We start from the raw sequence: 113,178 nt of genomic DNA, 5'->3' as shown, positions 1-113,178 counted from the left end.
GTATTTCCGTCAAAAACCGGGGCGTCCAGCAAAGCCAGCGTGCCCCCATGTTCCTCGATAATCTTCTTCACGATGGGCAGGCCAAGGCCGGTGCCCTTTTCCCGGGTGGTCACATAAGGTTCAAACAGCCGCGCCCGGTCCGGTGGCAGACCGATGCCGTTGTCCATGATGCGGATGGTGACGCCATCGTCATCCATGCCCATCTGCACCCGGATTTCGGGAACGTGACCCTCGGGAGCGCCCTTTTCATGCAAAGTTTCAATGGCCTCACCGGCGTTCTTGATCAGGTTGGTCAAGGCTTGCGTGATCATGGTCGCGTCAAGTTCCAGGATCTGCGGCGTGTCCGGAATGTCGGAGACAAAGCGCACTGTCGGCTGACCGCTTTCCTGCAGCGTCAGGGCGTCGCGGAGCAGCCGGGTCAAGTCAGTGTCGCGCCGGTCAGGTTCGGGCATGCGGGCGAATTTGGAAAACTCATCAACAATGCGCCGCAAGTCATTGGTCTGGCGTACAATAACGTCTGTATACTGCTCCAGATCTGCCGGCTCCCTGACCTGATCGCGGAATTTGCGCTTGATGCGTTCGGCAGAGAGCGCAATCGGGGTCAGCGGGTTCTTGATCTCATGCGCGATGCGCCGCGCGACATCGCCCCAGGCCGCCATGCGCTGCGCGCTGACAAGGTCGGTCACATCGTCAAAGGCCACCACATAGCCTTCCAGCCGCCCGGTGTCGCTTCTGCGCACGCTCATCCGCACCAGCAGGCTTTCCAGCTTGCCCTTGCGGGTCAGGCGGACCTCTTCCTGCACCGCGGCCGTGTTGCTTTCCCGCAGGCGGTCGAACAGCGGCGCAAATTCCGGCACGGCATCGGCAAGGGCCAGATCATGACCGGCCTTTGGCATATCGAGCAACCGTTCACTTGCGCGGTTCACAAAGTCGATCTGACCATCGGAATCCAGACCGATCACCCCGGCGGTCACATTGGACAGCACGGAATCGAACAAGCGGCGGCGGCGTTCGGTCTGGCGGTTGTTTTCCACCAAGGCCTCACGCTGGCCTTTCAGCTGCCGGGTCATCTGGTTGAAGATGCGGCCCAGCATGGCGATTTCGTCATCGCCCTTCTCTTCCAGCACCTGCACATCCAGATCTCCGCCGCCCACCCGTTGGGCCGCACCCGCCAGACGTCCCACGGGTTTGGACAGGCGTTCGGCAAACCACAAGCCCATCCAGGTGGCGGCAAGGATCAGGATGATGGCAAAGCCAAGATAGATCAGACCGAAGTTGAACAGCACCCGGCCCCTGTCGGCCTCCAGCTGATTGTACAGCCGCACGGTTTCGCGGGTTGAATCGAGCAGCGACAGCAATTGGCCATCCACCGTGCGGCTGACATAAAGATAGCGGTCGACATAGGCTTCCAGCGCCACGACCGCGCGGAACTCGTCATTGTCCCAGTCTTCAATCAGTTGCGGCCCTTCGGTGCGGGCGCGGGTCAGGGCTTCGGCGGGGGGTGTTTCAAAGTCGAACAGATAGGACCGCTGGCCCCGGGTCAGCAGGGTGCCGGTGCCGTCGATCAGGAAGGCCTCTTTCAGCCCGCGCTGCACCGCAGCCTGCCCCTGTGACAACAAGGGGCGCAAGCCGTCATCCGGCAGAAAGAAGGTCGATTGCTTGGCCACATTCAGATAGGCCGCCAGACTGGTGGCGTCTTCGATCAGGTCATCGCGGCTTTGCCGGTCATAGGCCTGCGCGGCCGACAAGGATGTGCCCACCACCGAGCGCACCCGCTCGGAAAACCAACCCTCAAGCCCGATGTTCACCGTCAGCACCGCGAAGACCGCGACCAGCACCGTTGGCACCAGCGCCACCAGCGCGAACACGCCCGACAGGCGCAGGTGCAGGCGAGATCCGGCAGATTGGCTGCGCCGGTCGGCCACCAGTTTCGCGACCCGCGCCAGAACCAGCGCGGCGACCACAAGGATATAAACAAGGTCCGCCAGCAGAACCAGCCGCAGGGTCGGGCTGTTCGATCCCTGGCTGAACGGACCCAGCGTCAGAAAGGTGAAGACCGCCAGCACCGGACCCAGAAACACCAGCCCGAAGGTGGTGGCCGTCTGGACCCGCCGTTGCCTGCGCAAGCGCGACAGCCGTTCCCAGGCTGCTGATCTCAACGCATGCTGCACTCTGCCGACGCCCCCCGATGCAAGCACGGTTTGCGTGCCTGTTCCGCCACCTCTGCCGCCCATTCCGCCATCGGCGGCAAGGACACGCCTGATGTGGCGGTTTTACATCAGCTTGCGCCTCCGTGTCACGCGGATATCGAGGTCGGTGATCTTCTTGCGCAAGGTATTGCGGTTGATCCCCAGCAGATCGGCACATTTGGCCTGATTGCCGGCTGTTGCATCCAGCGCGATTTCAATCAGCGGCATCTCTACCTCGCGCAAAATCCGCTGATAAACGCCCGCAGGGGGCAGATGGCCGCCGTGCAGATCGAAATAGCGCTTCAGATGACGTGCCACGCTGGCCGAGAGTTTTTCATTCTCGCCCCCGCCCTTCAGCGGCTCCATCACCGGCTGGTTGCCCAGAACCGATTCGACTTCCACGCGCGAGATTTCCGCCTCGGAGGAGGTGACCATCAAGCGGCGCAGGGTATTTTCCAGCTGACGCACATTGCCGGGCCAGGAATAGCCGCGCACCAGATCGCGCGCGTCATTCGACAGGCGCCGGATGGTGCCCGCGTCGCGTTCGCCACGGGTCAGGAAATGGTCGGCCAGAAGCGGAATGTCATCCACCCGTTCGCGCAAGGAAGGCACATGCAGGGTCACGCCGGACAGGCGGTAATACAGATCCTGCCGGAACGCCCCCGCCTCCATCCGCGCCGACAGATCGACCTGGCTGGTCGCCATGATGCGCGGCGCGCCCTCGCCCATCAGATCGAGCATCCGCACGATGCGGGCCTGGGTGTCGTCGTCGTAATCGGCCACTTCGTCAAACACCAGACTGCCACCCTTGGCGCGCGCCACCAAGGTGGAAGGGCCATCCATGCCCTGCAGGTCGCCCGCCTGCGCCACCACGAAAGGCTGGCTGCGGCGGTCGGAAAAATCATGGATCGCGCGGGCGATCAGGCTTTTGCCGGTGCCGGATTCGCCGGTGACCAGCACGGCCAGATCGGTGTTCATCACCCGCGCCACCAGACGGTACAGCGCCTGCATCGCCGGTGTGCGCCCCACCAGCGGCAGATCATCGCCTGCTTCGCGCAGCGGCTGCACCGGGAGTTTTGGCGCGCGGCGCTTTTGTTCCAGCGCGCGGGCGGAGCGTTTCATCAGGTCGGGCAGATCGAAGGGTTTGGGCAGGTAGTCATAGGCCTCGGCCTCGGCCGCCTGAATCGCGGTCATGATGGTGTTCTGTGCGGAAATCACGATCACCGGCAGGCCGGGGCGCATCTTGCCGATGCGCGGCAGCGCATCCAGCCCGTTGCCATCGGGCATGATCACATCCGAGATCACCAGATCGCCCTTGCCCTCTTCGACCCAGCGCATCAGCGTCATCAGGCTGGAGGTGGCATGCACCTTGCAGCCTGCCCGCGTCAGCGCCTGTGTCAGCACGGTGCGGATCGTGCGGTCGTCATCTGCCACCAGAACAGTGCCGTCCATCAAAAGCTCTCCATCTTCTTGGGGGCCACGGGAAGGGATACGCGGAACGCGGTGCGGCCTGGCACCGAGTCGACCTGAACCCAACCTTCGTGGTCGGAAATGATCTTTGACACCAGCGCAAGGCCGAGGCCCGTGCCGTTTTCACGCCCGGACACAAAGGGTTCAAAGATATCAGCAGCGATTTCCGGCGGGATGCCGGGGCCGTCGTCGATGATTTCAACCGTCAGCGGCAAGACGGAGGGGGATCCGGTCTTGCGGCGCAGGCGCAAGGACAGGTCGTAGAACGTGCGCAGGCGGATGGTGCCGGACCGGCCTTTGCTGGCCTCGGCGGCGTTCTTGATCAGGTTCAGGAAGACCTGCATCAGCTGATCCGGGTCGGCCAGCGTGGCGGGCAAGGACGGATCGTAATCTTCGACGATCTGCATATGGGCGGCAAAGCCCACCAAGGCCGATTTGCGGGCCCGGTCCAGCGCATCGTGAAGGTTCACCGCGCGGCGCTCGGGCGGGCGCAGATTGCCGAATTGTTCCACCTGTTCCAGCAGTTTGACGATGCGGCGGGTTTCCTCGACGATCAGATCGGTCAGCTCGCGGTCTTCGGCATTGGCGTTCATGCTGATCAGTTGGGCCGCGCCAGAGATGCCGGCCAGCGGGTTCTTGATTTCATGCGCCAGCATTTCTGCCATGCCGATGGCGGATTTGGCCGCCGATTTCACGCTCATCGACCGCCCCAGCCGGTCGGCAATGTCGCGCGGGCTGATCAGCAGCATCAGATAGTCCGAATTGTCGTGCATCGGGGCGACTTGCACATTGCACTGTACCGGCGCGCGTTCGCCGGTGGTCACGTCGATATCATTGATGAAAATGGTTGACTGGTTGGCGCGGGCGCGCAGAAACGCCTCTTCCATCGGGGCGTCAATCGACAGGCGGTCCAGCACCGGCTGGCCGATCAGCGCGCGGGACGAGACGTTCAGAAAGGTTTCTGCCGCAGGGTTCACCTCGGTGATGCGCCCGTCAAGCCCCAGCAGCAGCGCGGGCACCGGCAGGCTGGCCCAGATCACCCCGGGCACCGGATAGGGGGTGCGGTAGGGCGTCATGCCGCCGCCTTTCCGCTGTCGGCGAAACTTGCGCGGATCAGTCGGATCACCTGCGCCGGGTCTTCGCTGGTCAGGATCGCGGCGCGTTGGGCCAGGGCCCCCGCCTCTTCCAGATACCAGGACAGGTGTTTGCGCGCGGTCTTGAGGCCAAGGGCACGGCCGTAGAACGACAATTGCGCCTCATAATGCCCGATGATCAGATCGGCCAGCGCGGCCCCTTGCGGCACCACCGGCGCGGGCGTGCCATAAAGCGCATGGGCGATTTGGGCCAGACGCCAGGGCGCCCCCTGTGCGCCACGCCCGACCATCACGCCATCGGCCCCCGATTGCTGCAAGGCGCGGGCAGCGCTGCCTGCATCGGTGATGTCACCATTGGCAATCACCGGAATGCTGACCGCCTGTTTCACCGCCCGGATCGCCGCCCAATCGGCACTGCCCTTGTAGAACTGGTTCCGGGTGCGGCCATGGATGGTGATCATCCGGATGCCCGCCGCCTCGGCACTTGCCGCGATTTCAGGCGCGTTCAGGTTGTCATGATCCCAACCCAGCCGGGTTTTCAGCGTGACCGGCAAGCTGACCGCCCCCACCACAGCCTCGATCAGCGCCACGGCCAGATCGGGGTCGCGCATCAGGGCCGACCCGCAGGCCCCGTTGCCGCCCGCCGCCGTGACCCGTTTGGCCGGGCACCCCATGTTGATGTCAATCACCCGTGCGCCCTGCCCTTCGGCATAGCGGGCGGCTTCGGCCATCCAGTACGGATCACGGCCCGCAATCTGCACCGAGGTTGCCGCTTCGCCAAAGCCAAGTTCGGCCTTGGCCCGGGCCAGTGGTTGGGCCCGCATCACATCTTCGCTTGCAATCATCTCGGACACCACCAGACCGGCCCCGAACCGGGCGACCACCCGGCGGAACGGCAGATCGGTGATTCCGGCCAAGGGGGCCAGCAGCACCGGAGGGTCGATGACAAACCTGTCGAGCAACAATGCCACGTGCACAATCCTTATGCGCCTAGGGTGGAGGTAATCCTGTTCCGGGGGGATAACAAAGGCAGATGGTCAAAGAAACGGTTGAAAAACATGCATTGCATGTTCTTTAGGCAAATCCGGGTCAAATCTAGGCACATTGCGCAAGGTCTTCCCCTCATTTAAGCACAAAGGGCAAAGAGGTAGATATGACCACAGCCGCCATCATCGTCGCCGCAGGCCGGGGAACCCGTGCCGGAGGCGACCTGCCGAAACAATGGCAGGATCTGGCAGGCAGGCCGGTGCTGGCCCATACCATCGCCGCCTTTGCCGGACGCGTGGACCGGATGATCCTGGTGATCCACCCCGATGACCGCGACCGTGCGGCAGCGTTCGGGCTGGAGATGGTAGAGGGCGGGGCCACGCGGGCGGCATCGGTGCGCAATGCGCTGGAGTGGCTGGCGGGGCAAGGTGTCACCAAGGTGCTGATCCATGATGGGGCGCGCCCCCTGGTTTCGGGCGCGGTGATTGCGGCCGTGCTGGGCGCGCTGGACGATACCCCGGGTGCGGCCCCTGCCCTGCCGGTGACCGATGCGCTGTGGCGCGGCACCGGCGGCACCGTATCCGGCACCGCGCCGCGTGACGGGCTTTGGCGCGCCCAGACACCACAGGGCTTTCGCTTCGATGCCATTCTTGCCGCACATCGCGCCCATCCGGGCGGAGCGGCAGATGATGTCGAGGTGGCGCGCTGGGCGGGTCATGCCGTGACAATCGTGCCCGGCGATGAAGACAATATGAAACTGACCTATCCGCAGGATTTTATCCGCGCGCAAAACATCCTCGGGGGGCGAGACATGGATATCAGACTGGGCAATGGCTATGACGTTCATGCCTTCACGGCAGGCGATCAGGTCTGGCTGTGCGGGGTCAGCCTGCCACATGACAAGGCGCTGCTCGGCCATTCCGATGCCGATGTCGGCATGCATGCGCTGACCGATGCGATCTATGGCGCGCTGGCCGAGGGCGATATCGGCGTGCATTTCCCGCCCAGTGACCCGCAATGGAAAGGGGCGGCGAGCCATATCTTTTTGCGCCATGCCATGGGCCGGGTCGCGGCGCGCGGCTATACACTCGCCAATTGCGATGTGACATTGGTCTGCGAACGCCCCAAGATCGGACCGCATCAGGCGGCAATGCGGGCAGCTTTGGCTGAAATCATGGGGGTCGATGTGGACAGGATCAGCGTCAAGGCGACAACGTCGGAGCGGCTGGGCTTCACCGGGCGGGAAGAGGGCATTGCGGCACTGGCCACCTGCGCGCTGGTGCGGGCATGATCCGCGCCATCACCACCTTTGGCTCTGTCGGCCTGCTGCGGCCGGCGCCAGGCACCTGGGGGTCGGCTGTCGCAGTGGTTTTGGGGCTGGCGATTGACCGCTATCTGGGGTTTCCGGTGCTGGTCGCGGCGACTGTCGCGGTGACGCTGCTGGGCTTCTGGGCCTGCGAACAGGCGCTGCGCGACCGGCCTGGCGATGACCCGTCCGAGATCGTGATCGATGAAGTGGCGGGCCAGTGGATTGCCCTGCTGTTCCCCGCCGCCGCCTTCTGGTGGCGCGGCGTCGAGGATTGGGCGGTGGTGGCTTATCCGGGCTGGGTGGCGGCCTTCCTGTTCTTTCGTCTGTTCGACATCTGGAAACCCTGGATCATCGGTCGCGCCGACCGGCGGGGCGATCCGGCGGGGGTGATGCTGGATGACCTTTGGGCCGGGGTGTTTGCCGGGGTTGCCGTGATGGTCGCGGCAGGCATCGCGCATGGGGTGCTGATGTGAGCGGTGCTGCGCAAATTCTGGCCCTCGCCCGTGCCCGCGGCATCCGTATTGCCACGGCGGAAAGCTGCACCGGAGGGCTGATCGCCGGCGCGCTGACCGAAGTGGCGGGGTCTTCGGATGTGTTCGACCGTGGCTTTGTCACCTATTCCAATGCCGCCAAGACCGAGATGCTGGGTGTCCAGTCACAGACGCTGACCGATTTCGGCGCGGTCAGCGAAGAGGTGGCGCGCGAAATGGCGCAAGGCGCGCTGCTGCGCGCAAGGGTCGGGCTGGCGGTTTCGGTCACCGGCATTGCCGGGCCGGGCGGGTCAGAGGTCAAGCCCGAAGGGCGGGTGTGCTTTGGTCTGGCGCACACCGGGCAAGAGGTGATCACCGAAACGGTGGAGTTTGGGGCCATTGGCCGGGCGCAGGTGCGGCAGGCCACGGTTGCGCACGCGCTGGTGCTGCTGGACCGGGCCTTGCGGCAGGACTGAACGACCGAGCTACTCGATGGCAGGCAGTTTCTTGAGGTAGGCCGCCACCGCCGCCCGGTCACTTTCCGGCAGTTGCGCCATGTTTTCCACCACAGCCACCATATGGCCGCCCACCGAATCGTAATCGGGGGTAAAGCCGCTGGTCAGATACGCGACGATCTCCCCTTCGCTCCAGTCCAGGTCTGCCGGGGTGATGTTGGGGATCGTCCCCTGCCCCGACGGATTGGGCGCGCCGGCCATCCAGCGGCCGGTGTCCAGCCCACCTAGCGCATCGCGCGGGGTATGGCATTCGGCGCAATGGGCCATGGCTTCGACAATATACCTGCCGCGCTCTTCGGCTGCCGTCAGATCGTCTTGCAGCACGAAATCGCGGTCATTGTTCAGGACTTTCCAGCCGCCGACCAGAGGCCGCAGGCTGAACGGAAAGCCAATCTGATGCGGCTGGTTCGGTGTTGCATCCGCTGGCAGGGTTTGCAGAAAGGCGTAAAGATCAGCCACATCCTGCGGCTGCATCTTTGCATAGGACCAATAGGGCAAGGCCGGATAGTAATGGGCGCCACCGGGGGAAATGCCGCGCTGGATGGCATTGGCCAGATCGGGCAGCGACCAGCCGCCGATGCCATGCTGCGGATCGGGGCTGATGTTGGGGGCAAGGAAGGTGCCGAAATCGGACGGGAAGGCTTGGCCCCCCGCCAGCACCAGCTTTGCCGCGCCGCTGGCCCCCGGTGCCGCGTGACATGACGCGCAGCCGGTGGCGTGAAACACCGCCTCGCCCCGGGCGGATTCGCCGGTCACGCCGGCAAAATGGTCTTCGGGCAGCGGGTCTGGTCGGGTCACGGCCCAGAACGCCCCGGCCCCGATGACCGCCAGAACACAGACAGACAGGAACAGACGACGCATGGACACTCCTTCGGGTCGCGGCAGATCAGGTGCAGGCTAACCCATTCCCTTGATAGGAGGGATCACCTTTTTGCCAGCAGCGGTCAGGGTTTGATCTTCTGCACCGTCAAAGCCTCGGGCCAGCCCCAGACATATTCGATCCCGAAGATCACGAAACAGGCCAGCACCACGCCCACCACCAGTTTGACCCGCGCAGGCGACGGCGGATGGCGCACCCAGCGTGCCATCCGCATCAGCCAGACCGGCGTCACGGCGCATCATCGGTAAAGCGCACCTTGCCGATGAAGGGCAGGTTGCGGTTGCGTTGGGCAAAATCGATGCCATAGCCCACGACAAATTCATCGGGGATCTCGAACCCGGTCCAGTCCGCCTTGACCGCCACCTCGCGCCGTGAGGGTTTGTCGAGCAAAGCACAGACCTTCAACCGCGCCGGTTCGCGCGCCTTCAAGAGGTGGATCACATGGCTGAGCGTAAAGCCGGTGTCGACGATATCTTCCACCAAAAGCACATCGCGCCCGGCAATTTCGCCGCGCAAGTCCTTGAGAATGCGGACTTCGCGTGAGGAATGCATGGCGTTGCCATAGCTTGACGCCTCCAGAAAATCGACCTCGACCGGCAGGTCAAGCTCGCGCACCAGATCGGCGATGAAGACGAAAGAGCCGCGCAACAGCCCCACCACCACCAGCTTGTCAGTGCCCGAAAAATGCGTGGTGATCTCACGCGCCAAGGCTTCGACCCGGGCGGCGATGGATTTGGCACTGATCATCTGGTCGATCACATAAGGTCGTTGCGTCATGGCGTCCCCTTGATTTCTGTGCGCTTTCTAACGAAAAGCACGGACCAAGTCACGGGACGAGCGATGCCAACCCATTCCGAAATCCGCTTTCTGCCCTATAGCGCGCAACAGATGTATGATCTGGTGGCCGATGTCGGGTCTTATCCCAAATTTCTGCCGTGGAATTCCGCCGCGCGCATCAGGTCGCGCACACAGCAGCCCGACGGGTCCGAGGTGATGGAGGCCGATCTGGTGATCAGCTTCAAGGTGTTCCGCGAACGCTTTGGCAGCCGCGTGGTGCTGTGGCCAGAGGAGCAGCGCATCGAGACCGAATATCTGGACGGTCCGTTCCGCCACATGCGCTCGACCTGGAAATTCCGCGAGGCGGAGGGCGGCTGCGAGGTCGATTTCTTTGTCGATTTCGAATTCCGCAATGCGATCTTGCAGGGCATCATCGGCGTGGTCTTCAACGAGGCGATGCTGCGGGTGGTGCGGGCCTTTGAGCGCCGGGCGGCCGAATTGTACGGACGGCGGTGACCGACGCGTGGTGATCTGACAGTGCGCCTGCGGCGCGCTGTTCTTGTCTCGTCGCACGCCAAAGGCGTGTCTCCTCGGCGCAAGCGCCCTTGGCGGGAGCGTTCGGGAAACAACAAAGCCGGTGCCTTGCAGCGCACCGCCAGGCGCATCAGGCCAAGGGCGTCAGGCCCGGCCCAGTTTTTCCAGACGCGCCGCGCGCAACCGCGCAAAATCGTCCCCCGCGTGATAGGACGACCGGGTGAGCGGGGTGGCAGACACCATCAGGAACCCCTTGCCATAGGCCGCCGTCTCATAACCCTTGAACTCTTCGGGGGTGACAAAGCGGTTGACCCGGTGATGTTTCGGCGTGGGCTGCAGATACTGGCCGATGGTCAGAAAGTCGATATCGGCGCTGCGCATGTCATCCATCACCTGCAAAATGCCGGCCCGGTCTTCGCCAAGGCCGACCATGATGCCCGATTTGGTGAACAGCGTCGGGTCCAGTTCCTTGACCCGCTGCAACAGACGAAGCGAGTGGAAATAGCGCGCGCCGGGGCGGACTTCGAGGTAAAGGCCCGGCACGGTTTCCAGATTGTGGTTGAACACATCGGGCCGCGCCTCGACCACCTTTTCCAGGGCGGAAGGCGGGCATTTCAGGAAATCCGGCGTCAGAATCTCGATCGTGGTGCCGGGGGAGCGATGGCGCACGGCGCGGATGGTCTGGGCGAAATGTTCGGCCCCGCCATCATCCAGATCATCGCGGTCCACGCTGGTGATCACCACATGGTTCAGCCCCAGTTCGGCCACCGCATGCGCGACCCGGCCCGGCTCGAACGCGTCGAGAACCTGCGGCTTGCCGGTGGCCACGTTGCAGAAGGTACAGCCCCGGGTGCAGATCTCGCCCATGATCATCATGGTGGCGTGGCCCTGGCTCCAGCATTCCCCCACATTGGGGCAGCCCGCCTCTTCGCAGACGGTGACCAGCTTCTTTTCCTTCAGGATGTCGCGGGTGCGCTTGTAGCCTTCGGAGGTCGGGGCGCGCACCCGGATCCAGTCAGGTTTCTTGGGCTGGGCATTGTCGGGACGATGCGCTTTTTCCGGGTGCCGCTGGTCGGGAATGGTCAGATCGCGCAAGGGGGCCTCCACAGTGCATGCCACCTGACATATCTAGCCCGATCCGGCCCCGCGCACAACCGGCCCTGCGGACGCAGGGGGTTGCGCGCTGCACATGGCTGTTCGAGGCGAAGACCTTCGCCCTGCCCTGGCCCCCTCTGCCGTCAGCCGATGTAGCAGCTTTGCGCGCCGGCGTTTTCCTCATAGTGCCGCCGCAGGCGTTGCAGCGCGATGCGCAGAACGATCTTGCCCGACCGCGCGGCCCAGCCCATCCGCCGCTCGGCCGTCTCGATGCCCTCCAGAAAGCAGCACACCCGCAGCGCGACATCCCCCAGACCGGGGCCAAGGTCGCGCAGGGCCGCCGCCACCCGGTCACGCGCCCGCGCCGGCCCCTCGCCATGGCCCGCATCGGGACGAAAACTGCCGCGGTCGCCAGAGGTCAGAAACCGTTCCCAGTTCTGCGCCACCCGCGGGCCCATCTGCGCCAGTTCGAAATCCTCGCGCAGACGTTCGGCTGCACGGATCAGATCATTTTCCAGAAATGGCCGGCCATCCTTGTCGCGGCGCCGGCCCATGGCGGCCAGCGGGCTTTCCGCCAGATTGTAGCGGATCTTGCGCGACGCCCCGCCCTCTTCGATCTGGCGCTCATCCCAGATCCGGTGCTGGGCGGCAAAGGGCATGGCCGCCTCGGCCATTCCGCTGTGCTGTGCGTGGCGCGCCAGATCGGAGTCGTCGATCATCCGCTTGAGCGCGGCGCGGCCAGCAGTGGTGATTTCATAGGTCGTGACCCGGCCTTTCTTGCGGCAAGCGATCCAATCCTTGAGCGCAAAGGCCTGCGCGATGGCCCGGTCCACCACTCCGGTCCGGGTCTGCTGGCCATCGGGAAATTCGCGCAACACGACCGCTTTTTCCAGATCGGGGGCGATGGCCAGAACCGCCCCCGGCTCTGCCATCCGCCGCAGGATACGGCGGCCCTCGCGGGTCAGGGTGGCTTCGTCCAGATGCAGGGACTTGGGTGAGACAGTCAGGGTCATGGCAGGATATTCCTCCTTTTCTGGGGCCATCGACCTGTCGCCCAGAAGGGCCAGCGCTTCATCCACCAGCGGGTCCTCGCGGCGGGCTTCGCAGCGACGGACCTGGCGCATCACGGTAGAGGCATGCGCGCCCTGCCGCCGCGCAAGCTCCCGGAATGTCATGCCGTCCTCGGTATGATCGAGGTACAGCCTGACGTCATTGGGCAACCATGCGGGCAGACAGAAATCGGCGGACAGGTTCGATGTCATCTTCAGTTCCGATGCCGCCGTGCGGTTTCCTGACCACTTCATGGTTAATACAACCTGAGGGGAGTCGGTTACGCATTGGTTAATGGAAGGGCTCGTTTTCGGCGGACCTGTGGATATTTCATGAATAAAGTGAAACGATTTCAAACCGACCGCGCGGTTATCCACATAAAATGCAACAGAACACAGAGGGATTTAGGCTGGTCCAGAAGCAAGAAGGAGCCTGCCAATGTCCGATTTTCGCACCCGCCTCGCCGAGCTGCGCCGCCCGCGTCTGTTGATGCGGGCCGCACGGTTTGGCCTGGCCGAATACCGCCGCGACCGCGATCTGAAACGCCTGGTCAATCTGCCAGCCTCGCCCGAGGCGACGGTCTGTCAACTGCTGTCGCAAGAAGACAAGCTGGAAGAAACAAGGCAGCGCGGCGATGCGGGCTATTCGATTGCGCGGCATATCGAGGTGCTGGTCGCCCTGCTCGCGGAATCCCGGCTGGTGATGCGCCGCAGCTGACCACAGCGCAAAAGGCCCGCCCAAAGGGGCGGGCCGAGAGCCAGAGGCACCGTCAACCGCGTGTCGGCTCAGATGAAGGCGTCCGGCATTGACGCCTTTTTCTGCGCCACATAGGCATCGAGCGCCTCGCGGATGCCAGGGTCCAAGGCGGGCTGCTGATAATCGCCCAGCTGCTTTTTCACCCGTTCGGCGGCAAGCGCTTGCGTGTCGCGCGCGCCCTCTTCGGCCCAGGTCTCAAAGGGTTTGTAATCCAGCAGATCCGACCGCCAGAAGGCCGATTTGAAATTGGCCTGCGTGTGTTCACAACCCAGGAAATGGCCGCCCGGCCCCACTTCGCGCAAAGCGTCCATCGCCTGTCCGTTGGCATCCATCATCACGCCTTGCGCCAGATGATGCAGCGTGCCCAACTGGTCGGCATCCATCACGAATTTCTCGTAGGAACTGACCAGCCCGCCCTCCAGCCAGCCACAGGCGTGCAGCATGAAATTCACCCCCGCCAGCAGCGCCATGTTCAGACTGTTTGCGGTTTCATAAGCCGCCTGCGCATCGGGCAGTTTCGAGCCGCAGAAGCTGCCCCCCGACCGGTAGGGCAGATTGAGCCTGCGCGCGAGCTGCCCCGCGCCATAGGTGATGTGGGCCGCTTCCGGCGTGCCAAAGGTCGGCGCACCCGAATTCATGTCGATCGAGGTCACGAAAGCGCCAAAGATCACCGGCGCACCGGGCCGCACCAGCTGGCTGTAGGCCACGCCGGCCAGAACCTCTGCCAGCACCTGCGTCAGCGTGCCCGCCACCGTGACCGGGGCCATCGCGCCCCCCACGATGAAGGGGCTGATGATCGAGGCCTGATTTGCCCGCGCAAACACCTCGAGCGCGCCCATCATGATGCCGTCAAAGGTCAGCGGGCTGTTGATGTTGATGAGTGAGGTCATCACCGTGTTCTGATCGACGAAATCCGAGCCGAACAGGATTTTCGACATCTCAACGGAATCAACGGCCCGGCTGGGTTCCGTGACCGAGCCCATATAGGGCTTGTCCGACAGCACCATATGCGCGTGCAACATATCCAGATGGCGCTTGTTCACCGGCACATCCGTCGGCTCGCACACCGTGCCGCCCGAATGGTGCAGCCATTTCGACATGTATCCCAGTTTCACGAAATTCTGGAAATCGGCAATCGTGGCATAGCGCCGCCCGCCTTCCATGTCGCGCACGAAGGGCGGGCCGTACACCGGGGCCAGCACCAGATTGCGCCCGCCGATATCGACGTTGCGCGCCGGATTGCGGGCGTGCTGGGTGAAACTGGAGGGGGCGGTGGCACAGAGCTTGCGCGCCAGACCGCGCGGAATACGCACGCGTTCGCCCTGCACATCGGCCCCGGCCGCCTTCCAAAGCGCCAGCGCAGCCGGATTTTCCACGAAATTGACGCCGATCTCTTCCAGAACCGTATCGGCGTTCCATTCGATGATCTCCAGCGCCTCGGCGTTCAGGATCTCGAAATTCGGAATGTTGCGCTGGATGAATTTTGCGCTTTCCAATGAGACCGCCGTGCGCTCTGCCCGCCGGGCCGATCCGCCGCCGCCACGCGTCCGGCGTCCTTCAACCGCACCATCGCTCATATCCGACCCTCCAAAGCCTGCCCGCCGCCATTCTGCCGCCCTTATGCCGCCAAAGCCTGTCGCACCGATCCCCGTTTCCGTCACTTGCCGCCTAAAAACGACATGCCCCCGGCCCCGCCTCGCGGCCCCCTGCCCTGATGCTGGCCCAAATAAGCATCTTCCTGCATCCCAGCCTCTTGCCTGTCAGCCCGTCGTCGTCGTATGCGGGCGCATGACCCATCATGACCGCCTCTTGATCATCGACTTCGGCTCTCAGGTAACGCAGCTGATCGCGCGCCGCCTGCGTGAGCTGAATGTCTATTGCGAAATTCATCCGTTCAACAAGGTTGACGATGCCTTTCTGGCCGCCTTCGCGCCAAAGGCGGTGATCCTGTCGGGCGGGCCGTCTTCGGTGTTTGCACCGGGCGCGCCGATGCCGCCCGCGTCGGTCTTCACCGCCGGCGTGCCGGTGCTGGGCATCTGCTATGGCCAGCAGGTGATGATGCATTGCCTCGGCGGTCTGGTCGAACGCGGCCATGGCACCGCCGAATTTGGCCGGGCTTACGTGACGCCAAGCGGAACGGGGCTGGCGCTGCTTGAGGGCTGGTTTGATCCCAACACCACCGGCGGGCGCGAACAGGTCTGGATGAGCCATGGCGACCATGTGTCGAAAATCGCGCCGGGGTTCGAGGTGTTCGGCACCTCACCCAACGCGCCCTTTGCCATCACTGCCGATCCATCGCGGCATTTCTATGCCGTACAGTTCCACCCCGAGGTGCACCACACCCCCAAGGGCGCCAAGCTGTATGAGAATTTCGTGAGGCTGGCGGGCTTCAAGGGCGACTGGACCATGGGGGCCTACCGCGAGGAGGCGATCCGCAAGATCCGCGAAACGGTGGGCGATGCCAAAGTGATCTGCGGTTTGTCCGGCGGGGTTGATTCCTCGGTTGCGGCCGTGCTGATCCATGAAGCCATCGGCGACCAGCTCACTTGCGTTTTCGTCGATCATGGCCTCTTGCGGCTGGGAGAGGCGGAGCAGGTCGTCGCCATGTTCCGCGATCATTACAACATGCCGCTGATCCATGCTGACGAATCCGAGCTGTTCCTCGGCGCGCTCGAAGGCGTCTCCGACCCCGAGATCAAGCGCAAGACCATCGGCCGGCTGTTCATCGACGTGTTCCAGAAACATGCCACCGAAGTCGGCGGCGCAAAGTTTCTGGCTCAGGGCACGCTCTACCCCGACGTCATCGAATCGGTCAGCTTTTCGGGCGGGCCATCCGTCACCATCAAATCGCATCACAATGTCGGCGGCTTGCCGGAAAAGATGGGGCTCAAACTGGTCGAACCGCTGCGCGAGCTGTTCAAGGATGAGGTCCGCGCCTTGGGCCGTGAACTCGGGCTGCCCGCCAGCTTCATCGGCCGCCATCCCTTCCCCGGCCCCGGTCTGGCCATCCGCTGCCCCGGCGAGATCACCACCGAAAAGCTGGATATCCTGCGCAAGGCCGATGCGGTCTATATCGATCAGATCCGCAAGCATGGCCTCTATGACGAAATCTGGCAGGCCTTCGCCGCCATCCTGCCGATGAAAACGGTGGGCGTGATGGGCGACGGGCGCACCTATGATTTCGCCCTCGCCCTGCGCGCGGTGACCAGCGTTGATGGCATGACCGCCGATTACTACCCTTTCACGCATGATTTCCTGGGCGAGACCTCGACCCGGATCATCAACGAAGTGCCGGGGATCAACCGGGTGTTCTACGATTGCACCAGCAAACCGCCCGGCACCATCGAGCTGGAATAGGCCGGGCAGCCGCCGCAAAATCACCTTGCCCGGCTGGCCCTTCCGCGCCACCCTCTCGCCCGAGGGGGACAGGCCATGCAGGCACTCAGGCTTCACGCTATCCGTGATCTTCGGCTGGACAGGGTGGCAGACCCAGTTCCCGGCCCGGGCGAGGTGATTGTAGACATCGAGGCCGCCGGCATCTGCGGCACCGACCGGCACCTTTTTCTGGGCGAATTTCCCAGCACACCCCCCGTCACCCTGGGCCATGAGTTCAGCGGCATCGTCACCGCCGTCGGCGAAGGCGTGACGCTGCCCCCCGGTACCCGGGTCACCTGCGATCCGAACATCCCTTGCCTGACCTGCGCGCAGTGCCTGCGCGGGCGCGTCAACCTGTGCCCCAACAATCGCCCCACCGGCGTGGGGCGGGATGGCGGCTTTGCGCGCTTTGCCAAGATCCCTGCACGCAATGCAATTCCCCTGCCCGCTGACCTGCATCCGCATCACGGTGCCTTTTGTGAACCGTTGGCCTGCACCCTGCACGGCCTTGACCGCGCCGCCCTGCGCCCGGGAGAGCGCTGTCTGATCCTGGGCGGTGGTGTCATCGGCCTGCTGGCGCTGCAACTGGCGCGTCTCGCCGGAGCCGAGGTGATGATGCTGACCCGCAGCCGCGCCAAGCAGGATCTGGCCCTGTCACTGGGGGCAGATCATGTGGCGGCCACGCCCGAGCAGGCGCGGCAGATCTGGCCCCAGGCGGCCGATGCCGTCATCGAATGCGCCGGTGTGGTGGACACGATAGAGACAGCCCCACAGCTTACCGCCAATGGCGGGCGGATTGTCATTCTGGGGGTTCTGGCCAAAGGCACCCGGGTCAGGATAGAACCCTTTGACCTGTTGTTCCGGGAAATCCAGATGTTGCACAGCTTTCTTAATCCGTTCACCCATGATCGGGCCGCCCGGATGATCGCCTCTGGTGTGGTGACCGTCGCGCCGCTGATCACCCGCCTGCTGACCCTGGCCGAGGCGCGTGCTGCCATCAGCACCCCCGCTCCGGCGGGCGAAGTGCGCGCCATCGTGGTGCCGCAGTGATCCGCCTGAAGGGCCATCTGATCTGCATGACCCCGGACGAGGCCCAGGCCGTGCGCCAGCATCTGCCCGACCACATCCTGCTGTCGCGCGCGGAACCGGGGTGCCTTGCCTTTGATGTCAGCGAAACCGATGATCCGATGGTCTGGGACGTGCAGGAAACCTTCCGCACCCGTGAGGATTTTGACGCGCATCAGGCACGCACCCGGTCCAGCCGCTGGTTTGAGGCCACCCGGCACATCCTGCGCGATTTCCGGGTGGAAGAGCTGCCTGACTGAACGCTCTGGACAGCGCGGGATTTGCCCGTCAGAACAGCCCGATGACCGCCCCCGACGCCCCCCCCGCCCCGCCGCAGACCACACCCTATCGCCCGGTGGTGGCGGCGCTGTGGATGCTTGGCTCTGTCGTGTCGTTCAGCGGCATGGCGATTGCCGGCCGCCAGCTGCAAGGCGCACATGACACATTCGAGATCATGGCGGCGCGGTCCTTTGTCAGCTTTTTCCTCGTGCTGGGGGCAGCCGCAGCCATGGGCCGGCTGCGCGACATCAGCGCAGACCGCCTGGGCGGGCATGGTATCCGCAACGTGGTCCATTTCACCGGGCAGAACCTGTGGTTCTGGGCGCTGACGATGATCCCGCTGGCACAGTTGATTGCGATCGAGTTCACCTCGCCGCTTTGGGTCATCCTGCTGTCGCCTCTGCTTCTGGGCGAGCGGATCACGGCACCGCGGGCCCTGGCCGCAGCCCTGGGATTTGCCGGAATCCTGATCGTGGTACGCCCCGATTTCAACGCGCTCAACATCGGCGTTCTGGCCGCCGCCGGGGCCGCGGTCTGCTTTGCCGCCACCAATATCGCCACCAAACGGCTGGCACGCGATGTCACCATCCTGTCGATCCTGTTCTGGCTGACGGTGATGCAATTTATCTTTGGCGCGGTGCTGGCCGCCTGGGATGGCCAGATCGCCTGGCCCACCGCCGCGACCGCCCCCTGGCTGGCGCTGATCGGAGTTACCGGCGTGCTGGCACATCTGTGCCTGACCTCGGCCCTGCGCCTTGCCCCGGCCACCTTTGTGATGCCGATCGACTTCACCCGCCTGCCGCTCATGGCCGTCGCCGGAGCCCTTTTGTACAATGAACAGATCGAGGCGGTGCTGTTTCTTGGTGCAGGCCTGATTCTGTTCGCCAACTGGGTCAACATCCGGTCCGAGACGCGAAAGACACACAGGCCATCAATGACAGTTCGGTGACGCGGCGTCATTGATTGACCACATTCGCCTGCGTCAAATAGCATCAGGACAGGGGAAATCCTTCATGTGGGATGAGGACAAATGAAACATTCACTGATCGCAGTCGCCGCTGTCGCGGCCACTGCAACATCTGGCCATGCCGGCGGATTCGAACGGTCGACCACGCCGCTGGGCTTCATGTTCGAACAAGGCAACTATGCCGAGCTGAGCTTTGGCGCAGTCCGGCCAAAGGTATCGGGCGGGTTGATTGTGGCCCCTTCGGTGACGACGGGCAATGTGACCGAAAATTACACCACCGTCGGATTGGCGTTCAAAGCCGACCTGTCGCCGAAGCTTTCAATGGGCGTGATCATCGACCCGACCTTCGGTGCCGATGTGGCCTATCCGACCGGCACCGGCTACCCGATTGCCGGATCGAACGCAAAGCTGCGCGGCGACACGCTTGCCATTGTCGGACGCTACAAGTTCAATGACAGCATGTCGGTCCATGCCGGCCTGCGCTCGGTCGGGATCGGTGGCACGGTCAGCCTGTTCAACGGCGGCGCGAATTTCTACAACGCCTCTTTTGCGAATGACCGGGACATCGGTTATCTGATCGGCGGCGCCTATGAAATGCCCGAGATCGCGCTGCGGGTGGCACTGACCTATGCGTCGGAAACCGAACATGATCTGGAAGCGAGCGGCTTTTCTGCCTTTGCCGCGGGTGGCGTGATTTCCGGTTCGACCATCGTGAAGCTGCCGCAATCGCTGACGCTCGATTTTCAATCCGGTGTCGCGGCCGACACGCTTGTGTTCGGCTCGATCCGCTGGATGGACTGGAGCGAGACGCGCCTGCAAGCGCCCGACGCCGGCAGCGCGAACCCGCTGGTCAGCTATGACAATGACACGATCACCTATAATATCGGTGTGGGTCGCAAGTTCAGCGAGGCGTTTTCTGGCGCGATTTCCATCGGCTATGAAAAGCACCACGGTGGAAACGTCGGTAATCTGGGGCCGACGGATGGCCAGAAAAGCATTCAGATCGGCGGCACCTATACCCACCGCAACATGAAGATCAGTGCCGGTGTGCGCTATATCGATGTGGGCGATGCAACCGCCCTGTCCGGCAATGGCAGCTTTGCCGGGAACACGGCGCTCGGCGTCGGGATGAAGGTCGGTTTCACTTTCTGATCCGCCCGCAGACGCTGCACAAAGAACCCGCCCCCCAACCGGGGCGGGTTTTGCATTGAAGGCGGGGCCCATGGGCGGTAACTGTCGGGCGGCATCTTTGGGGGCGGTGATGATCTACGAAACCGGGGCGGAGTATCTGAGCAGCCCGCGCAAGCGGGTGCTGTTGTTTGGCATGTCGGGTCTGGGCAAGACCCATCTGTCCAACATGCTGCGCGACACCCGCCCCACCGCCGGCGGCTGGTTTCACTATTCGGTCGATTACCGCATCGGCACCCGCTACATGAACGAATTCATCGCCGACAACTTCAAGCGCGAGGCGATGAAAGTGCCGCTGCTGCGCGAACTTCTGATGACCGATTCCGTCTATATCGCGTCGAACATCACCTTTGACAATCTGGCCCCGCTGTCGACCTATTTGGGCAAGCCCGGTGATCCGGCCCGCGGCGGCCTGCCCTTTGCGCAATACATGCTCCGTCAGGACCAGCACCGCAAAGCCGAGGTGGCGGCCATGCTGGACACGGCGCATTTCATCGCCCGCGCCGATGACATCTATGGCTATCCGAATTTCGTCTGCGACACCTCGGGCTCGATCTGCGAGGTGGTGGACCCCGCGGATGCCGATGATCCGGTGTTGCGACAATTGTCGGAAACTTTATTGCTGGTCTGGATCAAAGGGTCTGACGACCATACGGCCGAATTGGTGCGCCGCTTTGACCGTGCGCCAAAGCCGATGTATTATCAGCCGGATTTTCTTCATGCGGCTTGGGAAGAATACCGCACAACCCACGATAAAACCGATGAAACCTGTGATCCCGATCACTTTGTGCGCTGGACCTATGCCCGCGCCTTGGCCCATCGTCAGCCGCGCTATGCCGCCATGGCGACCTGGGGGGTCACGGTCACCGCCGAAGAGGTTGCCACCGTCGCCACGCCCGATGATTTCAACAGTCTGATCAGTCGCGCCATTGATCGGCGCTGATCCGTCCCATACATCCACCGCTCCAAAGGAAGCATCCCATGCCCATCACCCTGCCAGAGACCCTGCCCGCCTTTGACGTTCTGCGGAACGAAGGCGTCATGGTCATGTCGCCCGAACGCGCGGCGCGGCAGGATATCCGGCCATTGAAAATCGGGTTGCTGAACCTGATGCCGAAGAAGATCCAGACGGAAAACCAGTTCGCGCGCCTGATCGGGGCCACGCCGCTGCAGATCAGTTTCGAGCTGATCCGCATGTCGGAACACCAGACCAAGAACACCGCCGCCGAACATATGGAAGCCTTCTATCGCCCGTTTCAGGAGGTGAAGGATGAAAAATTCGACGGGCTGATCATCACCGGCGCGCCCATCGAACACCTGCCGTTCAAGGAGGTCACCTATTGGGACGAGTTGGCAGAGGTCTTTGACTGGACCCAGACCAATGTGCAATCCACCTTCGGTGTGTGCTGGGGCGGAATGGCGATGATCAACCATTTCCACGGCGTGCAGAAACACATGCTGGACCACAAGGCCTTTGGCTGCTTTCGCCACCGCAACCTTGCGCCGACCTCGCCCTATCTGCGCGGGTTTTCCGATGATTTCGTGATTCCCGTCAGCCGCTGGACAGAAATGCGCCAAGCCGAGATCGACGACAAACCCGGCCTGCGCACCCTGCTGGGCAGTGATGAGGTTGGCCCCTGTCTGGTCGAAGACCCGGACCACCGCGCCCTGTATATCTTCAACCATTTTGAATATGACAGTGACACGCTCAAGCAGGAATATGACCGCGACATCGCCAATGGCACCGCGATCAATGTGCCGCTGAATTATTACACCGATGACAATCCGTTGAAGCCGCCGCTGAACCGCTGGAGAAGTCACGCGCATCTTCTATATGGCAACTGGATCAACGAGATTTATCAGTCCACGCCCTATGACCCTCAAGACATTGGCCGCTAGTGCGGCGCTCATCGGGCTTGGCCTGATCGCTGCCACCCAATGGCGGCTCACGACCCGAGAGGCGGCGGCGCGGGCGTCGCATCCGCCGACCGGGCAGTTTGTCACGGTCGAGGGGGTGCGGGTGCATCTGCAGGTCGCAGGCTCCGGGCCCGATCTGGTGATGATCCACGGGGCCAATGGCAATCTGCGCGAATTCACCTTTGCGCTGATGGAGCAGCTGTCGCGCCGCTACCGTGTCATTGCGGTGGACAGGCCGGGTCTGGGCTATTCCGATCCGGTGCCGGGTGATCAGGCCAGTGTGGCCGCGCAAGCGCGCCTTCTGCGCGCTGCGGTGGAACAGCTTGGCGCAAGCGCCCCCATCGTGCTGGGGCAAAGCTATGGCGGCAGCGTCGCACTTGCCTGGGCGCTGCAAAGCCCGCCTGCGGCTCTTGTGCTGGTGTCATCGCCTTCCCTGCCCTGGCCCGGGGCGCTCGACCCGTGGTATCGCATCACGGCCACGGCACTTGGCCGGCACACGCTGGTGCCGCTGGCCTCGGCCCTGGTGACCGAAGGCTTCGTCCGCACGACCATTGACGCAGTGTTTGCGCCGCAAGCCGCACCGGAAGGCTATGCCGACCATCTGGGCATCGGCTTGACGCTGCGACGTGACTCGCTGGCGATAAATGTGATGCAGATCAACCAGCTGCGGCCACAGGTTGAAGCGATGCAACAGGACTACCCGACCCTGACCCTGCCGGTCGAACTGGTGCATGGCGACGCCGATACCATCGTACCGCTGCACATCCATTCCGCCCCTCTGGCACAGATCCTGCCCAATGCCGCGTTGACCGTGCTGCCGGGCGCGGGCCACATGCCGCATCACACCCACCCGGAGACGGTGATCGCGGCAATCGACCGGGCGGCACAGCGCGCCGGATTGCGCTGAACCGGGCATTCGCCATAGGGTGGGGCAGACACGGGAGACCCAGGCCATGAAACTGCCTTTTGACGGTGCCATCAGCACGTTCTTCGCCTCTGACGCGCCAAAATCGGTGCGCAAGGCCATAGAGTCCGCAAGCAAGGACGATATTCTGGACCCGTCCTACCCCTACCGCCAAGAGATGAAGGGCAAGGATTACGACGCGCAGATGGACCGGCTGCAGATCGAGCTGGTCAAGATGCAGTCAGACATCAAGGCCACCGGCAAGCGCCTGGTGGTGATCTTTGAAGGCCGCGACGCGGCGGGCAAGGGCGGCACCATCGGGGCCACGCGCGAAAACCTGAACCCGCGGGTCTGTTCGGTGGTGGCGCTTGCCAAACCGTCGGACCGCGAGGCGGCGCAATGGTATTTCCAGCGCTATGTCGACTGGCTGCCGGCCAGTGGCGAAATCACCCTGTTTGACCGCAGCTGGTACAACCGCGCCGTGATCGAGCATGTCTTTGGCTTTTGCACCCCGGCGCAGCGCGAGCATTTCTTTGCCCAACTGCCGGATTTTGAGCGGATGCTGGTGGAAGAGGGCATCATCTTCCGCAAGATCTGGCTGGAGGTGGGGCAGGCCGAACAACTCAAGCGGTTTCTGGCGCGCGAACAAGACCCGCTGAAACAATGGAAACTGTCGCTTATCGATATCGACGGGCTGAAGAAATGGGACAGCTACTGCACCGCGATCGATGAGACGATGGAGCGCAGCAGTTTCGGCTTTGCGCCTTGGACGGTGATCCTGTCGGATGACAAGAAACGCGCCCGCATCGCGGCGGTGCAGACCATTCTGGCCTCGGTCGACTACAAGGGCCGTGATCTGGCGGTGATCGGCACGCCCGACCCAGCCATCTGCGGTGGCCCGGATCTGCGCAAGGGCCGAGGGTGAAACGCGGCTATCATCACGGCAATCTGCGACAGGCGCTGGTTGAGGCGGCGCTCGGTCTGATCGCCGATCAGGGGCCGACCGGGTTTACCCTGTCCGAGGCGGCAAAAGCCGCCGATGTGACACCGGCCGCCGTCTATCGGCATTTCGCCGGACGCGAAGACCTGCTGGCGGAAGTCGCCCGGCAAGGCTATGAGATTTTTGCAGCGCTGATGGAATTTGCCTTCGACAATGGCCGCCCCACTGCCTTGGCGGCCTTCGAATCCACCGGCCGGGCCTATCTGGCCTTCGCCCGGAAATACCCCGGCCATTACGTGGCGATGTTCGAGGCGGGGCTAAGGCTGAACGACCATCCTGACCTCGCGCTGGTGGCTGGCAAGGCGCGCGCGGTGCTGGAACGCGCGGCCGAAAGCCTGTCGCAGCACCTGCCGCCCGACATGCGCCCCCCGGCCACGATGTTTTCAGCCCATATCTGGGCCATGAGCCATGGGGTGGTCGAGCTTTACATGCGCGGCAATGCCAATGGCGGGGCGCGCAGCCCGTTTCCGCCCGAAGACCTGCTGGAAGCCGGGATCGGCATCTATCTTCGCGGGTTGGGGCTGTTGCCACCTGATGGCACGCGTCTGTCCTGAGCGGCTTGCCATGGCGGCCTGCTGTCGAACATAATGCTGCCCGAAACCCATGGCATAAACCTTAAAAAAACGGATCAGAGTCAAGGTTCCACGCAATGAGGCAGGACGCGCGGCGCAATGGACCAAGGCACCGGCCTTGACACAGCGCATGACGTGATAAGGGGCGGCAGTGATCGAGTTCGAGGGCGTGTCAAAGTCATTCTGGACCGGGAAGCAGCGCAAGATCATTCTGGATCAGGCGTCCTTCCGCATTGATCTTGGCCAGTCGCTGGGCATTCTTGCCCCCAATGGCGCGGGAAAGACCACCATCATCAACATGATGGCCGGGCTGGAAAAACCTGATGAGGGCCGGGTCACCCGCACCAGCCGCATTTCCTTTCCGCTGGGGTTCATGGGGGGTGTGGTCAACAAGCACACGGCCACCGAAAACAGCCGCTATGTGGCCCGGCTTTACGGGCTTGATCCGGATTATGTCGAAAGCTTCTGCCGCTGGCTCTGCGGCATTGCCGAATATTTCGACATGCCGGTCGGCACCTATAGCCAGGGCATGCGGGCGCGGTTCTCGTTTTCGCTGATGCTGGCGCTGGAATTCGACATCTACCTGATCGACGAAGGCATGCCTGCCACCACCGATGTGGATTTCAACCGCAAGGCCGGGCGTATCCTGCGTGAGCGGCTGCAACAGGCCACCGTGGTGATCGTCAGCCATCAGGCGCAGACGCTGGAAAAATTCTGCAAACAGGCGGCTGTGCTGCGCAACGGCCAGCTTTATACATTCGACACTCTGGAAGAGGCGAAGCAGCTTTATGACTATCAAGCTCAAGGTTAAACGCTACAACCTGCGCCGCCCGGATCCGGTGTCTGCTTCAGTGTCTGGCCCAGTGTCAGGCCCAGTGTCTGTGCCGCCCCGGCCGCGCGCGGTGCCTGCTGGTAGCGTGCCGCCACGCCCGGTGTCGGCACCGGCACCTGAAGACGGCTTTGGCGCAGACCCGTTTCCCACCGCAGGGAACCAGGTCGATGCCATGATGGATGCGGGGGGGGAGTCCCCTGCCCCGCGCCACCCTGCGCCGGCCCAGGCAGGTGCCGAACAGCCGAACCCGAACGATATTGACCAGATCCGCAAAGAGGGGCTGACGGGGCGCCAGCTGCGCATGGCGCGGCGCATGGCACAAAAATACGGGCTGCCCGCCACCTCGGATTTTGACGCCGTGCGCCTGTTGCGCGCCGCCGGTGTTGATCCGTTCCAGAAATCAACCTTCATGCAAATGATCAGCGCCGAAGGGGCCGACCTGCCCTTGGCTGGCCAAGGTGAGCCTGGGTCGCGCGCGCTGACGGTCGGGCCCCGGGGGGATGGCGTGCAACTGCCGCAGACCATCAAGCCGATCAAGGTGCCGTCGACCGAAGTGCGCGCCGAGGAATCGCATCTGTCGGAAATCCAGCGCATCCAGCAGGATCTGGCCAGGCGCCGCCGCCGCAAGTCTGCCCTGCTCATGGCGCGGTTGTTCTTTTTCGTCGGACTGCCCACGCTGTTGGCAGGCTGGTATTACTATGTTGTCGCAACGCCGCTGTTTGCCACCAAAGCCGAATTCGTGATTCAGCAGGCCGATCCGGCGGGGGCGCAGGGCATGGGCGGGCTGCTTTCGGGCACGCAATTCGCCACATCGCAGGATTCCATCGCAGTGCAGGGCTATCTGCAATCCCGCGACGCGATGATGCGTCTGGACGCCGATCACAGCTTTATCGCCCATTTCGCGCAGGACCAGATTGATCCGATCCAAAGGCTGGCCCCCGATGCCACCCGCGAGGCGGCCTACAAGGTCTATCAGCGCAATGTGAAAATCGCCTATGATCCGACCGAGGGCATCATCAAGATGGAGGTGATCGCCGCAGATCCACAGGTGTCGGCCGATTTCTCGCAGGCCCTGATCGGCTATGCCGAAGAGCAGGTTGATCATCTGACCCAACGCCTGCGCGCCGATCAAATGCAGGGCGCGTTCGAGGCTTATGAACTGGCCGAAGAGGCCATGCTGACCGCGCAGCGCAAGGTTGTGGATCTGCAGGAACAGTTTCAGGTGCTGTCGTCCGAGGTGGAGGTGTCGCTGATCACCACCCAGATCGGCCAGTTGGAAACCCAGCTCAGCCAGGACCGGCTGAGCCTGGCGCAGATGCAATCCAACGCCACCCCGAACGCCGCCCGGATGGAGCCTTTGCTGCGCCGGATCAGCACGCTGGACGCCGAGATTGCCACCCTGCGGTCGCGCCTGACGCAAGGGGTGGCTGGCGGCAAGTCACTGGCACAGGTGCAGTCGGAACTGCTGGTGGCGCAGGCCGATGTGCAGACCCGGCAACTGCTGCTGTCGCAATCGCTGCAATCAATGGAAACCGCGCGCACCGATGCCAACCGCCAGGTCCGCTATCTGTCGGTCTCGGTCAGCCCGGTCCCGCCCGATGAGGCGACCTATCCGCGGGCGTTTGAAAACACGATGGTTGCCCTGCTGATCTTTGCCGGGATCTATCTGATGATCTCGATGACCGCTGCAATCCTGCGCGAACAGGTTTCGGCCTGACGGTCACAACGGGTCAAAGCAAAAGCCCCCGGTCCTGCGACCGGGGGCTTTTTAATCTGCCGCAACAGATCAGCGTGCCGCTGTCACCGCGCGCCCGGTCAGCACCTTGACCAGATTGGCGCGGTAAGCCGCCGACCCGTGCAGATCGCTGATCATGTCATCAGAGGGCACTGTCAGCCCGGCAATCGCCCCCGCCGCGAAATCCGCCGACAGTGCCGCCTCGGCCTCTTCCCAGCGGAAGACGCCGTTGTTAGATGCCCCGGTCACCGCCACCCGCACGCCATCGGCAAACTTTGCGACGAACACTGCCGTCAAGGCAAAGCGGCTGGCGGGCTGGTTGAACTTCACATAGGCCGCCGCTTGCGGGATCGGGAAGATCACCTGCGTGATGAACTCCCCTTCTTCGAGCGCCGTGGTGAACATGCCCTGAAAGTAATCCTCCGCCGCGATCCGGCGGCGGTCTGTCACCACCGTCGCCCCCGAGGCCAGCACCGCCGCCGGATAGCAGGCCGCCGGGTCATTGTTGGCGACCGACCCGCCGATGGTCCCCCGGTTGCGCACCGCCGGATCGCCGATGCCGCCCGCCAGGCTGGCGAGCGCGGGGTAGTGCGCGAGCGCCTCGCGCGCCACCACCGCATGCGGCGTGGCGGCACCGATGTGCAGGCCGCCCTCGCCCATGCAGACGCCCTGCAACTCGGCAATGCCGGTCAGGCTGACCAGCACCTCGGGGGCGGCCAGCCGCTGTTTCATCGTCGGCAGCAGGGTCTGCCCGCCTGACAGCGGCTGTGCGCCCTCGGTCGACATGGCCGCGACAGCATCGGCGATGGACGAGGGTTTGACGAATTCAAAGTTATGCATGGTGACCCCTCCTTACGCGTTCATCGCCTGCCACACCCGGTTGGGTGAGACGGGCATATCAATATGTGACACATGGGTATGGCCACCCCGGTGCAAAGCATCGATCACCGCATTCACCACCGCCGGAGGCGAGCCGATGGCCCCGGCCTCGCCGCAACCCTTCACCCCCAACGGATTATGGGTGCAGGGCGTGGCACAAGAATGATCCACCGTGTAAAACGGCACATCATCGGCACGCGGCATCGCGTAATCCATGTAAGATCCGGTCAGCAGCTGGCCGTTTTCGTCATAGGACGTGCTTTCCAGCACCGCCTGACCAATCCCCTGCCCCACGCCGCCATGCACCTGGCCCTCCACGATCATCGGGTTCATCACATTGCCGAAATCATCGGCGCAGGTGAAGGAGACCACATCAACCTTGCCGGTGCCCTCATCCACCTCGACCTCGCAGATATAGGCGCCTGCGGGATAGGTGAAGTTGGCAGGGTCATAGAAGGCGGTTTCCTCCAGACCCGGTTCCAGCGTTTCCAGCGGGTAATTGTGCGGGACGTAAGCCGAAAAGGCGATCTCGCCGAAGGTCTTGGCCTTGTCGGTGCCCGCCACCGAAAACTTGCCATCCGCAAAGGTGATGTCGCCTTCGGCCGCCTCCAGCATATGGGCTGCGATCTTCTTGCCCTTGGCGATGATCTTGTCGATGGCGCGGTCCATGGCCGACCCCGCAACCGCCAGAGAGCGCGAGCCATAAGACCCCATCCCGAACGGGATCTTGGCGGTGTCGCCATGCACAATTTCGACTGACGAGGCATCAATCCCCAGCTTTTCCGCCACGATCTGCGGGAAGACGGTTTCATGCCCCTGCCCGTGGCTGTGCGCCCCGGTCATCACCGAAATGGTGCCGGTGGCATTCACCCGCACGGTGGCAGCGTCATAAAGCCCCACCCGCGCGCCCAGCACCCCCACCAGATGCGAGGGCGCAATACCGCAAGCCTCGATCCAGGTCGACAGCCCCATGCCGCGCAGCTTGCCGCGCCTGGCGCTCTCAGCCCGGCGTGCCTCAAACCCGGCGACATCGGCAAGTTCAACCGCCTTGTCCAGCGTGGCCTGATAATTGCCGGTGTCATAGACCAGCCCGACCGGCGTGGTATAGGGGAACTGATCGGGCGTCAGCAGATTGCGACGACGCACCTCGAACGGGTCGAGATTCAACTCGCGGCACATTTTATCCACCACACGCTCGATGCTATAGGTCGCCTCAGGCCGCCCGGCCCCGCGATAGGCATCTACCGGGGCGGTGTTGGTGAAAACCGTCTTCACGTTCACATAGACATGCGGCACCTTGTAAGGCCCCGCCATCAGTGTGCCATGCAGGAAGGTCGGCGTGGCGGTTGAGAAGTTCGACAGATAGGCACCTACATTTGCGTAGGTTTCCGTGCGGATCGCAAGAATATCGCCTTGCTTGGTGCAGCCCAATTCGATCTTGGTCACATGGTCGCGGCCATGCGCGTCGGACAGAAAACTTTCCGTCCGCTCTGCTGTCCAGCGCACCGGGCGGCCAAGGCGTTTGGCGGCGGCCAGAACCAGCGCCTCCTCACCGTAGTGATAGATCTTGGAGCCAAACCCGCCGCCCACATCGGGGGCCACGACCTGAAGCTTGTTTTCCGGAATGCCCATCACAAAGGCGCAGACCAGCAGCCGGGTCAGATGCGGGTTCTGGCTGGTGGTGGTGAGCTTATAGTCACCCGTGCCGGGGAAATACTCGCCGATGCTGGCGCGTGGTTCCATCGCATTGGGGACAAGCCGGTTGTTGGTCAGCTCCAGCGTCACCACATGGGGCGCGGATTTCATTGCCTCATCCACGGCGGCGCGGTTGTCTTCGATCCAGCCCCAGTCAAAGCAGATGTTGTCGGGGATTTCGTCATGCACGCGGTTGCTGGCATCGGCCGCCGCCGCCTTCATGTCGATGATGGCGGGCAGTTCCTCGATCACCGTCGCATCCGACAGCACCTGTGCCGCATCCTTGGCCTGCGCATAGGACTCGGCAATCACGGCGGCATAGGCGTCACCGACATGGCGCACCTTGCCATGCGCCAGCACCGGGCGCTTGGGTTCGCGCATGGGTGTCCCGTCGCGGCTGTTGATCAGCCAACCCGCCGGGTTGCCGCCGACATCCTTGAAATCCTCGCCGGTAAACACCGCCAGCACGCCGGGCATCGCCTCGACCGCTGCCGTGTCAATCGACACGATCCGGCCATGCGCCACGGTGGAGCGCACCATCACGGCATGGGCCTGGCCAAACATCGTCAGGTCATCGGTATAGACCCCGCGGCCCGTCAGGAACCGCACATCTTCGCGGCGCTTGGTGGATGCGCCTATTCCGGTATCTTTTGGCATCTGATCCCCCTACTGCGCAGCAATGGCGTCTGCGTCCTGACCGGACGCGGCCAGCACGGCTTTGACGATGTTGTGGTAACCGGTGCAGCGGCAGATATTGCCCTCCAGCCCGTGGCGTACCTCGGCCTCTGAGGGGCGCGGATTTTCCGCCAGCAGGGCTGCGGTGGTCATCACCATGCCGGGCGTGCAGAAGCCGCATTGCAGCCCGTGATGGTCCTGAAACGCCTGTTGCACCACGCCAAGGCTGCCATCGGCATTGGCCATGCCCTCGATCGTGCGCACATCCGACCCTTCGACATCCATCGCAAAGACGGTGCAGGATTTGACGGCGCGGCCATCGACATGCACCACACAGGCCCCGCATTGGCTGGTATCGCAGCCGACATGGGTGCCGGTCAGCCCCAGCCCCGTGCGCAGATACTCCACCAGCAAGGTGCGCCCCTCTGCCGGTGCCGAGACGGATTTTCCGTTCACGGTCATCGTGACATTCGTCATGTGTTCCTCCCTTGGATCTGTCCTGGGTACGGTTTTGCGGCTCAATCGCTCAGGTGATCAGCCGCTTGAACCAGCCTTTTTTCGGTGTCTCGTCGTCGCCTTCGGGGGCGGGTTCCGCCGTTTCCGGTTCGGCAGGGCCTTCCACGGCGGTCTGGAAGCGGCTGAAAAACTCATCCGCCATCTTCTTGGCAAAGCCGTCGATGATCCGGCTGCCCAGTTGCGCAAGCTTGCCACCCACATTGGCCTCGACATCATAAGACAGCCGCGTGCCTTCCGGGATCGGTTCTAGCCGCACCACGGCGCCGCCCTTGGCAAAGCCCGCCGGTCCCCCCTTGCCCTCACCCGAGATGGTCACCGCCTCGCCCTCGGTGATGTCGGAGAGGGTGACCGCGCCCTTGAAGGTCGCCTTCACCGGGCCAACCTTTTGCGTCACCACCGCCTCGAACCCCTCATCGCGGTTGCCGGTCACCTCGGTGCAGCCCGGAATACAGGCCTTGAGCACCTCGGGGTTCAGAATGGCGGCCCAGACCTCGGAGGGCGGGGCTTGGATATCGCGGGTATCACTCATGTGCATCGGTCAGTCTCCCTGTGGCGGCAGATTAGGCGGCGACGGGGCGGGGCGCTATGGAACATAAGTCGTAGGATATCCGGCGCGCTATGGCAGGTCGCGCAGAAACGCCTCCAGCGCGCGGGCATCCAGCGGCTTCATCAGCACCTCTATCCCGTCGCGCTGCGCCAGTGCCTGCACCTGCAGGCTGCGATTGGCGGTAACCAGACGGGTGGGCACATCGCCATGCCGCGCACGCAGGAGGCGGATGAATTCCACCCCGGTCATGCCATCGCCCAGCTGATGGTCGACCAGAAAGAAATCGGGCAGGATTCCCAGCTCATCAATCAGCGCCAGGGCCGCTTCGCCGCTGTCAGCATCCAGCACCGACAGCCCCCATTTTTCCAGCAAAAGCGCCATGGCGCGGCACAGGTCGGGGTCGTTTTCCACCAGAAACCCGATTTTGCCCTGCAGGCGCATCCGGGGACGGGTGACCGCTGGCGGCGCCACCGCCAGGGTTTCGGCGGACGTAACCGACGGCAGCTGCAGCATGAAACAGGTGCCCCGTCCCAGCCGGGAGGACAGCCCCAGGGGATGCCCCAGCAGGGCACAGGCCCGCTCCACGATCGCCAGCCCCAGACCCATGCCTTCGCTGGCCGAGGCGCGGGCGTTCAGCCGGTGGAACTCTTTGAAAATATTGTCCTGTTCCTCCTCCGGAATGCCGAGGCCAGTGTCCCAGACCTCCAGCCTTGTCATCCCCCCACGCCGGCGGGCGGCCACCACCACCCGGCCCTTCGTGGTATAGCGGATGGCGTTGCCGATCAGGTTTTGCAGGATGCGGCGCAGATAGGCCGGGTCCGTCATCACCACCGCGTCCGACAGCCGCACCGTCAGCAGCAAGCCCTTGGCCGCCGCAATGGCGGTAAATTCCGCCGCCAGCTGCGCCAGAATCGGGCGCAGCGCCACCTGCCCCACCGATACCGCCGCGCGCCCCGATTCCAGCTTGGAGATATCCAGAAGCGCGTCCAATATCCCCTCGACCGAGACCAGCGCATTCTGCGCCTTTTCCAACGCCTCTACCGCTTCGGGTGGCACCCCTTCGCCGCCGATGCTGGCGATGAACAGCTTGGCAGCAGACAGCGGTTGCAGCAGATCATGGCTGGCGGCGGCCACAAAGCGCGACCGGCTGGCATTGGCGCGCTCGGCATGGGCCAGCGCATCTTCCAGCTCCAGCGTGCGCTCCATCACGCGCGCCTCAAGCGTTTCATTGGCCCGGCTCAGCGCGTGGATCGCGGCCCGTTCGGTGGTGACATCGGTAAAGCTCATCACAAAACCGCCGTCGGGCATTTCCTGCGCGAACACCGCCAGAATCAGATCATCGCCGCGCCGCACCTCGAAGGTCAGCGGGGGGCGACCCGTGGCCCCCTTGACCCAAGCCGCCAGAGCGGCATCGGTCATCCCGTCCGACAGGGTGATCTCTTCCCGAAACCGCTGCAGCAGATAGTCAAAGGAGGCCCCCACCCGGAACCGCGCCACCGGAATCGCCAGAAGCTGCCCCAGCCGCGCATTCCACCCCACCAGCCGCGCCTGAGCATCAAAGATCGACACGCCCTGATTGATATGGTCCAGCGTGGCGCGGATCATCCGGGCCTGATCGTCCAGCAGCTTGCCCCGCTCCTGCCGTTCGGACCGGATGATATCGGTCACATCGGTCTGCAAGATCACCGTGCCGCCATCCGCCGTGCGGTGTTCGGACACCTGCACCCAGCGGTCCCGGATCATCCGCACGTTAAAGATCACATGCCTATCTTGATGGCGCCGCTTGCGCCGGATCGCCCAGTCCTGCGGGGTCTCAAAGTCCGGCAGTTCCAGAAAGCGCGACCGGCTGACCCGGTCAACATAGGCCTCGAAGGTCAGGCCAGGACGCAGGGCATCGCGGATATCTTCCATATGCATGCCAAAGCGTGAATTACACAGCACCAGCACATCGCCCGCATCAAACAGCGCAAATCCCTCTTGCACCGTCTCGATCGCATTGGCGAGGTTCTGTCGCGCGGCCTCGGCGCGGCGGTTGGCCTCTCCCAGACGGGCATTCGACTCGTTGAGCAGGTCCAGCGCGCGCTCCAGATCACGGGTGCGGTCGCGCACCTGATCTTCCAGCATCGCGGCGCGCTGAAACTGGGCATAGGCCGCGCCATTGTCATCGGTATCGGATTCCACCCGCCGCATCAGCACCTGCGCGATGGTCATCAGCTTTTCCATCTGCCGCTCGGGCGGGTCGGCGGGGTTGATCAGCGTGTCAATCATGCGGGATCCGGCGGATAGAGCGCCACCCCGGTCATCGTGTGGTTCACATGCATGGAGTTCCACTGCTCGCCATAGGTGGAAAAGCCCAGCACGTTCCGGTCACGCAACACCTTCGAAATCGCGCCCGCATGCTGCTTTTCCAGCGCCTCCATCCGACGCAGAATGCAGTCGCAGGCCAGAATGGCGGCAGGGGCACCATGATCGGACAGGCGGCCAAGTTCACGGTCCAGATGCGCCACCATATCCTGCGGCTCGGCGAGGGTCAGGACCAGCCCCTCGTCAATGGCGGAAAAGAACACCAGATCGCCATTCTCTTCCATTTTCTGGATTGCCCGCACATGGTGGCGCCCGCCCACCCGCACCACCACCGGGTGGGCGGCAAAGGTAAAGGTCGTCAGCTGCGCAGGATCTTTGCCCAGCAGGCGCGCATATTCCTGCGCCGCCGGTTCGGCGTTGATCTGATGCACGATGCGCCGCGCCGGATCGGCCTGCGTGACCACCATACGCCGGTCGGTCGGCACCAGATGGTCAAGGTTGAACACCCGCGCGCGGCACCTGCTGCGCACCAGCATGACAATCGCCGCAGCGCTGATGGCCTGCCCCTGCCAGATCACATGGGTCCGCCCGAAGCGCAAGCCATCGGCGGCTGACCCGCCAAACAGCGGCACCGGGCCAAGACCCGAGGCGACAGCGGCGGCCAGATCATCCTCGGCCGTCGACAATCCGTCCACCATCATGAACGCGAATTCATGATCCCACCCGGGCCGGTCCTGCTGCAACCCGGTGCGGGCGCGGATCAGCTGCCCGATCAGCTCTTGCGGGCTGATCCGCGCAAGATCCGGCACCAACAGGCAGTCGGTGCAGAAATAGGCGGCCGGAAAGCCCACTGCGACAATATCGCCCTCGGTATAGCCCAGATGCGAAATCTCTCCGGCAGTGGTGCAGCCGATCACCAGACCGGGCGGAAAGTGCAGGTCCAGATCGGCACAGAACCGCGCCAGATCAGCCTCGGGCGACACGAACACCACGATGCGCGAAAACGGCCCCGCGCCAAGCGCCTGCGCCAACTGCCCTGCCGCATCAGGGGCAGTGGCGGGCACACAAGCGCTGATCAGGACGTCTGCCGCACCGCCTGCTGTCAAGCCACGCATTTCCTGCATCGCCAATCCCCCCTGCCCAAAGGCTAGGGCGTGCCTCCGGCTTCGGCAAGCGGTTCGATCCGCCCGGCCCGATCAATCGCCTTCCGGCATCAGGCTGTCAAAGCTTGCGCCGCGCGCGATCAGCACCGCCTGCGTCCGGCTTTGCACCCCCAGCTTGCGCATGATCGCGGTCACATGCGCCTTGACCGTGGTTTCGGCTATCGTCAGGTCAAAGGCGATCTGCTTGTTCAGCTTGCCCTCGCAGATCAGCTGCAGGATGCGCGCCTGCTGCCGGGTCAGCAGCGCCAGCCGGGCCACGGCATCTTCGCGCTGGCTGGCCGGGGCTTTCGGATCATGTTGCGGAACATAGCCGTCGGGATGATAGGCATGGCCCCGCCGGATCGCGTCAAACGCGGCGCGGAACACGTCGCGGTGGCTGTGTTTGGGCACAAACCCCGAGGCCCCCGCCCGCAGCGCCGCGCTGATCACCCGGTTGTCAGCCAGCGACGACACCACCACCACCGGCACCAGCCCCACCACCGATTTCAACCGGATCAACCCGTCCAAGCCATCGACATCCGGCAGGTTCAGGTCCAGCACCACCACATCCGGCATCGGGCCTTGCTCCAGCCGGGCAATCGCACTGTCCAACCGGTCAGCGGTCTCGATCCGCCCGATTCCCGCCACCGCCTTCAAGGTCATCGACAGGGCATCGCAGAACAGCGGATGGTCATCCACCACCAAAGCAGAGTGCAGGCTGCGCGTCGGCTCGGACCCTAGGGTGTCGGATCGGGGCAGGATATGCACGGTCATGGCTCACCTCAGGCTGCGATGACGCAGGTTAACAGGCCGCACCACCCCAGCATAGCCCGCCTTACGTCGTATCCCCCGCCCCTCCCGCCTCCCGCCCCTCCCGCCAATGTCATTGCCGGGGGCTGGAGCGTGGGGCGCAGATGCAGTAAACCCTGCGCCAACCCCAAGGGAGAAGGATCCTGCCCATGCCCCCGTTCTCACGCCGCGCGGCCCTGTTTCTTGGCCTTGCGCTCGTCGTCTCGGCCTGTGGCGGGCGCGATGGCAGCCGGGCCCTGATGGCCGGCGGCGGCCCGCTCAACCCGGGTGAGACACCGGAACTGCGGGCGCTGATCCAGCGCTACGCGGCAGAATATGACGTGCCGGTCAGTCTGGTGCACCGGGTGGTGCAGCGGGAATCGCGCTACAATCCGGCGGCACGCAACGGCCCCTATCTGGGGTTGATGCAGATTCACCCGCAAACCGCGCGAACCATGGGCTTTCGCGGCGCGCCCGCCGATCTGCTCGACCCCGAGACGAACCTGCGCTACGCGGTCAAATACCTGCGCGGGGCATGGCTGGTGGCCAACGGGTCCGAAGAGCGGGCCGTGATGTGGTATGCCCGCGGCTATTATTACGAGGCCAAACGCCGGGGACTGCTGGATGCCGCCGGCCTGCGCGGCTGACCCTGTGAGCATGGATGGCACCTTCCCCTTGCGCCCGGCGCAGAGCATTTCCGATCTGGTCGCCGATGGCCTTGTGCGGGCCGATGAGGCCCCGGTGCTGGAACGCGTCGCGCAGGATTTCCGCCTGCGCCTGACCCCGCAGATGCGCGCGGCCTCTGCCCGGTCTGACGGTGTGGCGCGCCAGTTCGTGCCTTCCGCCGCCGAGCTGATCCAGCGCCCCGAAGACCTGCCTGATCCGATCGGCGATGATGCGCATGCCCCGGTGCCGGGGCTGACGCACCGCTACCCGGACCGGGTGATCTTGCATGTCACCAAAACCTGCGAAGTCTATTGCCGCTTCTGCTTTCGCCGCGAAACCGTGGGCGACACCGGGCATCTGCCTCCAGATCAGCTCCAGGCCGCGCTGGACTATATCGCCCGCACGCCCGCTATTCATGAGGTGATCCTGACCGGGGGCGATCCGCTGGTTCTGTCGGCGCGGCGGATCGGCGATCTGGTGGCCCGTCTGGCGGCGATCCCGCATGTCGGCGTGCTGCGCCTGCACACGCGGGTGCCGGTGGTGGCCCCCGACCGGATCACGCCGGCGCTGATTGATGCGCTGCGCCAGCACCCGTCGGTCTGGATCGTGGTGCACACCAACCACGCCGACGAATTGACGGCAGAGGCCCGCGCCGCCCTGACCCGGCTGGCCGATGCCGGCATTCCGCTGCTGTCGCAATCGGTGCTGCTGCGCGGGGTAAATGACAGTGCCGATGCGCTGGAAGACCTGTTCCGCGCGCTGATCCGGTTGCGGGTCAAACCCTATTACCTGCATCATTGCGACCTTGCGCGCGGGGCCGGCCATTTCCGCACCACGATTGCCGAGGGGCAAGCGATCATGTCCGCCTTGCGCGGGCGGTTGTCCGGCACGGCTTTGCCCAGCTATGTGCTTGATATTCCGGGTGGATTTGGCAAGGTGCCCATCGGGCCGGGCTATGTGACGGCACAGGCGCGGGGCTGGAGCGTGACCGATCCGAACGGCCATCAGCATCACTACAGCGACCCTGAACGCTAAGGGTTTGCGCGAATTGTGTCGCGCAAACCCTTGATTTCACACAGCCTGGCCTGCAGCCCAGCCCGATGACCAGGCCCATTGGAAATTGTAGCCGCCCAGCCAGCCGGTCACATCCACCACCTCGCCCACGAAATACATCCCCGGCACAGCCTTGGCCTGCATCGTGCGGGCATCCAGCGCATCGGTATCAACCCCGCCCAACGTGACCTCGGCGGTGCGATAGCCTTCGGACCCCACCGGCATCAGCCGCCAGTTGCGCAAGACCTCTGCCACCTGCTCCAGCGCCGCGTTGGACAGCGTGCCAAGCGGCCCGGCAGGGGCCACCACCGTCTCCAGATGCCTTGCCAGCCGTTCGGGCACCAGCCCCGCCAGGGCCGTGCGCAGCGCCAGTTTCGGCCCTTGCGCGCGGGCCTCTCGCAACAGCGCCGCCAGATCGCGTCCCATGCCGAGATCGACCGCAATCGCCTCGCCCTCGCGCCAGTAGCTGGAGATCTGCAGAATCGCCGGGCCAGACAGGCCGCGATGGGTGAACAACAGCCCTTCGGCAAATTCGGTGCGTCCATGCCGGACGCGGCCTTCGACCGACAGGCCCGAGAGCGGCTTCATCCAGACCAATTCTTGCTCGGCAAAGGTCAGCGGCACCAGACCGGGCCGGGTTTCCACCAGCGGCAGGCCGAACTGCTCCGCCACGCGGTAGCCAAAGCCGCTGGCCCCCATCTTGGGAATCGACTTGCCGCCGGTCGCCACCACCAGCGCGGCGCAGTGTAGCACCCCGCGCGCAGTTTCTAACCGGAAGCCGCCGCCCGGCAACGCCGCCACCGCCCCCACCTCGCAACCCAGCCACAGCTCTGCGCCCGCCCGTGCCAGATCGCGGGTCAAGGCCTCGACCACCTGCGTGGCAGGCCCATCGCAAAACAGCTGCCCCAACGCCTTTTCATGCCAGGAGATGCCCCAGCCATCCATCCGCGCGATGAAATCCCATTGGGTAAAGCGCTTGAGCGCCGACAGCGCAAAGCGCGGATTGCGTGACAAGAACCGCTCCGGCGCAATCTCGAGATTGGTGAAATTGCACCGCCCGCCGCCCGAGATGCGGATCTTCTCGCCGGCTGCCCTGGCGTGATCGATCACCCGCACCCGCCGCCCGCGACGCGCGGCCTCGATCCCGCAGAACAGACCCGCAGCCCCGGCCCCCAGCACAATGACATCCAGCTTTTCCATGCCTGCGCAATAGCGCGGCCCCGGCGCTTCGTCCATCCTTGCCCTGCGGCACGGCCGCGTCAGCCGCAGGTCCGGCACCTGTGCCACAGCCATCCGCGCCCTGCCGCCCTCAGAAGCTGCGGGCCTCTTTGCATTTTTGTGATGAACCCCCCTTGCACCCGCCAACACCCTTGGCTAAACACCGCCGCACGGTTGGGGCGTCGCCAAGCGGTAAGGCATCGGTTTTTGGTACCGACATACCCAGGTTCGAATCCTGGCGCCCCAGCCAACCGCTTTTCAAGAAACAGACACATCTTGCCGTTGACGGCGCCCTCCAAAGGGAATCATCCTGTGCAGGTGGTGTTGTGTGGTGGGCAGGTTTCGCAGCCTGTCCGCTCTGGTTTGTCCTGACAAAGGGCCATATCTGGGCTGCGGCGTCGTCCGGGTCGCACCATCTGGTTCGATTGGCAGTTTCATGCCGCGCGGGAAGGATGACATTTATTTGTTTCAATTTCCGGTCTATAGTGTTTCCTCAAGCGCAACGAGGGGAGGCCGTTATGCAAGCTATCTCTGCCGGCGGCTATGTCGTGATCACGCTCATCATGTTGGCGATGACCATTCAGACCTACCGATTTGAAGCGAGTGGCGATGGTAGCCCCGTTCATGCCGGTCAGCCCGATGTGGTTTACTGGGGGCGATAGGGCCAGGACGCCGCCGGGCGCGAGCCTCGGGTCAGCGTCTGCGCCGCATCATTTGCGACTCCCGCACAGGGCAAGACTGCAGAGCACGGCCAATGGAATGACGGGCGCGCGCAACTCTGGCAAGTGGCCGTCAGGGAATTGGCACCGGGGACCTGCACGTCACCGTCGGGAATTACATTAGCCTCGCGCTGCAAGCGCCTCTGCCAGAAGGGTTTTCACCGTTTCCGCCGGGACATCTGACGCCACGAAAGCTTCGCCGATGCCGCGGGCGAGGATGAAGCGCAACTGGCCGTCCACCACCTTTTTATCCTGACCCATCAGCGCCAGCAGCGCGCCCGCGTCCGGCAGATCGCCGGGGATGTCGCTCAGGTCCACCTTGGTGCCCATGGCGCGCAGATGGGCGCGCACCCGGCTGGGGGCTTCCTGCGCACACAGGCCCAGCCGCTGCGACAGCTCGAAGGCCAGCGCGCAGCCGATGGCCACGCCTTCGCCATGCAGCAGCCGGTCGGAATAGCCGGTGGCCTTTTCCAGCGCGTGACAGAAGGTATGGCCGAGGTTGAGAAGCGCGCGTTCGCCTTCCTCGGTCTCATCCCGGCTGACGATGCCGGCCTTCATCTCGACCGAACGGCGCACGGCATATTGGCACAAGCCACGGTCCCCGGCCATGCCGGGGGCGTTTACCTCCAGCCAGTCAAAGAAGGCCGCATCGCCCAGCAGCCCGTATTTCACCACTTCGCCATAGCCCGCGAGAAAATCACGCGGGGCGAGCGAGCCAAGCACATCGATATCGGCCAGCACCACGCTGGGCTGGTGGAAGGCGCCGACAAGGTTCTTGCCCTGCGCGGTGTTGATCCCGGTCTTGCCGCCAACCGAGCTGTCAACCTGTGACAGCAAGGTGGTGGGGATCTGCGCAAAGCGGACGCCGCGCCGCAGCACGGCCGCCGCAAATCCTGCCAGATCGCCGATCACGCCGCCGCCGAAGGCCACGACCAGATCGCGCCGCTCGATCTTTTGCTCCAGCAACCATTCGGTGGCGCGGGCAAAGTCCGGCCAGCCCTTGGTGCCCTCGCCCGCTGGCAAGGCGAGCGCCGTCGCCTCGATGCCAGAGGCGGCGAAAGACGCGAGCAGCCTGTCCAGATGCAGCGCCGCCACGGTTTCATCGGTGACAATCGCCACCTTGCGCCGCCGCAGGAAGGGCAAAAGCTGCGCCCCGGCCGCGTCAATCAGGCCGGGCCCGATCCGCACCTCATAGCTGCGGGCGCCCAGATCGACCGGAACCACATCCATCGTCATGTCTTGTCTTTCTCCAGAACGTCGGGGCGGGAACCAAGCGCTGTGATCACCCGCTCTGCCATGCCTTCCACCGACAGGTCGGCACTGGCATCCACCGTGATATCGGCCTGACTGTAATAGGGCACCCGCGCATCATATAAGGCGCGCAGGGTTTCACGCGGGTTCGCAGTGCGCAGCAAGGGGCGTGTTGCCTTGTGCCGCACCCGGTTCCACAACAGATCCAGATCGGCGCGCAGCCAGACGGCAATTCCCACATCGGAAATGAGACGGCGGTTGCTGTCGGCAAGATAGGCACCGCCCCCCGTCGACAGCACGCAAGGCGGACCGCGCAACAGCCGGGCCAGCACTTCGGATTCGCGCGCCCGAAAGAACGGCTCGCCATCACGCTCAAAGATTTCGGTGATCGACCGGTTGGCCGCGCGGACGATTTCATCATCCGAATCAAGAAAGGGCACGCCAAGCGCTCGCGCCAGGGCGGTCCCCACGGCGGTCTTGCCCGCCCCCATCATCCCGACCATGGCGACCGTCTTTTTCAGGCGTGCCACGCTGCCTCCTTCGGTTCCGTCTCCGGCGCTTCCGTTTCCGTCGATTTTCAGTCCCCGGGCGGACCCGTCTTGCCCTGTCCATCCTCGGCCCGGCTGCAAGAGCGGCGTTTCGCCCGCATCACGCGCATTTTTTTGTTCATGGCGTGAACTCGGCGCGAATGCCATATACAATCGCAAAGAAATCATCCGGAGGCGGCGAAGATTGCGCTGCTTTGCGTGTGGCAAAAGACGTAAGACAGACAGAGCCTCTGTGGCAAGACGACGGGATGAACCCGTGGCGCGCAGGACATCGGGCTGAAAGGGCAGAATGACAATGGTGGGGCGTATCCTCAAAGCGGTGGTGATCTTGGGACTGTTGGGGTTTGCGGCCCTGACCGGCTATGCCTATCTGGCCGATCTGTCGCCTGACCAGAGCCAGGTCACGGTTCCGGTGACGCTGAATGCCGACTGAGACCAGAGGTCTTGTGGCACGCTTTCCCGCGTTGTGCTGCGCGCTGACCCTGATGGCCGTGCCGGTCGGGGCCCAGACCCCGTTGTCGGCCATTGATTGGTTGTCCAGTTCCGTGGCCTCGCCCGCCGGTTCGGCCATCGGATCACCCGCTGAAACCGTCAAGCGCGACGAGGCACCGGTCACCAGCGGCGGTGCCTTGCCACAGGATGTGGCGGTCAGCGTTCTGGACGCGCCGTCGCCCGATGCGATCGGTCTGCTTTCGCCTGCCACCACCGGCCTGCCCCGCGATCTTTGGGGCATGGGGCTGGAAGAAGAGGTGCGCACTGCCATCCTGCGCGAGCGTGGCGATCAGCTGCCCGCGCTGCAGGCGCTGACCGTGACACTGATGCTTGCCGAAGCGGTGCCGCCCCCCGACAGCACCGGCAAGGGCACGCTGCTGCTGGCGCGGATCGACCGGCTGCTGGCGCTGGGGGCGCTGGATCAGGCGGCAGCGCTGCTGCGCGCCGCACCGACCGGGGACGCGGAACTCTTCCGCCGCGCCTTTGACGTGGCCCTGCTGACCGGCAACGAAGACCGGGGCTGCCAGATGATGCAGGCGACCCCCAACCTGGCCCCGACCTTTCCGGCCCGGATCTTTTGCGTGGCGCGCTCGGGCGACTGGAACGCGGCGGCGCTGACGTTGCGCACCGCCCAGGCGCTTGGCTATGTCACCGAAGAAGAGGATTCGCTGCTGTCGCGGTTCCTGGACCCAGATCTTTATGAAGGCGATGCTCTGCCGCCGATTCCCGCCCGGATGACACCGCTGTCCTGGCGCATGTTCGAGGCCATCGGCGAGCCGCAGCCAACCGCCAGCCTGCCGCTGGCCTTTGCCCATGCCGAGCTGCGCGACACTGCCGGCTGGAAGGCACAGATCGAATCAGCCGAACGTCTGGCCCGCGCCGGGGTGATCGCGCCCAATGTGCTGTTGGGGCTCTATACCGAACGCCTGCCCGCCGCCTCGGGCGGGGTGTGGGACCGGGTCGAGGCGTTTCAGCGGTTTGAAACCGCGCTGCGGGCAGGCGATCCGGGGGCGGTGGCGCAAAGCCTGCCCGCCGCCTGGGCGCGGATGACCGAGGCCGAGCTGGAGGTACCCTTTGCCATCCTGTTTGCCCAGGATCTGTCGCGCCTGCCGCTGACCGGCCCTGCCGGGCGCATCGCGTTTGAACTGGGCTTGCTGTCACCGTCTTACGAGGCCATCGCAGCGGCCCGCACAGCGGAGTCCCCGCGCGAGGCGTTTCTGATCGGTCTGGCAACCGGGTCGCTGGCGGGCGCGCTGCCGCCAGACTCGCTTGGCCGGGCCATTGCGCCGGCCTTTCTGCGCGCCGGGGTGGCCCCTGAATTTGCCGCCCTACTGGAGCAGCGCCGGATGGGCGAGGCGATCCTGCTGGCGGTGGAAAAAATAGGCCGGGGTGTGCAGGGCAACCTGACGGGCGTGACAGATGGGCTGGCCTTTCTGCGCCATGTCGGGCTGGAAGACATTGCCCGGCGCACCGCGCTGGAACTGATGCTGCTGGAGCGGCGCGGATGACCCCTGGTGCGGCGCGTGCGCCCGACACCGCTGAGGGATGGATTTCCAGCTTTCTGCAGGCGCATGCCGCCGAGCTGGACGCCTCGCGCAACACCCAGCTGGCCTATGGCCGCGACCTGAAGGATTTTGCCACCTGGGCCGCGCAGCGCCGCCTCAGCTTTGCCAGCGTCACGCGTGCGGATGTCGAGGCCTATCTGGTGTCCTGCGATGCCAATGGCTTGTCCAAGGCCACCCGCGCGCGCCGTCTGTCGTCGATCCGGCAGATGTACCGTTTTGCGCATGACGAAGGCTGGCGCGGCGACAATCCGGCCATTCGCATCAAGGGCCCCGGCGCGGTGCAGCGCTTGCCCGATGCCTTGTCGCAGCAGGATGTGACCCGCCTGATGGAGGCGGCGCGCAACCATGGCCGCACCGATGCCGACCGGTCACGGGCGACCGCGCTGCTGGAACTGGTCTATGCCACAGGCATGCGGGTGACGGAACTGGTGGGCCTGCCGGTCGCCGCCGCGCGCGGTGATCCGCGCATGGTGCTGGTGCGCGGCAAGGGCGGCAAGGAACGGATGGTGCCCCTGTCCGGCCCGGCCCGCACAGCGCTTGCCGATTGGCTGCGCCACCGCGATGAGGCCGAAGAGCGCGCCCGCATGGCCGGCAGACCGACCTCGCGCCAGCTGTTTCCCGGCCCCGGGGCAGATGGCCACCTGACACGCCAGCATTTCCACCTGATGCTGAAAGAGATCGCCATCGCCGCCGGCGTCTCTCCGGCCCGGGTCACCCCGCATGCCCTGCGCCACGCCTTTGCCACCCATCTGCTGGCGGGCGGTGCCGATCTGCGGGTGATCCAGACCTTGCTGGGCCACGCGGATTTGTCCACGACCGAAATCTATACCCATGTGCTGGAGGACCACCTGAAAGCCTTGGTGCTGGACCATCACCCTTTGGCAAAAGCAAGCAAGGGTTCTTGAACCAAGGGGCTGCTGCGGTCATAACAGCCCAAACCCCATGAAACGGAAGACCGATGGACCCCAATTCGATTGATGCCGCGTTCTGGCTGACCGCCGCTGCGATCCTGTGCCTGATCGGCATGTCTGCCTTTTTCTCGGGCTCTGAAACGGCGCTCACAGCCTCCTCCCGCGCCAAGCTGAAAACGCTCGCTGACAAGGGCTCTCTGGGCGCAGCATCCGCCATGAAGGTTACCGAGGATAACGAGCGCATGATCGGCGCCATCCTTCTGGGCAACAATGTGGTCAACATTCTGGCAGCTTCGCTGGCCACGGCGCTTCTGACCCGCGTCTTCGGCGATTCCGGCGTGGCCTTTGCCACCATGGCCATGACGATCCTTGTGCTGATCTTCGGCGAAGTGCTGCCCAAGACGCTGGCCATCATCGCGCCCGAAAGCCTTGCCAGCAAAGTGGCCCCGGTGATCCGGGTGCTGATCGTGGTTTTCTCGCCCATTGTCAGCGTGGTGCGCGCCCTGGTGCGTGGCATTCTTGGCCTGTTTGGCGTGAAAGCCGACCCCGAAGGCAAGATCCTGGCCCTGCGCGATGAAATCATGGGCGCGATTGCGCTTGGCCATTCCGAAGGCGCGGTGGAAAAGGAAGATCGCGACCGCTTGCTGGGCGCGCTCGATCTGGGCAGCCGCACGGTGGATGAAATCATGCGCCACCGCCGCCATATCGAAATGCTTGATGCCGACCTGTCCCCCGATGAGATCCTCACCAAGGTTCTGGCCTCACCCCACACCCGCCTGCCGCTGTTTCGCGGCGATGAAGAGAATATTCTGGGCGTTGTCCATGCCAAGGATCTGCTGCGCGAAGTGGACCGGTTGCTGCGCACCACCGATGGCACCCTTGGGTCGGTCAAGGATCTGGACATCGTCAAGGTGGCGATGAAGCCCTATTTCATCCCCGACACCACGGCACTGGATGAGCAGATGCGCGAATTCCTCAAGCGCCGCACCCATTTTGCGCTGGTGGTCGATGAATACGGTGGCTTGCAGGGGCTGATCACGCTGGAAGACATTCTCGAAGAGATTGTGGGCGAGATCACCGACGAATTCGACGTGGTTCAGAAGGAAAGCGCGCTGAAACGGGCCGAAAACGGCGATTATCTGATCGAGGGTCAGATGACCATCCGGGATCTGAACCGCGCGCTGGACTGGAACCTGCCCGATGACGAAGCCAATACCATCGCCGGGCTGGTGATCCATGAGGCGCAGATGATCCCGAATGAGGGTCAGGCCTTCAGCTTCCACGGTTTCCGGTTCGAAGTGTTGCAAAAGCGCGAAAACCGGATCGTGAAGCTGAAACTGCGGGCGCTGTAAGGGGCAAGCCGGGCAGGTCGCCCGGCCCGTGGCTCAGCGTTTGCCAAACAGGGTGCCCAGAACCCCGCGCACCAGCGCCTGCCCTGATCGGGTGCCAAGCTGGCGGGCGAAGCTTTTGGCAAAAGCCTCGCCCACCGAGTCGCTGCTGCGGCGGGTGGTCTTTGGGGCCGGTGCCCGGCCGCTGCCCCCGTCATAGCGGCGGCCGCGGTTGAATGAGCCCGGCGTGTCGGCATTGTCCGGCGGCTCTTGCCCTGCCGCCTCCTCGGCGGCCTTGTGCGCCCGCACCCGCAACCGCTCATAGGCACTGTCGCGGTCGATGGCCGTATCGTATTTCCCCCGCAGCGGTGACATCGCCATCACCTGCGCCCGTGCCGCCGGGTCAATCGGTCCAAGCTGGCTGGACGGTGGCCGGATCAGCGTGCGCTGCACCACACCCGGGCTGCCCTTGTGCTCCAGAAACGAGGTCACCGCTTCGCCGGTGCCCACGTCGCGGATCGCGTCTTCGGTGCTGAACTCCGGGTTGTCCCGATAGGTCTGCGCGGCCATGCGCAGATCCTTCTGGTCCTTGGCGGTAAAGGCGCGCAACGCATGCTGCACCCGGTTGCCCAGCTGGCCCAGAATGGTGTCGGGCACATCGGCGGGGTTTTGCGTGACGAAATACACCCCCACCCCCTTGGACCGGATCAGCCGCGCCACCTGTTCCACCTTTTGCACCAGGGCCTTGGGCGCGTCGGTGAACAAAAGATGCGCCTCGTCGAAAAAGAACACCAGTTTGGGTTTGTCGGGGTTGCCCACCTCGGGCAGGGTTTCGAACAGTTCGGACAGCAGCCACAACAGGAAGGTCGCGTAGAGCCGCGGGCTGTGCATCAGCCGATCCGCGGCCAGAATGTTGATCCGGCCAAAGCCCTGTGCGTCGGTCTGCATCAGATCGGCCAGATCAAGGGCGGGTTCGCCGAAAAACCCGGTGCCGCCCTCATTCTCCAGCACCAGCAAACGGCGTTGAATCGCACCGATCGAGGCAGGGGCCACCAACCCGTACCGCGCGGAAATATCGCCCGCATTTTCGCCGATGAACAGCAAGAGGGCCTGCAGATCCTTGAGGTCCAGCAGCGGCAGCTCTTCCTCATCCGCCAACCGGAAGGCAACATTAAGCACGCCCTCCTGCGCCTCGGTCAGGTCCAGCAGGCGTGACAGCAACAATGGTCCCATCTCGGCCACGGTGGCGCGCACCGGATGACCCTGCGCGCCGAACATGTCCCAGAAGGTCACCGGAAAGGCGCGGTACTGCAGATCCAGCCCGATGGTGGACGCCCGCGCCATGAAGGGCGCATGCAGCTTGCCCGCCGGATCACCGGCCAGTGCCAGCCCCGAAAGATCGCCCTTCACATCGGACATGAAAACCGGCACCCCGGCGGCGGAAAAGCCTTCGGCCAGGATCTGCAGCGTCACCGTCTTGCCCGTGCCGGTGGCCCCGGCGATCAACCCGTGACGATTGCCATATTCCAAAAGCAGAACCTGCGGCTGGCCATGCGCGGCCCCGCCGCCGCCGACGAAAATTGAAGGCTTTTCCGACACCAGCTGTCTCCCTGTTCCAGACGCGGACCCACGCGGGCTGTGCCTGCGCGCACCCCAACCATATCCGCTTGGCGCGTCGATGCCAGCCCGCATCTGGGCACCGCCGGGGCTGGTGTGACCGGCGGCATATCCGGCAGCTCCGTCCCAAATCATGCGGCACTTTGCCATGTTTTACAGGCGATTTTGTGATCATTTGACGGGTTGACGCCTGAGAATTTCCACCGTAGCGTCAGCGCCATGAAGTCGGCCAGTCCGACAGGGAGCAAAAAAACAATGTTGAAAAAGGGCCGGATTGCTGGCCCTTTTTTATTGGCGCACCGCGCGGCCCCTGCCTGCTGAGAGCCGCTTTGCCCCGGGCCCCGGCAGCGCCAGGTCACGCTTTTGCCACCTGACAGGTCTGGCGCAACATGCTACAGCGGCGCCGAGCGGTGAAAACCAAAGCAGTGACAGATGGACGTGACATGACTCTTTCAGCGATCTCTCCCCTTTCCAAATCCCTGGCCCTGGCACTCTTGCTGGCCTCTTCCGTGGCAACGGGCACCTGGGCGCAAGACGCGGCCACCCCGCCAGCCACAGAAAAACCCGCCTCCGAAGAGGCGGCCCCTGCCCCCGCCACCGATGCCCCTGCCGACAGCGGGCTGTCGATGGGCACCGAAGTCACCAATGACGGACCGGGAAGCTCTTACGTCGAGGCCAGCTTTGACGCCTGGGAACAGCGCTGCATCCGGACCGCAGACGGTGCCGATCCCTGCCAGCTGTATCAACTGCTGCGCGATACCGACGGCAATGCCGTGGCAGAGTTCAGCATGTTCAACCTGCCTGCGGGCAATCAGGCAGCGGCCGGTGCCACGGTGATCGTGCCACTGGAAACCCTGCTGACCGAGAACCTTGTGCTGGCCATCGATGGCGGCACGCCCAAGGTCTATCCTTTCACCTTCTGCTCCACGATTGGCTGTATCTCGCGCATCGGGTTCACCGCGGCCGAGGTTGAACAGTTCAAGAAGGGCGCAAAGGCGGTGCTGACCATCGTGCCGGTTGTGGCACCCGAGCAGAAGGTGACGGTTGACCTGTCGCTTGCCGGTTTCACCGCAGCCTATACGGCGGTTTCCGCAACCAACCCCTAAGGCCGTTCGGTCAAGGTAAGCAAAGGCCGCGCCCCTTGGGTGCGGCTTTTTTTTACGCTCAGATCCGGCGCAGCACCAGGACCGCGTTCAGCCCGCCAAAGGCAAAGGCATTGCTGATCGCCACATCCACAGGCGCGTCGCGTGCGGTGTTCGGCACCACGTCCAGCGCACAATCCGGGTCCGCCGCACGAAACCCCAGTGTCGGCGCAAGAACGCCCTCGCGCAGCGCCATCAGGCAGGCCAGCAGCTCCACTGCCCCGGTGCCCCCGATGATATGGCCGTGCGCGCCCTTGGTCGAGGACACCGGCGGCGGGCTTTGCCCAAACACCGTGCGGATCGCCATCGCCTCATTCGCGTCATTGGCCTTGGTGCCGGTGCCATGGGCGTTGATATAGCCCACCTGCCCCGCCGCCAGCCCGGCGTCATCCAGCGCGGCGCGCATGGCACGTACCGCCCCTTCGGCAGAGGGCATCACGATGTCATGCGCGTCAGAGCACATGGCAAAACCCGCGACCTCGGCCAGAATCTCGGCCCCGCGCGCCCGGGCGTGATCATAGGATTCAAACACGAAGACTGCCGCACCTTCGCCCTGCACCATGCCGCTGCGGTCTGCCGAAAACGGGCGGCAGGCATCGGTTGCCATCACGCGCAGGCCCTCCCAGGCCTTCAACCCGCCAAAGGTCAGCATCGCCTCGGCCCCGCCGGTCAGCATCACCGGGGCGGCACCGGAACGCACCATCTGAAACGCCAGCCCCATGGCATGGTTGGAACTGGCGCAGGCGGTCGAGACGGTAAAGGCCGGCCCCTGCAGCCCATAGGTCATGCTGATATGGCTGACTCCGGCAGAGGCCATCAGCCGCGGCACGGTCAGCGGGTGCACCCGGTTCTTGCCCTCGGCATAGACCGCGCGGTAGCTGTCGTCGATGGTGCCAAGCCCGCCGCCCGCCGTGCCCAGCACCACCCCGGACCGAAGGCCAAGCGCGCCGTCAAACTGCAAGCCCGATTGCGCCACCGCCTGCTGCGCCGACCACAGCGCGAACTGGGTCATGCGGTCATAAAGGCTCAGGCTGCGCAGATCGAAATGGTCCGATGCCGTCCAGCCCCGGACCTGCCCCGCCACGCGGATCGACAGACGGTCCACATCGGGGATGTCCAAGGCACCGATGCCCCCCGTTCCGGTAGCAAAGCCGGCAAAGGTCGCTGGCACATCATGGCCCAGGGCGTTGATCGTGCCCGCGCCGGTAATGACAACCCTGTGCATCAGCGCTCAGGCAGCCTTTTGCGACACAAGGCCTTCGACTGCCCGCACAATCGCGCCCACCGAAGACAGGTCGAAATCCTGCTTGCCAGGGTCGTTGGCATTGAACGGGACAGAGATATCAAACGTCTCTTCCAGCGCAAAGATCAGCTCGACCATGGCCAGACTGTCCAGCGCAAGCTGATCCAGCCTTGTGTCAAGGGTCAGATCGGCGGGGTCGAGCAGCGCCTGTTCGGCAATGATCCCGATGATGGTCTGTGCGGTCTGGGTCATGCGATCATTCCTTCCTGTTCGCGCAACATATAGGAAGCGTTCATGACTTTTGAATGACTTTCTCGATTTCGGCAACCTTCGCTGCCAGACGCGGCAGGCGCCGCAGCGCCTTTTGCATCTCGACATGGGTTTCCAGCTTCACCGCCGGATAGCCCAGCAGCACCCGACCCGCGGGCGCATTGGTGAACACCTTGGTGCCGCCGCCGCAGATCACATCATCTCCGACAAAGATATTGTCATTTACCCCACATTGCCCCGCCAGCACGACCCGGTTGCCGATCCGCGCCGATCCGGCAATGCCGACCTGCCCGCAAAGCAGACAATCGTCGCCCACCTGCACGTTGTGGCCAATATGAACAAGGTTATCCAGCTTGGTGCCATTGCCGATGGTGGTGTCGCGGATCGTGCCCCGGTCAATACAGGCATTCGCGCCGATTTCCACATCATCCCCGATGGTTACGGACCCTAGTGAATGTATCCGCGTCCAGCTTTGGGCGCTGATTTCGGCGCGTTGGCCCAAGGTCTCGCGGATCTCCTCCACCCCGGACTTTTCCGGTGTGACAAAGGAAAACCCATCCGCCCCGATCACCGCCCCGGGCTGGCAGATCAGCCGGGCCCCGATGGTCACCCGCGCGCCGATCCGCGCGCCCTGCAGGATCAGGGCATCGGGGCCGATCGTGGCCCCGGTCGCAATGCTGACATGGCTGGCAATGCGGGCCTTGGGGCCGATGCTCACCCCCGCGCCGATGGTGACAAAGGGGCCAATCGCAGCACCCGCGCCGATCTGGGCCGTGGGATCAATCACGCTCATCGGGTGCACACCCGGCGCAAGATCGGGGCCGGGGTCGAGCATGCGGGTCAGCCCCGCCATCGCCAGCCGCCCGCGCGGCGCAAAGATCGCGGCCTTCAATCCGAGCGCCTGCCAGTCGGCACCAGGCCAGAGCATGGCGGCCTGCGCCTTGCCCTGCGCCAGACCATCGGCGTATTTCGGGTTCACCGCCAGGGCCAGATCCTGCAACCCTGCCTGCTGCGGCTCTGCCGCGCCCTTCACCATGACATCGCCATCCCCGGCAAACTCTGCCCCAAGGGCGGCAGCAAGATCGGCGATGCGATGGGTCATGGCGATGCTCCTGTCACCACAGCTGTGTGGATGAGGCGGGTTTTAGCCCTGAACGACAGGCAAGACCACCCCGGCCGCCTCAAGCGCCTGAAACAGTTTGGCATCGCGGTCATAGATATCATCGCGATAGGTCATCTGTCCTTTTGCCCCCGGCCAGGCGGTGAAATAGACCAGATGCACCGGCACCTTTTGCTCCAGCTTTACCGTGGTCTCCTTGCCGGTCTTCAGGTGACGCTCAAAATCTCCCTGCGGATCCTCCGATTGCAGTGCCAGCAGCGCATAGGCAAAATCGAACGGATCGGCCAGACGGATGCAGCCGTGGCTATAGGCGCGAACCTCATGGCTGAACAGGTTTTTCGCAGGCGTATCATGCAGATAGATGTTGTGCTTGTTGGGGAACATGAACTTCACCAGCCCAAGCGCATTGCTGTCAGACGGCGGCTGGCGCAGGCCGAAGGGAAAGCTGCGCGCCGAATAGCCGGCAAAATTCACCGCCCCGCGCGGCACCACACGGCCCCGGTTGTCGATCACCTGCAGATGGCTCACCGCATTGGGGTTGCGCTGCAACAGCGGCAGGTATTCCGACACGATGATCGACCGTGGCACCCCCCAGCTTGGGTTGATCACCATATGCGCCATCATGTCGGAAAACTCGGGCGTGCGCTGTGCGGGCACATTCTTGCCCACCACGGCGCGGGTTTCAAAGGTGACGCGGCCCTGATCTATGATTTTCGAGGTGAAATCCGGGATGTTGACCCAGATATGCCGGTCGCCCAACGGGGTATCATGCATCCAGCGCAGCCGCTCCATCGCCACGATCACCGATTTCAACCGCTCTTGCGGGGCGACGTTCAGCGCGGCGAGCGTGGCGGCACCGGCCTTGCCATCGGCGGTCAGCCCGTGATCGAGCTGAAACCGCTGCACGGCGGCCTGAATCGCCGGGTCATAGCTGCGGCTGGCCGATCGGCTCAGATAGCCCATGGCAATCAGCCGGTCGCGCAGGACCACAACATTGTCTCCCGCTTCACCGGGGGCCAGGGACTCCGCGCGCACCACCTGTCCCCAGCCGCCCTGAGCCAGGCTGGCCTCCAGCGCCAGCTTGCTGCGCATGAGCCGGGTATAGTCCGGCGAGGCCGGCACCAGAGCCTGCAGAACCTCTGCCGGGTCGCGGGTCTGCATCTGCGCCAGCAGCCGTGCCGCATCGGGCCGCGTGATTTCGCGCACGATCCCGGAATCCACCGCCTTGGGGTCTGTCGCCCCCGAAGACAGGTCACGCGCATAGGCCAGATAGGCGCGGGTCAGCGCCACCTCGGCCCGGGCGCGGTCTCCTTCGGTCTGCGCGGCCGCGAGCATCGCCGCAAGCCGGGTCGCGTCATAGCGCCCCACTGGCAAGCCGTGATCTGCGGCGCGAGACAGGGCGGCAAACAGGGCTGTCCGACGTTCTACATCGCGCTCTGCCGCGCCGGTCCACAGGGTGTGATAGGCATTGTCCCGATAGAAGGCCGCCACAGCCTCCTCCTGGCTGGCCTCAAGGGCCAGGGTCTGAACAAAGGGGCTGGGCAGGCTTTGTGCCAGCAGCGGCGCCTGCGCGGCAAACCCAAGCAAAGACGCCGACAATGCAAGCCCACGCAGCACAGCCACCCCTGTCAATCCAGTCATCGTGAAATCACCTCTGCGAAATTTTCCCGTATTTTCCCGACCTTCCGCGAAGATGACGGCACTGTCCATTCACGTTCCGGCCAGAAGATCACGCGAGCGCCGGATTTCGTTACTTTCAGGCAACAGTTCTTTAAGAAAAATCCCGCACAGTCACACGGCAACTTTCAGCAATTCTTTGCCGATGGGCGCTCATACGGGAACCGGCGGAGAATCTGTCCTTGGGTTGCATAATATGCTGTGGCATAAGATCTGCACACTTGGGGATAAGTGCAGACGAACCGCCGTCTAGGTGGTCAACAATGCGACGGGACAGGCGTAAGAATGACAGAGACATCAAAGCTGGGGTTTTCGCGGCGTGGTTTGCTGGGCGCGTTCGCCGCGTCGCTTGTGGTTGCGGCTCCGACCTATTCCAACGCTTTCGGCCTGCTGCGCGGTGCGGGCGATATCCGCCGCATCCGCATGTATTCGGGGCGGACAGGGGAAAGCATCGACACGATCTACTGGATCGAAGGCAAGTACATTCCCGAAGTCATGAAGGAAATCAATCACTTCATGCGGGACTGGCGATCCAACGACGTGATCAGCATTGACGCGCGCACGGTGGATATCATGGCGGCGGCCCATCGCCTGATGGATGTGAGCGAGCCCTATATGATGCTGTCGGGCTATCGCAGCCCGCGCACCAACGCGATGCTTCGGTCGCAGTCGGGGGGCGTTGCCCGGAATTCGCTGCACCTCAAGGGGCAGGCCGCCGATCTGCGGCTCAAGTCGCGGTCGGTGGGCCAGATGGCCAAAGCAGCGGCCGCCTGCGCATCTGGTGGCGTTGGAAAATACTCGCGCTCCGATTTTGTCCACATGGATTGCGGCCCGGTCCGCAGCTGGGGCGGCTGAGGCGATTCGGTCAGAACTTTCCGGTTTCTCGTGAAAAAGGCACCCTGCGGGGTGCCTTTCGCATGGGGCGGATTGTTGTCAGAACGCGATCAATCCTCATCCTCTTCAGCGGCTTTTGCCGCCGCCAGCGCGCGTCCGCGATAGCCCATGGCCACCACGAATTTCTCCGAACTGTCCGACCGGCTGGCCGCGGGCTTCACATTCGCAACCTTGGTGAAGTTCTTTTTCAGCATCGCCTGCATGGTGTTTTCCGCCCCGCCCGCCAGAACCTTGGCGACAAAGGTGCCGCCGTCCTCCAGCACGTCAAAGGCAAAATCCAGGGCGGCTTCGATCAGTGCCACGATGCGCAAATGGTCCGTCGCCTTGTGCCCCGAGGCGGCGGCCGCCATGTCCGACATCACCACATCGGCGCGCCCGCCCAGCCAGCCCTTGACCAGATCATCCGCCCCATCCGACAGGAAATCAAGCTGATGCAGCTCTGCCCCCGGGATCGGCTCCACCTCTTGCAAATCGACGCCCAGCACCGTGCCCGCCGGCTTTTTCGGGTTTTGCGACAGCGCATTCACCCGCACCACCGCCACCTGACACCAGCCGCCGGGCGCACAGCCAAGGTCCACCACCCGCGCGCCGGGCTTGAGGAACCCGTACCGGTCATCCAGTTCGGAAATCTTGTAGGCCGCGCGGCCGCGATAGCCCTCTTTGCGCGCCCGGATCACGTAAGGATCGTTCAACTGCCGCTCCAGCCACAGCGTGGACGACAGTTTGCGCCCCTTGGCGGTTTTCACCCGCACCCGAAGCTCGCGCTGGCCACGGCCAGAGGTGGTTTTTTCACTCATGTGAATGGTCCTTCAGTCAGCACGCCATCAGCGGTCATCTGGGCATATAAAAGCCCCTCGCGCAGGCCACGGTCGGCCACGGAAAGGCGGTCGGTTGGCCATATCCGCATCAGGGCCTGAAGGATAGCCGCGCCGGACATGATCAGCGCATGCCGGTCGCGCCCGATGCGCGGATCGGTGCGGCGCCCTTCCGGGCCCAGGGCCAGGTAATCGCGGATCACGAAATCGATCTGGTCACTGGTCATCTGCAACCCATCCACCTTGGTCCGGTCATAGCGGCGCAGGCCAAGATAGCTGGCCGCCACCGTGGTCACCGTGCCGGAGGTGCCAATGATCTGAAACCCTTCGCGCGGATGCTCGGCATTATAGGGCGAAAAGCTGGCCAGTTGCTCTTCAAAAAACCAGCTCATCAGGGCAAAGCGTGCAGCGTCATCCTCCACATCGCCGAACTGGTCGCGCAAGGTGGCGACCCCCAGCGGCACCGAGATCCAGTCCACCACCCGCGCGCCGCCTTCGGGCTGACCGGCAAAGCCGGAATGCAGGCTCATGATCGCACGAGGCCGGTTTTCGGGGATCACGCCCGACAGGTCGATCCAGACCAGTTCGGTCGACCCACCGCCGATATCAACCACCAGAAGTTGTTCGGTGCGTTCGTTCACCAAGGGCGCGCAGGAAATCACCGCCAGCCGCGCCTCTTCTTCGGGTGTGATGATCTCCAGCGCCAACCCGGCCTCACGCTTGACCTGACGGATGAAGTCACGCGCATTGCGGGCGCGGCGGCAGGCTTCGGTTGCCACCAGCCGCATCCGTTTCACGCCGTGGCGTTCGATCTTTTTCTGGCAGATCCGCAAGGCCTGCACCGTCCGCCCCATCGACGCACGCGACAGCCGGCCCGAGGCTTCCAGCCCGATGCCCAGCTGAACAGTTTTGGAAAAACTGTCCACGACCAGAAACTGGCTGCCCTTTGGCTGGGCAATCAGCATCCGGCAAGAATTGGTGCCAAGGTCGAGCGCTGCATAAAGCGTGCCCTGCCCCGGCTTTGGAGGGGGTGACGATTCGACGACACGAGAACCATCCTCTGGCTCTATCGGTGTTTGCGACGCGTCCCCCCCTCGGGGACGCTCGGGCGTCATGGTCGCCCTCCATATGTGGTTGCGCTAAACGTAACGCCGATCCCCCCCTGCCGCAAGGTCTGATCCGGAGTGGGTGTCGGGCCCTGCGGGTCGCAGATGCGTTGCGCGATGTCGAAAACGCACCCTCTTATCGCCAAGGGCCGATTAGAACGGAACAAAGCAGATGTCGGAAGGGAATCATGCCATGGCCGAAGTGACAGTGGTGTTCTGGCGTGACATTCCGGCACAGGTCATCGTCGGCAAGGGCCGGCGCGGGGCCAAGGTGCAGCTGACCGAACGGTTTGAACAGGCGATTGATCGCTGTGCCATGAAGATCGGGGCCAAGGATGCGGATTCCTACCTCGCCGAATGGCGCAAAGCCCCGGCCTACGAGGTAGAGGGTGAGCAGGAAGATGTCGCCCGCAGCGAGGCCGCCCGGCTGGAAGCCGAATATGATACCGATCGCCTGAAAGCACTGATCGCCGCAGAGGGTTGGGCCAAGGCCTGAGACTCTGCACATGACCCTGAGGGAGAGGTTGATGGCCCTGTTCAGTTTCCGCACCAAGACCGCGCCCGCTGACCCCGCACCGGGGCAGTTGGAGGCCTTCCTGCAAGGCTATTCGATCGAGGTGATGCCGCGTACGGCAGAGAAGATCGAAGATTTCCGCACCCTGCTGCCCGCAGGCACCCGCGTCTACATCGCGCATATCGACGGCACCCCGATCGAGGAGATGGTGGCCACCGCGCGCCGTCTGGCGGAGGAGGGCTTTACCGCCATGCCGCATTTTCCGGCGCGCATTATTCCGGACCGTGCCACGCTTGGCGATTGGGTCAGCCGTTACCGCGATGTGGGCGTGCGGCAGGGCTTGCTGCTGGCCGGTGGCGTGGCACAGCCCGTGGGCGACTATCACTGCTCGATGCAGTTGCTGGAGTCCGGCGCCTTTGACGGCTTTGACCGCTTGCATGTGGCGGGCCACCCGGAGGGCAACCGCGACATCGACCCCGACGGGTCTGACCGCATGGTGATGGAGGCCGCACGCTGGAAATCGGCCTTTGCCGAGCGGTGTGATGCCCAGATGGCGATGGCGACGCAGTTCTGCTTTGAGGCGGCCCCGGTGATTGACTGGGTCACACGCCTGCAGGCCGAAGGAATAAAACTGCCGGTTCACATTGGTGTTGCCGGGCCTGCCAAGCTGCAGACCCTGATCAAGTTTGCCATTGCCTGCGGGGTGGGCCCGTCGCTCAAGGTCTTGCAAAAGCGTGCCATGGATGTGACCAAGCTGCTGCTGCCCTATGAGCCGACAGATGTGCTGACAGCCCTTGCCGCGCAGAAGGCGGCGCACCCGGGCTTTGGCATCGAACAGGTCCATTTCTTCCCGCTTGGGGGGATAAAGACCAATGCCGCCTGGGTGACAGAACATGGTGGCGCGGCGGGAAAACCCGCCGTGGCCGCCTGAGAAAAAGGTTTAAGAATGACCCGTACCGTAATTGAATCAAAGACAAAAACTGTCATCATCGGTTTTGACGAACCGTTTTGCGTGATCGGCGAGCGGATCAACCCGACCGGGCGCAAGAAACTGGCTGCCGAGTTGGAAGCGGGCAATTTCGACACCGTGATCCGCGATGCGCTGGAACAGGTGGCCTGCGGGGCGACGGTGCTGGATGTAAACTCGGGTGCGGTCTTCACCAACAAGATGGCGGAAGACCCGCGCTATGCCGACAACAACTTTGTCGAACCGCCGCTGATGAAGGCGCTGATCGAGATCATTCAGGCCACGGTCGATGTGCCCCTGTGCATCGACTCCTCGGTCCCGGGCGCGCTCGAATCCGGGTTGATGGCCTGCGAGGGGCGGCCTTTGCTCAATTCGGTGACCGGCGAAGAGCACCGGCTGGAGCTGGTGCTGCCACTGGTCAAGAAATACAACGTGCCGGTCGTGGCCATCTCGAATGACGATACCGGCATTTCCGAAGACCCAGATGTGCGCTTTGCGGTGGCAAAGAAAATCGTCGAACGTGCCGCCGATTTCGGCATTCCCGCACATGACATCGTGGTCGATCCGCTGGTGATGCCGGTGGGTGCGATGGGCAGCGCGGGCCAGCAGGTGTTTGCGCTGGTGCGGCGCTTGCGCGAGGAGCTGGGGGTGAACACCACTTGCGGCGCGTCCAACATCAGCTTTGGCCTGCCGCACCGGCATGGGATCAATGCGGCGTTTCTGCCGATGGCGATCGGCGCGGGCATGACCAGTGCGATCATGAACCCGGTGCGCCTGCAGGAAATGGAGGCGATCCGCGCCGCCAATTTCCTGATGAACCATGATGCCAATGGCGGCGAGTGGATCCGCTTTGCCAAGGTGCTGGAGGCGGTTGAAGGTGGGATGAGTTTTGCCGAAGCGTCAAGCGCGGCGTCACAGGCCGCTGCGGGCCGTCGTGGTGGCCGCCGCGGACGTGCCTGAGCGATCTTGAGCACGCCCCTTGCCCTCAACGTCGCCGATCAGCCCATGGAAACATGGGCCGATCCGGCCTGCGGCACGGTGCGCTGGCAAAGCCTGTTTTCGCAAGGATCCACCCCCACCGACAGTCTGACATGCGGCGTGGCCCATATTGCCGCAGGCGAGACCTTTGCCCTGCACAGCCATCCACAGGCCGAGGTCTATTTCGGTCTGACCGGACATGGCCGCGTGATGATCGACGGCACCGCCCATGCCCTGTCCCCCGGGGTGGCCTTGTTCATTCCCGGCGGGGCTGTGCATGGCATTCCGCAGGCCGACGGGCCGATGAGCTGGTTTTATGTCTTTGCCGCCGACGCCTTTTCCCAGATCGCCTATCAGTTTCAGACAGCACAAGCTGTCGCATTGCAGACGCCACCTTCCGGCCTAGACTCCGCGGGTGCGCAGGAGTTTCCAGATGTCTTATGACACCCCCGACGATGCCCTTGTGATCTTTACCCCCTCGGGCAAGCGCGGGCGTTTTGCGCTTGGCACCCCGGTGTTGACGGCGGCGCGCCAGCTCGGGGTCGATCTCGACTCGGTCTGCGGCGGGCGCGGCATCTGTTCCAAATGCCAGATCAGCCCCGGCTATGGCGAGTTTCCCAAGCACGGCGTGACCGTGGCGGAAGACGCCCTGACCGAATGGAACGCCGTGGAAGAGCGCTACAAGTCCAAACGTGGCATGCTCGATGGCCGCCGTCTGGGCTGTCAGGCGCAGGTGATGGGCGATGTGGTCATCGACGTGCCGCCGGAATCCCAGGTCCACAAGCAGGTGATCCGCAAGTCGGCGACCGAGCGGGTGATCGCGATGGACCCGGCCACCCGCCTGCTTTACGTCGAGGTGGCAGAGCCCGACATGCACGAACCGACCGGCGATTTCGAACGTCTGGCGCGGGCCCTGCGCGAGCAGTGGCAGGTGGCAGATGTCACCGCCGATCTGGCGATTTTGCGCCGGTTGCAGCCGGCGTTGCGCAAGGGCCAGTGGAAGGTGACCGTCGCGCTGCACAAGGGCAACCACGACGCCCTGCCCCGCATCCTCGACCTCTGGCCCGGGTTTCATGACGGGGCGATCCACGGGCTGGCCATTGATCTGGGGTCCACCACCATCGCCGCGCATCTGTGCGATCTGCGCGACGGGCGGGTGCTGGCGTCAGGTGGGGTGATGAACCCGCAGATCCGCTTTGGCGAAGATCTGATGAGCCGGGTGTCTTATGTGATGATGAACGCGGGCGGCGATGTGGAAATGACCCGCGTGGTGCGCGAGGCATTGAACGCTTTGACCCAGTCTATTGCGGCGGAGGGCGGCATTGATCCGGCCAGCATTTACGAGGCTGTGGTGGTCTGCAACCCGGTGATGCACCATCTTCTGCTGGGGATCGACCCGGTAGAGCTGGGCCAGGCCCCCTTTGCACTGGCGACCTCGGGCAGCCTGTCGCTTGACGCGCGCGATCTGGATCTTGGCGCGATCAACCGGGCGGCGCGGGTCTACCTGCTGCCCTGCATCGCGGGGCATGTCGGGGCCGATGCGGCGGCTGTGGCGCTGTCCGAAGAGCCGGGCAAGTCGGAGGACATGGTGCTGATCGTCGATGTCGGCACCAATGCCGAACTTCTGTTGGGCAACAAGACCCGGGTTCTGGCCTGTTCGTCCCCCACCGGCCCGGCGTTCGAGGGCGCGCAGATCAGTTCCGGCCAGCGCGCCGCCCCCGGTGCGATTGAGCGGGTGGAAATTGATCTGGTGACCAAGGAACCGCGCTTCCGGGTGATTGGGTCAGACCTGTGGTCGGATGATCCGGGCTTTGCCGCCGCCACCGCGACCAGCGGCATCACCGGCATTTGCGGATCTGGCATCATCGAGGCAGTGGCGGAAATGCGCATGGCGGGGCTGCTCGACCCAGGCGGGCTGATCGGTGGGCCGGACCAGACCGGCACAGCGCGCTGCGTGGCCGAGGGGCGCACCCACAGCTATCTGCTGCATGACGGCACGTCCGACGGTGGGCCGCGCATCATGGTGACGCAGGGCGATATCCGGGCCATCCAGCTGGCGAAATCCGCGCTCTATGCCGGGGCGCGGTTGTTGATGGATGAAATGGGTATCGATCACGTCGACCGGGTCACGCTGGCCGGGGCCTTTGGCGCGCATATCAGCCCCAAACATGCCATGGTGCTGGGCATGATCCCCGACGCGCCGCTGGACAAGGTCACCAGCGCAGGCAATGCCGCCGGGACCGGCGCGCGGATTGCCCTGTGCAATGTGGCGGCGCGCGACCAGATCGAGGCGACGGTGCATCAGATTCACAAGGTCGAAACCGCCATCGAGCCACGGTTTCAGGAGCATTTCGTGAATGCCAATGCGATTCCGCATGCGGTGGATGCGTTTCCGTCGCTCAGCGCCATTGTCACCCTGCCCGATGTCTCCTTCAACACGGCGGGAACGCGTGAGGGGCGCAGGCGGCGTGGCTGACCCCGCGTTTTGGGGCTGGCAATGCCATATCGGCATGATAGCGTCAGCGCCATGACTGCAACCGCACCCACGCTGACCGAGACCTGCCTGCTGCTGCAGCGTATCGCCGCGCAGGACCGTGCGGCCTTCCGGTCGCTCTATCATCAGGCCGGGCCGAAACTAATGGGTGTGCTGGTCCGTATCCTTGGCACCAGATCAGAAGCGGAGGATGCGTTGCAGGAAGTGTTTACCAGAGTGTGGCTGCGGGCGGGACGGTTCGATCCGTCGCGCGGTGCAGGCATGACCTGGCTGGTGGCACTGTCGCGCAACCATGCGATTGACCGGCTGCGCGCCCGCAAGCCCGAACAGAATGAAGATGACGCCGCCGCCTTGATTGCCGACACGGCGCCCCGCGCAGAGACGCGGCTGATTGCCAAGGGCGAGGCGCGGCGCGTGTCGGACTGTTTTGACACATTGGAACCCGCCCGCGCCGATGCGGTGCGGGGGGCCTATCTGGATGGGCTGTCCTATGATGTGCTGGCGCTGCGCCACAACATCCCGCTCAACACCATGCGGACCTGGCTGCGGCGCAGCCTCTTGAAGCTGCGGGAGTGTCTGGAGCAATGACCGACGCCCCCCTGACCCCCGAAGAGGCAGACGAAGCTTTGGCCGCAGAATATGTGCTGGGCGTGCTGGACTTGCCCGAGCGGCTTGCGGTTGAAGAACGGCTCAAGACCGATCCGGCCTTTGCTGATCGGGTTTCGGCCTGGGTTGCACATTTCGCGCCCTTGAACGAGGCCTATGCCAGTGTGCCGGTGCCGCCCGATCTGTTGCCGCGGATCGAAGCACGGCTGTTCCCCAAGCAATCTGCCTTGCGCGGCGGCTGGCGTCTGTGGCTGGCCGGTGCCGTGACGGCGGCGGTTGTCGGCTTTGGCGTGGTGCTCCTGATGCCCCCCTCCGCGCCGGGAGAGGTGATCGCCAGCCTGGGCAGCCCGGATGCGGCGCTGATCTATGAAGCCCGGCATGACGGCACCCTGCTGAGGGTGACCCGGGTGGCGGGCACCCCTGCCCCCGAAGGCCAGACGCATGAGCTTTGGGCGATTGCGCCGGGGGCGGCCCCGGTGTCGCTGGGTCTGCTGGGTGCCGACCCGCTGGATGTGGAATACCCGCGCCCGCCGGCGGGCTGGGTGCTGGCCGTTTCGGTCGAACCCGCAGGCGGCTCGCCCACCGGCGCGCCCACCGGCCCAGTCATCCTGACGGCCGAGCTGTAAGCGCCGCCGCTGCCTGCATCGGGCGGTGGCCGGGGTGCAGACAGACAGGGTATTGACCGTCACACGCATAAATTTCTGCACCCGCCTGAAACTTGCCCCGAAAGGCTCTCGTATCCATTGGTGAAGGCAGGATGATCCTGCCTCTGTCCAACGGGAGATGTCTTATGAAATTCACACTTGCAGCCTCGGTTCTTGCCCTGTCCACCTTTGCCGCCTTCGCGCAGGACAACCCGATGGTGGGTGGTGCCGCGATGTTCGCCGACAAGAACATCATCGAAAACGCCGTGAACTCGGCCGATCACACCACGCTGGTGGCCGCCGTGCAGGCCGCCGGTCTGGTGGAAACGCTGTCGGGAGAAGGCCCGTTCACCGTGTTCGCGCCCACCAATGACGCCTTTGCCAAGCTGCCGGCCGGCACGGTGGAAACCCTGCTGATGCCGGAAAACAAGGATCAGCTGACCAAGATCCTGACCTGCCACGTGGTGGCTGCCAATGCGATGGCCGCTGATATCGGCAAGATGATCGCGGATGGCGGCGGCACCCACACCGTCAGCACTGTGGGCGGTTGCGACTTTGCCATCACCATGAACGGCGATGCGGTCAACATCACCGATGGCATGGGCAATGTGGCCACCGTGACCATCGCCGATGTCAAGCAGTCGAACGGCGTGATCCATGTGATCGACACCGTGCTCCTGCCCGCGATGTAAGACCCCTCCATGGCGCGGGGTGTCACTCCCCCGCGCTTTGGGGGCGCATCTGGGCCGCCCTGCTGAACAACGTCCCCAGACGCGGGGGCCGGCCAATGCGTCCCGACCCCCGATGCCCCGCGCATCGGGGGTTTTCTTTATCGGTTCCGGCGCGCCTCCAAGGCCCGCGGTTCCGCTTGCACAAGATCGGCAAGCGTTGCCACTTTGTTCTTGAAGCCCGCCCGATTTTGCGCAACGATCCGGGCTGCCGCCGGATAGTCTTGGACAAGGCCCCTGCGCTTGCGATAGTCAACATCTGGCGACGGAGGGATCATGCCGCACACATACTACGATTTCTTCGCGGGGGCCGGCATGGCGGGCTTTGGCCTTGGTCCTGCGTGGTCTTGCCTGTTCGCCAATGATATTGATCCGAAAAAGGCGCAAAGCTACCGCGCCAACCACCATGGCGGCCAGGAATTGCTGCTGCGCGATGTGGCTGCCCTTACCCCTGCCGATATTCCGGGCAGCGCCGATCTGGTCTGGGCCTCCTTCCCCTGCCAGGATCTGTCGCTTGCGGGCAAGGGCGCGGGTCTGGCAGGCAAACGCTCGGGCATGTTCAAGCCGTTCTGGCAATTGGTGCGCGACATGAACGCCGAAGGGCGCGGGCCCAAGATCGTCGCGGTCGAGAATGTCTATGGCGCGATCACCAGCAATGGGGGCCGTGATTTTGCCACGCTGGCCGCCGCGTTTTCCGGCCTTGGCTACCGCTTTGGCGCCGTGGTGGTCGATGCGGTGCACTTCCTGCCCCAGTCGCGACCGCGCTTTTTCCTCATCGGCGTGCGGGGCGATCTGCGCCTGCCTGAAGGCTGTGTGCAGGATGCGCCGTCTTCGGTCTGGCATCCCCCTGCTTTGGTAGAAGGCCAGGCCCTGCTGTCGGCGACCGCGCGGGCGCGTTGGGTCTGGTGGAGTCTGCCGGTGCCTGCCGCGCGTCATCTGGCCCTGTCTGACCTGATCGAAGATCAACCTCAGGGCGTGGACTGGCATACGGCAACGGAAACTGCCTATCTGCTGTCCTTGATGACCGATCTGAACCGCAGCAAGGTGGCTGCGGCCAGCCAGCTTGGCAGCCGCAAGATCGGAACCATCTATCGCCGCACCCGCCCCGATGCGACAGGCGCAAAGCGCCAGCGGGCTGAGGTCAGGTTCGATGAGGTGGCAGGGTGCCTGCGCACCCCATCGGGCGGATCAAGCCGCCAGACCATCATGGTGGTTGAGGGCGACAGCGTCCGCTCGCGCCTGTTGTCCCCGCGTGAGGCGGTGCGCCTGATGGGTCTGCCCGATAGTTTCCTCCTGCCGCAGCGCTACAATGATGCCTACAAACTTGCGGGCGACGGGGTGGCCGTGCCGGTGGTGCGGCATCTGGCGGAGGCGGTATTTGAACCGGTGTTGCGGCGCAACCGGCTGGCCCTGGTCGCCTGATGCCGGGTCGACTTTGGGGCATGACCGCGCGCAACCCCGATGACACCAATGTGCCGCCCTTCGAGACCGAGGATCTGCGGGCCAATCTGGCAGAGTTCCTGTCAGCCCCTTTCGAGGATCCGGTGAGGGGGCGCAGCCGGCCGGTCGGATCTTTCACCTGGGGCGTCTATGCGTTCTTCGATTATGACGGCGAGCCGATCTATGTCGGCCAGACCAAGGAAAAGATCAGCACCCGCATCCGCCGCCATCTGACCAATCAACGCACCGATGCAGTGGCCATGTCCGTGCTCGACCCGTTTGAGGTGTTCGAGATCGAGGTCTGGCCGCTGCCGCAGTTTGAACGGACGTCAAAAGCCGATGCGGTCGCCCGCGCGCATCTGAACGCGCTGGAACATCTGGTCTATCAGACTGCCGTGGCCAACAGCACCTTCAAGGCCGTGCTGAACGAAAAAGATCCGCCGCTGCCGACTGTGGAGCTGACCACACCGCCATCGCTGCGCCGGCGGATCGTGTCGGATCAGGTCTACAAGATCCGCTCGCACCCCGATTTCCGCACCGCGCGGCGCGCGCTGATCCTGTCACGACTGGCCCAGGTGATCGCCGAACGAAAAGTGCAGGGCGGCCTGCGCCGGGTGCTGCTGACCCAGGCCAAGCGCCTGCAATGGCTGGCCGACCGCCGCTACACCGCGCTTGGCGGCGATGCATCAGTCGCAACCGAAGCCGAAGGCGACGAGGCCTAGGGCCAGGCGCGTCCGGACGACAAAAAGTGAAAGCCGCCCCCGCAGCGGCACCTTGCACTCGCGCCAGCGAACCGGTATTCAATCTGCGACGCGGGTGTATCTCAATGGTAGAGAAGCAGCTTCCCAAGCTGATGACGAGGGTTCGATTCCCTTCACCCGCTCCACCCAAAATCCGTACAAGTCATTGATTTTAAGCCAGTTTGTTCAGGTTTTGAAGTTGGCAACAGGCGACGGCCAAACCTGAACATTGGGACAACTCCGGCCAGTTCGGGACGATTCATCCCATCGAGTCCCGAAGAAAGTCCCGAAGCAGTTCTGCGATCGTTCACATGTGTGGTTAGCCTTAATCGTCTCGATCTTTCTTGACAGGATCCAATAACTGGTACGACACCTGCGCATGAATTATGGTGCACTCCCCACCCTCAACTTGAACCGGACTTTCGCGACAAGCGCAGAAGTCCGTTTTGAGCCCCTGAGCGGTCACTCGGGATGATCTACTAGAGTGGTTTAAAACCGGGTCTCTGCCATCTTCTCACGGGCTATGCGATGCATTTCGGCACCTATTTTCATAGCAAGAATTTGATAAAAAAAGATGATCTCCGACAAGTCTGTTTCGGAAAAACTGACACGATCCCCTTCTGAGTAGTTATGTTCTCGAACCACGTCCTGGATAACTAGCTGCGATCCAACATCGTCTTTACGGACCCTGTATGTGCGATTTAGTGGAAGCACCGAGCGGTTACCACTCTGATCAACATTTATTAAATCGCGACCGGGCCAACGAACTGCCATCGTTGATTTTCCGTCAGCCATTCGTATTTTAGTAACGGTGCCACTGTCATGTGCGAGACAGTTTCGCGCGTGGCCCAAACTACGCAAATAACCGGATTCATCCTCATGCTTAGTCGACTGCTGGCCAAGCTTCGCGTAGAATTGCTCGTGGACCGCCCATGTGTTCGCTAGGTTGGGCTTTCGATGGCCCATTAGGCTCTGGTCTCGCAAGAAACTTTCAAGATCAGTTAGCGTATCGAGCGCAGATACAACGTAGCGATGATAGCTCTGATCGATCTCGAGCAACCCTTGACCGATTGCCCACTGCGTGAATTCAGTTTGATAGCGCTTGCGATCAGCTGGTGGGAGAGGGTTTGGCACACCGACTTCCAGGATTATAGGCCCATTGAGCCTCACGGACCTCAGAGGAGTCACCTCTGAGGTGTGGAAAGCATACCCAAGAAAGACGGTCGCGCGGCGCAGGGCCTCCTTCATCGGTGCCTCGAAAGTGGCTAGGTCAACATGAAGACCAGGCTTTCCATCCGGCCGAGTAGTCTGAGTCAAGATTGGTGACATATTATATCCTAGGAAGTTGTTGAGCCTCACATATCATCATCTTGCCCAGAGTAACTGTTCGAAGCTAGCTGCTACACATTTGCCAAAGATTTGCCATTGACTGTCTATTACGCAGATCGATCGATAATGTTGATTTCATTGAGCGTCAGCTCTCCGCCCATCACGACGACCGTCCAACAAGCCCGATCTCGCTGAAACCTGCCTGCGAGACGCATAATTCGATCGCACCCGAGGTCGGACGCACAGATTTCCCGGATACATTTGGAAATTCTGCAAAAGTGGAAGCGCGACCCGCGACCAGCGATCAATACCTTACCGGCGATTGGAAACGCTCAGGGCGAGCCTCAAACTGAAACCACGCCCCCAGTCTCCCAGAGGCGGGGCCATGGTCAGCACAGCGATTAGCCGCGGCCGATATCGTTGAGGATGGTGTGCCCGCGATCCGCCATGCAGCGATCAATGATCCGGCGCGGCCCACCCTGCGCCAGCTCGGTATCGGTTGCGGCGGCACCAGCGCCCGCACCATAGGCAGCGCCGGCCGCCGCATAGTTTCCACTGTCGCCGATCGCAGCACCCGCGATGGCCCCGATCAGGATCCCTGCCATCATGTTCTGCGCCATCTCTTGTTCCTGGCGCTTCTTATAGGCCGCCTCTGCGCCGAGACCCACATTCCGGCAGGCCGCAAGGTCGCGCTCAAACTTGGCTGGGCTGGACTTTGCCGGATCGACAACGGGGCGATATTCAGCAAGAGGTTCTTGCACACAGGCGGCAAGGGATACCACACAGGACAATGCGAGCAGACGTTTCAATGGACTCTCCTATCTAACACCACCTGGAGATCACAGAAATTTGAGGCAATTCTACGTTAAGATTTAGCCCGATACGGGACCATCCGCTGGCGCACCCTCCCTTGATTGCGATGCACGCCGTCTTCTGGCGACACCCCTTTCCTTCGGGCGGCGCTGCCGCTAGGCAGGCGGGGGATTTTCACAAGCGGAGTTGCCCCATGAATGACGACATCACACGCATCGGCACCGGCGCGCGCATGAGCGAGGCTGTGTGCTACAATGGCATCATCTGGTTGGCTGGTCAGGTTGGCGCACCGGGCGCTTCGGTCGCGGAGCAGACCCGCGCCTGTCTGGCCGAGGTCGACCGCATTCTGGCCGAGGCTGGCACCGACAAGACCCGGATCCTTTCGGCGCAGATCTGGATGGCAGATATGGCGGATTTTGCCCAGATGAACGCGGTCTGGGATGCCTGGGTGCCACAGGGGCACACGCCCGCGCGCGCAACCGGCGAGGCGAAGCTGGCCACGCCGGAATATCTGGTTGAGGTCATCGTCACCGCCGCGCTGAACTGACCGGAGCCGGGGGCCTGGCCCCCGGACCCGTCACGCTGGTCTCACGCACCCGGACGAAGGGTCAGCCGCGCGCCCAGGCCACCAGGTGTTGGGTGGAGCCGTCCTTGCCACTGGTATCGCGCTTGCCTTCCAGCATGGGTTGCAGGGCAAGCGCCAGTTCCTTGCCCAGTTCCACCCCCCATTGATCATAGGAATTGATGCCCAGGATCACGCCTTCGACAAACACCCGGTGTTCATAAAGCGCGATGATCTGGCCCAGCACGAAGGGCGTCAGCTGGTCATAGGCCAGGGTGATGCTGGGGCGATTGCCGGGGAAGACACGGTGGCGGGCCTGACGGTCCAGCTCGGCCCCGGTGAGGCCCTTTTTTTCCATGATCTCAGTCGCCTCGGCCAAAGAGCGGCCGCGCAGCAGGGCTTCGGATTGCGCAAGACAGTTTGACACCAAGAGCAGGTGCTGATGTGCAAGGTCTGGTTCATGGCCGCGCCGGGCCACCAGAAATTCACATGGCACCACCCGCGTTCCCTGATGGATCAACTGGTAGAAGGCGTGCTGGCCATTGGTCCCCGGCTCGCCCCAGACCACCGGGCCGGAATGATAGGGCAGATCGCTGCCATCCATCGCCACGCGCTTGCCGTTCGATTCCATCTCCAGCTGCTGCAGATAGGCAGGCAGACGGCTGAGGCGTTGATCATAGGGAAGAACGGCGCGGGTGGCATAGCCGCAGATCTGGTTGTGCCAGAGGCCCACCAGCGCCAGCAGCACCGGCAGGTTCTGCGCAAAGGGGGTGCAGCGGAAATGCGCATCCATGGCCGCCCCCCCGCGCAGGAAGGCGTCAAATCCCTTGGGCCCCACCGCCAGCATCAGCGACAGGCCGATCGGCCCCCACATCGAATAGCGACCGCCGACCCAGTCTTCAAAACCGAACACGCGTTCACTTGCGATACCGAAGGCCGATGTTTTCTCTGCCGCGGTTGAAACGGCGGCAAATTGTGCGGCCGGATTGGCAACCCGTGCCGCCATCCAGGCCCGCACGGTTTCGGCATTGGTCATCGTCTCGATGGTAGTGAAGGTCTTGGAGGCCACGATCACCAGCGTGGTTTCGGGGTTCAGCCCGCGCAGCGTATCGGCGGCATGGGCACCATCGACGTTGGAAATGAAATGGACGCGAGGCCCGTCATGGAACGGGGCCAATGCCAGCACCGCCATCGCTGGCCCCAGATCAGAGCCGCCGATGCCGATGTTCACCACATCGGTGATCTGGCCGCCCTGCCCGGTAAAGCGGCCCGTCCGCACATCATCGGCAAACGCGGTCATCCTTGCATGGGTGTCACGCAAGGCGATGGTCACATCCTGACCATCCACCACCAAGGGCTTGTCCATGTTGCGCAAAGCGGTGTGCAGGACAGCCCTGCCTTCGGTCTCGTTGATCCTTGCGCCGTCAAACATCGCGGCGCGCTTGTCTGCCAGCCCGGCCGCCTCGGCCAGCTGCAGCAAAAGCCCAAGCCCCCGCTCATCGATATTGGTCTTGGCGAAATCGAGGATCATGCCATCGGCCTGGGCGGTAAACATCGCCGCCCGGTCGCCGCCGTCAAACAGGTCCAGAATTGGCCGGCCCTCAACAGCCGCATGGTGGTCTTTCAGGGCGTCCCAGGCTTGGTTCATGTCATTCGGTCCAGTGAACGGTTGCAACATCCAGCACGGCGCGCACCGGTGCTTCGGTGACGGAAAGGCTTTGCGCGCGCTCCAGCGCTTCGCGTTTTTCCGCGCCCTTGATCAGGATATGGGTGTGAAACGCGGTTTTCAGCGCCGGCAGGGAGAGGGTGATGCGCGGCTCTCCCGCCGCCTCGGCCCGCAGGGCCATCAGCACCGGCGCATCGGGCGCAAGCGCCTGCTGCAGCAGATCGGCACCGGGGAACAGGCTTGCGGTGTGCATATCCGCCCCCATCCCCAGCAGCAGCACAGAAATCGGCAGATGCGGTTGCAGGCCGGCGGACAAGGCGTCGAGCATATCTTCGGGCTGATCGGCCGGGGCATAAAGCGGCACAAGGGTCGCCTTGCCGGCAGGCCCGCGCAGCAGCCTTTCGCGCAGCAGCCGGGTGTTGGAGCGCGGGTTGCTTTCCGGCACCCAGCGTTCATCGTTCAGAAAGACCGCAACATTGGGCCAGTCCAGCTCCACGCCCGACAGCGTGTCAAAGACCGGGCCCGGCGTGGTGCCGCCCGGCACACAAAGCGAGGCATGACCATCACGGCGCAGAAACGCGCCCAATTCGCTGGCCATCTGCTTGGCAAGGGCCAGATACATCATCTCGGCATCGGGGTAGGTTACAAAATCCATCAGCGTATCTCCCGCCAGCGCCGCCCGTCGCGGTGCATCAGCATCAACGCATCCTCCGGCCCGGAAGATCCCGCGTCATAGCCCTGCGGCTTGGCACCGGTGGCGTTCCAGCCTTCGATGATCGGATCGGTCCAGGCCCAGGCGGCCTCAACCTCATCGCCGCGCATGAACAGGGTCTGGTTGCCCCGGATCACATCCATGATCAGCCGTTCATAAGCGTCTGGAATATCCTCGGCCTCATCGCCCAGCACGCCGGCAAAGGACATGTCCAGCGGCACCTGCATCAGGCGCATGCCACCCGGCCCGGGTTCCTTGATCATCACCATCAAGTTCATGCCCTCATCGGGCTGCAACCGGATGACCAGCACATTTTCGCGCCAGCCCTTGGCATCGTCAAAGATCGAATGCGGGGGTTCGCGGAAGGTAATGGCGATTTCCGACGCCCGCGCCCGCAGCCGCTTGCCAGTGCGCAGGTAAAACGGCGTGCCCTTCCAGCGCCAGTTCGACACATGCACCTTGAGCGCAATATAGCTTTCGGTGGTGCTGGCCGGATTTTCGCAATGGTCCAGATAGCTGCCCTGCCCGCCCCCGGCCAGATACTGGCCGCGCACGATATCATTCTGCGCCACCGGGTCCAGCGCGCGGATCACTTTCAGCTTTTCATCGCGCACGGCATCGGGGTCAAAGTGATAGGGCGGTTCCATCGCAATCAGGCACAACAACTGCATCATATGGTTCTGCACCATATCGCGCATCGCGCCCGATTTGTCGTAATAGGCCCCGCGCCCGTCCACGCTCACCGTTTCTGCCACGGTGATCTGCACATGGTCGACATATTCGGCCTTCCACAGCGGCTCGAACAGAATATTGGCAAAGCGCACCGCCATCAGGTTCTGCACGGTTTCCTTGCCCAGATAATGGTCGATCCGGTAGATCTGCGCCTCATGGAAATGCTGGGCCAGCGTGGCGTTCAGCGCCTTTGCGGTTGCCAGGTCGCGGCCAAAGGGTTTTTCCACCACGATCCGCGCCGACTCGTCGGCCACATCATGCTTTTTAAGCCGCAGCGCAATATCGCCGAACAGCGCGGGGGCCACCGAGAAATAGAAGGCCCGCACCACCCCGTCGCGCATCAGCGCCTTGAGATCATCCCAGCCGCCCTCGCCCTTGGCATCTATGGCCACATAATGAAGGCGCGACAGAAACTCGGTGATCACCGCGTCGTCGCGGCGGTCCTTTGGCACGAATTCATCGATCGCCTCGCGCACCAGCTTGCGGAAATCATCATCGCTCAGCTCGCCGCGCGCGGCCCCGATGATGCGGCTGTCTGCGGTCATCTGACCCGCCAGAAAGCGGCGGTAAAGGCCCGGCAGGATCTTGCGCCGGGCAAGATCCCCGGTGCCACCAAAAATCACAAGATCGAAGACCTCGACCGGGATGACACGCGAAACCATGTGGAAATCCTTGCTCCTGCCACGCCGTTAGCGCTAACGCGGTCTGTGTACCCAAGCCCACAGCCAAAGTCTAGCATTGGCGTGAAGCGGATCAAAGCGCTTTGGCCGCTCAGACCTCTTCAATCGCTTCCCAGCGCACCCGGATCAGCCCAGGCTCGGCGGCAAGGCGATGAACGGCCTGTTCGACCAAGGCATCGGGCAGACCTTCGCCGCTAACCGTTACCGAAAGGTCAAGTCCAACGCCGTCTTCAGCGGGGCGGGCGGAAATATCGGACAGGTGAAGCCCGCCGATGGCCAGCGTCCGCAGCATCAGACTGCGCAGCGCGCCTTCCTGATCGGCGCTGCAGGTCAGCAACACGCGGTAGGTCTTGCCCAAGGGCATTCCGGCCTTGGTGCGCCGCTTGATCCATTTGACCAGCGGACGCAGACCAAGGTTCACAAACATCACCATCCCGGTCAGCAGCAGCGCATAGGGCCATTGGCCCGACCCTGCCATCATGCCAACCCCGGCGGAACACCAAAGTGTCGCCGCCGTGTTCAGCCCGTGGATGTTGAACCCGTCCCGAAAGATGATTCCGGCCCCCAGAAAGCCAATGCCCGAGACAATCTGCGCGGCAACCCGCGTGGGGCTGATCTCATCGGGGTAAAGCGATGAAAAGATGACGAAACTCGCGGCCCCCAAAGCCACCAGCGCATTGGTGCGCAGCCCGGCCATCCGCTGGCGCACCTGCCGTTCCGATCCGACCAGCGCCCCGCAGGCCAGCGCCACGAACATGTTGAGGGCAGCCATTTCGATCGGGGGAACCATCGCCATCTCCTGCGGACCAGACGCGGCACCCTAGACAAGCCGACCAGGAATGTGAAGCATTTGTAACAGAATTATGACGGATCAGGCATCCAGCTCAGCATCCCAGTACAGATAGTCCATCCAGCTGTCGTGCAGGTAATTGGGCGGAAAGCGCCGGCCATGGGCCTGCATTTCCTCGGCATTGGGGGCGCGCGGCGTGCGGTTCAGCGACAGACCCGACTGGCGCAGGGTCTTTGACCCCTTGCGCAGGTTGCAGGGGCTGCAGGCGGCCACCACGTTTTCCCAGCTGGTCACCCCGCCACGGGCCCGCGGGATCACATGGTCAAAGGTCAGATCGCCCCGGGCGCCACAGTACTGGCAGCAGAATTCGTCCCTTAGAAAAAGATTAAAGCGCGTGAAGGCCACGCGCTTTTGGGGTTTTACATAATCCTTGAGGACAACGACCGAAGGTATCCTGAATTCGGCCCGCTGGCTTCGCACCACATGGTCATATTCGGCCACGATCTGCACCCGGTCAAGGAAGGCGGCCTTGATCGCCTCTTGCCAGGGCCAGAGGCTGAGCGGGTAATAGCTGAGCGGGCGGTAATCCGCATTCAGCACCAGCGCCGGGTAATGTTTCAGCGACGCCGGGTCGCGCACAAACTGTGTTCTGAAATCGCCGTCCATTCGTCGAGTGACCTCACCATCCCGATTGCCTCAGGGTAGCGGTGCAGGGAACCCTGCCCCGATACCCCGAACTATATCTGGCGGAACGCGGCTGGCAAGCCCCCAAGCCCAAGTGGGCCGGTCCACGCCCCGACCAGACCGGGATCGCACAACAAAGTGACAGTGAGGTGAAACCTAGCGCCCGATCCGCCGGGTCACCGCCGCGGCCTTGCGCGCGCGCTTGGCGGTTTCACGCGCCAGAGTGCTCTGGCTGGCTTGCGCGGGTGTCACCGGGGCCGCCGGCTTGCCGCGTTTGGCCACCACCTTGGTGCCCTTGGTGATGCCCCAGTTCACGCCTTTGCGCACAAAAATCCGCATCACCATGTTGATGATCTGGTTGACGTTCATTTCAATCCTCAAACAATTCGCTCTGGCCGGAAGTGGCCTCTTCCTCGTCATCATCGGCCTTTTGCATCGAGCCGGGCAAGGGCCGATTGTCCAGAAGGCCCGCCGCCCGCAATTCCTTGATCCCCGGCAGATCACGGGCCGATTCCAGGCCGAAATGGTCCAGGAACTGCTCGGTCACCACAAAGGTCACCGGGCGGCCCGGCGTCATCCGGCGGCGGCCCAGCCGGATCCAGTCCAGTTCCATCAGCTGATCCACCGTCCCGCGCGACACGGCCACGCCGCGGATTTCCTCGATCTCGGCCCGGGTCACCGGCTGATGATAGGCCACGATCGCCAGCGTTTCGATCGCCGCGCGCGACAGTTTGCGGCTTTCCACCGTTTCCTTGCGCATCAGATGGCCCAGATCTGCGGCGGTGCGCATGGCCCAGGCATCGCCCACCCGCACCAGATGCACCCCGCGCCCGTCATAGCGTTTGCGCAGATAGGCCAGCGCCTCGGCCGGGTCGCAGCCATGCGGCATGCGGGCCGCCAGTTCCGCCACCGTCACCGGTTCGGCACTGGCAAACAGAATCGCCTCGACCATGCGTTCCTGCTCGCCCATGGGCGGGGCCTCGAACAGGCTTTTCTCGACAGGATCCATGGCTGGCCCGGTCATGCCGTGCCGCGCCGGATCTGGATCGGGGCAAACATCTCACCCTGCCGCAGCTCGATCTGGCCGCGCTTGGCCATTTCCAGAATGGCTGCGAAATGGGCGGCAGTAGAAGACCGGCGGCGCATTGGCGTGGCCTCCCAGCCTTCCGGCAGAAAGCTGGTCAGATCGGCCCAGTCCCCGACATAGCCGATCAGCCCGCGCATCCGGTCCAGCGCCTGCTCCATTGTGAACACATGGTCACGATCCATCACAAAGGGCCGGAATTCATCCTTGGTGCGGATACGGGCATAGGCGCGCATCAGATCCAGCAAGGTGGCGTCATAGCGCACCTCACGGTGATGACGGATGGTTTCGGGAACGCCCCGGGCAAAGAAATCACGGCCCAGCTGATCGCGCGCCATCAACCGCGCCGCCGCCTCGCGCATCGCCTGCAACCGTTCCAGCTGGAAGGCCAGATGGGCGGCCAGATCCTCGGCACTTGGCCCGTCCTCGCCGGGTTCGGGGGGCAGCAGCAGGCGCGACTTCAAAAACGCGAGCCAGGCCGCCATCACCAGATAATCCGCCGCCAGCTCGATCCGCAGGCTTTGCGCCTTTTGCACAAAGCCCAGGTATTGCTCGGCCAGTTCCAGTACCGAAATCTTGCGCAGATCCACCTTTTGCGTGCGGCTGAGCGTCAGCAAAAGATCCAGCGGCCCCTCAAACCCATCGACATCGACGATCAGCGCCTCGGCGGCCATCCGGTCCGCCGGAGCCAGACGGTCCTCGCCCCAGTCGTCGGCAATGGTGTCAGACATGCGCATCCCCGGACATCAGACCCCGAAATTCGGCGTCCAAAGCCGCGATGTCAACGGGGTCGGGCGCATGGCGGGCGTCCAGCGCGCGCTGCGCCCGGGCGCGGATGGCCGGGGTCTGGTCCCCACACGCCGCGGCGACCGCCTGCATCTCGGCCAGATCGCCCTTGCAATGCAAGGCGATGTCGCAGCCTGCCGCCATCGAGGCCGCCGTGCGTTCGGCCAGGCTGCCGTGCAGCGCCTGCATGTTCAGATCGTCTGTCATCAGCAGCCCGTGAAAGCCGATATCCTCGCGGATCACCCGGATCATCTGGGGGCTTTGCGTGGCGGGCCGGTCATCATAGGCGGAAAAGACGACATGCGCCGTCATCGCCATCGGCAGATGGTTCAGCGCCTTGAACGGCACAAAATCCGTCGCCGTCAACTCGGCGCGTGAGGCTGTGACCGTGGGCAGATCGTGATGCGTGTCTGCCGACGCGCGGCCATGGCCGGGCAGATGCTTGATCACCGGCAAAACGCCCCCCGCCAGATGGCCGTCGGCGACAACCGACGAAATGGCGGAAACCATCGCCGGATCAGTGCCATAGCAGCGGTTCTTCAGAAACGGGTGCGTGGCATCCCCCGCCACATCGGCACAGGGCGCGCAATTGGCATCCACCCCCACGCCGCGCAATTCATGCGCGATGATGCGCGCGCGGACCCACATGGCGCGCTGCGGATCGCGCGCGCCTGCCACAGTCTCCAGAGGCGGGGCCCAGTCGCGCCAATGGGGCGCGCGCAGCCGCTGCACCCGCCCGCCTTCCTGATCGATCAGCACCGGCGCGTCGCGCCCCACCGCATCGCGCAACGCAGCGGTCAGCGCCCGCAGTTGCACCGGGTTTTCAACATTGCGGGCGAACAGGATGAACCCGAACGGATCGGCCTCGCGGAAGAACGCTGTCTCTTGCGCCGTCAGCTTTGGCCCCGCGCAGCCAAAGATCGCGGCAAGCCTGCCTGTCGTCATCTATGGGCAACCGGGATACAGGCGGCATTTTCCGCCAACAGCGCGGCACAAAAGCGGCGGGCGTCATCCTCCCCGTCAAACCCATGCGCGCGCAGGCGATAGAAGGTGCGCCCCCCCGATTGTGCCGATTGCACCACCAGCGATTTGCCGGTCATCAGATCGCCAAAGCGGTCGCGCACCCTGTCCCATTCGGCCCGCGCGATTTCGGCGCTGTCAAAGGCCCCCAGCTGCACCAGCCTTGTGCCGACGCTCAGGGTCGCGGGGTCGATTTCGGGGCTGGTCGGGCGGCTGGCACTGACAGGCTCTGCCGCGACGTCCGCTGCGAAGGCGGGCTCTGGCCGCGCCTTCGGGCGGATGGCCCCGGCACCACCCTGCGCCGGGGCCTCCAGCGCAGCACCCTCGTCCAGCGGTTCCAATGGCGGGGCTTGCCCCAAGGCCTCGGCCAAGGCCATCGCCACAGCATCCTGTGTGGTCACGGGTTGAGGGGCAGCCAAAGCCTCTGACGGCAGGGCCTCGGCAATCAGCGCCCCGATAGCATCCGGCGCGGCCACAGTTTGGGGCGCTGTCTGGCCCGACGGGGCCAGCTCCGGCGCGGATGCCACCGCGACCGGGTCAAGCGGTGACAGGCCGGGCGCATCCTCGGCGGTCAGATCCATCGGTGGCGGGGCCAGAATGATTTCTGCGGGCAGACCGGCTGCCCCCCCCGCGGCGGCCACCACATTAACCGCCATGCCCTGATGGTCGGCAATGCTGCCACCCGGATTGGGCGGGGCCACCCGCATCGGCCCTTCGATGGCGCGGATCACCGGCACGCCCGACACATCGCGCACCGCCAGACGATAGCCCCACAGGGCCATGCCAGCAATCAGCGCCAGCGAACACAGTGCGCCGGTCAGGTGGATCAGCTTTTGCGCCTGCCCGCCGCTCATACGGGGCGGCGCCCCATACTCATCAAAATCGATTTCCGCCATGCTCTGCCTCGATCAGACGGTTTGCCCGTCTTGTTGCCTGCGTCACCGGCGGGGCGCTGTTGATCAGCGCATTTCCTCGGCCGGAGTCACCCCAAGGATACCAAGACCCGAGCAAATGACAACGCCCACGGCCCGCACCAGTGCGATTTTCGCCTGAGATGTTGCCGTATCGTCCTGCAAGAACCGCAAGGACACATCATCATTGCCCCGGTTCCACAGCCCGTGCAGGTCTGACGCCAGCTCATAGAGGTAGAACGCCACCCGGTGCGGTTCATTTCCGCGCGCGGCAATGTCCACCAGACGCGGCCATTCCGCCAGCTTCTTGGCCACCGCGATTTCCGCTACGTGGTCGAGTTTCGACAGATCCGCCGCCGCCAGCGTGGCGTCCGACACATCGACCCCGGCCTCGCGCGCCTTGCGCAGGATGGAATTTACGCGCGCATTGGCATATTGCACATAAAACACCGGATTGTCTTTCGACTGTTCCAGCACCTTGTCAAAGTCGAAGTCCAGCGCCACGTCATTCTTGCGAGTCAGCATGATGAAACGGGTGACATCGGCGCCCGCAAGCTCCACCACGTCGCGCAAGGTGACAAAGGTGCCCGCGCGCTTGGACATCTTGAACGGCTCACCGTTTTTCCACAGCTTGACCAGCTGGACCAGCTTGATGTCCAGCGGCACCCGCCCGCCTGACAGGGCCGATACCGCCGCCTTCATCCGCTTGACATAGCCGCCGTGATCGGCGCCGAAAATATCGATCAGCTGATCATAGCCGCGCTGCACCTTGTCGAAGTGATAGGCGATATCGGGCGCGAAATAGGTCCAGCTGCCATCGGATTTCTGCACCGGGCGGTCCACATCATCGCCATGGGCGGTGCTGCGGAACAGGGTCTGCTCGCGCGGTTCCCAATCTTCGGGCTCTTTGCCTTTCGGCGGCTCCAGCACGCCCTCATAGATCAGATCCATATCCTTGAGCGTCTGAATCGCCGCCTCGATCTTGCCGGTGCCGTAAAGCGCCTTTTCCGAGGAATACAGGTCCATCGACACACCCAAGGATGCCAGATCCTCGCGGATCATCTGCATCATCCGTTGGGTGGCAAACTCGCGCACATCGGCCAGCCAGTATTGCTCACCCTTGTCCAGCAGCGTGTCGCCATAGGTGTCCTTCAGCGCCTCGCCCACCGGAATGAGGTATTCGCCGGGATACAGCCCTTCGCGGATTTCGGGGCTCAGACCATGCGCCTGCCGGTAGCGCTCATAGGCCGAACGTGCCAGCACATCGACCTGCGCGCCCCCGTCATTGATGTAATATTCCCGGGTCACGTCCCAGCCGGCAAAGGCCAGCAGATTGGCCAATGCATCGCCCACCACAGCCCCGCGCACATGGCCCACATGCATCGGGCCCGTCGGATTGGCCGAGACGAATTCCACGTTCACCTTGCGGCCCTTGCCCACATCCGCACGACCGAAATCGGTGCCTTGCGCCAAGACCGCCTTGACCAGACCCTGCCAAAGGCCGGGTGCCAGCCGCAGGTTAAGAAAGCCCGGCCCCGCAACATCGGCGGCGGTGATGCGTGGATCGGCCAGCAGCTTGGCCGCCAGCGCATCGGCAATCGCGCGCGGCTGTTTGCCCGCAGGCTTGGCCAGCACCATCGCGGCATTGGTCGCCATGTCCCCATGCGCGGCATCGCGGGGCGGCTCTACCGCTACGGCCGCAAAATCCAGCCCCCCGGGCAGCGTGCCTTCGGCCTGCATTTCGGTCAATGCGGTCAGAACGGTGGCGCGGATATCGGCGAAAAGGTTCATCTGATCAAATCCTGTCTTGCGCCCTCCGCCATGCCAGAGGGCGCAACTCAGGTCAAGTTCAGCCGTTGCCGCGCCAATCGTCCAATGCGGGATTATCCCCGGATACGGCCCCGTTTTGCGCAACCGCAGCCCCACCGCGATGGCGGAAATAATAGGTTTCCCGCGCGCCGAAGTAGAAGGCCACCACCGCCCCCAGCAGCCACCACAAAGGCTCTGGCACGGCGTTCAGCCCCACCATGCGCTGCGCAAAAGACACAGGATCGACCATGGCATAGACAAACAGCCCCAGCGTGCCAAAGGCCAGCATCGGGCGCGGCAGACGGTTCAGCCCGTTCACCAGCCGGTCAAACCAGCCCAGCGCCGGATGGCCGTATTCGTCCCCCAGCTGGCGCAAGGCGGCCATCTGCGCCTCGGCCGACAGTTCCATCCGCCGGGTGGCAGAGGGCACGAAGACTTCGGATATGCCCTTTGCTGCGGTGCCCAGTGCCGAAACCGCGCCCGGCCCGCCCAACACCTTGCCAATCAACCCCATTTTGCCACCCGTGCCATGTGTTGCGCCTCCGTCAGATGATAGCGCGGGCTGATGAACTCTTCGGCCCGGGTGATCCAGCCGCCCTTGCCGCCATCCCTGCGGCGGGCAAACTTGCGGCTTTGCGGGCGACTGTCGGCCAGCGCGTAATAGTAGTTGCGCCGCGCGATGCCATAAGCATCGGCAAAATGGTTCGGTGCCGCCTCATAGGCACTTTGCGCGGCCCTGATCGTCTGAGGCCCGATCATCCCGTCGGGATCACAGGGAAAGCCCATATCGGTGCACAGCCGTTGCAGGATCTTCACCGCATTGGGCCCGGCATTCACATACATGTCAAAGACCGAGGCCTGCACCACTTCGGGCAGCGCGGAAAGTCCGGGCCGTCTGAAATAATGCTCGATAAAGACATCCACGGCCTGATTGCGGGTCAAGGCCCGCACATCGGCCACGTCGATCCGGCCATCCCGGGTCACATCCAGCCCCAAGCGGCGCAGGGTGCCGATGGTGACACCATGGTTGGTGGCCCCTCCGGGATCGTCAGGATCATTCACAAAGCCGCCCTCGCGGGCGACGATGGCTTCGGCAAGCTGCCGTACGTCTGGCTGTCGTAACTCTGTCATGGGCATCCCCGGCGTGGTGACGCTCCCCCATGACAAGGGTGACAAGACGGGGTTAACCGGTGCGAAAGCCTGCGCGCGCCGGATCAGTCCCCGTCAACTGTCGGTATTGGCATCCTGATACACGCCCTGCTCTTTCAAAGCGTCGATCACTTCGGCGGGCATATAGGTCTCGTCATGCTTGGCCAGGATTTCGGTCGCAATAAAGATGCCGTCTTCCATCGACCCGGTGCCGACCATGCCCTGACCTTCGGAAAACAGATCCGGCAGGATACCGGTGTAGCGCACGGGAATGGTCTGGTTGGTATCGGTCACCCGAAAGCTGACCGTCTCGGACAGGCCGCGCTGGATGCTGCCCTCTTCGACCAGACCGCCGATGCGGAACACCTCGCCCACCCGCGGCGGGTCCTCCACCACCTGCGTCGGGCTGCGGAAAAAGTTGATGCCGTCCTTCATGGCATAACCGATCAGACCGGTGGACACGGCCAGCGCCACAAAGGCCAGCACGATGATCTGCACCCGCCGTTGCTTTTTGAGCCCCTTCATCCCCGCCATGATCTGTCCTCCGTCCGGTTGCGCCCCTGATGTGGGGTCAAACCCGGGCCATGTCGAGTTGTTCTAATGCCGCAACCCGCAGATGTGAATGATCAGGATCAAAGCCGTTCAGGCCGCCTCAAAGATGATGCGGCGGCGCAGGAACTGGGTGGCCTTGGAGGACACTGCCTTCGGGTTGCCGGTGGTCAGGAATTTCGACTCTGTCCCGGCCCCCAGCATCTCGGGGCGGCGGACCAGATAATCGGCCAGCGACTCGGCCACCAGATTGGCCTGGCTGAACACCTTCACATCCGGCCCCAACGCGTCCTGGAACGTTGCCTCCATCAGCGGGTAATGCGTGCAGCCCAGCACCGCCGCCTGCGGATGTGGCATCCGGCGCATCAGTGCCTCGACATGGCTGCGCACCAGCGCCTCCGCCAGGATCTCATCGCCCTGCTCGATCGCATCGACCACACCGCCGCAGGGCTGCGCCTCGACATCCACCCCGATGGCGCGAAACGCAAGCTCGCGCTGAAACGCGCGGCTGGCCACGGTGGCCGGGGTCGCAAACAGCGCCACATGGCGCACCGCCACTTCGCGCGGCGGCGAGTTGTCGCCCCATTGCCGCTCGGTCAGCGCCTCGATCATCGGGACGAACACCCCCAGCACCCGCTTGTCTGCCGGCACCCAGGTTTCCTGCATCCGCTTGAGGGCTGCGGCAGAGGCGGTGTTGCAGGCCAGGATCACCAGATCGCAGCCCTCCTCCCACAGCCGCTCCACCGCGGCGCAGGTCAGGTTGAAGATGTCCTCATGCGTGCGCACGCCGTAAGGCGCATGGGCGTTGTCACCCAGATAGACCAGCGGCAAATCTGGCAGGCGACGCGTGATGGCGTCCAGCACCGTCAACCCGCCAATGCCGCTGTCAAAAACCCCGACCGCCATGCCTGCCCCCACCCTCTGCGCCTGTTGCGGGCGCCTGGGCCCGGTCAGCGCGTTTTGTATTTTGCCTCGAATTCGTGACCGGCAGCATAGGACCGTAACGGATGCGGTGAAAGATCGTATGTGGCCTTGCGCAAAAATTCCATCATCCGGGTCGGGTCCGCCTTCAGCGGGGCCAGATCGCAGGCGGCGATCGGCTTGCCGATCACCACGCGCACCGGTTCATCCATCCGCGCCCGGAACTCCTTTATCAACAGGCCCAGCCGCAAGGTGTAATGCACATGGCTGGCAATCTGGAACAGGCGCGAATTGTGACCGTCAAAATAGACCGGCACCACCGTGGCATCCGACTTTGCAATCATCTTGGCGGTAAAGTTGCGCCAGCCCGGGTCCATCGGCCGCGAAGTGAAGGGGCGCGCACTGGTCGAAACTGTGCCGCCCGGAAACACCCCGATCGCCCCGCCCTGCCCCAGATAGCGCAAGGCCTCAGCCCGGGTGTCCAGATTGAGCTTTACCGCCTCTTTCGTCTCATCAAAGCAAATCGGCAGCACCACCCGGTTCAACGCCTCGGCCCGGCGGAACACCGAATTGGCCAGAATGCGGAAATCGCCGCGCACCCGGTCCAGCAGATGGCCCATCATCAACCCGTCCAGAATGCCGAACGGATGATTGGCGATCAGCACCAAGGGCCCGGTCGCCGGAATATTGCTCACCTCTCCGCCCACAACTTCAAGGCTCAGCCCATAGCGTTCGGGCACCACATCCCAGAAGCTGCGACCGCGCGCCATCTCATCTTCATAGCCCGCCGCGCGCTTGATCAGGGCCAGCCGCCCCGTCGCATTTTCCAGCGCGCGGATCAGCACCGCCCCCGCCCGGCTTGACGCTGACGAGGCATAGGAAATGTCACGCGCACCACCCTGCTGCATAGCTTTGCTCCCTCCACGCGCCGCTTGATCGCTGCCGCCTGATCCCTGCATGTCGCCGGTTCAGGTAACGGCGATATGACAGCCGCTCTGCCCCCCTGCGGTAGGACGAAAAGGCCACGCCTTTGGCACTATCTCTGCCCGAAAAGCATTTACAAGCGATTGATTCTCCCGTCATGAGGCGGGCCGTGATAGCGTTTGGCTTTCGCAAAGGGTTTGACGATGGACTGGGACAAGCTGCGCATTTTTCACGCCGTTGCCGACAAGGGCAGCCTGACGCATGCCGGGGATGTGCTGCACCTGTCGCAATCCGCCGTCAGCCGCCAGATCCGCGCGCTGGAAGAAAGCCTGTCTGTCACCCTGTTTCACCGCCACGCGCGCGGGCTGATCCTGACCGAACAGGGTGAGCTTTTGTTTGATGCCACCCAAGCCATGGCCAAACGGCTGGAGGCGACCGCCGCCCGCATCCGCGATTCCGAGGATGAGGTGTTTGGCGAATTGCGCGTCACCACCACCACCGGCTTTGGCACGCTGTGGCTCGCCCCGCGACTGGCGAACCTGTACAAGAAATACCCCAGCCTCAAGATTGACCTGATGCTGGAAGAACGCGTGCTCGACCTGCCGATGCGCGAAGCCGATGTGGCCATCCGCATGAAGGAACCGTCCCAAGCAGATCTGATCCGCAAACGGCTGATGAACATCAAGATGCGGCTTTATGCGTCGCCGGAATACCTCGCGGAACAGGGCACGCCCCTCGCAATGACCGATTTCTCGCAGCACCGGCTGATCGCCCAGCACGCTGGTGTGCCACAGGTGGCGGCGGGGGCCTCGCTGGTGCAGGAACTGATGGCGCATGACATCCCCTCCACCCTGACGGTCAACAACTACTTTGGCGTGCTGCAAGGCGTGCTCAATCACCTCGGCATCGGTGTTCTGCCCGATTACATCACCGAGGATTTCCCGCATCTGGTCCGCGTGCTGCCCGATACCGAAAGCGCCGAAGTGCCGGTTTTTCTGGCCTATCCGGAAGAGCTGCGCCATTCCAAACGCGTGGCCGCCTTCCGCGAATTCGTGACCGAAGAGATCTTTGCCTATCGCAAGCGGCAGCAGGTGGAATGATCCGCTGCGCGGCCAGCCCGCGCAGCCATGCACTCAGCGCATAGCGGACATGCCGCATCAGCAGCCTGTTTCCACTTGCCCCGAATCCCAAGCATGCCTAGATCCACCCATGAAGCGAGCGGTTGAGCGGTTGCTCTTGTTCGCTTCATACCTCCCTGTTGGACTTAGGCCGAGCTTTTGCTCGGCCTTTTTTTTGCCTTTCCGGGTGATGATGCAAAAATAATCGCCAAACCCCCATCTGCGCCCGGATTGCGGGCACAACCAAGACGCTGCCTGCCCCATCCGGCCCCGCTGCCCGCCCGCGACGGGCGCTTTCACGCCATTGCCCCTTCCCCTCTGGCCGCCTTTCGCCTAAAGCGCAGACACGAGTCCGCATCGGGGAATCCAGACATGACCGAACCCGCAATCACGCCGGAGTTGATCGCCAAGCACGGGATCAAACCCGATGAATATGCGCGGATCCTCGACATTATCGGGCGCGAGCCGAACTTTACCGAGCTTGGCATTTTCTCGGCGATGTGGAACGAACATTGCTCCTACAAGTCATCGAAAAAATGGCTGCGCACCTTGCCCACCACCGGGCCACAGGTGATCTGCGGCCCCGGTGAGAATGCCGGTGTGGTCGATATCGGCGACGGGCAGGCGGTCATCTTCAAGATGGAAAGCCACAATCACCCCAGCTATATCGAGCCGCATCAGGGGGCTGCTACCGGCGTGGGCGGCATCCTGCGCGATGTGTTCACCATGGGCGCGCGGCCCATTGCCGCGATGAACGCGCTGTCCTTCGGCCTGCCCTCGCATCCGAAAACCGCCTATCTGGTCAAGGGCGTGGTCGAAGGCGTGGGCGGCTACGGCAATGCCTTTGGCGTGCCCACCGTCGGCGGCGAGGTTCGGTTTCACAAATCCTACAATGGCAATTGTCTGGTCAACGCCTTTGCCGCCGGTCTGGCCGATGCCGACAAGATCTTCTACTCCGTCGCCTCGGGTGTCGGCATGCCGGTTGTGTATCTCGGTGCGAAAACCGGGCGCGATGGTGTCGGCGGGGCCACCATGGCCAGCGCTGAATTCGACGATACCATCGAGGAAAAGCGCCCCACCGTGCAGGTCGGCGACCCCTTCACCGAAAAGCGCTTGCTGGAGGCCTGTCTGGAACTGATGGCATCCGGTGCCGTGATTTCCATTCAGGACATGGGCGCTGCCGGCCTGACCTGTTCGGCGGTGGAAATGGGCGACAAGGGCGGCCTTGGCATCAAGCTGCAACTGGCCGATGTGCCGCAGCGCGAAACCAACATGACCGCTTATGAGATGATGCTGTCGGAATCCCAGGAACGGATGCTGATGGTGCTCAAGCCCGAACTGGAGGATGTGGCGCGCGCGATCTTCGCCAAATGGGATCTGGATTTCGCCATCGTCGGCGAGACCATCCCCGAAGACCGCTTCCTTATCCTGCATGGCAATGACATCAAGGCCGACCTGCCGCTGTCCAAACTGTCCTCCACCGCGCCGGAATATGACCGCCCCTGGGTGGAAACCCCCGCCGCAGCCCCCTTGGGCGATATCCCTGCCATTACCCCGCTCGATGCCCTGCGCGCGTTGATCAGCAGCCCTTCCTATGCCCACAAGGCATGGGTGTGGGAGCAATACGATTCCCAGGTCGGTGCAGATACCGTCATCACCCCCGGCCTGCCCGCCGGTGTGGTGCGGGTGCATGGCACCAAAAAGGCGCTGGCCTTCACCTCTGACGTGACGCCGCGCTATGTCAAAGCCAACCCGTTTGAAGGCGGCAAGCAAGCGGTGGCCGAAGCCTACCGCAACCTGACCGCGATGGGGGCGACGCCGCTTGCCACCACCGACAACCTGAACTTCGGCAACCCCGAAAAGCCCGAAATCATGGGGCAGCTTGTGGGGGCCATCAAGGGCATCGGCGCGGCTGTGGCGGCGCTGGATATGCCCATCGTGTCGGGCAATGTCTCGCTTTACAACGAAACCGATGGCTCCGGCATCCTGCCCACGCCCACCATCGGCGCGGTCGGCATTCTGCCGACGCTCGATCATCTGATCCACGGCGCGCCAAAATCGGGCGATCTGGCGGTGCTGATCGGCCCCACCGGCAGCCATCTGGGCCAGTCGGCCCTGCTGGCCGAAGCCTTCGGGATGGACAGCGGCGATGCCCCCCCGGTCGATCTGGCGGCAGAAAAACGCCACGGCGACTTCATCCGTGCGCAGGCACGCGTGTTGCGTTGCTGTTCAGATCTGTCCGATGGCGGTCTGGCCCTGACGGCCTTCGAGATGGCCGAGGCGGCGGGTCTGGGCGTGGCCTTGGAAACCGGCGACATCGCCGCCCTGTTCGGCGAAGATCAGGCCCGCTATCTGGTGGCGATTGACCCGAAGACCCTCCACGGACTCAAATCCGCTGGCCATTCTGCCGGGGTGCCGGTCACGGTCGTCGGGCGGTTCGGCGGCGATACGGTGGCGCTGGGGGATCAGTCGGCCCCGCTCAAAGACCTCAGCCAGACCTATCGCACCGCCTTTGCAACGGCGCTTGGCCTGTAACGGCGCAAACCCGCCTTGCAGCCGAGGCCCGCGCAGCCTAGATTTGACATAGGTAAAACAGGAGCCGCCCATGCCGATCGACGCCCGCGACATTGAAACCCTGATCCGTGCCAGCTTTCCGCAGGCGCGCATTACGGTTCAGGGCGATGATGGCCAGCATTTCTCGGCCGAAGTGGTCGATGAATCCTTCCGGGGCCTGAACCGCGTGCAGCAACAGCGCGCCGTTTACGCCGCCCTGAAAGGCAAGATGGACGGATCGCAGGGCGAATTGCACGCGCTGGCGCTGACCACCCGCGCCCCGGAATAATCAAAGGAACACGCTGATGAGCGCTCAAGACCAGATCAAGGACACTGTCGAAAAGAACGACGTGGTGCTGTTCATGAAGGGCACCAAAATGATGCCGCAATGCGGGTTTTCCTCCCGCGTGGCAGGCGTTCTCAATTACATGGGCGTCGAATTTGCCGATGTGAACGTGCTGGCCGATCAGGAGATCCGTCAGGGCATCAAGGATTTCTCGGACTGGCCCACCATCCCACAGCTTTACGTCAAAGGCGAATTTGTCGGCGGCTGTGATATCGTCACCGAAATGACCCTGTCAGGAGAGCTTGACGCCTTGTTCGAAGCCAAGGGCGTCACCTATGACAAGGACGCTGCCAACAAGATCCGCGAAGCCAACGCGTCTTAAGGTGTCGCTTCAACATTTAGTCGCATCTATATGAAAAGGCCCGCAAAACCTGCGGGCCTTTTTCAGCTCTGTTCTCGGCAGGACAACAAGGGCACCTCTGCACCCCCTTCGCGCCAGGAAATCACCGCTTCATCACCCTTGGACCACAGCACATAGCTGGCCCCGTCCGATGGCCAGGCATAGCGCGCGCCAGAGGCTGCCACCTCCTGATACAGCAGGATCTGGCGGCCCTCGATCTGCAACACCACCAGCGCATCCTCTGGCCCGGTCACAAAAGTGGCCGGAACCTCTACCCCGCGATCACAGGCATAGCGCAGGTTCTGGACCAGCATCGGTTCAGCCCCGGCCTGCGAGGCCAGCGCCATCAGGCCCATGGCCAGCGCCGCCCTCACCCCTGCGCCCGCTCTTCGATGCGATCGGCCAGCGCCTCGGCCCTTGCGGCGATTTCCGCCATCGTCTCATAGACTTGTGGCGGTATCACCGGCACCTCGACCTTTTCGACGGGCGCTGCGGGCCGCGCCTGCAGCACAGCCAGCCGCTCTTTCAGCAGCCGGTTCTCATCTTCCAGCGCCGCCGTCTTGTCGGCCAGCATCAGGCCCGACATCAGCAGCATCCGCGCCTCGGGCATCCGCCCCATCTGTTGCACCAAAGGGTCGGCTTCGGCATTCAGCAGCGCGGCAGCAGATTGCAGAAAATGCTCTTCGCCGGCCTGACAGGCGACCTGAAACTCCCGCCCGCCGATCAACACTGTCACATCAGGCATCCTGGGCCACCTCCTCTTGTCGCGGCGCAAGCGGGTCCAGCGCAGCGATCAGCTCGTCCAGCTCCGCCGCTTCGGCAGCACGCAGGCTGCGCAGGGCTTCAAGCTCGGTCAGCATCGCCTTGTTGATCAGATGCGGCTCCACCCGGTCCTCGGCCTGGGCCTCGATCATCAGGCGCAGCTGCTCGCGCAGGCCCACCACGGTTTTCTTCAACCGCTGCATTTCCAGCCCCTGGCTGTCCAGCAGGCGGCTCAGCCGTTCGATCTCGGCCTCCAGCTCGGGCGTTTTGTCGGCAACCGGCGCCCGCTGCGCGGCGCGCAAGCGGTCGTGCAGCTGCGATACCCGCATCCGTTCTTCATCCAGCGCTTCGTTCAGGCGCGCGATCTCGGCTTCCGCCACGCCATCGGCCAGCGTCGCCACCGGCCCGTCAGACGCTGCTTCCCGCGCTGACAGGCTTTCCACCCCGTCGCCAATCCGCATAAGCGCCGCTGCAATCCGACGCTCCAATTCGGCAATGTTATCCATGCCCCCTCTTTCCCGGCTGTCCCGGTGTTTGCTCTGCCCAAGGCAAGGGTGCGAATCGCAGCCTTGCAGGTCAACCCTGATCTTAGCGTAAACAAAGCGTAAGGACCGCCCCATATCGACACCAGCCGGGCCGGCGTGCTTGATCTTGCCGTCCGGGGTGGTAAGGAACCCATGACACGCATAGATCCCAGAATGAGGAGCCCGGCCTTGGACATCCAGACCCTGCGCAACCGCCACCCCGATCATTGGATGCGTGCCACCGCGATCCGCGCCCTGACGCTGGATGCCGTGGCCGCCGCCAATTCGGGCCATTCGGGCATGCCGATGGGCATGGCAGATGTGGCGACCGTTCTGTTTGCCAATCACCTGAAGTTCGACGCAAGCGCCCCGCGCTGGCCCGACCGTGACCGTTTCATCCTGTCGGCAGGCCATGGCTCGATGCTGCTCTACTCTTTGATGTATCTGACCGGCTATGCCGACATGACACTGGAGCAAGTCAAGAACTTCCGCCAATGGGGGGCGATCACCGCAGGCCACCCGGAATATGGCCATGTCCAAGGTGTGGAAACCACCACCGGCCCGCTGGGTCAGGGCATTTCCAACGCGGTCGGCTTTGCCATGGCCGAAGAATCGCTGCGCGCCCGCTGGGGCGCGCAGGTGCAGGATCATTACACTTATGTCATCGCCGGTGACGGCTGCCTGATGGAGGGCGTGTCCCAAGAAGCCATCGGTCTGGCGGGCAGGCTCAAACTGTCGCGGCTGATCGTGTTGTGGGATGACAATGGCATCACCATCGACGGCAAGGTGTCCTTGTCGGATGTCACCGATCAGGGCGCGCGCTTTGCCGCCTCGGGCTGGGACGTTTTCGCCTGCGACGGGCATGATCCCGAAGACATCGACCGCGCCATCACCGCCGCCAAAGCCTCGCCCCGCCCGGCGATGATCGCCTGCAAGACCCACATCGCCATCGGCCATGCCGCACAAGACACCTCCAAGGGCCATGGCGCGCTGACCGACAAGGCGCAGCTGCAATCCGCCAAAGACGGTTACGGCTGGCCCGGTGGGCCTTTCGAAGTGCCGGCCGATGTCAAATCCTGGTGGGAAGCCGTGGGGGCCAGGGGGGCCGAGGCCCGCAGCGCCTGGGACAAACGCCTGGCAGCGCTTTCGCCCACCAAGCAGGCCGAATTTGCCCGGATCTTTGCCGGTGACGCGCCGGCCAAGCTGGCCGCGACCATCCGGGGCGTGAAAAAGCAGGCGGTTGAGGACATGCCGAAACTTGCCACCCGTGCCGCATCGGAGAAGGTGCTGGCGGCGGTCAACCCGGTGATGCAGGAAACCATCGGCGGATCGGCAGACCTTACGGGATCGAACAACACCAAGACCGCTGATATGGGCGTGTTCTCGGACGAAAACCGCAAGGGTCGCTATGTCTATTACGGTATCCGCGAACATGGCATGGCGGCAGCGATGAACGGTCTGGCCCTGCACGGCGGCGTGCGGGCCTATGGCGGCACCTTCATGTGCTTTACCGATTATGCCCGCCCGTCGATGCGCCTGTCGGCACTGATGGGGGTTCCGGTGGTCTATGTCATGACCCATGACTCCATCGGTCTGGGCGAGGATGGCCCGACCCATCAGCCGGTCGAGCATCTGGCGATCAGCCGCGCCACGCCCAACACCTATGTCATCCGTCCTGCCGATCTGGTGGAAACCGCCGAGGCCTGGGACGTGGCGCTGTCCTCCAAGACCACGCCCACCGTTCTGGCCCTGTCGCGGCAGAACCTGCCGGCCGTGCGCAAGACCCACACCAACCAGAACATGGTCGCCAAGGGGGCCTATGTGCTGGAAGAGGCCACCGCCAAGCGTCAGGTTATCCTGATGGCCACCGGGTCCGAGGTGGAAATCGCGCTCAAGGCCCGTGCGCTGCTGGAGGGCGAGGGCATCGGCACCCGCGTGGTCTCCATGCCGTGCTGGGAGCTGTTCGCCCAGCAGGATGCCAGCTATCGCCGCAAGGTGCTGCCGCCCGGTGCGGTGCGCATTGCCATTGAGGCAGGCACGCGCTTTGGCTGGGACACCTGGCTGTTCGGCGAAGGCGGCAAGCGCGACAAGGGGGATTTCGTCGGCATGACCGGCTTTGGGGCCTCTGCCCCGGCGGAACGGCTCTATGCCGAATTCGGCATCACCGCCGAGGCGGCGGTCGCCAAGGCCAAGGCGCTGTTGTAGGGCTTTGGGGATGTGACAAGAAAGGCCCGTGCTGCTGCGCGGGCCTTTTGACGTTGATGGGGGGCCAGCCCCCCGGCGCGTGCCGCGCCGCCCCCCGGGATATTTATGAACAGATAATGGGGGATCAGTGGCCCCAGGTGCGGTGCAGGACACGCATCCAGTTGTCCCAGCACAGTTTCTGCATCAGGTCCGGGGTGACGCCATGTGCGGCAAGCGCCGCCGTCAGCACCGGCAGACCGGTCACATCGCCCAGGGGTGCCGGGATGGCCGCGCCGTCGAAATCGGAACCGAAGCCGACGTGATCCTCGCCCAGATGTGCAATCAGGTGGTCCAGGTGGCGCAACAGCGGGTCCAGCGTCATGTCGGGCGATCTGCGCCCATCTTCCCGCAGAAACACGGTGGCGAAGTTGATGCCGACCATGCCGCCAGAGTCGCGGATCAGGCCAAGCTGGCGGTCTGTCAGGTTGCGCGTCGATGGCGTGATGGCCCAGGCGTTGGAATGGGTGGCGACCAGCGGCGCATCCGACAGCCGTGCCACATCCTCGACGCCCTTGGCGTTCAGATGGCTCAGATCGATCATGATCCGCAAGCGGTTGCAATCGCGCACCAGCCGCATGCCCGCCTCGGTCAGCCCTGGTCCGGTATCGGGGTCACCGGGAAAGCGGAACGGCACGCCATGGCCAAAGAGGGTCGGCCTGCTCCACACCGGACCCAGCGACCGCAGGCCGCGGGCGTGAAAATCATGCAGGATTGCGCCATCGCCGTCCAGCGCCTCGGCGCCTTCCATATGCATGACCCCGGCGATGACCCCCTCCGCCCGCGCCGCCGCGATCTGTGCCACCGAGGTGCAGAGCCGGAAGGCACCGCCGCTGCTGTCCGCCATCCAGTGCAGATCATCGGCCATGGTCTGCGCCACGCGCAGGGCCATCGCTTGCGCCAGCGGCGCGGGCAGTGGCAGATCATAGGGCGGGGCATCCATCAGCGCATCCAGCCCTGCCGCCGCCTCGCTGCCCTGAGATGGCACATAGATCGCGAACATCCCCCCGGCAAAGCCGCTTTGTTGCATCCGTGGCAGATCCAGATGTCCCTTGCCCTCGCCGGTCAGCCAGATGTCCTCGCGCCGGTCGGGTGCGGCGAACAGGCGCAACAACAGATCGTTGTGGCCATCGAAAACAGGAATGGGCGAAGTCATCTGTGGTCCTTCAGGTCATGTAAGCCGCGTCAAACCAAGTGCTACAGCATTCGGCACCGCCTGCAAGGCATCGCGCGGTGCGGTATCGGCGCGTCTTTGCCGTCCGAGCCGGGCAACGACAGCGTGATCGCTTCGCCTGTTGCAGCTTCTCCACAGCCAGACTAAAGCGTCGCCGCACTGTCATGATTTGGACTTGTTGCGGCCACGCGTCGTGACAAGGTTGAAAGAACGGCAGGCAAACGGTCAGATGGAGCACAAAATGACCCCCCAGCAGAATGCAACGCCCCAGCAGGGTGGCCAACAGCAGCAGGGCGGCAAACCCGCGCCCCAGCAGCAAGGTGGCACACCGGTCTTCAAGGACTGGGCGTCAATCTGAAAAGCACAAAAAGAACAGCCTTGAACAGGGCGGGGTCAGCGGTCACGCTGGCCCCGTTCTGACTCTGAGGGGGCAATGGTGTCTGATCCGGTTTCCGCTATTCCCAACCTTGGCCCGGCGTCGGAACGCGCCTTTGCCCGGGCCGGCATCCACATCGCCACCGACCTGCGCGCGATCGGGCCTGATGAAGCCTATCGCCGCCTGCTGCTGTCGGGCACACCGCCGCATTTCATCGGCTATTACGTGCTGGTGATGGGGTTGCAGGGCCGTCCCTGGAACGATTGCAAGGGTGCCGAGAAAGCCGCGCTGCGCAAGCGCTTTGATGCCATCACGGGCAGCACCCTTGGCACAATGGAAAAGGGCCGCTCCGATCTGGAGGCGGCCCTTTCGTTTTTTGGTGTCGTCGAAAAGACCTAGAAGGCCGGACCGACTGTACGGCGGGCCTTAGCCAACCAGTTCAAGACCCGAGAAGAAGAACGCGATCTCGCGCGCGGCCGAGTCGGCGCTGTCAGAGCCGTGGACCGAGTTTTCACCCTTGGACAGCGCAAAATCCTTGCGGATCGTGCCGTCATCGGCCTGTGCCGGATCGGTGGCCCCCATCACTTCGCGGTTCTTGGCAATGGCGCCTTCGCCTTCCAGAACCTGAACCACAACCGGCTCGGACGCCATGAAGTCACACAGCTCGCCGTAAAAGCCGCGCTCTTTGTGCTCGGCATAGAATTCGCCAGCCTGGGCCGCCGACAGGTGGATGCGCTTGGAGGCGACGACGCGCAGACCGGCCTCTTCGAATTTGGCCACGATCTTGCCGGTCAGATTGCGGCGGGTGGCGTCGGGTTTGATGATGGAAAGCGTGCGTTCGATGGCCATTTCGGCGTCTCCTGATGTGGGTCAAGGCCCCTGCCTTGCGCCCGTGTTCTGCGGCGCGTCCCTAGCATGGGGCGCGGATGATGAAAACCCCGTGAAACAGGGCTATTTCTTGTCCATATGCTTGCGCAGACGGCTTGGGGTGTGGAATTTGCGTTCCTTGAACGGGTTGTCATTCGCCTGAGAGCGGAGGAACAGCCGGATCGGCGTGCCCGGCATATCAAAATGTTCGCGCAAGCCATTGACCAGATAGCGTTTGTAGCTGTCGGCCAGCTCTTCGGGGCGCGAGCATTTGATGACGAATCCTGGCGGGCGGGTCTTGACCTGCGTCATATACCGCAGCTTGATCCGGTGGCCGCCCGGGGCTGGCGGCGGATGCGCCTCGGTCATCGCGCCCAGCCAGGTGTTCAGCCGGTTGGTGGTGATGCGCTTGTTCCAGGTGTCATGCGCGCGGCGGATGGCGTCATGCAGACGGTCCAGACCGCGCCCGGTTTTTGCCGATACGGTCACCAGAGGCGCGCCGCGCAACTGCGGCAGCAGGCGGTCGAACATTTCCTTCAGCTCGGCCAGCTTGTCCTGCTTTTCATCCTCCAGATCCCATTTGTTGACCGCGATCACCACGGCGCGGCCTTCGGATTCGGCATAATCTGCGATCCGCAAGTCCTGGGATTCAAAAGGAATATCGACGTCGAGCAGCACCACGACCACTTCGGCAAAGCGCACGGCGCGCAAGCCATCAGCAACCGAGAGTTTTTCAAGCTTTTCAACGACTTTGGCGCGTTTGCGCATCCCCGCCGTGTCAAAGATCCGGATCGGCGTGCCCAACCAGTCGGATTTGACCGAAATCGCATCGCGGGTGATCCCGGCCTCTGGCCCGGTCAGCAGACGATCTTGGCCGATGATCTTGTTGATCAGCGTGGATTTTCCCGCATTGGGCCGCCCGATCACCGCAATCTGCAGCGGTTTCTTGACCGTGGGCCGGTGCGCGAATTCATCCGCCTCCAGCTCGGCATCTTCTTCCGAGATATCCACATCGGTCAGCGGCGTGTTCTCGGCCTCGCGCTCGGCAAACTCGCCTTCCAAGGGCTTGAGAAGACGGTACAAATCGTCCATCCCCTCACCATGTTCGGCAGAAATGCGCAACGGCTCGCCCAGACCCAGCGACCAGGCCTCCAGCGCGCCTTCTTCGCCGGCGCGGCCTTCGGCCTTGTTGACGCCCAAAATCACCCGGGCGGCTTTCTTGCGCAGGATCTCGGCAAAGACCTCATCCGTCGGGTTCACGCCGACACGGCCATCAATCAGGAACAGGCAGACATCGGCCATATCGACCGCCCGTTCGGTCAGCCGCCGCATCCGGCCTTGAAGCGAGTCATCGGTGACCTCTTCCAGACCGGCGGTGTCAATCACGGTAAAGCGCAGGTCGAACAGCTTGGCGTCGCCCTCGCGCAGATCGCGGGTCACCCCCGGCTGGTCATCGACCAGGGCCAGCTTGCGCCCGACAAGGCGGTTGAAAAGCGTGGATTTGCCCACATTGGGGCGGCCCACGATGGCGAGGGTAAAGCTCATGTCTTATACGGGTCCGGTATCATTCAAGCCGTTCCCCATACAGGGCTTTGGCCTTAACGGAAAGCGTGAAGTTGCCCGTTCGTGCTGACAACATAAAGCACGCCGCCTGCAAGGGCCGGTGCCGCTGCCGCGCCGCCGGGAATCTGGGCCGTGCCCACCAGCGTGCCATCAGTGGCGTTGAACTGGCGCAACAGACCATCGCCCGACACCACGATCACCCGGCCCCCAGCCAGAACCGGGCCATAATGCGCGGTGATGGCCTGATGCCTGCGTGGATTGGCATTCTCGAAATAGGGCATGTCGGCCAGCCAGATCACCTCGCCGGTGGCGGCGTCCAGACGCACCAGACGCGCCTCGTCATTTACCACAAAGACCGATCCACCCACCACCAGCGGCGGGTTCATCGCCCCCTCTACCGCGGTCCAGATCCGCTCGCCCGAGCCTGCGTTGATCGCGGCGGTCCGGCCTGCGGCGGTGCCGGCATAGATCGTGCTGCCCACGATCACCGGATCGCCGGTCAGATCGGTCAGCCCCTGATAGCCGCGGCCGGGGCGTTGCCCGGTCACCGGCGCGCCCCAGACCCGCACGCCGTTCAGGCGCAGGGCCGAGACAAGTTCGCCGCTGGGGAAAGGGAAAATCACGGTACGATCGGTCACCGCCGGAGCGGCAGAGCCAGAGACCGCCAGCGCATTGGGCAGGCCCGGCACGGTCCATTCCACCTTGCCATTGCGCGCATCCACCGCCCAGCCCGCGCCATCGCGGGTAGAAACGTAGACCGTGCCGCCATCATAGGCAGGCGCGCCCGATACCGGGCTTGCCAGACGCTGGCGCCAGAGCACAGCGCCGTTGCTGGCCTGCAGGGCCACCAGTTCGCCATAGCCCGTCGCCACAAACACCATGCCGCCGCCAAGCGCCACACCGCCGCCCGACACATCGCCACCCCGGTCGAACGGCGCGGTCAGATCGGCTTGCCACAGCGTGGCCCCGTTGGTGCCAGTGGCCACCACCAGCGCATTGCTGTCCATCGTGACGATCCGGCCATCAGCCACGACCGGAGAGGTGGTCAGGCGGTTCTTGCGGCTGGACCCGGCCCCGATATTGGCGCTCCACACCCGTGCAGGCGCGGCGGAGAGCCGCCCATGGGGCGAGGCGTGGCGGGCCGAGCCGCCGCGGTGGCTCCACTCGGCATTGGCCACGGCGGCGGGCAGTGCAATCGGCACGCTCTGGTTCGGCGGCAGCGCAGAGGGGGCCACCGGGGCCGGTTGCCCTTCGACGCGAAGCGAGGCATCCAGATCGGCGCGCACCGGAAAGCGTTCGCCCGGCAGGATCAGTTCGCGTTCGCACGCAGACAGCAGCAGGGCGGCGGTCATCGCCGAGAGCCCCAGCCAGCACTTCTGTTTCACCACTCGCTTCACTCCCACGGTCCCCACCCAGCCAAGTCCCGTCACCCGGCATCCGCTGCGGGGGCAGTCTCGCCCCCAAGCGCCACAATCATCTGTCCCGCCCGGCCACGCAAGCCCGCCGGGGCCTGTTGATCCTGCGTCAGCGCCTGAAGCGCGCTGATCGCAGCATCGGTATTGCCCTCTTCGACCAGCAGATAGGCCAATTGTTCCAGCGCCAAGGGCCGGAAGGCCCGCCCCGGCGCCGCGACCGGGTCCAGCAGCGCGCGCCGGTCGGCCAGCGGCAGATCGCTGCCGGCCAGGATCACCCGGCGCAGCACGGCCAGATCGCGGTAGCTTTGCGGTTGGGAGGTATCTGCCGCCAGGGACTCGAGCGCGGCCAGGCTGGCCGCACGGTCCTGCGTCGGGTCAGAGGCCAGCAACAGGGAGAGCACCGCCTTTTGCGCGCCATCTGCCGGAACCGATGCGAGCGCCTGTTGACGCGCCTCAGCCCCGCCCAGATCCAGCGCATCCAGCACGGAATCGCCAAAAGCCTGTGCCTGTTCCGCATCGCGCGCTTTCGACCATTCGGTCCAGGCCGTGCCACCGACCACCGCCAGCACGATCAGCGCAGGAATCCAGCCGTATCTGCGGAAGTAGGAGTACAGCCGGTCGCGGCGTACCTCTTCCGTCACTTCCTGAATGAAACTATCGGGATTGCTCACGTCACTTCGGCTTTCAAAAGGCGTTCATTACCTGTGTCGGGACCCACCCGCCCGGAAGCGCAGCGGACCACCTGTCTGCGCCCTGTCTTACACGCAAGCACAAGGGCTTGCCAAGCCCTGCCCCACAGACCGCAATCCGCTGCGGCACGGAGGCAGCTTGTCCGTCCGGCCGGCAAGGCCTAGATTAGCCCATGCGAGAGCGGCTTGAAAAGGTGACCATGCGTATCCTTCCTCCCTTGACCGCCCTGGCCGTCGCGGCAACGCTCTATGTTGCCGTGTTCGAGCGGGACCGTCTGATGGCCACCACCGCCGCCGAAGCCCTGCCGTCCGGGGCGGAGACATCGGCATCCCCGCCAGCCGAGGCCGCAATGTCCGTGGTCGCCATCGCCACTGCCGCAACGCCGGTGCAGAATGCGGTGATCGCCCGGGGCCGGACCGAAGCCGCGCGGCAGGTTGAGGTGCGGGCCGAAACCGGGGGGCTGGTGCGGTCAGACCCGCTGCGGCGCGGGGCCTTTGTCACCACAGGCCAGACCTTATGCGCGCTCGACCCCGGCAGCAGACTGCAGCAGAGCGCCGAGGCTGAAGCGCGTTTGACCGAGGCGCAGGCCCGCTTGCGCGAGGCGCAAGTGAATGCCGATGCCGCCAACCGGCTGAATGAGGGCGGCTTTGCCACCGAGACCCGCCGCATCGGGGCCGAAGCGGCGCTGGAATCGGCCCGCGCCGGGGTGCAGGGCGCGCAATCCGCGCTGGAGGCCATCCGCATCGACCTGTCCCGCCTGACCATCAGCGCCCCGTTTGAAGGGCTGCTGGAGGCCGACACCGCCGAACTGGGCAGCCTGCTGCAACCCGGCGGGGTCTGCGGCACGGTCATCCAGCTGGACCCGATCAAGCTGGTCGGCTTCGTCCCCGAAACCGAGGTGGACCGGATTTCGGTCGGGGCGATTGCCGGGGCGCGCCTGATTTCCGGGCGCGAGGTGCAGGGCCGCGTCACCTTTCTGTCGCGCGTCGCCGATCCGGCCACCCGCACCTTCCGGGTCGAGGTCACCGTGCCCAATGCCGATCTTGTGATCCGTGATGGGCAGACGGCGGAAATGCTGATCAGTGCCGATGGCGTCATGGCGCATCTGCTGCCGGCTTCCAGCCTGACACTGGACAATACCGGGGTGCTGGGGGTGCAGCTGGCGGTAGAGGGGCGCGCCCGCTTTGCCCCCGTCACCGTGCTGCGCGATACGGTGGATGGCATGCTGGTCACCGGTCTGCCCGAGCAGGCCACGGTGATCACGGTGGGGCAGGACTATGTGACGGACGGCACGCCGATCACCGTCACCCTGCAACAGGCCGCACCATGACCGGGCTGATCGACTGGGCCGCCGCCCGCGCCCGCATGGTGGTGGCCTTTATCCTGCTGTCGGTGGCGGCAGGCGTGCTGGCCTATGTCAACCTGCCCAAGGAGGGCGAGCCGGATATCGACATTCCGGCGCTGTTCGTCTCGGTCCCCTTCCCCGGCATTTCCGCCGCCGACTCGGAAACCCTGCTGGTCAAGGTGATGGAGCAGGAATTGTCGGGCCTTGACGGGCTCAAGACCATCTCCGGCACCGCGGCCGAAGGCTATGGCGGCGTGGCGCTGGAATTTGAATTCGGCTGGGACAAATCGCAGACCATCGCCGATGTGCGCGACCGGATGAACACGGCCGAGGCGAAATTTCCAGCCGGGGCAGACACCTATTCGATCAACGAGATCAATTTCAGTGAATTTCCCATTCTGGTGATCGCCCTGTCGGGCGACGTGCCCGAACGCACCCTGCTGCGCGCGGCCAAGGATCTGCAATCCAAGATTGCCGCTCTGGAACCGGTGCTCAAGGCGGAACTGGCCGGGCACAGGGACGAGATGCTGGAGGTGCTGATCGACCCGCTGAAGCTGGAGGCCTATAACATCACCGCCGCCGAGCTGATCACGGTTGTCACCCGCAACAACCAGTTGATCGCAGCCGGAGAGGTGGAAACCCCCAGCGGGGCCTTTGCGGTCAAGATCCCGTCCAGCTTCAACACACCCGCACAGGTTTACGCCCTGCCGGTCAAGGTCAACGGCGACCGCACCATCACGCTGGGCGATCTGGCGCAGATCAACCTGACCTTTGAAGACCCAACCGGCACCGCGCGCTACAATGGCGAAGCGACGGTGGCGATTCAGGTGGTCAAGCGCAAGGGCTTCAACCTGATCGACACCTCGCGTCTGGTGCAGGATGTGGTGGAGGCCGAGGTGGCGGCCTGGCCCGAAGACCTGCGCCGGTCGGTCTCGGTTGCGGCCTCGCTCGACCAGTCCACCAATGTCGAAGGCATGGTGCGCCAGCTGGAAGGCGCGGTGCTGACGGCAATCGCACTGGTGATGGTGGTGGTGCTGGCCGCCCTTGGCACAAGGTCGGCGCTCTTGGTCGGGTTTTCCATTCCGACGACTTTCCTGCTGACCTTCGCCTTCTTTGCGGTGCTGGGCATTTCGGTGTCGAACATCGTGATGTTCGGGCTGATCCTGGCCGTCGGCATGCTGGTCGATGGCGGCATCATCGTGGTGGAATATGCCGACAAACGGATTCAGGACGGCTCTGGCCCGATGGCCGCCTATACCGAGGCCGCAAAGCGGATGTTCTGGCCCATCATCAGCTCTACCGCCACCACGCTTTGTGCCTTTCTGCCCATGCTGTTCTGGCCCGGGGTGGCGGGAGAATTCATGGGCATGCTGCCGGTGACGCTGATCTTCGTGCTGTCGGCATCGCTTCTGGTGGCACTGGTCTATGTGCCGGTGATGGGCGGGGTGGCAGGCCGGATCACGCGGCAGCTTGAAGCGGTTGCCACCCTGCTGCGCCCGCGCCCGCTGTGGCTGCGGCTGGTTCTGGTGGCCGTCGCGCTTGCGATCCTGTTCGCCGGCGTCGCCCTGATGCTTGCGCCGCGCGGCACCGGCGCGGCGGCCTTGTTGCCCGGTGCGGCGCTGGCCATGCTGGGCGGTTTTGCAGCCTCGATCACGCTGGAGGCCGCCAAACCGCAGCGCCTTGCGCCCGTGGTGGCGGGCTACAGGCGCAGCGCCTTTGGCCGGGTGATCCGCTTTCTGACCGGCAATCCGGTGATGCCGCTGGTGACCATCGCCGCCGTGATCGGCTTTGTGGCGCTGATCTTCGGCCTTTATGCCCAGCATGGCAAAGGGGTAGAGTTCTTTGTGGCCACCGAACCGGAACAGGCCATCGTCTATGTGCAGGCGCGAGGCAACCTGTCGCTGGCCGAAAAAGACGCGCTGCTGCAACAGGCCGAGGCGCTGGTGATCGGCACGCCGGGGGTGCGATCTACCTTCTCCTTCGCCGGGGCCGGGGGGCTGAACGCCAATACCGGCGGCGCGCAATCGCCCTTGGACAGTGTGGGCCAGATCCAGCTGGAACTGGAGCCTTGGGAAGAGCGCAGCGCCGATCCCGCCCTGGGGGGTGAGCGTATCATCGCGGGCCTGACCGAACGGCTGAACGCCCTGCCCGGGATAAAGATCGAAGTATTGGCGGGCGCCTCCGGCCCCGCTTCCGGCAAACCCTTGCACCTGCGCCTGTCGGGCGATGATTTTGCAGCGCTCGATCAGGCGGTCGAAACCATCCGTGCGCAGATGGCCGGCATGGCGGGCATCATCGGTCTTGAAGACACTCGCCCCTTGCCGGGCATCGACTGGGAAATCACCGTCGATGTCGCCCGCGCCGGGCGCTTTGGTGCCGATGTCGCCACCGTGGGCGGCATGGTGCAGCTGGTGACCCGCGGGGTCATGCTTGATACCATGCGGGTGGAGTCGTCCGATGAAGAGATCGAGATCCGCGTGCGCCTGCCGGATGCGGACCGGGTGCTGTCCACCCTCGATTCGCTCAAGGTGCGCACCGCAGACGGGCTGGTGCCGCTGGCAAATTTCATCACCCGTAAACCGGTGCCCAAGCTGGGCCGCATCGACCGGGTGAACGAGGCGCGGGTCTATGACATCCGCGCCGATGTGGCCGATGGCCTGACCCGGCCCGATGGCGTGCCGATCAATGCCAGTGAACGGATCGAAACCCTGACCGCATGGCTGCAAACCGCCGATCTGCCCGAAGGCGTTGCCTGGGCCTGGACCGGCGATCAGGAAGATCAGGCCGAGGCGGGGGCATTTCTGGGCAAGGCCTTTGCCGGCGCGCTGGGGTTGATGTTCATCATTTTGCTCGCGCAGTTCAACTCGGTCTACAATGCGGTGCTGGTGCTGCTGGCGGTGGTCTTGTCCACCACCGGGGTGCTCATTGGCATGATGGTCATGGGCCAGACCTTCAGCATCATCATGACCGGCACCGGAATCGTGGCGCTGGCAGGAATCGTGGTCAACAACAACATTATCCTGATCGACACCTATCAGGACTTCAGCCGCTACATGCCAAAGCTGGAAGCCATCGGCCGCACCGCCGAACAGCGCCTGCGCCCGGTGCTGCTGACCACCATCACCACAATGGCGGGGCTGGCCCCGATGATGTTCGGCCTTTCGGTCGATTTCATCGGCGGCGGCTATACGCTCAACAGCCCTTCGGCCCTGTGGTGGACACAGCTTGCCACCGCGGTGGTCTTTGGCCTTGGCATTTCCACCGTGCTGACGCTGGTGCTCACGCCATCGCTCCTGGCGCTGCGGGTCTGGCTTTGGGCCGGGGCCTATCGCGGCTGGGCAGAGCTGTCTGCGCTTGCCCATGGCAAGGGCAGCGTCGAAGCCCGTGATCTGGCCCTGACCCGCGCCGCCCGCGCGGTGCAAAGACCGCTGATCCTGTGGGAAGACGCGCCGCCGCCCGCCCCCTACCCGATCCGCAACGCAGCGGAATAGCGCCGGTCAGGCCGCCTCTTCCTCTTCCGCCGATTGCCGGGCCCACATGGCAGAATAGCGCCCGCCATTGGCCAAGAGCGCATCATGCGTGCCCTGCTCCACAATCTGGCCCGCCTCCAGCACGATGATCTGGTCGGCATCGGCAATCGTCGACAGCCGGTGCGCGATGGTGATCACCGACCGGCCCTGCCCCATCTGAAGCAGGCTGTCCTGAATGTCGCGCTCGGTCTGGGTGTCCAGCGCACTGGTCGCCTCGTCGAGGATCAGGATCGGCGGATTTTTCAGCAAGGTGCGCGCGATGCCCACACGCTGCTTTTCGCCGCCCGACAGTTTCAGCCCACGCTCGCCCACCGTGGTTTCATAGCCTTCGGGCAAGGACATGATGAACTCATGGATGCGCGCCGCACGCGCCGCCGCCTCCACCTCTTCGCGGCTGGCCCCGGCGCGGCCATAGGCAATGTTGTAATAGACCGTATCGTTGAACAGCACCGTATCCTGCGGCACCACGCCGATGCTGGCATGGATGCTGGTCTGCGTCACATCGCGCAGATCCTGCCCGTCAATGCGGATTGCGCCATTGGTCACATCATAGAAGCGGAACAGCAACCGCCCGATGGTGGACTTGCCCGAACCCGAGGGCCCGACCAGCGCCACCCGCTGCCCCGGGGCCACGGTAAAGCTGACGCCTTTCAGGATGGGGCGCGAGGGATCATAGTCAAAGCGCACATCATCAAACCTCACCTCGCCACGCGTGACCGACAGATCCGGCGCACCGGGCTTGTCCTTCACCTCGGCGGGCTGGCCCAACAGGCCGAACATCTCGCCCATATCGACCAGCGCCTGCCGGATCTCGCGGTATACCGTGCCAAGGAAGTTCAACGGCATGGTGATCTGGATCATATAGGCGTTGACCATCACGAAATCGCCCACGGTAAGCTGGCCCGCCTGCACCCCGCGCGCCGCCATTACCATCACGATCACAAGGCCGGATGTGATGAAGAACGCCTGCCCAAGGTTCAGGAACGCAAGGCTGAGGCCCGTCTTGACCGCCGCCACCTCATAGCGCTGCATCGCATGGTCATAGCGCTGCGCCTCCAGCCCTTCGGCGTTGAAATATTTCACCGTTTCATAATTCAGCAGGCTGTCGATGGCCTTCTGGTTGGCATCGGTATCCTGCGCGTTCATCTCGCGCCGGATCGCCACCCGCCATTCGGTGACCTTGAAGGTAAAGGCGACATAGATGGTGATCACCACCACCACCACCGCCGCATATTGCCAGCCGAAGACCACCGCAAAGATGATCGACACCATGCTCAGCTCAAGGATCAGCGGTCCGATCGACAAGAGCATGAAGCGCAGCAGGAAATCGACGCCCTTCACCCCGCGCTCGATGATCCGGCTCAGGCCGCCGGTCTTGCGGGTGATGTGATAGCGCAAGGACAGCTTGTGAATATGGGTGAAGGTTTCCAGTGCCAGCTGGCGCAGTGCCCGCTGGCCAACCCGCACAAACACCGCATCGCGCGCCTCGTTGAACGCCACGGTCAGCAGTCGCGCCATGCCATAGGCCACTGTCAACCCAACGGCCGCCAGCCCGAGCAGGGTGGCTGTATCCGGCGCATCGCCTGCCAGCGCATCCACCGCCTGCTTGTAGATCGCGGGGGTAGTGACCGAGATCACCTTGGCCATCACCAGCAGCAAGAGCGAGGCCACCACCCGGCGCTTGACCCAGTTCTGACCCGGTGGCCAAAGATAAGGGATCACGCGGGAAATGGTCTGCAGGCCACTGGCCGGGGCGTCTGTCGGGGTCGGTTCAAACATCGGGGGCCTCTTTTCGGCCCTGATATCTAGGGGGAAGCGGCGGGAATGGCCAGACCCGGTTCAGGGTTTTGCGGGAATTGTAAAGACTTGCCCGGGATAGATCAGATCCGGGTCGCCAATCTTGTCGCGGTTGGCCTCATAGACCTGCACATACAAGATCCCGTCGCCGAAATTCTGCTGCGCGATGCCCCACAGGGTGAAGCCCGGCTGCACGGTGACGCTGACCGGCGGCGGCGGTTGTGCGGCAACAGCCGCCGCATCCGACGCCACAGGCGTGAGGGCAGCAGTGCCCTCTGGCACCTCGACAGAGGTGGAGGCGATCGGGGTGTCAACGGGCTGTGCGGTTTGCCCGGTCTGTGCCGTCGCGGGCGGTGCCAGTTCCGCTGGCCCTGTCACATCAGGGGCCACAGGGGGTGCCTCTGTCTCTGCCGCATCCCCCGCCCCCTGCCCTGCCCCAGCAGACAGCGCCGCCAGAGCCTCGGGCGTTTCGCGTTTGAACGGAGTCTCAAACCGCGCCGAGACTTTGCCCGACGCGTCCACCTGATCAAGCCGCAGGGTATAGATCTGCGGGGCCGTATCGCCCAGCGTCACCTGCCATAGGCCGGTCGCCGCGACCACAGCCTCTGCCACCGGGGCCATATCCAGATAGATCCGCACCGTCTGGCCGGGATGGCCACGCCCCGACAGGTGCACCGCGCCGTCGGGCGCATAGGAAATCGCCTCCAGCACCACAGCCGTCGGGCGTGCCGCCGACCCATCGGGAACCTGTGCCGCCGTTGATTGGGGCTCAGTCAGCACCGGGCCTTGCAGCACCGTCGCGCCCCCCTCGCTCACCAGCAAGGCCACAGGCGGCACGGCGGGCGGAGGCGCAGCATCTGCCGCAGGCGCGGCAAGGCCCGCACCATCGGCGGAAGCGATCGCTGCCGCCCCCTGCTCCGGCGCGGGCGGCACCACCGCGCCCGACAGAGCCGTTCCCCGCAGCCCCTCGGGCGCGGAAGCCGCCGTCTCGGGCCGCATCGCCACCGGCTGCGGCCCGGCAATCGGGCCAAGCGCCACCGACTGGTCCGACCCCAAAGTCGCGGCACCCTCTGGCTGGGTTGCCTCCAGCGTCATCAGGCTGGGCTGAGCATTGGGGGCCAGGGTGAACAGGGCGGCAAAGCTGCCATCGGCCCCTGCCTGAACCTCGGCCACCGGCTGGCCGTCCACCAGCACGGAAACCATGGCCCGCGCCGCCGCCCGGCCCGACACGACGGCAAAGCCATCGGCTTCGATCCGGTAGCCGTCAAAGCGGGGCAAGACCGGGTCGGGGCTCTCCACCGCAGGCGCGCTCGGTCCGGGCATGACCTCTGCCGTGGCCTCTGGTTCGGCCTGCACCTCTGGCCCCGTCACAGAGGTTACAGGCTTCACCTCCTGAAGCGGCTCGGAGGTCGGCACGCGCCCCGCGACCGGCACCGCTGCTGTCGCGGGGGCAGCCTCCTGGGGGACATCCTGCACCGGCCAGAGCAGACTTGCGGCCACCGCCACAACGCCCAGCCCCGCTACCCCCCCTGCAACGCGCGCCGCGCCCGCTTTCCCCGTCCAGACCGCCATGTCATTTCCCCGTCGCATTCCGGCCCCAGACAGGGCCCGGCCCGCGGGGCCTGTTGCCGACCCCTGCTTTCCTTTGCATAGGAACCCCGATAACACTGGGCTTGCAACGAAAATCCCATAGTGAGGCCGCCATGACCCTGCTTCGTTCTGTCTGTGTCTTCTGCGGATCACGTCCCGGCCTGTCGCCCGCCTATGCCGCAGACGCCCAAAGCCTGGGTCAGGGCATAGCAGACAACGGCTGGCGGCTGGTCTACGGCGCAGGCGATGTCGGGCTGATGGGCGAAGTGGCCCGCGCCGCCCTGAGCGCGGGGGCCCGGACCATGGGGGTGATCCCGACGCATCTGATGGGCAAGGAACAAGGCAAGCGCGATCTGGGGCAACTGGTGATCACCGAGGACATGCACGAGCGCAAGAAGGTCTTGTTCATGAACTCGGATGCCATCGTGGTGCTGCCCGGCGGGGCCGGCAGTCTGGACGAGTTTTTCGAAGTGCTGACCTGGCGGCAGATCGGGCTGCACAGCAAACCGATTTTCCTTCTGGATACCGGCGGTTACTGGCAACCACTGATACGGCTTGTCGACCACGTCATTGATCAGGGCTTTGCCGAGGCGCATCTGCGCCATGCCTTTAACGCCATTGCGGATGTGCCGGGCCTGCTGGCCCGGCTCAGGACCGAGTTTGCCTGACATTTTGGTGGGTTACGCCGGAAACTTCAGGAAAAGTCTCAGGCCGCGCGCTCCATCGCTTCGGCCATCAGACTGACAATCTTGTCGAGCGGATGCTGGGTCAGGGTCTTGGGCACCATGACCGCGACCCGGCTGCGCAGACCGTCATCCAGCCGGGTGCGGATCGCCTCCATCAGATGCGGCGGCGCGGCAATCGCCAGACGGGTGGTGCGCGACTGCCGCACCGCAAAGGTCAACCGGGTCATCAGCATGGCCACCATGGCGGTTTCCGCCAGCCGCACCCTGTCACTGGCCTCAACGGGCAGGTTTTGCCGGGGGGCCGCGGCGGGGCCAGCCTCTGGTCCCGGCGTTTCGATCCGGTCTATCACCCGAAGGTCAGGGGCGGTAACTGAGCCCGCGTTTTCCAGGATCATCGCCCCGGCCCCGTCCACCACCACAATCCAGCATCCCCGTCCACCAACACCTGTGCGCACCCAAACCTCCTGTCGTTTTTTTTCTCTCTACGTCAGATGGGAACGCAAAAATGCCAAGGAAGTGTGACGATTTGTCCAAGCAAAAACCCGCGCAAGCCGGGCTTGCGCGGGTTTTCGTTTCAGATCAAAGGCTTGGCCTTACATACGGGCTGCGACGGCTTCCCAGTTCACCAACTTGTCAAGGAAGTTGCTCAGATAGGCCGGCCGCTTGTTGCGGAAGTCGATGTAATAGGAATGCTCCCACACATCGCAGCCCAGCAGAGCTGTCTGACCAAAGCACAGCGGATTGACGCCATTCTCGGTCTTGGTGACCTTGAGCGCGCCATCCGCATCCTTCACCAGCCAGGCCCAGCCGGAGCCGAACTGACCGGCACCGGCGGCGGAGAACTCTTCCTTGAACTTGGCGACCGATCCGAAGGACTCGGTCAGCGCCTTTTCAAGTGCGCCCGGCATCGCCTTTTCACCCGGCCCCATGATCTCCCAGAACAGGGCATGGTTCCAGTGCTGGCTGGCATTGTTGAAAATGCCGTTCTGGGCGACGGCGGTCTTGTTATAGGTGCCCACGACGATCTCTTCGACCGACTTGTTTTCCCATTCGGTGCCGGCAATCAGCTTGTTGCCATTGTCGACATAGGCCTTGTGGTGAATGTCATGGTGATATTCGAGCGTCTCTTTCGACATGCCAAGCGCGGCGAGCGCATCATGGGCATAGGGCAGATCGGGAAGCGTGAAAGCCATCGGATGTTCCTTTGTCGGTTGTAACGGACTGGCGCAAATAGGAGCTTTTCCCGCCCGAAGGTCAAGGGCGGCGCCGGGAAAAGGATATGCTTTTGGTCAACGATCAGCTTTGGTCATCGGTTCCATGGTGATCACCTCGGCGCCATCCTGCACCAGCGTATAGAAGCACGACCGGCGGTTGGTATGGCAGGCAGGCCCGTGCTGATGCACGCGCACCAGCAGGCAATCGCGGTCGCAATCGACCCGGAACTCCACCAGATGCTGCACATGTCCCGAGGTTTCGCCCTTGATCCAGAATGCCGCGCGCGACCGTGACCAATAGGTCACCCGCCCGGTAGAAAGGGTTTGCGCAACCGCAGCCGCATTCATCCAGGCCATCATCAGCACCTCGCCCGTCGCATGATCCTGCGCGATGCAGGGGATCAGCCCGTTGGCGTCGTATTTCAGGCTGGCGGGGTCGAAAGCCATGCGCGTTCTCCTTGGCGGCTGCGGAGGATCGGTCTATCTAAGGTTCGACAAAAGGAAAAGCGCGATGAGCGACAGTGACCTGATCAAACTCTATTCCGGTCGGATTCTGGAACTGGCAGCCGACATTCCCCACCATGGGCGCCTGCCCGCGCCGCAAGCCACCCTGCGCAAACGGTCCCCCCTGTGCGGGTCTACCGTAACGGTGGATGTGGTGATGCAGGATGGCCGGGTCAGTGCCTTTGGTCAGGACGTCAAAGCCTGCGCGTTGGGGCAAGCCGCCGCCAGCCTGCTGGGCGAGGTGGTGATCGGGCGCAGCGCGGCCGAACTCGCAGAGGGCCGTGATGCCCTGCGCGCGATGCTGCGGGAGGAAGGCCCGGTGCCCGCCGCCCCGTTTGACGGCTTTGTCGTGCTGACCCCGGCACGGGATTACAAGAACCGCCACGCCTCTATCCTGCTCGCGATCGAAGCGGCGGCAGAGGCGGCTGTGATGGCAGAGGCGGCCCTGCCCCAAGGCTGACAGCTGCACCCCCCGGCATAAAAAAACCGCCGCACGTCAGATCGACGGCGGCGGCAAGTGGCGTGTCTGTTGCGCGCTGATAGGCATCCCTTGGGGACAGATGCGGGGCGCGCGCGCGCGTGTCAGACCGCAGGCAGTGTCAGAACGAGAACGACAGGCAGACGTAAAGCGAGGCAAACAGGGCAACCACGCCCAACAGATCCTCAATCAACGTGGCGCGAGACCGGGTGACGATTTCCTTGACTTGGGCAACCATGGCATCCTCCTGTTTGCGTGTTGCCATATTGTTCTCATAGGAACGCCACCCTGTAAAGAACTTTTTAAGAACATTCGAGAACAAACCGCGTTTCGCTTCAGCCGACCGCAATCAACCGGATCGCCCGGTCCTGATCCAGCAGCCACAAGAGCACCCGCGCCGCCTGCCCGCGCGGGCCTTGCAGCCCCGGGTCCACCGTCAGCAGCGCGCGCGCATCGGATTGCGCCACGGCCATCAGGGCCGCCTGCCGTTCCAGATCGGCCACGCGGAACCGCGGCAACCCCGATTGCGCGGTGCCGATGAGATCGCCGGCCCCGCGCATCGCCAGATCTTCCTCGGCAATGCGGAACCCGTCTTCGGTGTCGCGGATCGTGGTCAACCGCCGCTCCCCCGCCTCGGACAGCGGGGCCTGATAGAGCAGCAGGCAGGTCGAGTCTGCCGCCCCGCGCCCGACCCGGCCACGAAGCTGGTGCAGCTGGGCCAGACCAAAGATCTCGGCCCGCTCGATCACCATGATCGAGGCATTGGGCACATTCACCCCCACCTCGATCACCGTGGTTGCCACCAGCACCCGCGTCTCACCGCGCTGAAACCGCGCCATGGCGGCATCCTTCTCGGCGGGGGGCAGTTGGCCATGGACCAGCCCGACCCCATCCCCCAAAGCCGCGCGCAGATGGGCAAAGCGGGCCTCGGCACTCGCATAATCCAGCACCTCGGAGTCTTCCACCAGCGGGCAGACCCAATAGCATTGCCGCCCCTCGGCCACCGCACGGGCCAGATGGGCCACCACCTCATCCATCCGCGCCGCGGCAATCATCACGGTCTTGATCGGTTTGCGCCCGGCGGGTTTTTCGTCAAGCACCGAGACATCCATATCGCCATAACTGGCCAAAGCCAGAGACCGAGGAATCGGCGTAGCGGTCATCACCAGCACATCGACCGCACGGCCCTTGGCCCCCAGCTCCATCCGCTGCGCCACGCCAAAGCGGTGCTGTTCATCCACCACCGCCAGCCGCAAATCATGAAACGCCACGTCCTTCTGAAACACCGCATGGGTGCCCACCAGCATGGCAATCTGCCCCCCGGCCAGAGCCTGCAGCTTGGCCGCCCGCTCTGCCCCCTTGTCGCGGCCCGTGAGCAATTCCAGCCGCACCCCGGCTGCGGCGGCCAAAGGGGCCAGCCCCTCGTAATGCTGGCGGGCCAGAATTTCCGTGGGCGCCATCATCACCCCCTGCCCGCCCGCCTCGGCGGCGATCAGCAGCGCCATGAAGGCGACCAGCGTCTTGCCGGACCCGACATCGCCCTGCAACAGCCGGTTCATCCGCAGGGGGGCCGCCATATCTGCCGCAATCTCGGCCACGGCACGGGTCTGCGCGGCTGTGGGCGCATAGGGCAACCCGGCCAGCACCTGCGCCTGCAGACTGCCGGTGCCCAACGTCATCACGCCCTTCGACTTGCGCAAGGACGCCCGCGCCAGCGACAGGGTCAGCTGATGCGCAAACAGCTCGTCATATGCCAGGCGGGCGCGGGCCGGATCGGTGGGCGACAGCGCCTCCGCCCCGCCGGGACGATGCACCGCCGCAATTGCGCTGCGCCAGTCGGGCCAGCCTTCACGTGCCTTCAAGGCAGGGTCAATCCAGTCTGGCAGCGCGGGCGCGCGGGCCACCGCCCCTTCGGCCGCCTTTGCCAGCACCCGCTGCGTCAGCCCGGCGGTCAGCGGATAGACCGGCTCATAGGCCGGCAACTCCGCCGCCTCCTCCACCCGCAGCACATGATCGGGGTGCACCATCTGGGCGATGCCATCAAACAGCTCGATCCGGCCCGAGACGATGCGGCGCTGCCCGGTGGGCAGCAGCTTTTGCAGGTAATCCCCGCGCGCGTGAAAAAACACCAAGGCCCAGTCCAGCAGGCTGTCGCGCACCATTACACGGTAGGGCTTGCCCTTGGCGCGCGGCGGGAAATGGGCGCCAACCTCAACCTCCACCGTCAGCACGCAGGGCGGCACCACATCGCGGACCGAGGCCTTGCGGCTGCGGTCGATACCGGAATGCGGCAGCAGGAACAACAGGTCCTTGGGCCGGGTCACGCCCAGGGCCTCCATCGCGCGGGCGGTCTTTGGGCCTACGCCTTCCAGCGTTTCCAGATCCGCAAACAGCGGAAACAGGATTTCCGGCCGGCTCATGCGCCCTCGATCAGGGCGAGCCAGTCCTCTTCAGCCAGAACCGTAACCCCATGTTTCGCCGCCTCTTTCAGCTTTGACCCGGCCCCCGGACCTGCCACCAGAATATCGGTTTTGGCGCTGACAGAGCCTGCCACCTTGGCCCCCAGCGATTCCGCCCGCGCCTTGGCTTCGGCCCGCGTCATCTTTTCCAGACTGCCGGTGAAGACCACCGTTTTGCCCGCAACCGGGCTGTCGGTGGCGGCTTTCCACACCACCGGCTGCACCTGCAATTGTGCCACCAGCGCATCAATCGCGGCGCGCTCGGCCTCATTCTGAAATGCCGCCGTCAGGCTTTCCGCCAGAATCTGGCCCACACCATCAATCGACAGCAGCTCGTCCCATGCGGCTGTGCCGGGCACGGCATGGGTGACCGCAGTTTCAAACGCCTCCCATGTGCTGTAATGGCGTGACAGGATCTGTGCGGCCACCTCGCCCACATGCCGGATGCCAAGCGCAAAAATCAGCCGGTCCAGCGGGATGCGGCGCTTGTCCTCGATCGCGGCAAACAGTTTGCGGGCCGAGGTTTCGCCAAAGCCATCGCGGTTCTTCAACCGTTTCAAGCCATTGGCGGCGTCTCGTGATGCAAGGGTAAAGATGTCGGCCGGGGTTTTCACCGGGAGGTCGGCGTCGCGGAAGAACATTTCCACCTGCTTTGCGCCCAGACCATCGATGTCAAAGGCATGGCGGCTGACGAAATGCTTCAACCGCTCCACCGCCTGCGCCGGACAGATCAGCCCGCCGGTACAGCGGCGCACGGCATCGCCTTCCTCACGCAGGGCCGGGCTGCCGCATTCGGGGCATTCGTGGGGGAAAACAAAGGCTTGCGCGCCGTCTTTGCGACGCTCCAGATCCACATCGGCCAGCTTTGGAATCACATCCCCGGCACGGTAAACCTGCACCCAATCGCCGATGCGAAAATCCTTGCCGCCGCGGATCGCGTTGCCCTTGGCGTCGCGCCCGGCAATGTAATCCTCATTGTGCAGCGTGGCATTGCTGACCACCACGCCCCCCACGGTCACCGGGCGCAACCGCGCCACCGGTGACAGGGCCCCGGTACGACCCACCTGAATGTCGATGCCCAGCAGCTCCGTCCAGGCCAGCTCCGCCGGGAATTTATGGGCAATCGCCCAGCGGGGGGTCGCCGAGCGAAAGCCAAGCCGCGCCTGCAGCCCCAGATCATTGACCTTGTAGACCACGCCATCGATGTCATACCCCAGCGCCGCCCGCAGCTGTTCGATCTGCCGGTACTGCGCCAGCATCGCCTCCGGCCCATCGCACAGGGCCGTCAGCGGATTGGTCTGAAACCCGAACGCGGCCAGCCGGGCAATCGCATCATATTGCGTGCTGGCAAGCGGGGCGGAGAGCGCACCCCAGCTATAGGCAAAGAAGCGCAAAGGCCGCGCGGCCGTGATCGCGGCGTCCAGCTGGCGCAGCGAACCGGCAGCGGCATTGCGCGGGTTGGCAAAGGTCTTGCCCCCGGCCGCCGCCTGCCGCGCGTTCAGCGCGGCGAAATCGCTGTGGCTCATGTAAACCTCACCACGCACCTCCAGCACATCGGGCGCATCGGTCAGGTGTTGCGGAATATCGGCAATGGTACGGGCGTTGTCGGTGACGTTCTCCCCCACCTCACCATCGCCGCGCGTGGCGGCCTGCACCAGCACGCCGGCCTCATAGCGCAGGGACAGGGACAGCCCGTCAATCTTGGGTTCCGCGGTAAACCGCAGATCGCCGGTGTGGTTGAGGTATTTGCGCACCCGATCGGCGAAATCATGCACATCGCTATCGTCAAAGGCGTTCTCAAGGCTGAGCATCCGCACGGCATGCGCCACCTTGCCAAAGCCGTCCGACACCGCTGCGCCGATCTGGTCACTGGGGCTGTCGCTCCGCTTGAGCTGTGGGAAGCGCGCCTCGATTGCGGCGTTGCGCTGCTTGAGCGCATCATAATCTGCATCGGATATTTCGGGTGTATCCAGCGTGTGATAGGCCCGGTTCGCGCCGGCCAAAACCTCTGCAAGCCGCGCCAGTTCGCCGCGCGCCTGATCCTCGGTCAACTGATCCACCGCTGTCCCGGCCATCATCCCCTCCGCTTGCCCCCTTGGTTTAGGGGGACGCGCGGCCAAGGGCAAGGGCCGCACCTGTCAGGCGTTGGCCGCCATCTTGCGCGGTTCGCCCACCGGGTCACGCAGCACATAACCACGCCCCCAGACGGTTTCGATGTAATTGTGGCCACCTGTCGCCTCTGCCAGCTTTTTGCGCAGCTTGCAGATGAAGACATCAATGATCTTCAATTCCGGCTCATCCATGCCGCCGTAGAGGTGGTTCAGGAACATTTCCTTGGTCAGCGTGGTGCCCTTGCGCAACGAGAGCAGTTCCAGCATCTGATATTCCTTGCCGGTCAGATGCACCGTCTTGTTGTCCACCTCAACCGTCTTGGCATCCAGGTTCACATTCACCTTGCCGGTCACGATTACCGATTGGCTATGCCCTTTCGACCGGCGGATGATCGCATGAATGCGCGCCACCAGTTCTTCGCGGTGAAAGGGCTTTGTCAGGTAATCATCTGCGCCAAAACCAAAGCCTTTGAGCTTTGAATCCGTGTCATCCGTGCCAGAGAGAATCAGAATAGGCGTTTCGATTCGCGCCAATCGCAATTGCCTTAACACCTCATGGCCGGACATATCCGGAAGGTTCAGGTCAAGCAAAATAAGGTCGTAATCATAGAGCTTTGCCAGATCGATGCCATCTTCGCCCAAATCTGTGCAATAAACATTCAGATTGGCATGGCTTAGCATCAATTCGATGCTGCGCGAGGTTGTGGGATCATCCTCGACGAGTAAAATTCGCATGGTAAGGCTCCGCAACACATACAGGTACGTTAACAACATGGACGGCAATGGTTAACCATAGGTTACTCTAAGATTGCGCGCCATAAAAACAACTTACGATTGTCTGTATTTCTGGATCGTGGTGACCTTCAGCCCTTTTTCGCCATGCACCTCAACAGCCTGTCGCCACAGGGCGAATTCTTCTTCCGACAAGGCATAGCGTTCCAGCGCCTCTGCCTCGGTGATCAGGCCATGGATCACGGCACGCACCACCACCACCTTGCGACTGGCCACCCAGCGCCGCGTGTCAGGAGCGGGCAAATCGGCGCGGGTCAGGATGCTGCCATCCGGCAGGGTCACCTGACGCGGGCCATCAACACGTTTAAGATACATGGCCATGTCTTTCCATCACCGTCCCATATGAGACTGACCGTGCCCGATCGGACTTAAGCCATGGTGAAGGTTGCGCGACGGAAGGGGTTGAGACTGCCGTGTATTTTCCTATATTACGCGCCATTCGTGAAAGGTTTGATCATGCTGGACCACCCGCTTAATTCGCTGGGGCTGCCAAAGCAGCCATCTGCCACGCGGGTCGTGGTGGCGATGTCGGGCGGCGTCGATTCCTCGGTCGTCGCGGCGATGCTCAAGGACGAAGGCTATGACGTGGTGGGCGTCACGCTGCAACTCTATGATCACGGCGCAGCGCTGGCGAAAAAAGGGGCCTGCTGTGCGGGCCGCGACATTCACGATGCCCGGCGCGTGGCCGAAACCATGGGGTTTCCGCATTACGTGCTGGATTATGAAAACACCTTCCGCGAAGCAGTGATGGAAGAGTTTGCCGATGCCTATCTGGCGGGGGCCACCCCGGTGCCCTGCATCCGCTGCAATGAGCGGGTGAAGTTCAAGGATCTGCTGGCGACCGCCCGCGATCTGGATGCCGATTGTATGGCGACAGGGCATTACATCCAGCGCAAGACCGGGGATGCCGGACCAGAGCTGCATGCCGCCGCCGATGCGGGCCGGGACCAGAGCTATTTTCTGTTCTCGACCACGGCAGAACAATTGGCGTTTTTGCGCTTTCCGCTGGGGCATCTGCACTCCAAGGCAGAAACGCGCGCGCTTGCGGCCAGATACGGGCTGCCAGTGGCCGACAAGCCCGACAGTCAGGACATCTGCTTTGTGCCGAACGGCAATTACGCCGCAGTGATCGAAAAGCTGCGGCCCGGGGCTGCCGATCCGGGCGAGATCGTCGATCTGGAAGGCCGCGTGCTGGGCCAGCACCGCGGTGTGATCCATTACACCATCGGTCAGCGCAAAGGGCTGGGCATCGGCGGTCTGGGCGATCCGCTTTATGTGGTGCGGCTTGATCCCGAGAGGCGGCGCGTCATCGTCGGCCCGCGCGAGTCG

The 113,178-nt window shown here is 63.9% G+C and carries 110 protein-coding genes and 2 tRNA genes (2 of these 112 running past the window's edge); 49 read left to right on the top strand and 63 right to left on the bottom strand.

What is annotated here, in order from left to right; genetic code table 11:
* The 4 genes from CXR43_RS07860 to dusB all read right to left on the bottom strand — a co-directional run.
* Positions 1–2,171, bottom strand: partial view of a sensor histidine kinase NtrY-like gene (locus tag CXR43_RS07860; RefSeq protein ID WP_103334111.1) — the 5' portion only. The gene continues 91 nt to the left of window position 1, outside the view; 2,171 of the gene's 2,262 nt are visible here — the first part of the coding sequence; it begins with the start codon at positions 2,169–2,171; its stop codon lies beyond the left edge, outside the window.
* A 102-nt stretch (positions 2,172–2,273) separates the two neighbouring features.
* Positions 2,274–3,641, bottom strand: a complete 1,368-nt coding sequence (locus CXR43_RS07855; protein WP_103333452.1) for a response regulator — start codon at positions 3,639–3,641, stop codon at positions 2,274–2,276.
* Entirely contained in the window at positions 3,641–4,735 is a 1,095-nt protein-coding gene (locus tag CXR43_RS07850; RefSeq protein WP_103333451.1) for a two-component system sensor histidine kinase NtrB, read from the bottom strand. Before CXR43_RS07850 ends, CXR43_RS07855 begins: the two co-directional genes overlap by 1 nt.
* Positions 4,732–5,724, bottom strand: coding sequence for a tRNA dihydrouridine synthase DusB (gene dusB, locus CXR43_RS07845; protein ID WP_103333450.1), 993 nt, complete (start codon positions 5,722–5,724; stop codon positions 4,732–4,734). The genes CXR43_RS07850 and dusB overlap by 4 nt, the downstream gene beginning before the upstream one ends.
* Positions 5,725–5,906: 182 nt before the next feature.
* On the opposite strand from dusB, the gene CXR43_RS07840 reads away from it, so the two are divergent.
* The 3 genes from CXR43_RS07840 to CXR43_RS07830 are packed head-to-tail and all read left to right on the top strand — an operon-like array spanning position 5,907 to position 7,995.
* Positions 5,907–7,031 (top strand): bifunctional 2-C-methyl-D-erythritol 4-phosphate cytidylyltransferase/2-C-methyl-D-erythritol 2,4-cyclodiphosphate synthase, encoded by a 1,125-nt coding sequence (locus CXR43_RS07840; protein WP_103333449.1) that lies wholly within the window; start codon positions 5,907–5,909, stop codon positions 7,029–7,031.
* Positions 7,028–7,522, top strand: a complete 495-nt coding sequence (locus tag CXR43_RS07835; RefSeq protein WP_103333448.1) for a phosphatidylglycerophosphatase A family protein — start codon at positions 7,028–7,030, stop codon at positions 7,520–7,522. Before CXR43_RS07840 ends, CXR43_RS07835 begins: the two co-directional genes overlap by 4 nt.
* Positions 7,519–7,995, top strand: coding sequence for a CinA family protein (locus CXR43_RS07830; protein ID WP_103333447.1), 477 nt, complete (start codon positions 7,519–7,521; stop codon positions 7,993–7,995). The genes CXR43_RS07835 and CXR43_RS07830 overlap by 4 nt, the downstream gene beginning before the upstream one ends.
* Before the next feature lie 9 nt (positions 7,996–8,004).
* Here the strand turns inward: CXR43_RS07830 and CXR43_RS07825 are convergent, their stop codons facing one another.
* From CXR43_RS07825 to hpt, 3 genes are all read right to left on the bottom strand, one after another.
* Positions 8,005–8,895 (bottom strand): c-type cytochrome, encoded by an 891-nt coding sequence (locus CXR43_RS07825; RefSeq protein ID WP_103333446.1) that lies wholly within the window; start codon positions 8,893–8,895, stop codon positions 8,005–8,007.
* 83 nt (positions 8,896–8,978) lie between these two features.
* Positions 8,979–9,146 (bottom strand): hypothetical protein, encoded by a 168-nt coding sequence (locus CXR43_RS17865; RefSeq protein ID WP_168219776.1) that lies wholly within the window; start codon positions 9,144–9,146, stop codon positions 8,979–8,981.
* The gene (gene hpt / locus CXR43_RS07820) at positions 9,143–9,691 is read right to left on the bottom strand and encodes a hypoxanthine phosphoribosyltransferase (protein ID WP_103333445.1); all 549 of its coding nucleotides are present in this window, start codon (positions 9,689–9,691) and stop codon (positions 9,143–9,145) included. Before hpt ends, CXR43_RS17865 begins: the two co-directional genes overlap by 4 nt.
* A 63-nt stretch (positions 9,692–9,754) precedes the next feature.
* On the opposite strand from hpt, the gene CXR43_RS07815 reads away from it, so the two are divergent.
* Positions 9,755–10,207, top strand: a complete 453-nt coding sequence (locus CXR43_RS07815; protein WP_103333444.1) for a type II toxin-antitoxin system RatA family toxin — start codon at positions 9,755–9,757, stop codon at positions 10,205–10,207.
* A 162-nt stretch (positions 10,208–10,369) separates the two neighbouring features.
* On the opposite strand, the gene lipA is transcribed toward CXR43_RS07815, so the two are convergent.
* Both lipA and CXR43_RS07805 read right to left on the bottom strand, forming a co-directional pair.
* The gene (gene lipA / locus CXR43_RS07810; RefSeq protein ID WP_103334110.1) at positions 10,370–11,320 is read right to left on the bottom strand and encodes a lipoyl synthase; all 951 of its coding nucleotides are present in this window, start codon (positions 11,318–11,320) and stop codon (positions 10,370–10,372) included.
* 143 nt (positions 11,321–11,463) lie between these two features.
* Positions 11,464–12,582 carry a DUF6456 domain-containing protein gene (locus tag CXR43_RS07805; protein WP_103334109.1) on the bottom strand — a complete coding sequence of 373 codons (1,119 nt, stop codon included), beginning with the start codon at positions 12,580–12,582 and terminating at the stop codon, positions 11,464–11,466.
* A gap of 226 nt (positions 12,583–12,808) precedes the next feature.
* Here CXR43_RS07805 and CXR43_RS07800 point away from each other — a divergent pair, with 226 nt between their 5' ends.
* Entirely contained in the window at positions 12,809–13,087 is a 279-nt protein-coding gene (locus CXR43_RS07800) for a DUF6477 family protein (RefSeq protein ID WP_103333443.1), read from the top strand.
* Positions 13,088–13,155: 68 nt separating this feature from the next.
* On the opposite strand, the gene CXR43_RS07795 is transcribed toward CXR43_RS07800, so the two are convergent.
* Positions 13,156–14,703 carry a trimethylamine methyltransferase family protein gene (locus tag CXR43_RS07795; RefSeq protein WP_103333442.1) on the bottom strand — a complete coding sequence of 516 codons (1,548 nt, stop codon included), beginning with the start codon at positions 14,701–14,703 and terminating at the stop codon, positions 13,156–13,158.
* Between the two features lie 211 nt (positions 14,704–14,914).
* On the opposite strand from CXR43_RS07795, the gene guaA reads away from it, so the two are divergent.
* The 12 genes from guaA to CXR43_RS07735 all read left to right on the top strand — a co-directional run bounded on the left by guaA (position 14,915) and on the right by CXR43_RS07735 (position 26,942).
* Complete coding sequence (gene guaA, locus CXR43_RS07790; RefSeq protein ID WP_103333441.1) at positions 14,915–16,483, top strand: glutamine-hydrolyzing GMP synthase; 1,569 nt, start codon at positions 14,915–14,917, stop codon at positions 16,481–16,483.
* Between the two features lie 75 nt (positions 16,484–16,558).
* Positions 16,559–17,551 (top strand): alcohol dehydrogenase catalytic domain-containing protein, encoded by a 993-nt coding sequence (locus CXR43_RS07785; protein ID WP_103333440.1) that lies wholly within the window; start codon positions 16,559–16,561, stop codon positions 17,549–17,551.
* Positions 17,548–17,826, top strand: a complete 279-nt coding sequence (locus CXR43_RS07780; protein ID WP_246831311.1) for a putative quinol monooxygenase — start codon at positions 17,548–17,550, stop codon at positions 17,824–17,826. Before CXR43_RS07785 ends, CXR43_RS07780 begins: the two co-directional genes overlap by 4 nt.
* Before the next feature lie 41 nt (positions 17,827–17,867).
* A complete protein-coding gene (locus tag CXR43_RS07775; protein WP_210402065.1) occupies positions 17,868–18,794 on the top strand; it encodes a DMT family transporter in 927 nt (308 codons plus the stop codon).
* Between the two features lie 81 nt (positions 18,795–18,875).
* Positions 18,876–19,964, top strand: a complete 1,089-nt coding sequence (locus CXR43_RS07770; protein WP_103333439.1) for a hypothetical protein — start codon at positions 18,876–18,878, stop codon at positions 19,962–19,964.
* Between the two features lie 109 nt (positions 19,965–20,073).
* Positions 20,074–20,943: an ATPase gene (locus CXR43_RS07765; RefSeq protein ID WP_103333438.1), complete on the top strand. Its 870-nt coding sequence runs from the start codon at positions 20,074–20,076 to the stop codon at positions 20,941–20,943.
* 38 nt (positions 20,944–20,981) lie between these two features.
* Positions 20,982–21,899, top strand: coding sequence for a homoserine O-acetyltransferase MetA (gene metA / locus CXR43_RS07760; RefSeq protein WP_103333437.1), 918 nt, complete (start codon positions 20,982–20,984; stop codon positions 21,897–21,899).
* On the top strand, positions 21,874–22,824 hold the full coding sequence (locus tag CXR43_RS07755) for an alpha/beta fold hydrolase (RefSeq protein WP_103333436.1): 951 nt from the start codon (positions 21,874–21,876) through the stop codon (positions 22,822–22,824). Before metA ends, CXR43_RS07755 begins: the two co-directional genes overlap by 26 nt.
* Positions 22,825–22,870: 46 nt before the next feature.
* A complete protein-coding gene (gene ppk2 / locus CXR43_RS07750; RefSeq protein ID WP_103333435.1) occupies positions 22,871–23,746 on the top strand; it encodes a polyphosphate kinase 2 in 876 nt (291 codons plus the stop codon).
* The gene (locus CXR43_RS07745) at positions 23,743–24,375 is read left to right on the top strand and encodes a TetR/AcrR family transcriptional regulator (RefSeq protein WP_103333434.1); all 633 of its coding nucleotides are present in this window, start codon (positions 23,743–23,745) and stop codon (positions 24,373–24,375) included. Before ppk2 ends, CXR43_RS07745 begins: the two co-directional genes overlap by 4 nt.
* A gap of 169 nt (positions 24,376–24,544) precedes the next feature.
* Positions 24,545–25,204 (top strand): ABC transporter ATP-binding protein, encoded by a 660-nt coding sequence (locus tag CXR43_RS07740; protein WP_103333433.1) that lies wholly within the window; start codon positions 24,545–24,547, stop codon positions 25,202–25,204.
* 91 nt (positions 25,205–25,295) lie between these two features.
* Complete coding sequence (locus CXR43_RS07735; protein ID WP_354001003.1) at positions 25,296–26,942, top strand: KpsE/RkpR family capsule polysaccharide export protein; 1,647 nt, start codon at positions 25,296–25,298, stop codon at positions 26,940–26,942.
* Between the two features lie 69 nt (positions 26,943–27,011).
* On the opposite strand, the gene CXR43_RS07730 is transcribed toward CXR43_RS07735, so the two are convergent.
* The 7 genes from CXR43_RS07730 to CXR43_RS07700 all read right to left on the bottom strand — a co-directional run bounded on the left by CXR43_RS07730 (position 27,012) and on the right by CXR43_RS07700 (position 35,492).
* The gene (locus tag CXR43_RS07730) at positions 27,012–27,800 is read right to left on the bottom strand and encodes an FAD binding domain-containing protein (RefSeq protein ID WP_103333431.1); all 789 of its coding nucleotides are present in this window, start codon (positions 27,798–27,800) and stop codon (positions 27,012–27,014) included.
* Between the two features lie 12 nt (positions 27,801–27,812).
* On the bottom strand, positions 27,813–30,191 hold the full coding sequence (locus tag CXR43_RS07725) for a xanthine dehydrogenase family protein molybdopterin-binding subunit (RefSeq protein WP_103333430.1): 2,379 nt from the start codon (positions 30,189–30,191) through the stop codon (positions 27,813–27,815).
* A gap of 9 nt (positions 30,192–30,200) precedes the next feature.
* Positions 30,201–30,686, bottom strand: a complete 486-nt coding sequence (locus tag CXR43_RS07720) for a (2Fe-2S)-binding protein (RefSeq protein WP_103333429.1) — start codon at positions 30,684–30,686, stop codon at positions 30,201–30,203.
* Positions 30,687–30,735: 49 nt separating this feature from the next.
* A complete protein-coding gene (locus tag CXR43_RS07715; RefSeq protein WP_103333428.1) occupies positions 30,736–31,260 on the bottom strand; it encodes an SRPBCC family protein in 525 nt (174 codons plus the stop codon).
* 81 nt (positions 31,261–31,341) lie between these two features.
* A complete protein-coding gene (locus tag CXR43_RS07710) occupies positions 31,342–33,540 on the bottom strand; it encodes a hybrid sensor histidine kinase/response regulator (RefSeq protein WP_103333427.1) in 2,199 nt (732 codons plus the stop codon).
* Entirely contained in the window at positions 33,537–34,700 is a 1,164-nt protein-coding gene (locus CXR43_RS07705) for an FIST N-terminal domain-containing protein (protein ID WP_210402064.1), read from the bottom strand. Before CXR43_RS07705 ends, CXR43_RS07710 begins: the two co-directional genes overlap by 4 nt.
* Before the next feature lie 72 nt (positions 34,701–34,772).
* A complete protein-coding gene (locus CXR43_RS07700) occupies positions 34,773–35,492 on the bottom strand; it encodes a response regulator transcription factor (protein ID WP_103333426.1) in 720 nt (239 codons plus the stop codon).
* A 185-nt stretch (positions 35,493–35,677) separates the two neighbouring features.
* Between CXR43_RS07700 and CXR43_RS07695 the strand changes: the two genes are divergently transcribed.
* Positions 35,678–36,154, top strand: a complete 477-nt coding sequence (locus tag CXR43_RS07695) for a lytic transglycosylase domain-containing protein (protein WP_103333425.1) — start codon at positions 35,678–35,680, stop codon at positions 36,152–36,154.
* Between the two features lie 10 nt (positions 36,155–36,164).
* Positions 36,165–37,208, top strand: coding sequence for a lysine-2,3-aminomutase-like protein (locus tag CXR43_RS07690; protein ID WP_103334105.1), 1,044 nt, complete (start codon positions 36,165–36,167; stop codon positions 37,206–37,208).
* Between the two features lie 36 nt (positions 37,209–37,244).
* Here the strand turns inward: CXR43_RS07690 and CXR43_RS07685 are convergent, their stop codons facing one another.
* Positions 37,245–38,426: a BaiN/RdsA family NAD(P)/FAD-dependent oxidoreductase gene (locus CXR43_RS07685; protein WP_103334104.1), complete on the bottom strand. Its 1,182-nt coding sequence runs from the start codon at positions 38,424–38,426 to the stop codon at positions 37,245–37,247.
* Between the two features lie 193 nt (positions 38,427–38,619).
* On the opposite strand from CXR43_RS07685, the gene CXR43_RS07680 reads away from it, so the two are divergent.
* A tRNA-Gln gene (locus CXR43_RS07680) sits at positions 38,620–38,694 on the top strand.
* A 589-nt stretch (positions 38,695–39,283) separates the two neighbouring features.
* On the opposite strand, the gene aroB is transcribed toward CXR43_RS07680, so the two are convergent.
* Positions 39,284–40,399, bottom strand: a complete 1,116-nt coding sequence (gene aroB / locus CXR43_RS07675; protein ID WP_103333424.1) for a 3-dehydroquinate synthase — start codon at positions 40,397–40,399, stop codon at positions 39,284–39,286.
* Entirely contained in the window at positions 40,396–40,944 is a 549-nt protein-coding gene (locus CXR43_RS07670; protein ID WP_267134631.1) for a shikimate kinase, read from the bottom strand. The genes aroB and CXR43_RS07670 overlap by 4 nt, the downstream gene beginning before the upstream one ends.
* A gap of 307 nt (positions 40,945–41,251) precedes the next feature.
* Between CXR43_RS07670 and CXR43_RS17860 the strand changes: the two genes are divergently transcribed.
* From CXR43_RS17860 to CXR43_RS07655, 4 genes are read left to right on the top strand one after another with little or no spacing between them, the layout of a single operon-like run.
* Positions 41,252–41,395: a hypothetical protein gene (locus CXR43_RS17860; protein ID WP_168219744.1), complete on the top strand. Its 144-nt coding sequence runs from the start codon at positions 41,252–41,254 to the stop codon at positions 41,393–41,395.
* A gap of 13 nt (positions 41,396–41,408) precedes the next feature.
* Complete coding sequence (locus CXR43_RS07665; protein ID WP_246831309.1) at positions 41,409–42,962, top strand: hypothetical protein; 1,554 nt, start codon at positions 41,409–41,411, stop codon at positions 42,960–42,962.
* Positions 42,959–43,924 (top strand): tyrosine recombinase, encoded by a 966-nt coding sequence (locus tag CXR43_RS07660; RefSeq protein ID WP_103333421.1) that lies wholly within the window; start codon positions 42,959–42,961, stop codon positions 43,922–43,924. The genes CXR43_RS07665 and CXR43_RS07660 overlap by 4 nt, the downstream gene beginning before the upstream one ends.
* Positions 43,925–43,977: 53 nt before the next feature.
* Entirely contained in the window at positions 43,978–45,282 is a 1,305-nt protein-coding gene (locus tag CXR43_RS07655) for an HlyC/CorC family transporter (RefSeq protein ID WP_103333420.1), read from the top strand.
* 33 nt (positions 45,283–45,315) lie between these two features.
* Here the strand turns inward: CXR43_RS07655 and CXR43_RS07650 are convergent, their stop codons facing one another.
* Positions 45,316–46,857 carry a helicase HerA-like domain-containing protein gene (locus CXR43_RS07650; protein WP_246831308.1) on the bottom strand — a complete coding sequence of 514 codons (1,542 nt, stop codon included), beginning with the start codon at positions 46,855–46,857 and terminating at the stop codon, positions 45,316–45,318.
* Positions 46,858–47,318: 461 nt separating this feature from the next.
* On the opposite strand from CXR43_RS07650, the gene CXR43_RS07645 reads away from it, so the two are divergent.
* A complete protein-coding gene (locus CXR43_RS07645) occupies positions 47,319–47,981 on the top strand; it encodes an invasion associated locus B family protein (RefSeq protein WP_103334102.1) in 663 nt (220 codons plus the stop codon).
* Positions 47,982–48,039: 58 nt separating this feature from the next.
* On the opposite strand, the gene CXR43_RS07640 is transcribed toward CXR43_RS07645, so the two are convergent.
* The 4 genes from CXR43_RS07640 to CXR43_RS07625 are packed head-to-tail and all read right to left on the bottom strand — an operon-like array spanning position 48,040 to position 52,291.
* Complete coding sequence (locus CXR43_RS07640) at positions 48,040–49,242, bottom strand: beta-ketoacyl-[acyl-carrier-protein] synthase family protein (protein ID WP_103333419.1); 1,203 nt, start codon at positions 49,240–49,242, stop codon at positions 48,040–48,042.
* Positions 49,243–49,248: 6 nt separating this feature from the next.
* Entirely contained in the window at positions 49,249–49,512 is a 264-nt protein-coding gene (locus CXR43_RS07635) for an acyl carrier protein (RefSeq protein WP_103333418.1), read from the bottom strand.
* 40 nt (positions 49,513–49,552) lie between these two features.
* Entirely contained in the window at positions 49,553–50,632 is a 1,080-nt protein-coding gene (lpxD, locus tag CXR43_RS07630) for a UDP-3-O-(3-hydroxymyristoyl)glucosamine N-acyltransferase (protein WP_103333417.1), read from the bottom strand.
* Between the two features lie 42 nt (positions 50,633–50,674).
* On the bottom strand, positions 50,675–52,291 hold the full coding sequence (locus CXR43_RS07625) for a L,D-transpeptidase family protein (RefSeq protein ID WP_103334101.1): 1,617 nt from the start codon (positions 52,289–52,291) through the stop codon (positions 50,675–50,677).
* 321 nt (positions 52,292–52,612) lie between these two features.
* Here CXR43_RS07625 and mepK point away from each other — a divergent pair, with 321 nt between their 5' ends.
* Positions 52,613–53,182: a peptidoglycan L,D-endopeptidase MepK gene (gene mepK, locus CXR43_RS07620; protein ID WP_103333416.1), complete on the top strand. Its 570-nt coding sequence runs from the start codon at positions 52,613–52,615 to the stop codon at positions 53,180–53,182.
* An 89-nt stretch (positions 53,183–53,271) separates the two neighbouring features.
* Here mepK and CXR43_RS07615 read toward each other — a convergent pair whose 3' ends face one another.
* Both CXR43_RS07615 and CXR43_RS07610 read right to left on the bottom strand, forming a co-directional pair.
* Positions 53,272–54,018, bottom strand: coding sequence for an RlmE family RNA methyltransferase (locus CXR43_RS07615; protein ID WP_103333415.1), 747 nt, complete (start codon positions 54,016–54,018; stop codon positions 53,272–53,274).
* On the bottom strand, positions 54,015–55,151 hold the full coding sequence (locus CXR43_RS07610; RefSeq protein WP_103333414.1) for a Ppx/GppA phosphatase family protein: 1,137 nt from the start codon (positions 55,149–55,151) through the stop codon (positions 54,015–54,017). The genes CXR43_RS07615 and CXR43_RS07610 overlap by 4 nt, the downstream gene beginning before the upstream one ends.
* A 184-nt stretch (positions 55,152–55,335) precedes the next feature.
* Between CXR43_RS07610 and CXR43_RS07605 the strand changes: the two genes are divergently transcribed.
* The 11 genes from CXR43_RS07605 to CXR43_RS07555 all read left to right on the top strand — a co-directional run bounded on the left by CXR43_RS07605 (position 55,336) and on the right by CXR43_RS07555 (position 64,399).
* Entirely contained in the window at positions 55,336–55,638 is a 303-nt protein-coding gene (locus tag CXR43_RS07605) for a virulence factor (protein WP_103334100.1), read from the top strand.
* Between the two features lie 31 nt (positions 55,639–55,669).
* Positions 55,670–56,587: a methylenetetrahydrofolate reductase gene (locus tag CXR43_RS07600; RefSeq protein WP_103333413.1), complete on the top strand. Its 918-nt coding sequence runs from the start codon at positions 55,670–55,672 to the stop codon at positions 56,585–56,587.
* Positions 56,588–56,602: 15 nt separating this feature from the next.
* The gene (locus tag CXR43_RS07595; RefSeq protein ID WP_103333412.1) at positions 56,603–57,583 is read left to right on the top strand and encodes a methyltetrahydrofolate cobalamin methyltransferase; all 981 of its coding nucleotides are present in this window, start codon (positions 56,603–56,605) and stop codon (positions 57,581–57,583) included.
* Between the two features lie 6 nt (positions 57,584–57,589).
* Positions 57,590–58,045, top strand: coding sequence for a cupin domain-containing protein (locus CXR43_RS07590; RefSeq protein WP_146036495.1), 456 nt, complete (start codon positions 57,590–57,592; stop codon positions 58,043–58,045).
* A complete protein-coding gene (locus tag CXR43_RS07585) occupies positions 58,035–60,077 on the top strand; it encodes an ASKHA domain-containing protein (protein WP_103333410.1) in 2,043 nt (680 codons plus the stop codon). Before CXR43_RS07590 ends, CXR43_RS07585 begins: the two co-directional genes overlap by 11 nt.
* A 51-nt stretch (positions 60,078–60,128) precedes the next feature.
* Positions 60,129–60,683: a sigma-70 family RNA polymerase sigma factor gene (locus tag CXR43_RS07580; protein WP_103333409.1), complete on the top strand. Its 555-nt coding sequence runs from the start codon at positions 60,129–60,131 to the stop codon at positions 60,681–60,683.
* Positions 60,680–61,327: an anti-sigma factor gene (locus CXR43_RS07575; RefSeq protein ID WP_103333408.1), complete on the top strand. Its 648-nt coding sequence runs from the start codon at positions 60,680–60,682 to the stop codon at positions 61,325–61,327. The genes CXR43_RS07580 and CXR43_RS07575 overlap by 4 nt, the downstream gene beginning before the upstream one ends.
* Positions 61,328–61,491: 164 nt before the next feature.
* Positions 61,492–62,037, top strand: a complete 546-nt coding sequence (locus CXR43_RS07570; protein ID WP_103333407.1) for a fasciclin domain-containing protein — start codon at positions 61,492–61,494, stop codon at positions 62,035–62,037.
* Positions 62,038–62,349: 312 nt separating this feature from the next.
* Positions 62,350–63,495, top strand: a complete 1,146-nt coding sequence (locus tag CXR43_RS07565) for a DNA cytosine methyltransferase (RefSeq protein WP_103333406.1) — start codon at positions 62,350–62,352, stop codon at positions 63,493–63,495.
* A 20-nt stretch (positions 63,496–63,515) separates the two neighbouring features.
* Positions 63,516–64,235, top strand: a complete 720-nt coding sequence (locus CXR43_RS07560; protein ID WP_103333405.1) for a GIY-YIG nuclease family protein — start codon at positions 63,516–63,518, stop codon at positions 64,233–64,235.
* A 90-nt stretch (positions 64,236–64,325) separates the two neighbouring features.
* Positions 64,326–64,399 (top strand) — tRNA-Gly (locus CXR43_RS07555).
* 343 nt (positions 64,400–64,742) lie between these two features.
* Here the strand turns inward: CXR43_RS07555 and CXR43_RS07550 are convergent.
* Entirely contained in the window at positions 64,743–65,387 is a 645-nt protein-coding gene (locus CXR43_RS07550; RefSeq protein WP_146036494.1) for a hypothetical protein, read from the bottom strand.
* A gap of 596 nt (positions 65,388–65,983) precedes the next feature.
* Positions 65,984–66,391 carry a glycine zipper family protein gene (locus CXR43_RS07545; protein ID WP_246831307.1) on the bottom strand — a complete coding sequence of 136 codons (408 nt, stop codon included), beginning with the start codon at positions 66,389–66,391 and terminating at the stop codon, positions 65,984–65,986.
* A gap of 197 nt (positions 66,392–66,588) precedes the next feature.
* On the opposite strand from CXR43_RS07545, the gene CXR43_RS07540 reads away from it, so the two are divergent.
* A complete protein-coding gene (locus tag CXR43_RS07540; protein ID WP_103333403.1) occupies positions 66,589–66,942 on the top strand; it encodes a RidA family protein in 354 nt (117 codons plus the stop codon).
* Between the two features lie 61 nt (positions 66,943–67,003).
* Here the strand turns inward: CXR43_RS07540 and pgi are convergent, their stop codons facing one another.
* From pgi to CXR43_RS07460, 16 genes are all read right to left on the bottom strand, one after another.
* A complete protein-coding gene (gene pgi / locus CXR43_RS07535; protein WP_103333402.1) occupies positions 67,004–68,605 on the bottom strand; it encodes a glucose-6-phosphate isomerase in 1,602 nt (533 codons plus the stop codon).
* A 1-nt stretch (position 68,606) separates the two neighbouring features.
* Positions 68,607–69,278: a 6-phosphogluconolactonase gene (pgl, locus tag CXR43_RS07530; protein ID WP_103333401.1), complete on the bottom strand. Its 672-nt coding sequence runs from the start codon at positions 69,276–69,278 to the stop codon at positions 68,607–68,609.
* On the bottom strand, positions 69,278–70,729 hold the full coding sequence (zwf, locus tag CXR43_RS07525; RefSeq protein ID WP_103333400.1) for a glucose-6-phosphate dehydrogenase: 1,452 nt from the start codon (positions 70,727–70,729) through the stop codon (positions 69,278–69,280). Before zwf ends, pgl begins: the two co-directional genes overlap by 1 nt.
* A 109-nt stretch (positions 70,730–70,838) precedes the next feature.
* The gene (locus tag CXR43_RS07520; RefSeq protein WP_103334098.1) at positions 70,839–71,537 is read right to left on the bottom strand and encodes an MgtC/SapB family protein; all 699 of its coding nucleotides are present in this window, start codon (positions 71,535–71,537) and stop codon (positions 70,839–70,841) included.
* A gap of 81 nt (positions 71,538–71,618) precedes the next feature.
* Complete coding sequence (locus CXR43_RS07515; protein ID WP_103333399.1) at positions 71,619–72,203, bottom strand: HNH endonuclease; 585 nt, start codon at positions 72,201–72,203, stop codon at positions 71,619–71,621.
* A gap of 174 nt (positions 72,204–72,377) precedes the next feature.
* Positions 72,378–72,590 carry a hypothetical protein gene (locus CXR43_RS07510; RefSeq protein WP_103333398.1) on the bottom strand — a complete coding sequence of 71 codons (213 nt, stop codon included), beginning with the start codon at positions 72,588–72,590 and terminating at the stop codon, positions 72,378–72,380.
* 1 nt (position 72,591) lies between these two features.
* Positions 72,592–73,245 (bottom strand): SMC-Scp complex subunit ScpB, encoded by a 654-nt coding sequence (gene scpB, locus CXR43_RS07505; protein ID WP_246831306.1) that lies wholly within the window; start codon positions 73,243–73,245, stop codon positions 72,592–72,594.
* Positions 73,242–74,036 carry a segregation and condensation protein A gene (locus tag CXR43_RS07500; protein WP_210402063.1) on the bottom strand — a complete coding sequence of 265 codons (795 nt, stop codon included), beginning with the start codon at positions 74,034–74,036 and terminating at the stop codon, positions 73,242–73,244. The genes scpB and CXR43_RS07500 overlap by 4 nt, the downstream gene beginning before the upstream one ends.
* Entirely contained in the window at positions 74,029–75,036 is a 1,008-nt protein-coding gene (locus tag CXR43_RS07495; RefSeq protein WP_103333397.1) for a glycoside hydrolase family 3 N-terminal domain-containing protein, read from the bottom strand. The genes CXR43_RS07500 and CXR43_RS07495 overlap by 8 nt, the downstream gene beginning before the upstream one ends.
* A complete protein-coding gene (locus CXR43_RS07490; RefSeq protein ID WP_103333396.1) occupies positions 75,033–76,007 on the bottom strand; it encodes an SPOR domain-containing protein in 975 nt (324 codons plus the stop codon). Before CXR43_RS07490 ends, CXR43_RS07495 begins: the two co-directional genes overlap by 4 nt.
* Before the next feature lie 63 nt (positions 76,008–76,070).
* Complete coding sequence (gene argS, locus CXR43_RS07485; protein WP_103333395.1) at positions 76,071–77,813, bottom strand: arginine--tRNA ligase; 1,743 nt, start codon at positions 77,811–77,813, stop codon at positions 76,071–76,073.
* A gap of 58 nt (positions 77,814–77,871) precedes the next feature.
* Positions 77,872–78,345 (bottom strand): holin family protein, encoded by a 474-nt coding sequence (locus CXR43_RS07480; RefSeq protein WP_103333394.1) that lies wholly within the window; start codon positions 78,343–78,345, stop codon positions 77,872–77,874.
* Positions 78,336–78,962 carry a holin-associated N-acetylmuramidase gene (locus CXR43_RS07475; protein ID WP_103334095.1) on the bottom strand — a complete coding sequence of 209 codons (627 nt, stop codon included), beginning with the start codon at positions 78,960–78,962 and terminating at the stop codon, positions 78,336–78,338. Before CXR43_RS07475 ends, CXR43_RS07480 begins: the two co-directional genes overlap by 10 nt.
* 93 nt (positions 78,963–79,055) lie before the next feature.
* Positions 79,056–79,505 carry a cytochrome c maturation protein CcmE gene (gene ccmE / locus CXR43_RS07470; protein WP_103333393.1) on the bottom strand — a complete coding sequence of 150 codons (450 nt, stop codon included), beginning with the start codon at positions 79,503–79,505 and terminating at the stop codon, positions 79,056–79,058.
* A gap of 117 nt (positions 79,506–79,622) precedes the next feature.
* Positions 79,623–80,435, bottom strand: coding sequence for a glutamate racemase (gene murI, locus CXR43_RS07465; RefSeq protein WP_103333392.1), 813 nt, complete (start codon positions 80,433–80,435; stop codon positions 79,623–79,625).
* Positions 80,436–80,479: 44 nt separating this feature from the next.
* Positions 80,480–81,358, bottom strand: coding sequence for a lysophospholipid acyltransferase family protein (locus CXR43_RS07460; protein WP_103334094.1), 879 nt, complete (start codon positions 81,356–81,358; stop codon positions 80,480–80,482).
* A 219-nt stretch (positions 81,359–81,577) separates the two neighbouring features.
* Between CXR43_RS07460 and CXR43_RS07455 the strand changes: the two genes are divergently transcribed.
* The 4 genes from CXR43_RS07455 to grxD all read left to right on the top strand — a co-directional run bounded on the left by CXR43_RS07455 (position 81,578) and on the right by grxD (position 85,713).
* Positions 81,578–82,474 carry a LysR family transcriptional regulator gene (locus CXR43_RS07455; RefSeq protein ID WP_103333391.1) on the top strand — a complete coding sequence of 299 codons (897 nt, stop codon included), beginning with the start codon at positions 81,578–81,580 and terminating at the stop codon, positions 82,472–82,474.
* Between the two features lie 390 nt (positions 82,475–82,864).
* The gene (gene purL / locus CXR43_RS07450; protein WP_103333390.1) at positions 82,865–85,027 is read left to right on the top strand and encodes a phosphoribosylformylglycinamidine synthase subunit PurL; all 2,163 of its coding nucleotides are present in this window, start codon (positions 82,865–82,867) and stop codon (positions 85,025–85,027) included.
* 70 nt (positions 85,028–85,097) lie between these two features.
* Entirely contained in the window at positions 85,098–85,334 is a 237-nt protein-coding gene (locus CXR43_RS07445) for a BolA/IbaG family iron-sulfur metabolism protein (protein ID WP_103333389.1), read from the top strand.
* Positions 85,335–85,350: 16 nt separating this feature from the next.
* Entirely contained in the window at positions 85,351–85,713 is a 363-nt protein-coding gene (grxD, locus tag CXR43_RS07440; RefSeq protein ID WP_103333388.1) for a Grx4 family monothiol glutaredoxin, read from the top strand.
* Between the two features lie 62 nt (positions 85,714–85,775).
* On the opposite strand, the gene CXR43_RS07435 is transcribed toward grxD, so the two are convergent.
* Genes CXR43_RS07435 through CXR43_RS07425 form a run of 3 tightly spaced genes read right to left on the bottom strand, consistent with a single transcriptional unit; the run spans position 85,776 to position 86,999 of the window.
* Positions 85,776–86,105 (bottom strand): MliC family protein, encoded by a 330-nt coding sequence (locus CXR43_RS07435; RefSeq protein WP_103333387.1) that lies wholly within the window; start codon positions 86,103–86,105, stop codon positions 85,776–85,778.
* Positions 86,102–86,476 (bottom strand): cell division protein ZapA, encoded by a 375-nt coding sequence (locus CXR43_RS07430; protein ID WP_103333386.1) that lies wholly within the window; start codon positions 86,474–86,476, stop codon positions 86,102–86,104. Before CXR43_RS07430 ends, CXR43_RS07435 begins: the two co-directional genes overlap by 4 nt.
* Entirely contained in the window at positions 86,469–86,999 is a 531-nt protein-coding gene (locus CXR43_RS07425) for a hypothetical protein (protein WP_103333385.1), read from the bottom strand. The genes CXR43_RS07430 and CXR43_RS07425 overlap by 8 nt, the downstream gene beginning before the upstream one ends.
* A gap of 207 nt (positions 87,000–87,206) precedes the next feature.
* Here CXR43_RS07425 and tkt point away from each other — a divergent pair, with 207 nt between their 5' ends.
* Entirely contained in the window at positions 87,207–89,222 is a 2,016-nt protein-coding gene (tkt, locus tag CXR43_RS07420; RefSeq protein WP_103333384.1) for a transketolase, read from the top strand.
* Between the two features lie 124 nt (positions 89,223–89,346).
* Here tkt and CXR43_RS07415 read toward each other — a convergent pair whose 3' ends face one another.
* Positions 89,347–90,414, bottom strand: a complete 1,068-nt coding sequence (locus tag CXR43_RS07415; RefSeq protein ID WP_103333383.1) for a dipeptidase — start codon at positions 90,412–90,414, stop codon at positions 89,347–89,349.
* A 454-nt stretch (positions 90,415–90,868) separates the two neighbouring features.
* Between CXR43_RS07415 and CXR43_RS07410 the strand changes: the two genes are divergently transcribed.
* Positions 90,869–91,207 carry a TfoX/Sxy family protein gene (locus CXR43_RS07410; protein WP_103334093.1) on the top strand — a complete coding sequence of 113 codons (339 nt, stop codon included), beginning with the start codon at positions 90,869–90,871 and terminating at the stop codon, positions 91,205–91,207.
* Between the two features lie 27 nt (positions 91,208–91,234).
* On the opposite strand, the gene ndk is transcribed toward CXR43_RS07410, so the two are convergent.
* The 4 genes from ndk to CXR43_RS07390 form a co-directional block, all read right to left on the bottom strand.
* Complete coding sequence (gene ndk, locus CXR43_RS07405; protein WP_103333382.1) at positions 91,235–91,657, bottom strand: nucleoside-diphosphate kinase; 423 nt, start codon at positions 91,655–91,657, stop codon at positions 91,235–91,237.
* Positions 91,658–91,759: 102 nt separating this feature from the next.
* The gene (gene der, locus CXR43_RS07400) at positions 91,760–93,220 is read right to left on the bottom strand and encodes a ribosome biogenesis GTPase Der (protein WP_103333381.1); all 1,461 of its coding nucleotides are present in this window, start codon (positions 93,218–93,220) and stop codon (positions 91,760–91,762) included.
* Between the two features lie 53 nt (positions 93,221–93,273).
* The gene (locus CXR43_RS07395) at positions 93,274–94,623 is read right to left on the bottom strand and encodes an outer membrane protein assembly factor BamB family protein (protein WP_246831305.1); all 1,350 of its coding nucleotides are present in this window, start codon (positions 94,621–94,623) and stop codon (positions 93,274–93,276) included.
* A 41-nt stretch (positions 94,624–94,664) separates the two neighbouring features.
* Positions 94,665–95,324, bottom strand: coding sequence for a hypothetical protein (locus CXR43_RS07390; protein ID WP_103333379.1), 660 nt, complete (start codon positions 95,322–95,324; stop codon positions 94,665–94,667).
* A 218-nt stretch (positions 95,325–95,542) separates the two neighbouring features.
* Between CXR43_RS07390 and CXR43_RS07385 the strand changes: the two genes are divergently transcribed.
* Entirely contained in the window at positions 95,543–96,673 is a 1,131-nt protein-coding gene (locus tag CXR43_RS07385; RefSeq protein WP_103334092.1) for an efflux RND transporter periplasmic adaptor subunit, read from the top strand.
* The gene (locus tag CXR43_RS07380) at positions 96,670–100,179 is read left to right on the top strand and encodes an efflux RND transporter permease subunit (protein ID WP_103333378.1); all 3,510 of its coding nucleotides are present in this window, start codon (positions 96,670–96,672) and stop codon (positions 100,177–100,179) included. The genes CXR43_RS07385 and CXR43_RS07380 overlap by 4 nt, the downstream gene beginning before the upstream one ends.
* Before the next feature lie 6 nt (positions 100,180–100,185).
* Here the strand turns inward: CXR43_RS07380 and CXR43_RS07375 are convergent, their stop codons facing one another.
* The gene (locus tag CXR43_RS07375) at positions 100,186–101,997 is read right to left on the bottom strand and encodes an ABCB family ABC transporter ATP-binding protein/permease (RefSeq protein WP_103333377.1); all 1,812 of its coding nucleotides are present in this window, start codon (positions 101,995–101,997) and stop codon (positions 100,186–100,188) included.
* A gap of 60 nt (positions 101,998–102,057) precedes the next feature.
* Entirely contained in the window at positions 102,058–103,587 is a 1,530-nt protein-coding gene (locus CXR43_RS07370) for a LysM peptidoglycan-binding domain-containing protein (RefSeq protein ID WP_246831304.1), read from the bottom strand.
* Positions 103,588–103,718: 131 nt separating this feature from the next.
* On the opposite strand from CXR43_RS07370, the gene CXR43_RS07365 reads away from it, so the two are divergent.
* Positions 103,719–104,273 (top strand): LOG family protein, encoded by a 555-nt coding sequence (locus tag CXR43_RS07365; protein WP_103333376.1) that lies wholly within the window; start codon positions 103,719–103,721, stop codon positions 104,271–104,273.
* A gap of 38 nt (positions 104,274–104,311) precedes the next feature.
* On the opposite strand, the gene CXR43_RS07360 is transcribed toward CXR43_RS07365, so the two are convergent.
* The 3 genes from CXR43_RS07360 to hisI all read right to left on the bottom strand — a co-directional run bounded on the left by CXR43_RS07360 (position 104,312) and on the right by hisI (position 105,952).
* Positions 104,312–104,746: a baeRF12 domain-containing protein gene (locus tag CXR43_RS07360; protein WP_146036493.1), complete on the bottom strand. Its 435-nt coding sequence runs from the start codon at positions 104,744–104,746 to the stop codon at positions 104,312–104,314.
* A gap of 138 nt (positions 104,747–104,884) precedes the next feature.
* Positions 104,885–105,484: a superoxide dismutase gene (locus tag CXR43_RS07355; protein ID WP_103333374.1), complete on the bottom strand. Its 600-nt coding sequence runs from the start codon at positions 105,482–105,484 to the stop codon at positions 104,885–104,887.
* 96 nt (positions 105,485–105,580) lie between these two features.
* A complete protein-coding gene (gene hisI, locus CXR43_RS07350; RefSeq protein ID WP_103333373.1) occupies positions 105,581–105,952 on the bottom strand; it encodes a phosphoribosyl-AMP cyclohydrolase in 372 nt (123 codons plus the stop codon).
* 64 nt (positions 105,953–106,016) lie between these two features.
* On the opposite strand from hisI, the gene CXR43_RS07345 reads away from it, so the two are divergent.
* Positions 106,017–106,469, top strand: coding sequence for an iron-sulfur cluster assembly scaffold protein (locus CXR43_RS07345; RefSeq protein WP_103334090.1), 453 nt, complete (start codon positions 106,017–106,019; stop codon positions 106,467–106,469).
* A gap of 139 nt (positions 106,470–106,608) precedes the next feature.
* Here the strand turns inward: CXR43_RS07345 and CXR43_RS17855 are convergent, their stop codons facing one another.
* The 5 genes from CXR43_RS17855 to sciP form a co-directional block, all read right to left on the bottom strand.
* Positions 106,609–106,752: a hypothetical protein gene (locus CXR43_RS17855; protein WP_168219775.1), complete on the bottom strand. Its 144-nt coding sequence runs from the start codon at positions 106,750–106,752 to the stop codon at positions 106,609–106,611.
* A 70-nt stretch (positions 106,753–106,822) separates the two neighbouring features.
* On the bottom strand, positions 106,823–108,907 hold the full coding sequence (gene recG, locus CXR43_RS07340) for an ATP-dependent DNA helicase RecG (RefSeq protein ID WP_103333372.1): 2,085 nt from the start codon (positions 108,905–108,907) through the stop codon (positions 106,823–106,825).
* Complete coding sequence (ligA, locus tag CXR43_RS07335) at positions 108,904–111,024, bottom strand: NAD-dependent DNA ligase LigA (RefSeq protein ID WP_103333371.1); 2,121 nt, start codon at positions 111,022–111,024, stop codon at positions 108,904–108,906. The genes recG and ligA overlap by 4 nt, the downstream gene beginning before the upstream one ends.
* A gap of 60 nt (positions 111,025–111,084) precedes the next feature.
* Positions 111,085–111,792 (bottom strand): response regulator transcription factor CtrA, encoded by a 708-nt coding sequence (gene ctrA, locus CXR43_RS07330; protein WP_103333370.1) that lies wholly within the window; start codon positions 111,790–111,792, stop codon positions 111,085–111,087.
* Positions 111,793–111,885: 93 nt separating this feature from the next.
* Positions 111,886–112,164 carry a CtrA inhibitor SciP gene (gene sciP / locus CXR43_RS07325; protein ID WP_103333369.1) on the bottom strand — a complete coding sequence of 93 codons (279 nt, stop codon included), beginning with the start codon at positions 112,162–112,164 and terminating at the stop codon, positions 111,886–111,888.
* Between the two features lie 141 nt (positions 112,165–112,305).
* Here sciP and mnmA point away from each other — a divergent pair, with 141 nt between their 5' ends.
* A protein-coding gene (mnmA, locus tag CXR43_RS07320; RefSeq protein ID WP_103333368.1) for a tRNA 2-thiouridine(34) synthase MnmA crosses the window boundary here: on the top strand, positions 112,306–113,178 show its 5' portion. It continues 264 nt past the right edge of the window; 873 of the gene's 1,137 nt are visible here — the first part of the coding sequence; the start codon lies at positions 112,306–112,308; its stop codon lies beyond the right edge, outside the window.

This window comes from Pseudotabrizicola formosa, from assembly GCF_002900965.1.
Lineage (GTDB): Bacteria > Pseudomonadota > Alphaproteobacteria > Rhodobacterales > Rhodobacteraceae > Pseudotabrizicola > Pseudotabrizicola formosa.
Note: the sequence above shows the minus strand (reverse complement) of the source record. Positions and strands in the feature narration are given on the sequence as shown.

What these genes read in the sequence shown, in the direction of transcription:
- hpt (WP_103333445.1), bottom strand. Translation starts at nt 9,691, where the DNA reads ATGACGCAACGACCTTATGTGATCGACCAGATGATCAGTGCCAAATCC.
- CXR43_RS07800 (WP_103333443.1), top strand. Translation starts at nt 12,809, where the DNA reads ATGTCCGATTTTCGCACCCGCCTCGCCGAGCTGCGCCGCCCGCGTCTG.
- scpB (WP_246831306.1), bottom strand. Translation starts at nt 73,245, where the DNA reads ATGACCGGGCCAGCCATGGATCCTGTCGAGAAAAGCCTGTTCGAGGCC.
- CXR43_RS07385 (WP_103334092.1), top strand. Translation starts at nt 95,543, where the DNA reads ATGCGTATCCTTCCTCCCTTGACCGCCCTGGCCGTCGCGGCAACGCTC.
- CXR43_RS07490 (WP_103333396.1), bottom strand. Translation starts at nt 76,007, where the DNA reads ATGGCGGAAATCGATTTTGATGAGTATGGGGCGCCGCCCCGTATGAGC.
- CXR43_RS07600 (WP_103333413.1), top strand. Translation starts at nt 55,670, where the DNA reads ATGGCCCTGTTCAGTTTCCGCACCAAGACCGCGCCCGCTGACCCCGCA.
- CXR43_RS07660 (WP_103333421.1), top strand. Translation starts at nt 42,959, where the DNA reads ATGACCCCTGGTGCGGCGCGTGCGCCCGACACCGCTGAGGGATGGATT.
- hisI (WP_103333373.1), bottom strand. Translation starts at nt 105,952, where the DNA reads ATGGCTTTCGACCCCGCCAGCCTGAAATACGACGCCAACGGGCTGATC.
- CXR43_RS07725 (WP_103333430.1), bottom strand. Translation starts at nt 30,191, where the DNA reads ATGCCAAAAGATACCGGAATAGGCGCATCCACCAAGCGCCGCGAAGAT.
- CXR43_RS07415 (WP_103333383.1), bottom strand. Translation starts at nt 90,414, where the DNA reads ATGACTTCGCCCATTCCTGTTTTCGATGGCCACAACGATCTGTTGTTG.
- CXR43_RS07615 (WP_103333415.1), bottom strand. Translation starts at nt 54,018, where the DNA reads ATGAGTGAAAAAACCACCTCTGGCCGTGGCCAGCGCGAGCTTCGGGTG.
- ccmE (WP_103333393.1), bottom strand. Translation starts at nt 79,505, where the DNA reads ATGAAGGGGCTCAAAAAGCAACGGCGGGTGCAGATCATCGTGCTGGCC.
- CXR43_RS07635 (WP_103333418.1), bottom strand. Translation starts at nt 49,512, where the DNA reads ATGACCCAGACCGCACAGACCATCATCGGGATCATTGCCGAACAGGCG.
- zwf (WP_103333400.1), bottom strand. Translation starts at nt 70,729, where the DNA reads ATGGTTTCGCGTGTCATCCCGGTCGAGGTCTTCGATCTTGTGATTTTT.
- CXR43_RS07850 (WP_103333451.1), bottom strand. Translation starts at nt 4,735, where the DNA reads ATGACGCCCTACCGCACCCCCTATCCGGTGCCCGGGGTGATCTGGGCC.
- aroB (WP_103333424.1), bottom strand. Translation starts at nt 40,399, where the DNA reads ATGACGATGGATGTGGTTCCGGTCGATCTGGGCGCCCGCAGCTATGAG.
- CXR43_RS07375 (WP_103333377.1), bottom strand. Translation starts at nt 101,997, where the DNA reads ATGTTTGAACCGACCCCGACAGACGCCCCGGCCAGTGGCCTGCAGACC.
- recG (WP_103333372.1), bottom strand. Translation starts at nt 108,907, where the DNA reads ATGAGCCGGCCGGAAATCCTGTTTCCGCTGTTTGCGGATCTGGAAACG.
- CXR43_RS07575 (WP_103333408.1), top strand. Translation starts at nt 60,680, where the DNA reads ATGACCGACGCCCCCCTGACCCCCGAAGAGGCAGACGAAGCTTTGGCC.
- purL (WP_103333390.1), top strand. Translation starts at nt 82,865, where the DNA reads ATGACCGAACCCGCAATCACGCCGGAGTTGATCGCCAAGCACGGGATC.
- metA (WP_103333437.1), top strand. Translation starts at nt 20,982, where the DNA reads ATGCCCATCACCCTGCCAGAGACCCTGCCCGCCTTTGACGTTCTGCGG.
- ndk (WP_103333382.1), bottom strand. Translation starts at nt 91,657, where the DNA reads ATGGCCATCGAACGCACGCTTTCCATCATCAAACCCGACGCCACCCGC.
- CXR43_RS07825 (WP_103333446.1), bottom strand. Translation starts at nt 8,895, where the DNA reads ATGCGTCGTCTGTTCCTGTCTGTCTGTGTTCTGGCGGTCATCGGGGCC.
- CXR43_RS07730 (WP_103333431.1), bottom strand. Translation starts at nt 27,800, where the DNA reads ATGCATAACTTTGAATTCGTCAAACCCTCGTCCATCGCCGATGCTGTC.
- CXR43_RS07695 (WP_103333425.1), top strand. Translation starts at nt 35,678, where the DNA reads ATGCCCCCGTTCTCACGCCGCGCGGCCCTGTTTCTTGGCCTTGCGCTC.
- CXR43_RS07640 (WP_103333419.1), bottom strand. Translation starts at nt 49,242, where the DNA reads ATGCACAGGGTTGTCATTACCGGCGCGGGCACGATCAACGCCCTGGGC.
- CXR43_RS07835 (WP_103333448.1), top strand. Translation starts at nt 7,028, where the DNA reads ATGATCCGCGCCATCACCACCTTTGGCTCTGTCGGCCTGCTGCGGCCG.
- pgi (WP_103333402.1), bottom strand. Translation starts at nt 68,605, where the DNA reads ATGAACCAAGCCTGGGACGCCCTGAAAGACCACCATGCGGCTGTTGAG.
- CXR43_RS07710 (WP_103333427.1), bottom strand. Translation starts at nt 33,540, where the DNA reads ATGATTGACACGCTGATCAACCCCGCCGACCCGCCCGAGCGGCAGATG.
- CXR43_RS07355 (WP_103333374.1), bottom strand. Translation starts at nt 105,484, where the DNA reads ATGGCTTTCACGCTTCCCGATCTGCCCTATGCCCATGATGCGCTCGCC.
- CXR43_RS07565 (WP_103333406.1), top strand. Translation starts at nt 62,350, where the DNA reads ATGCCGCACACATACTACGATTTCTTCGCGGGGGCCGGCATGGCGGGC.
- CXR43_RS07500 (WP_210402063.1), bottom strand. Translation starts at nt 74,036, where the DNA reads ATGTCTGACACCATTGCCGACGACTGGGGCGAGGACCGTCTGGCTCCG.
- pgl (WP_103333401.1), bottom strand. Translation starts at nt 69,278, where the DNA reads ATGGATTTTGTAACCTACCCCGATGCCGAGATGATGTATCTGGCCCTT.
- CXR43_RS07445 (WP_103333389.1), top strand. Translation starts at nt 85,098, where the DNA reads ATGCCGATCGACGCCCGCGACATTGAAACCCTGATCCGTGCCAGCTTT.
- CXR43_RS07720 (WP_103333429.1), bottom strand. Translation starts at nt 30,686, where the DNA reads ATGACGAATGTCACGATGACCGTGAACGGAAAATCCGTCTCGGCACCG.
- CXR43_RS07560 (WP_103333405.1), top strand. Translation starts at nt 63,516, where the DNA reads ATGACCGCGCGCAACCCCGATGACACCAATGTGCCGCCCTTCGAGACC.
- CXR43_RS07625 (WP_103334101.1), bottom strand. Translation starts at nt 52,291, where the DNA reads ATGACTGGATTGACAGGGGTGGCTGTGCTGCGTGGGCTTGCATTGTCG.
- CXR43_RS07570 (WP_103333407.1), top strand. Translation starts at nt 61,492, where the DNA reads ATGAAATTCACACTTGCAGCCTCGGTTCTTGCCCTGTCCACCTTTGCC.
- CXR43_RS07460 (WP_103334094.1), bottom strand. Translation starts at nt 81,358, where the DNA reads ATGCAGCAGGGTGGTGCGCGTGACATTTCCTATGCCTCGTCAGCGTCA.
- lpxD (WP_103333417.1), bottom strand. Translation starts at nt 50,632, where the DNA reads ATGACCCATCGCATCGCCGATCTTGCTGCCGCCCTTGGGGCAGAGTTT.
- CXR43_RS07515 (WP_103333399.1), bottom strand. Translation starts at nt 72,203, where the DNA reads ATGGACGGCGATTTCAGAACACAGTTTGTGCGCGACCCGGCGTCGCTG.
- CXR43_RS07430 (WP_103333386.1), bottom strand. Translation starts at nt 86,476, where the DNA reads ATGCCTGATGTGACAGTGTTGATCGGCGGGCGGGAGTTTCAGGTCGCC.
- der (WP_103333381.1), bottom strand. Translation starts at nt 93,220, where the DNA reads ATGAGCTTTACCCTCGCCATCGTGGGCCGCCCCAATGTGGGCAAATCC.
- ligA (WP_103333371.1), bottom strand. Translation starts at nt 111,024, where the DNA reads ATGATGGCCGGGACAGCGGTGGATCAGTTGACCGAGGATCAGGCGCGC.
- murI (WP_103333392.1), bottom strand. Translation starts at nt 80,435, where the DNA reads ATGGCGGTCGGGGTTTTTGACAGCGGCATTGGCGGGTTGACGGTGCTG.
- CXR43_RS07345 (WP_103334090.1), top strand. Translation starts at nt 106,017, where the DNA reads ATGAGCGACAGTGACCTGATCAAACTCTATTCCGGTCGGATTCTGGAA.
- CXR43_RS07775 (WP_210402065.1), top strand. Translation starts at nt 17,868, where the DNA reads ATGACCGCCCCCGACGCCCCCCCCGCCCCGCCGCAGACCACACCCTAT.
- CXR43_RS07495 (WP_103333397.1), bottom strand. Translation starts at nt 75,036, where the DNA reads ATGACGACAGGCAGGCTTGCCGCGATCTTTGGCTGCGCGGGGCCAAAG.
- CXR43_RS07715 (WP_103333428.1), bottom strand. Translation starts at nt 31,260, where the DNA reads ATGCACATGAGTGATACCCGCGATATCCAAGCCCCGCCCTCCGAGGTC.
- CXR43_RS07855 (WP_103333452.1), bottom strand. Translation starts at nt 3,641, where the DNA reads ATGGACGGCACTGTTCTGGTGGCAGATGACGACCGCACGATCCGCACC.
- CXR43_RS07840 (WP_103333449.1), top strand. Translation starts at nt 5,907, where the DNA reads ATGACCACAGCCGCCATCATCGTCGCCGCAGGCCGGGGAACCCGTGCC.
- CXR43_RS07365 (WP_103333376.1), top strand. Translation starts at nt 103,719, where the DNA reads ATGACCCTGCTTCGTTCTGTCTGTGTCTTCTGCGGATCACGTCCCGGC.
- CXR43_RS07540 (WP_103333403.1), top strand. Translation starts at nt 66,589, where the DNA reads ATGAATGACGACATCACACGCATCGGCACCGGCGCGCGCATGAGCGAG.
- CXR43_RS17860 (WP_168219744.1), top strand. Translation starts at nt 41,252, where the DNA reads ATGACAATGGTGGGGCGTATCCTCAAAGCGGTGGTGATCTTGGGACTG.
- CXR43_RS07685 (WP_103334104.1), bottom strand. Translation starts at nt 38,426, where the DNA reads ATGGAAAAGCTGGATGTCATTGTGCTGGGGGCCGGGGCTGCGGGTCTG.
- CXR43_RS07580 (WP_103333409.1), top strand. Translation starts at nt 60,129, where the DNA reads ATGACTGCAACCGCACCCACGCTGACCGAGACCTGCCTGCTGCTGCAG.
- CXR43_RS07585 (WP_103333410.1), top strand. Translation starts at nt 58,035, where the DNA reads ATGTCTTATGACACCCCCGACGATGCCCTTGTGATCTTTACCCCCTCG.
- CXR43_RS07700 (WP_103333426.1), bottom strand. Translation starts at nt 35,492, where the DNA reads ATGACCGTGCATATCCTGCCCCGATCCGACACCCTAGGGTCCGAGCCG.
- CXR43_RS07795 (WP_103333442.1), bottom strand. Translation starts at nt 14,703, where the DNA reads ATGAGCGATGGTGCGGTTGAAGGACGCCGGACGCGTGGCGGCGGCGGA.
- ctrA (WP_103333370.1), bottom strand. Translation starts at nt 111,792, where the DNA reads ATGCGAATTTTACTCGTCGAGGATGATCCCACAACCTCGCGCAGCATC.
- CXR43_RS07815 (WP_103333444.1), top strand. Translation starts at nt 9,755, where the DNA reads ATGCCAACCCATTCCGAAATCCGCTTTCTGCCCTATAGCGCGCAACAG.
- CXR43_RS07765 (WP_103333438.1), top strand. Translation starts at nt 20,074, where the DNA reads ATGATCTACGAAACCGGGGCGGAGTATCTGAGCAGCCCGCGCAAGCGG.
- CXR43_RS07785 (WP_103333440.1), top strand. Translation starts at nt 16,559, where the DNA reads ATGCAGGCACTCAGGCTTCACGCTATCCGTGATCTTCGGCTGGACAGG.
- CXR43_RS07770 (WP_103333439.1), top strand. Translation starts at nt 18,876, where the DNA reads ATGAAACATTCACTGATCGCAGTCGCCGCTGTCGCGGCCACTGCAACA.
- CXR43_RS07380 (WP_103333378.1), top strand. Translation starts at nt 96,670, where the DNA reads ATGACCGGGCTGATCGACTGGGCCGCCGCCCGCGCCCGCATGGTGGTG.
- CXR43_RS07425 (WP_103333385.1), bottom strand. Translation starts at nt 86,999, where the DNA reads ATGGATAACATTGCCGAATTGGAGCGTCGGATTGCAGCGGCGCTTATG.
- sciP (WP_103333369.1), bottom strand. Translation starts at nt 112,164, where the DNA reads ATGTATCTTAAACGTGTTGATGGCCCGCGTCAGGTGACCCTGCCGGAT.
- CXR43_RS07455 (WP_103333391.1), top strand. Translation starts at nt 81,578, where the DNA reads ATGGACTGGGACAAGCTGCGCATTTTTCACGCCGTTGCCGACAAGGGC.
- CXR43_RS07705 (WP_210402064.1), bottom strand. Translation starts at nt 34,700, where the DNA reads ATGCAGGAAATGCGTGGCTTGACAGCAGGCGGTGCGGCAGACGTCCTG.
- CXR43_RS17855 (WP_168219775.1), bottom strand. Translation starts at nt 106,752, where the DNA reads ATGGCAACACGCAAACAGGAGGATGCCATGGTTGCCCAAGTCAAGGAA.
- CXR43_RS07370 (WP_246831304.1), bottom strand. Translation starts at nt 103,587, where the DNA reads ATGGCGGTCTGGACGGGGAAAGCGGGCGCGGCGCGCGTTGCAGGGGGG.
- CXR43_RS07605 (WP_103334100.1), top strand. Translation starts at nt 55,336, where the DNA reads ATGGCCGAAGTGACAGTGGTGTTCTGGCGTGACATTCCGGCACAGGTC.
- CXR43_RS07520 (WP_103334098.1), bottom strand. Translation starts at nt 71,537, where the DNA reads ATGGTTCCCCCGATCGAAATGGCTGCCCTCAACATGTTCGTGGCGCTG.
- CXR43_RS07510 (WP_103333398.1), bottom strand. Translation starts at nt 72,590, where the DNA reads ATGAACGTCAACCAGATCATCAACATGGTGATGCGGATTTTTGTGCGC.
- guaA (WP_103333441.1), top strand. Translation starts at nt 14,915, where the DNA reads ATGACCCATCATGACCGCCTCTTGATCATCGACTTCGGCTCTCAGGTA.
- grxD (WP_103333388.1), top strand. Translation starts at nt 85,351, where the DNA reads ATGAGCGCTCAAGACCAGATCAAGGACACTGTCGAAAAGAACGACGTG.
- CXR43_RS07480 (WP_103333394.1), bottom strand. Translation starts at nt 78,345, where the DNA reads ATGGGGTTGATTGGCAAGGTGTTGGGCGGGCCGGGCGCGGTTTCGGCA.
- CXR43_RS07690 (WP_103334105.1), top strand. Translation starts at nt 36,165, where the DNA reads ATGGATGGCACCTTCCCCTTGCGCCCGGCGCAGAGCATTTCCGATCTG.
- CXR43_RS07755 (WP_103333436.1), top strand. Translation starts at nt 21,874, where the DNA reads ATGACCCTCAAGACATTGGCCGCTAGTGCGGCGCTCATCGGGCTTGGC.
- argS (WP_103333395.1), bottom strand. Translation starts at nt 77,813, where the DNA reads ATGAACCTTTTCGCCGATATCCGCGCCACCGTTCTGACCGCATTGACC.
- CXR43_RS07595 (WP_103333412.1), top strand. Translation starts at nt 56,603, where the DNA reads ATGACCCGTACCGTAATTGAATCAAAGACAAAAACTGTCATCATCGGT.
- CXR43_RS07805 (WP_103334109.1), bottom strand. Translation starts at nt 12,582, where the DNA reads ATGACATCGAACCTGTCCGCCGATTTCTGTCTGCCCGCATGGTTGCCC.
- mepK (WP_103333416.1), top strand. Translation starts at nt 52,613, where the DNA reads ATGACAGAGACATCAAAGCTGGGGTTTTCGCGGCGTGGTTTGCTGGGC.
- CXR43_RS07610 (WP_103333414.1), bottom strand. Translation starts at nt 55,151, where the DNA reads ATGACGCCCGAGCGTCCCCGAGGGGGGGACGCGTCGCAAACACCGATA.
- ppk2 (WP_103333435.1), top strand. Translation starts at nt 22,871, where the DNA reads ATGAAACTGCCTTTTGACGGTGCCATCAGCACGTTCTTCGCCTCTGAC.
- CXR43_RS07645 (WP_103334102.1), top strand. Translation starts at nt 47,319, where the DNA reads ATGACTCTTTCAGCGATCTCTCCCCTTTCCAAATCCCTGGCCCTGGCA.
- CXR43_RS07655 (WP_103333420.1), top strand. Translation starts at nt 43,978, where the DNA reads ATGGACCCCAATTCGATTGATGCCGCGTTCTGGCTGACCGCCGCTGCG.
- CXR43_RS07475 (WP_103334095.1), bottom strand. Translation starts at nt 78,962, where the DNA reads ATGACAGAGTTACGACAGCCAGACGTACGGCAGCTTGCCGAAGCCATC.